This is a genomic window from Enterococcus sp. HY326 (assembly GCF_026157065.1).
GTDB lineage: Bacteria > Bacillota > Bacilli > Lactobacillales > Enterococcaceae > HY326.
This window is the reverse complement of sequence record NZ_JANLGQ010000001.1, coordinates 115343-230685: the sequence shown is the minus strand read 5'-3', so window position 1 is coordinate 230685 and position 115343 is coordinate 115343. Positions and strand designations below refer to the sequence as shown.

Here is a 115343-nt window from a genome sequence, read left to right as displayed (position 1 = left end):
AATTGGAACGATAGGCAATTGGCGTGTCAGTTGGCCGACTGTTAAGTTGTAAAAATTTTTCTCCGTCATGTTTACACTCCTAATCCTAAAATCGGTAAGATAATTTTGAAAAACGCACCGGTTACCAATCCGAAAAACGGATCGACCACGGCGGTGATTAATAAGGTGATGGCGCCGATTGTTGAATCGGTGCCGGCTACAGCTAGGCTGGCATTGTCAGGGAAGACAATAAAGGTGCCTAAAACAAATAAAAAGCCTGAGATAGAAGAGCTGGGTACAAATTTACCAATTTTTGGTAACAGGCCGCTAAATAAAATCACGGCCATAATCAGCATCATCAAAATCCCTGAAAGAACGGGATTTGGTGCGCTACCAGTAGCTGAAATAACTGCTTCAACCGGAGCACCGCCGAGCAAGCTGGTGCCAAGGTCGGCAATCGATTGGGTGATTGTCAGTAGATTTAAGTTGACTGGATTGGGTTCAATACCTGTCATTTGCCCAGTTAATAATCCATAAGAAATATTGGCGCTAATATTCAAACAAGCTAAACTAAGAGCGCCACGAACCACCGCCGTATTGATTATTGGTTTCGTAAAAACAAATTTTCTTTGGGTGACGTGCTCCGGTAGATCAACGCTGTATTTTGTTTTAATGCGAGCATACAAAGTGGCTAAAATAACTGACAGCGTAATGGTCCAAACTAAATCCTTCGTTAATAAATAAATGAAAACCGCCGTTATCAATGATACAAGGCCAATTTCTCGGTCTGATTTGACCATGTTAAGGGAAATTTTAGCCAACATAATTCCAACGCCGGCCATCATACCAGAAATGATATTCTCCCCAAGAAAGTCGACAATTTGTGTAAGCAATCCAGAAACTCCGATAAAAAACATAATCAATGAGCCGAAAAAAATAATCGAAATCCGTTCCTTATGAGTCTTGCCAATGTCACCTGTGATGGCTAAGGATTCCGCTTGAAAGGAAAGTGGCGCAACGGAATGGAAAATTCCGTTGACTGCCGAAGCAAAAATAAATGAAAATGTAGTAGGAAAGACCGCAAAGCCCAAGGTCATTGCTAAAATACCTTGGGGAATCCCGTTCAGGACAACCCCAATTGCCGCAATTAAATCTTCAATAAAAGTCACGTAGACACCTCTTTATCCGAATAAAAATATAAACCCAATAATAATTGTTCGATACTATCATACTGGTTTATCAAAAATCTGTCTATTTATTATCGAAAATAGGTTTTTAGAAAATGGAGAATGTTCGCCTTTTTCGAAATTTGCTATTAATGAATCAAAGTCTTTAAAAAGCATACTAAAGTCACTGCTTATTCAAATCGGATACTTGCTGACTAAAAACAACAAGACACCTTTTTAATGAGTAGTAACACCCATTACTAATCAATTTTCGATTTCTGTCCATTATCTATTTCAAATAATTGAAATAAATTAGTTTAAGTCTATACTCCAAATAGAACAAGATAATTTACAGCTTGACCATTAAAAGGAGGACGGGCAAATGGCAGAGATGATGATTGCTGAAATGCAGCATGCCTATAAAAGTTTTGATAAACGCCGTGTGTTGGAGGATGTCACAATCGAAATTGAAAAGGGGAAAATTTTAGGTCTGATTGGCCCTAGTGGTGCTGGCAAGTCCACGACGATTAAATGCCTGATGGGGATGGAAAAATTGGATCGAGGAACCACCAAAATATTTAACGTGACGATGCCAAATCGAAAAATTTTGGCTAAAATTGGTTATATGGGACAAAGTGATGCCTTGTATGAGAGCTTAAGTGGAGAAGAAAATTTACAATTTTTTGGAAATCTAATGGGATTAAAGAAAAAAGCATTGGCAGCGGCGATTCAAGAAAATTTGGCTTTAGTCAATTTAAGCGATGCAGCTAAAATCCAAGTGCAAAATTATTCTGGCGGTATGAAGCGTCGGCTATCGTTAGCAATTTCACTATTGGCCAAACCAGAGCTTTTAGTTTTAGACGAGCCGACTGTTGGAATCGACCCTAGTTTGCGGGTGGAAATTTGGAAACAGCTACGGACAATAGCTACTCAAGGAAATTCGATTATTATCACTACCCATGTTATGGACGAGGCTGAAAAATGTGACCTAGTCGGTTTAATCATTGAAGGTAAAGTCTTTGCTTGGGGAAGTCCTGCAGCATTGAAGAAACAATTTAAGGTTGATACAATCGAAGCGGTTTTTTTGAAAGCAGAGGTGCCTAGCAAATGATTCGATTTAAAGCGATTTTCTTTAGAGTTTTGCGGGAAATGTTCAGGGATAAACGAACCCTGACATTGATGTTTATTGCGCCGCTGGTGATTTTATCGTTGATGAATGTGTTATTTACCTCTAGTGATGATCCAACTCTGACAATTGGAGTGGATGCTAGTGTGCCGACAGCCATCACAGATGCTCTTGAAGAATCTGACCATGTAACTGTAAAAGATTATTTTGCGGCAACCAATATTTCTCAGACGGTTGCAACGGATAATCTTGCTGCTTTTATCAGTCTTAGCAATTCCACGATTAAAGTTGTCTATGAAAATAGTGATCCAAGCCAGACGAGTGCCCTCAAAGTGCTGCTGGCAAATGTTCTGACCGCAGACACGATTAAAGATATGGCCGAGGAATTGCAGCAAGCTGCAGCTACAACGGGAACAGAGTACTCAGTCACAAATTACAGCGTTGACAATTCCTATGTTTACGGCGATAGCAGTACCACTTTCTTTGATAAAATTTTTCCAATTTTGATTGGTTTTTTTGTTTTTTTCTTTGTCTTTTTGATATCGGGGATTGCTTTATTAAAGGAGAGAACTTCTGGAACTTTGGAAAGAATTTTGGCGACACCTGTCAAACGCAGTGAAATTGTTTTAGGCTATCTAGCAGGCTATGGCGTATTTGCCATCATCCAGACTGTGCTAATTGTCTTTTTTGCAATCTATGTTTTGCAGGTGGATGTTGCAGGTAATATTGGCTGGGTGCTGGTGTCCAATATTTTATTGGCGTTAGTGGCACTGGTCTTGGGAATATTTGTTTCCACCTTCGCCAGCTCAGAATTTCAAATGATGCAGTTTTTACCAATTGTGGTCATTCCGCAGATTTTCTTTTCTGGGATTATTTCCTTAGATTCAATGGCAAACTGGGTGAAAAGTCTCAGCTATTTCTTTCCGCTGACTTATGAAGGGGATGCACTGACTTCTGTTATGCTAAAAGGACAGGGCTGGAGTGATATCTGGCAAGATTTAATCATTTTGACGGGTTTTATCATACTCTTTACACTAATCAATATTTTAGGAATGAAACGGTATCGAAAAGTTTAATTACTTGATTATTAATTAAGTAAACTGGCAGAGGTAAAAAAACGATAACCACTCTTTTGACAGAGTCTGCATGCATAAAATGCCTATCTGTTAAAGAGTGGTTATCATTTTTATTTTAGTAATGCTGTTGCTGTTTTAAAAAGCAATAGGTTTAAAATTATTGAGATTAAAAGAAAAGTTAATTATGATTTCTCCCCTAAATAATCGACTACCACTGCCGCAACGGCTTTAGCGGCAACAATTAAGCAGGCTTCATCCATCAGAAATTCTGGGCTGTGATGGGGATGCTTCTTGCCGTCGTTAACGTCGCAACCGGCATAGATAAAACTGGCCGGAACCTGTTGAGCAAAATAGGCAAAGTCTTCAGAAGGGTCTTGTTTACCAGATTCCAACACGTCAGTTATTTCTGAAATATTTGCTTTAGATATTGTAGTTGCAACATATTCAGTGAAATCCGGGTCATTATAAAGAACTGGATAATTGTCGTTATAGTCTAAATCTGTTTTGACTTCAAAGGCGACTTCCAAACCTTTTGCAATTTCTGTGATATTTTTTTGAATTAACTCTTTGGTGCTATTGTCAAAATAGCGCACATCGCCTTTTAAGGTGACGCTGCCGTTAATCACATTGGCGGAACCTTTGCCATCAAAGGAACCAATCGTGATGACGCCCATTGAAAAAGGGTCGAGGCGTCTGGAAACAATACTTTGAATCATATTTACAAAATAAGCGCCAGCTAGGATAGCATCGTTAGAAAGCTGTGGTTGAGAGGCGTGACCACCAGATCCGTTAATTGTCAGAGTAAAATTTGAACGGCCGGTTTGTGTCTCACCTTGATGGTATTGAATCGTCCCCTTTTTCATGGTAGACATGACATGTAACCCTAAAATATTATCGACACCTGCAAGACAATTGTCTTGAATCATAGCTAATGCACCACCGGGGGCTAATTCCTCGGCTGGTTGATGAATAATTCGGATTTTTCCGGTCAGCTGATTTTTGTTTTCGTTTAAAACTTTTGCGACGTGCATTAAATAGGCGGTATGCCCATCGTGACCGCAGGCATGCATCACTCCTGGATTTTTTGATGCAAAACTCAGTCCATTGGCTTCCGTAACTGGCAGAGCATCGAAGTCTGCTCGCAAAGCCAAACATTTTCCCGGTTTGCCGGTGTCAATATCAACAATCAATCCATAACCAGTGCCGCAGCTTTGGGCTGTCATCCCTAAGTCTTTATAAAAAGCGCTAATTTTTTCCGACGTCCTTTTTTCTTGAAAGGACAGCTCCGGATATTCATGAAAGTCTCGACGAGTTTCGATGATATTGGCTTCTTCTTTTTCTAATTGCTGCATCATAGTTTCTAATAAAGTCATTCTAAACGCCCCTTTTTAAATAAACTCATTCTTATTTTATCTTGACAGGGAATTTCTGACAAATTATAACCAGCTAGCTGAATAAAAAGATGGCAGCGTCAGGTGGAGTTAGAGTTGCGGTCAGAGGGAGTTGAATGATAGTTAGAAGGGACTTGAACAGGAAAAGCTGAGCACAAAGGAATTGAAAAATCCCTTAAAATGTCCAGATAGCAATGTGCTAATCGTGGAATAAATTTTTTCGATGCGTCATAATTAAGCTAATTAATTAAAGCCAATTTCAAAAAAAGCGCAAAAAAAGAGACCTAACAGGATTTTGTGTTTTTTCTTCTCATACAAATCTCGATGGAGTGTCCATTGTTGCTCCAACTGTTTTTTTAAACACCTGTTAGGTCATATTCAGTTAGTAAGGAAACGATCAAATCCCCACGCCTTTCATAATGTTTTAAACCTAAATTCTCTTACACGCAACCTACTTCGTGCGTGTCAATCAGCCTCTTTTCTTCCAGAATTTGCATTCACAATACTACTTTACAAAAACTAAATTACTTAAAAACTAATTGTGGGAATCTTGGTTCCTTACACTCTTTATTATACCTATTTCTCGGTTTTTTGCAAGCGTTTGCATTTATAAAATGATTTATTTTTCAGATATAGCATTTTAAGCGACTACAGATGCTATTTCCCACTCGTGGTAGCTTGTTCTATTGTTTAAGTTAGCCCTGATTGTTAGAGATTACCCTGCTATTAAAAAAATTATCAAAAAATAATGAGAGTTTGCTAGTTTTTTTGATATAATAGGGAAAACAATCACACTATGAAAAAAGGAAGTGGCTATTTTGGCAACAAGATTAAACGAATTTGATGAAAAAATTAAAGCGTTAGAGACAGAAAAACAAGCATACTTAGACGGCGAGGCGCAACGTGTCGGACATTATATGATGGAAAAATTGGCGGTAACTTCTTTTGATGACTTCTTAGAAGCTTATTTGAAAACCAGCAGCACGCCTACTGCATCAGTTGAACCAACTACAGCATCAACTGCAACGGACGAAGTTAGCGGCGTTGACTCAGAAAGTAGCGGTTTTCGCATGGGAGATATCTTAGGCGATTACAGCAATAACTAATAAACAGAGTTTAACTATTTGATGAACTCAAAAAATTTGTTGAAAAGCTTCTATAAAGGAGCTCGTTCAGCAGCTTAAAGCAAAATCAAGAAGACTCACCAGTTAAGTTTGTAACGACTGGTGAGTCTTTATATTTTTATAAGGAGGATCAGAAAATGAAGTTGGTTAAAAGCATTAATATTATGGAAAATAAGCGGGCGGTTGTGTGGTTGAATGTGGCGGCAATCGCCTTGGGAATCGTCTTTTTTGGAATTTTTGCCATATTAGCAGAACTTCTGCAGCCCACTGCAGGTAGTGAAGAAACTAGTTTAATCGGGCTGTTCTTGTTTGTTGTTGTAAGTTTTGTAGTAATTATTGTTCATGAGTTGATTCATGGGTTCTTTTTCAAAGTATTTAATCTGGAAGGAAAAGTCAAATTTGGCTTTAAAAATGGCATGGCCTATGCGACGAGTCCGAATTCCTATTATACAAAAACGCAATTTCTAATTATTATTTTGGCGCCTTTTGTAATCATTAGCTGCTGTCTTGTCCTACTCTATTCTTTAAACATTTTATCGGCTTCCTTTTTTGCTATAGTAGCTGCTGTTCATGCAGGCGGCTGCTCAGGTGATTTCTATTTTGCTTTGCTTTTACTCAAGAGCCCGCAAAATACTCTTGTGGAGGATACCGAGGTGGGGATTAACTTCTATCAAAAAGAAAATGTTTAGAGGTAAAACTAGAAAATAATTGGTCAGTCGTTCAAAAATTTCTAAAATTAAAAAGTAGTTGAAGGAGATTTATTGATAAATTATTTTCAAAATAATAAATAGTGATGAGGTTTTTGATTTAGCCAATCATCAAATAAAATTATGGAGCTATGCAAGAATGCGTAATAACATCAAGAAAAAGTTGACGATTTGCCCAAACTGATTAGTTTGCCAGCAAGCAAAATGAAGTTTTTAGTCCTGATAATTAACATTTCGTCAATTATCCTGTTCGTGTCAAATAACAGAAAGGGTTTTTATTTTCTAATCAAGCTGAGAGCTTCTATAATAGTAGGATACCAGACCTTTAGGAGGAAAAAACTATGACAAGCTTTACAAGAAGAAATCCCGAGGAAGACCATTTATTAACACCGGAAAACTCAGTTGTGTTGATTATTGATTATCAACCAGTGCAAGTGAACGCGGTCAATTCTATCAACCACCATGAGTTATTAAAAAATGCTGGGCTGTTGGCAAAATTTGCTAAGGCCTACGATGTGCCGATTATTTTATCGACTGTCAACGTGGCGACTGGTCGAGATGCAGACACAGTGGCACCCCTCAATGAAATCTTAAAAGATGAGGTTTCCTATGATCGGACCTCGATTAATGCGTGGGAGGATAAAGAATTTTATGAAGCCGTCAAAAACAGCGGCCGCAAAAAAATAATTATTGCCGCATTGTGGACCGAAGCTTGCTTGACCTTCCCAACCTTGGACGCCTTAAAAGAAGGCTATGAAGTCTATCCAGTTGTCGATGCCATTGGCGGCACGTCAACATTAGCCCACGAAGCAGCCTTACGCCGTGTCGAACAAGCAGGCGCTCAGCTTACTAGCTTATCCCAATTAGCTTGTGAATGGCAACGGGATTGGAACAGAGATGCAATAGTTCCTGATTTCATGAAACTAATGTTCGAAGGTGACTTTTTCTTTAGAATGTAAAAATTCGGACTTTTAACACGAAAAAATGAGTTGGAAGAATTTTTTAAACTAGTTTGAAATGACTTTATGGAATGCTTTTTTTAAAAGCAGATATCTAATTGGGTGAAAAACTAAAAGAAACATATTATGATTAGAAAAGAAAAGCTGTAATTTAAGCTCGGATGTTCTAATACTAATATGTTTTTTTTGTTTCATTTGATTATTTATCCTTTTTAATCATCACCTGAACTTTGTCAAAATAGCTGGCAACAATTAAACGATTGTCCAGCTCGTTAAAAGGGATGAAGTGCTCCACGGGTGGTAGTGGGAAATTTTCAAATTCAGTGATGTTTGTGGTGAATTGCTTAGTTGGCAGCTTTTTTTCTGCTAGCAATTTCCCTTGAAAAACTAAAAAGGCCTTAGTGGTGTCAGCATCTATCTCGTCGGCAATAATTCTAGGTTTAGGAGCTAAAATTTTGTGGAGAGTCAAAGCTTGTTTTTGAAATCTCCGCAAAATTTCTTTATCCTCTTCAAGACTTTTTGCCCATTCAAATGCTAATATTTCCAACGCCTTACTTTGCTGATAATTGATTTTCTCTAAAGCAGCACCGCCACCAAGCAATGTCTGTTTTATTTCATGATTTTTTAATTCGTGGGAAAGTTGTGGCAAAAGGGACTGTCTTTTTTGATGTAATTCTCTAGCTGCTGGTAGTCTCCAGCGGGAACTCGGTAAATCATACAGTTCAATCAGCACCCGAATTACCTCCGGCAGACGTTTATACTGGCTAAAAGGGCCATAAGCTTCAGCGGTTGGCTCCTTTGAAATAGTGAACTGCTGGTCAGTAAAAATCAAATAGCGGTAACGCTCAGCATAATTCATTAGGCGGTTATATGGCGGATGTAACTTGGCAATCAGTTGTTGCTCCAATAATAGCGCCTCTAATTCAGTATCGACAGTTTGGTAGCTAAAATCAGCGATGTGAAAAATCATCCGCTGATTTTTCTTCGACTGAGGAGTCGAGGGAATGAAATAGCTGATTACCCGTTTATTCAGTCGTTTCGCCTTGCCGATGTATAAAAGCTGGTCATGGCTGTCCACCATAAAGTAAACACCAGGTCTAGCCGGTAATTGTCGCGCTTTTTCTTTTAGATTCATGTGTGCACCTGATTTATAATTTAATAGTAAGTTGAGTCTAATGTATTTTGCATAAAATTTCTAGTGTCCAGAAGCGGAGAACTAGGGATGAATAAGCGTTAATTTTTTTGGTTTAACAACTAAATATGAGAAATTTTAGGAAGGTTCTCTTAAAAATTTACTCAATTTAAAGAAATAGCAAGACAGAGTAAAATAATATTGCTATAATAATAGTATTACGGTAATAAGGAGTTGATAATTATGGATAGGCTGACGAAGCGGGAGCGCCAAATTTTAGAAGTTTTTTGGCGAACGAATCAACCGCTTTCTATTGCGGACGTCATTGAGCAGGATCCGGATTTGAACAAAAATACGGTGGCGGCAGTTGTCAAAAAGCTTTTTGTCAATAACCTGTTGGAGATTGGTGGCATTGGCTACAACAAAACTGCGTTAACTCGCCAGTACCTGCCAACGATTAGCGAGGAACAATTTATCGCACAGGAAATGTCGCAAGATTCACTGTCAAAATTGGTTACCAATTTTATTGACACCACCAAGGACATGGAGTCACTGAATGAGTTAGAAAAACAAATTTTGGAAAGGAAAAAATTGATCAAGAAGGACCGAAATTAATATGGTGCTATCAGTTGCCTCCATTTTAACCTCATTAGGGTTTGTTCTGATTTTAACTCTGCTACTGTTCTATCTTTTATGGTCAAAGAAAAGTTTAAAGAAGATTCGTGCTGATTTTATTTTTACCCTCTTCTTAATGATTTTTCTGCGGCTGATGATTCCGATTGAATTTCCAACTGCCATAACAATCAAATCAACCTGGCTGTTTCCAACCATTTACAAGTGGCTTTTGTATGAAATAACTATTGGCAGTTTGACCGTTTCAATATTGACCATTTTTTGCAGTATTTGGGCGATTGGAGTTGTCATTCAGTTGGGCCGTTTACTGAGGGAGCATGTGAAATTAACAAAAAATGTCAATCGTCTGGAAACAGACAGTATTAGTTTTCAAGAGATCAATCAAACGATAAAAGAGAATATTGACCATCAGAAGATTAAGGTCTCTATCTCAAATGTTGTCTCTTCAGCAGTGACTGTAGGTGCCATTCATCCGCAAATTATTTTGGCAGATATTCCTGATTTAACCAAACAGGAAAAGAACTTTATTTTGGCCCATGAGCTGCAACACATCAAAAATAAAGATATTCTATTGAAATATCTTTTAGAGGTGCTTGTGGCCATCTATTGGTGGTTTCCGCCGATGTACCTGCTACGCAAGGGACTAAGTCTAGTTATCGAAATGCGAGTAGACTCGCAGGTCACTAAGAATCTTGGCGAAGATGATTATTTTGCTTACGTGGAGTCATTAGTGTCCGTCAATAAAAAAAGTTTAACCAAGCTTCAAAACTCTGCCATTAAGAAGCGCAATGTCGTACACTTCAGCTCTGAATCTAGTGCAATTTTGCGAAAGCGCGTCAGTTTTCTAATGGATGGCTTTGAAGTCCGTAAGACCAATCGAGCCATTTTGTTACTCCTAGTTATCTTGCCGATATTTTTTGTTAGCACGGTTTTTGAGCCTTATAGTGAGGATATAGCGAATATTGAGGGAACAGTTAAATTAGAAGATTTTTCCGATGGATATATTCTTCGAACGAGTGATAATAAGTATTATTTAATTCTTAATGGGAAGAACTTGGGAGAGGCTACTGATTTAAATCAGCCATTTGTAAAAGATTTGCCAATAATAAACGAAACGAGATGATCTTAGTGAAGAAAATGAAAATTTTGTTAGCAGCTTCTGTTCTTTTTAGTACATTGATTGTTGGTCCAAGCATAGCTATAGCATCCGAGCCATCGATAGAAGATTCTCAAATCTCAACCTTTAAGCCAATTATTGAATGGCGCTTCAAACTTATCAATGGTATCTTGCACAAACGTCAATATAATCATTCCAAACAACAGTGGCTAGGCGAGTGGGTCAGAGTTTAACAGTCCTGAAAGACATCCAAAACAAGTGGATGTCTTTTTCTATACCTTCTCCCAACCCAACAAGCAAGAAAATTCCCACCTCCACAAAAAATGACTTTGCTGAAAAACTAATTCAATGATAAAATATTTAATAATGTCTAAAATAAAAAAATATCGAACGAGCTAGTTTAGCATAATCAATTTTGGAGGAGGGATTCAATTTGAGAAAACGGAAGAATTTAAAGAAAAGTATGAGTATCTTTTTATCTGATTCAGTTTCTGGGCATCCAAAATTGATAATGTTATCCCAAGACTATCGTAAAAGAGCTACGAAAAATGATGTTGCAAAAGAGATAGAAGAACATCTGGAAAATAAGCAGATACATCTCAAGGAGAATACATTTGCTCTGTCACTTTTGAATGACAGTACACAATCTGCAATGACAGGTGAACAACGATTGCTCATTGAAACGGCTGGTGCTCAACTGGGGAAACCATATATTTTAGGTGCGAGTGGGCCTTTGGGGTTTGATTGTAGCGGTTTGGCGAAATATGTTTTTCAAGAAGCTACAAATATTAATTTGCCAATGGGAGTAGAGAACCAAAAAAAATTAGGTAGGTTCATTCCTTTAGAAGCTTTACAACCGGGAGACTTACTTTTTTTTGGACTAAATGAGCAAGTTAATCATGTGGGAATTTACATCGGTGATGAGTTAATGATTCATGCTACCGACATTAGACAGGTGGTGACTATGATTTCCCTTGAAGGTTTTACACCAAGCTTTGCCAAAAGGTTATTAATATATGAGACAACTGAAAATTAAAAGGATTTAAACAAGGTTAACTGAGTATGCAGAGTTATAAAAAATAGTCGTAAAATAAAATAGTAAGAATATCTTTTCCATCCACAAGCGAGTATTAAAAGTCGTTAATAAAAATTTCTTTAAGCCCAAAGCATAAAAGAGATTTTTGTTAGCGGCTTTTTTTCTTTTATAAAGCTTTGGTTTTTGTAAGCAAAATTTCAAACATCCATTGAAATTTATCGCATATGACTAGCTACTAATAGATTGTTTAACGAATAGCAGCTAAGAGTGGTCTTAAAAATCGAAATTGCAGATTGCAATCAATTATGTTTATGGAAATACTAAAATTGACCGGTATCATTTTTTTTTATGCGACTGATAAAAAAATATTTAAAAGATGTTCGTTCTTAATCCAATCGATAAATAATATAAATTGTTATAAAATTGACTTCCAGAACCAATGCTAAGCTTGGCCTTTTTTAAGATAACTTAAACAGAAGGGAACACATAAATCAACACACTAAACAATTCACAATTGCTGAGTTTTTTCAAGGATTCTGATTGTCACTTTATCAAAAATTGACAGGGTTCTGCTTCTATTTTATTCTCCATAAAAAAGCATAAAAATGAATTTATTGGTAGATAAAATGAGCTTTTTTATAAAAGCTAAAATTATATTTATAAATACGCACTTTGTATTTTTTATAAGCGCATTTAAAGGGAGGTGAAGGCATTTTTCTTAGCGTATCTGCCAATTTTTTATGATTATATGAATCAGAAAGGAAATCAAACTATGAAAGCAGTTTTGAACACGACAATGAATCGACGCATCTCTTTGCTAAATTTACTATTTACATCTTTTAAACGAGTAAGCTTAGATTCCTTATCCCGCCAACTAAATACCACAAATAAGACTATCATTAGTGACTTGGATTTTTTTCAGGAAAACTGGCCGGAAGTTTTAAAGATTGACCTTAATACGAAAACCGGGCTCCGTGTGATGGAAAATGGGAATCAAACTGTTCAGACAATTTATAGTGATATTCTAAAAAATTCGTTAGAGTTTCAATTGTTGGAGGGAGTCTTTTTCAAGCCCAATAAAAATTCAAAATACTGGGAAAATCATCTATTTGTCAGTAACTCTAGTCTATATCGTATGGGAGTGCGTCTAAGCCGCAAATTACGAGATTTTGGGATTATTCTAGAAAAAAATCCATTCAATTTGAAGGGGACAAATGAGGAACAATTGCGGATTTTTTTCCGGAATTATTTTATAGAAGCCTATGGTTTTCGAGAATGGCCTTTTCCTTTTGATCAGAGAACAATTTCAGGAATTCTCAAGACTTTAAACCATGAGTTGAAACTTAATTTGAACAATGTAGAACTATATGAGAGCTCTTTTACAGCCTGTGTTGCACTGATTCGTATACAACAGGGGAATTTCATCGAGTCAAAAAAATCTTTAAAAAAGATTGGTTTCCTTCAAACTAATCAGATATTGGATGAGTACCTCCTGCAACTACAAAATAAATTTGAAGCAGTTTCTACAGAAAACTTGCCGCTGGTTAAAAAGGATTTCTTATTGACGCTATTTTGGAAAGAGGTCAGTTGGGATAATCCAGCTGAAGAGGAACGTCTCCAGTTAGCTGCCGCTGATTTTATTGAACAAATTGTCAAAAAAGCAAATTTGACTATTGATGATTTAAGCCGTTATCGAATTAAAAATTTATTTATCTCAACGTATCTTAAGCATAAAATTTACCCGTATCCTCGTTACATATTTTATCAGCGAAATAACTTTTCTCGGCCAACCGTTGAAATGAATTATCACGATTTTTCTGAGTTGATTGAGCAGCTCATTTTAGCTATTGGGAAAAAGTACCACATACTAGATATATGCAATTATTATGATGATATTTTATGCAAAATTTTGATTTTTTGGGAAGGTCTGCCGGAGATGCTACAGCATAATCGTCAAGCTATTAAAGTAGGAATCTGCAGCAACCTCGGGCCAGCACATATTCAAGCATTGACAGATTATTTCTGGCAAATTTTCAATTCTAAAATAATAATCGTTCCTTTGAATAATGACTTTCACACATTAACAAAAGACAATCTTCCTGAGTGTGATTTGTTTGTCGCTAATTATTTGCTGCAAAATGTCCCGAAGGATCGCTTGATTGTGATGCGGGACATTCCGACTGTTCAAAATATTTCAACCCTTCGCATGGAGGTTGAAAAACGGCGGCATGCGTCAAAAAAGTCTAAGAAAAACTGGTACAAGGTGCTACCCTCGGCCTGAAGAAAGCTTGACTGCCATTTTTTTCAGCAATACAGGTTCAATGTTGATTGAATTTTAAACGGCTGGAGGGGTTGCAGATTGGGATACGATTTTTATTTGTTCCTTTTTTAAATGAGCACTCACTAAACAATGCAAAAAATTTGCATTCGAGAAGTTTTCTAGTAATTATAAGCAAACAAAAAAGTCTTTAGAACCCCGAATAAATAGGGTTTTAAAGACTTTTTTTGTTTCTGAAGGTTTCTATTTACGTCACAGGAGGGATTCGAACCCCCGACCGTCCGCTTAGAAGGCGGATGCTCTATCCGGCTGAGCTACTATGACATCAGCAGAAGTAAAGGCGTTTCAATTGTGAGCTGCTTTTACTTTAGCAACATCAATGATTTTACCAGAACTGCAGCAGTGTTTCAACATTTATTTTTAACAAAATAACACGGTGGTCACTGAATGATTTTTCTAAAGAAATTTTTGTTGAGGAGTTGGTGAAAGTCTTTTATTTTCAAAAAGAAATTGTTTCAGGAAAAAAGCCACTATTTTGATAAAAAATTTAGTACACTATTTATAGAGTGGTGTGAGGTGAAGGAGTATGGAAACACAACAGGTTTTATTGCGGCGGTTTAAAGAAACGGATTTAGAAGATTTTTATCAGTATGCGAAAATACCAGGCTTGGGAGAAGCTGCGGGTTGGCGCCATTTAGAAAATTTGGCTGAGGCGGCAGAAGATTTGCCAAGCTTGATTAATAATCCTTTTGCTTTTGCTCTTGGGGACAAAAAAACGGGTAGGGTGATTGGGCATTTGACAATCCATGATGAGTCGGCAGCCAATGATTCCAAGGAAAAAGAATTAGGTTTTGTGTTGCATCCAGATTATCGGCGGCGGGGAATTATTTTTGAAGCTGTGGCGGTTGTTTTGGCAGAATTATTCAATCGGAGGATAGAGAAAGTGTATGCCGGATTTTTTGAAGACAATGAGGCTTCCAAGGCTTTAATTAAAAAGCTGGGCTTCACTTTTTCTGGGACCAGCAGTTACACTTCGCCAACTTTACAGCAGACATTTCAAATGATTGATTACGTGATGACACGAGAAAAATATTTACAAACTATTCAGGAGGCAACTTATAAAAATGGAAACTAGTCAAGTTAGATTACGACCCTTTCAAGAAACAGATTTAGCTGATTTTTATGCTTATACAAAAATTTCGGGTCTAGGAGAGGCAGCCGGCTGGCGACATGCCGGCTCTTTGGCGGAGGCAGAAGCGATGCTGCAAAATTTGTTGAACAATCAGCAAACCTATGGGATTGAAGACAAGCAAACACTGCAGGTGATTGGGCATATCACGGTGCATGATGATTCTGAAGATCATGATCCACAAATTAAAGAACTAGGTTTTGTTTTACACCCGGATTTTCAACGGCGGGGAATTATGAAGTCTGTGGTAAGTCTTGTTCTGACAGACGTTTTTTCACAACAGGTAACAAAAGTTTACGCCTGTTGTTTTACAGAAAATCAAGCCTCACAAAACTTAATAGAAGGTTTGGGTTTTCAATTTGAACAAGCTGGCAGTTACAGCTCCCCTAGCTTGCAAAAAACTTTCAGCTCCAATGAATACTTTATGACAAAAGCCCATTGGGAGGACTTGCAGGTACTATATGAAAGGGCTGATTTTAAAATTAGCCCGCTGACGCAGGCTAATGCAGAGATGATTGCCAAGCAATGGCACTATCCAGCAGAGTATACTTTTTATGATTTAAGCGCTGATCCTGAAGATTATGAGGAGATGATGGATGCTAAGCAGCGGGGGGACAGCTATTATCAAGTAATCAAGGCAGGAGAATTGTTTGGTTATTTTGTTTTGGAACCAGCAGAAAATTCCGATGAAATTATTTTCGGTTTGGGCATGAGACCTGCTTTAACTGGTCAGGGATTAGGAAAAGAATTTTTTCAGTTGATTTTGGCTTTCATTCAAGAAAATTACTCTGTGAAGCGGGTCAACTTGGCCGTTGCTGAATTTAATACACGGGCCCAGAAGTTGTATCAAAATGTCGGTTTTGTCAAAACCGGCGAGTATTTACAAGCAACCAATGGTGGTCACTATCCATTTGTTACGATGCAGCTAGACCTTACCCTTTAGTTTTTCGAACAATCGTGGGATAATACAGCGATTAGGGGGCTTAAAAATGTACGAAACAGAAATTCAGCAGTGGCAAACTTGGAACACAGAACATTTAGGGGATGCCAGTCGCCGGAGTGCCATTTTAAAATTTTTATTAGAAGAAGTTCAAACGATGTTTGATGGTGACTTAGAAGGCCACTACTGGTCTGTTGACTGGGGCCAGCTAGATGAAAGTATCATCATCAAAGATGTTTTAGGTCAGCCTCTTGACCAGCTGACGCTGCCTGAGGGTTCCTTTGTAGCAGCCTTTGAAAAAAATCCCGCTTTTTTTATGCGGGACTTAGCAGATGCCATTAAGAAAATTGTTGCTAAACATTAAAGAGTCGTCGCTTCTTTTAGAAAAGTTTTCATATATTTTCATTGACGCTGAATTCTTTTTTTGATACTATTGTACTGTTGTAATTGTGGTCTCCACAGCTACAACCGCTCAGAACAAGTCTTAAGCACAAGCAATTGTCACTTGGGATGGCGAGTCTAAGTCTAATTTAAGGAGGTGCTGTTAAGCATGTACGCAATTATTAAAACTGGTGGCAAACAATTGAAAGTTGAAGTTGGTCAAGCCATCTACGTAGAAAAGTTAGCTGTTGAAGCTGGCGAAAAAGTTGTTTTTGATGAAGTGATTTTGGTCGGTGGTGACACTACTAAAGTTGGTGCGCCAACTGTAGCTGGTGCAACTGTTGAAGGAACTGTTGAAAAACACGGCAAACAAAAGAAAGTCGTAACTTTCAAATACAAACCTAAAAAACATTCTCACCGCAAACAAGGTCATCGTCAACCTTACACAAAAGTTGTTATCAACGCAATCAACGCTTAATAGCGATGAAGGAAGGCCCAGTAAATGATCAAGGGTACTTTTATGCGGAGTGATTCTGGTCGGATTCAAGCTTTTACTTTAACTGGTCATGCAGAGGCTGGTCCTTACGGTAGCGATATCGTTTGTTCTGCGGTATCTGCACTGGCAATCAGTGGAGTCAATGGCATTGATGCTTTGGCTGGATTTGCGCCGAAAATCGAAACCAACGATACAGAAGGTGGTTACCTTCATGTCGAAATGGTGGAGAATATTACGGCTGAACAAAGAAATATTGCTCAGATTTTATTGGAAAATCTGCTCTTAGGTCTTCAGGCAACTGAAGCTGAGTATCCAGATTTTGTCGAAATTATTACAACCAATCAATAGGAGGTGCAGACCATGTTATTAACAATGAACTTACAATTATTCGCCCACAAAAAAGGTGGCGGTTCTACATCTAACGGACGTGATTCAGAATCTAAACGTTTAGGTGCGAAACGTGCTGATGGCCAAACTGTTTCTGGTGGTTCAATCCTTTACCGTCAACGCGGTACAAGAATTTACCCTGGTGCTAACGTTGGTATCGGTGGCGACGACACATTATTTGCTAAAGTTGACGGCGTTGTGCGTTTCGAGCGCAAAGGCCGCGACAAAAAACAAGTGAGTGTCTATCCAGTAGCTCAATAATTTTTAAAATAGAGTTCTATCTCTTGCATGGCAAGGGATGGGGCTTTTTTTATTTATTCATTTTTCTTGCGGACTTAGCACACTGAAGCTTCCTAAATATTGTAGCTTTTTCATCAGAAATAAATTATTTTGCATTCGTCTAAAAATACAAGATTTACATTTTAAATTAATAAAAAGCTGTATAGAACTGTTGCTTAAAAAAATTCAAAACGCTTCCCGATAGAATCTACCTATGTCTGCAACTTTGCGGGAGCAATCTGATTTAATACTGTGCAATGGAAACCACAAAAATTAATTTTCTATTCTCGATTAGAGTGGAAAACTCCTGCTAAGACAACTAAAAATTTCTCGAAAAATAAATTTTTAATTATTTTTATTGACTGAATAATATTTATATGGAATAGTTAAATTAAAAAGGGGAGTGGGGAAATGGCAAATGCATACAAGGAGTATTGGAGAAATATGTTTAATATGGAGGGACGAGCGACAAGAAGTCAGTTTTGGTGGCCACAACTTGTAAATATTATTGTGGTTGTTGTTTATCTATTTGCCAGTGAACTTTTTTCATTTAGGTATTCGAGTTTTTTTTACATGGGGCTGTCGATTTTAATGTTTGCTATTTGGATTGCGAATTTTTCGATAAGAGCTAGAAGATTGCATGATCGAGACCATAGCAATTGGTGGCTTCTCCTGTATTTATTGCCAAGGATTGGGTCGCTGATTATCTTTATCCAGATGCTTTTACCCAGTGTGGAGGATACCAGATGGCCGGTCAATCAATCATTTTTTTAGTCAAATATTTATTGGGGCAAGCTTCCTAAGTTTTTGTGGACTTTCATGATTACCGAACTTGATGATTTTTTTCAAGTGTGTATTTTAGTTATGTCAAGAGCCACAATTTTCGACAGTTTTCAATAATTCAGTCGAAGTCTTTTGGAAATTAGCGGCGTAGGCTAGCGATTATTGAAAAAATGAAATTTTTCATAGTAATCACTGTTTAAGAACAATTAAAGTGAGTTTAAAAGGGGTTCAAGGATAAAGATTCTCATATCAACCTGCCAGTTTTCACGTTGAAGTGAAGACTGGCTTTTTACTAATTCTAAATTTTCAAATCTTTGGTACAATCTTTATATGAGTCTATTCAGAAGTGGTGAACGTTAACAAAATTTTTCAGCTTATCAAGTCTGAGTATGAAAATAAAAAAATGTGACCAGCTAAGGGGTGGAGAGATGGAGAAAATTATTCTAGAAAAATTAAAAAAGATTGAAGAACGCGAACAAGTGGAAATTATTTTAGCTGTGGAGTCGGGTAGTCGGGCTTGGGGATTTGCTTCACCGGACAGCGATTATGATGTACGTTTTTTGTACGTGCGCAAGGCAGAAGACTATCCGCGCCTGGATGAAATGCGGGATGTGATTGAGTGGCAGTTAGATGAGACGTTGGATATCAATGGTTGGGATATTAAAAAAGCTTTGAAGCTCTTGCAACGCTCGAATCCGACCTTATTTGAGTGGTGTGCCTCACCGATTGTCTATTATCAAAATGAAAAATTTAGCCAGTTAAAAGAATTGTTACCTGCTTATTTTTCGCAAAAGAAATCCTTGTATCATTACTGGCACATGGCGAGTACCAATTATCGTGATTATCTGAAGGGGGATTTGGTGAAGGCTAAGAAATATTTTTATGTTTTGCGGCCGATTTTAGCGGGCCAATGGGTTCTTGATGAAAATACCAATCCACCGATGTCTTTTAGTGAACTACTAGCGGCTGAATTACCGCAAAATTTACGCTTGGCGGTAGATGAGCTATTGGAAATAAAAATGGCCGTCAATGAGCTAGAGCTGGTTCCGAAAGTCGTCGTCTTAAATGAATACATTGAAGAACAAATCAGTGTTATGGAGAATCAGGCTAAAAAATTACCACAGGAATCCGTAACTGACTGGCAACAACTAAATGCAGCCTTTTTAAAATTCATTCAGTAATTTAATCGTTTTTCTTCAAACGATTAAACTTGAATGCGTTTTTAAATTAATGTTATACTTTAAATAAGAAGGAGAGTGTTGTGAAAAATAGAGAAAGTAGGTGATGGGTCATTAAACAGTTAGTGACTACTCTAAAGGAGACCATTCTGTCATCCCTGCCACTAGCCATCATTGTCATGATTGTCTGTGTAATTATTGCACCCTTTGATGATATGGGAGATTATTTGCGGCTATTAGTAGGCTATGCCAGTGTAGTTATTGGTCAAACGTTATTTTTAGTGGGCTTGGAGGCGAGCATTTTACCGATTGGCAAAATTGTCGGGCAGTCTCTAATCAAACTGAAAAATTTATGGATTATTGTATTGTTTGGGGTTGTGTTTGGTTTTGTTGTGACAGTGGCTGAGCCGGCGCTCGAAGTATTGGCGCGGCAGACACATTTGGTGATTGATGATGTGGGGATTCGGCCGTTTGTGTGGCTGGCGAGTACAGGAACGGGTGTATCCGTTGGCTTTGCTTTGATGCGCTTGATGAAAAACTGGGATATTAAAAAAGTTTTTCTACTGCTTTACGCGATTGTTTTTGCAATGGTTTTATTTGTACCAGAGGGATTTATCGGGTTGGCTTTTGATGCCAGTGGTGCGACTACCGGGGATGTGTCGGTGCCATTTATTTTGGCGCTAGGTATCGGGGTATCTCAAACGATGAGCCGCCATAAGTCCAATGATGAAACCTTTGGAATTATCGGCATTACTTCGGTGGGACCGATTATTGCAATTTTTCTGTATGGCTTGTATATTTATTTGAAAAATAATGGCGTACTGCAATTAGATCAAACTTATGATCCGGTTGTCTCGGGAAGATTTTTAGATATTTTACAAGGCAACATTGTGGATGTCGCATTGGCTCTTTTCCCAGTTATTTTAGTTTTTATTCCCTTTCAGCTTTTTATTGTTAAATTACCGAAGAAACGGTTTGCCCGTATTTTATTTGGTAGTATTCCAGTTTATTTTGGCTTATTAGTCTTTTTAACGGGAATTGATTATGGTTTTGCTTTTGCTGGCAAATACATAGGGGAAGTTTTTTTGGATCCCGCAAAGCCTCAGTATTATCAAGGGCTGCTTTTATTAATCAGTTTCTTCTTAGGAATGGCGATTACATTGTCAGAACCAGCTGTAACCGTATTAGGCGATCAGCTGGAGGAATTGACAAATGGTCATATCAAAAAAATGACGATTCGCATCACCTTAGCTTTAGGAATTGGTTGTGCCGTTGTCTTGTCAGTTGTTAAAATTTTGACAGGTATCAAAATTATGTATTTCTTGTTGCCTTTGTATGTCATTGCATTAGTTTTGATGAAGTTTACTTCAAAATTATTTACCAGCCTAGCCTTTGATTCTGGCGGGGTAACTGGTGGCGCGTTGACCTCAGCTTTTTTGACGCCGCTGACATTAGGGATAGCGCAGGCAGTTGCGATGCGAAATCCGGAGACGGCCCAGTCGATTTTGACCAATGGTTTTGGGATTATTGCATTTATTTCGGTGACACCGTTGATTGCCGTGCAGGTTTTGGGTATTATTTACAGTAGCCGCAGTCAAAAAATTGAGAAAGCCGATGCCGCTGACGAGTTAGCCCGGATTCAAGAATATTTAGAGGGCGAAGATGACAGTGACGAATTAGCTGAAGATTAAAGTGCAGGGAGGTTAGCTGGGATGAAAAATCCAAAAAAGATTTCGATGATGACCATTATCACCGGCCGTCGCAAAAAGGACCGGGTGTTGACATTGTTGACGGATAACCGCTGTCCAATTATCACCACAAGTTATGGTCAAGGGACGGTCAGCCAGAATTATTTAGAAATGCTTTTGGGCTTGACGCCGGAGGAAGAGAAAACTGTCATCAACTGCATCATTCGCAACGATCAAAAGGAAAAAATTTATAAGCTGTTAATTACCGAGTGCCATTTCGATCAGCCGAATACCGGAATTGCTTTTTCCTCACCGGTGGACAATATTGTCTTTTAAGGTCTCTTTTTAAACAAAATTGAAAATCTTGATAATAGGAGAATAACTATGATTGATGAAACGAAAATTCAAAAGGCACTGCACGTCATTTGTACAGCGGGGTACGCTGATGATGTGGTGGAAGTGGCCCGAAAGGTTGGGGCTGGCGGAGCAACCATTTTGAATGCTCGCGGAGAAGGGGCTCGCCATCAAGTCTTTATGGGAATCACGATTGATTCTGAGCGGGAAATCATTTTGTTTTTAACAGATGATGAGACCTGCGAAAAAATCATGCAGGCGGTCAAAGAAAAAGTCGGTTTCAATACAGAAGCCAATTGTATTTGTTTTTCAATCCCAGTTACAGACGCCATTGGAATTAGCCAACACTAATTTAATCCATTGAGGCTGTGACATTAGTCAAAACAGAACTGAACTTTACGAACAATAACTAATAGAAACTGCTAGCTATTGTCAATTTGCGACGAGGACCTATTGGACCGTAGAAGCAAACTACTATTGTTCATGATTTCATCTGTTAAAAGACTAGTGTTTCAGCTTCTTTTTTTTCACGTAAAGCTACTGCTAAAAAGTAAAATATTTGAAAGGACTAAAGAGATGTGTTATAAAAAGCTAGACGAAATCAGGAATTTCAGGTACGATACAAGGGTTTTTTAGGAGGTGGGAAAATGGCACGAGTGGATAAGGTGTTGGCTTTTGTAAAAAAGCAAACGGTAAAAGATCCTCAAACGAACCAATATCTCGGCGTGACAACAAACGAAGTGGCTGAGGCCTTAGAAATTCAGCGGACCAATAGTAGTAAAGATTTAAATCAATTGGTGCGGGATGGCTATATCGAAAAGACGAATCAGCGTCCTGTTCGTTATTATTTTAGCGGCAATCAACAGACGGTAGCTAATCCAGCACCCGCCAAGGTCGAAAAATATGTGCCTAGCTATAAAGAAAATAATTTAGCTAAACTCCAGCCAAAATTTGTCGGCAGTCAAGAGACGCCGATGAAGGATATTTTTTCCCGACTGGTGGGTTCCAAAGGCTCGATGAAAAATCCCATCGATCAGGCGAAGGCGGCAATTTTATATCCTCCAAAAGGGTTAAATTGTTTAATCACCGGTCCGACGGGCTCTGGAAAAACGCATTTTGCCCATGCGATGTTTGAATTTGCCAAGGCCAATGAAGTGATTGCTCAAAGGGATGAATTGATTGTCTTTAACTGTGCGGATTATGCTAATAATCCTGAGTTGTTGATGAGTCATTTATTTGGCTATGTGAAGGGTGCCTTTACCGGCGCAAATGAAGACAAACAAGGAATCATTGAACAAGCTGATGGCGGGATGCTCTTTTTAGATGAGATTCATCGCTTGCCGCCAGAAGGTCAGGAAATGATTTTCTATTTTATGGACAATGGCACCTATAATCGTTTGGGGGAAAATTCTAAAAATCGCCGAGCGGATGTACGGATTTTAGGAGCTACTACCGAAGATCCTTCTTCTTCTTTATTGGAAACATTTGTGAGAAGGATTCCGATTAATATTCAGCTGCCGCCATTTTATGAACGGCCGGCGGAGGAGCAAATCGATTTGGTGCGGATTATGATGGCGATTGAAGCCGGCCGCATCCAACGGCGCATCAGTGTAATGGAGGATGTTGTTAAGGCGCTGATTGGTAGCGTTACCTATGGTAATATCGGTCAATTGAAATCCAATATCCAGCTAGTCTGTGCCCGGGCTTTTATGAATCAGATGAGCAACGAGGAAATCACCATTACCGTCGAGGATTTATCAGAAAATATCCGCAGCGGTTTAATCGAATTAGCCGGTGATCGTAATCGTTTAGCGGAGATGGCTAAATATTTAGAACCCAAAATGACGGTAGATCCCAACGAGCCGGCATTGCGTTTTCAAAGCGACTCCTATGAGCTACCCTATAATTTATATGATATTATCGGCGATAAAGCCGCTTTGTTAAAGGCGGATGGGTTAAGTCAAGATGTTATCAATCAATTTATTTCGACAGATATTAATATTCATTTGAAATCATTTTATAAAAATCATGGCTTCACCTTTGAATCCGATAATAAGCTGGGGGATTTTGTCGAGCCTCAGGTGATTGATTTGACGGAAGAGATTTTAGCCTATGCCACGAAGACATTCGGCCCAGTCTTTCAGCAAAATTTTATTTACGCCTTTAGTCTGCACATCAGCTCTCTTTTAAGAAAGATGAGCTTAGGTGAAGAGCGAGTGACCAATGACAATATTAAAGAGATGGCTGCTGGCTTTCCAAAGGAAATGAAAGCTGCTACCTATATCCATCATTTAATAGAAGAAAAGTTTTCGGTGACAGTCGCCGAAAATGAAATTTATTATTTAACGGTGTTGCTGATTTCATTAAAACATCGTAAGAGTGCCGGTCGTGTGGGCGTGGTCATCGCCGCTCATGGTATTAGCACTGCCAGCAGCATGGCGCAAGTAGTCAACAAATTACTGGGTACTGACCGCTTACAGGCAGTCGATATGCCCCTTGATATGAGTCCGACTGTTGCCTATGAAAAATTAAAACAAAAAGTCGTCGATGCCAATGAAGGCAATGGTGTTTTGCTATTGGTGGACATGGGATCGTTAACTTCCTTTGCTGATAATATCAGAAAAGAGACAGGTGTCATGGTGCGTTCCTTAGATATGGTCACTACACCTCTTGTTTTGGAGGCTGAACGAAAAGCGTCAGTTTTAGGGACGGATTTGGCCGAATTGTTTGAATCCCTTAAAGAATTTCAAGGTTATGGTCAGCTGACAACAACGAATGAAGAAAAAAGTGTCATCGCTGAGGATAAAGTAATTTTGGCAATTTGTACGACTGGCGAGGGAACTGCTCAACGCATCAAGGAAATTATTGAGAAGGCACTGCAGACGTCAGCGGTTAAAAACATTCAGGTAGCGACTACCTCTGTGATGGCCGCAGAAGAAAAAATCCAAGAGCTGCAAAAAAACAGTGAAATTGTCGCAGTCACAGGAATTCTTGATCCCAAAATCAATGCGCCATTTTTGCCATTAGAAAATTTTATCAATCAAGATGTTGAACTGCTGCTGGAAAATCTTTTACTGGAAAATGATTTACACCAAATTCAAGAAATTGAGCTGACGGAAAGCTCTGCCAAACAAATTGCCGTCGACTATATACTGGAAAGTTTTACATTTATTAACGGTAAGAAAATTATTGAGCCTTTGTGGCAGTTTACCGATGAGCTGTTTGACACATTCTTCGACCATCCTATGGATTACTCAACCTATATTAATTTAGTTATCCATTTAGCTGGTGCGATTGAACGGATTATTTTAAAAGAAACTTTGACGGTGAATCAACATGAGTTACAGGAAATGAAAAAGAATCCAGCCTATAACAAGCTGCATCAGTTGACCCAAAAAATTAATACCAGCCTCCATCTAGAAGTTCCCGAGGTGGAAGAATTTTTTGTTTTGCAATTTATCAATAATCAAGTTTGAAAATACAGCGCAACAATACACAAAAAGGATACACTGTTTTAGTGTATCCTTTTTGTGTATTGTAAGAAATGCTGATTTAGTTATTTTTTTGTTATAGTGTATTTTGGCACGGAACTTGCTTTATATATTTATGGAAAGAGGGCGAGGTTGAAAATCCAAAAATTTTTTAGATTTTTAATAGTAACCTGAAGAGGATTTCAAGATGAGCATGGATATTCGTCTTGCGAGGATTGATGACCGCTTAATTCACGGTCAAGTTGCAACCGTTTGGTCCCGCACAACCGGGGTCGAAAGAATTTTAGTGGTTAGCGATGAAGTTGCCAAAGATGATTTGCGAAAGTTTTTATTGAGCCAAGCAGTGCCACCCGGTGTCAAAGCCAATGTGATCACTGTTGACAAAATGGTTGAGGTTTACCATAACTTGTTGTTTCGCAATCATAAAGTCATGCTGCTTTTCACCAATCCGCAAGATGTCGCTGCAATCGTCAGAAGAGGCGTCGAGTTGCCGTCATTAAATATCGGTGGGATGCGTTTTACCACCGGCAAAAAAATGATTACCAATTTTGTCTCGATTGATGATGAGGATGTAAAAGCGTTCGATTATCTTTTAGCTCAAGGTATTGAAATTGAAATCCGCAAAGTTCCCGCAGATCGGAAGGTCAGCTTGGCCGATTTGTTAAAAAAAGAAAAGCTGAGCTAATTGCTGATGCCGGCATTTTTGAATTAATTTTATTATTTATTAGCATCAGTAAAAAATAATTGTAGGAGGAAAGAAAATGGTAGGAATCATCCTTGCCAGTCATGGCGAATTCGCTAACGGCATTTTACAATCCGGCTCAATGATTTTCGGCGAGCAGGAAAAAGTGCAGGCTGTTACTTTACAACCAAGCGAAGGACCTGATGACTTAAAGGCAAAACTACAAGCTGCAATTGCTACCTTCGATGAAGAAGACGAAGTATTGTTCTTAGTCGATCTTTGGGGAGGCACACCGTTTAACCAGGCCAATACATTGTTTGAAGAGCATAAAGACAAATGGGCTATCGTAGCCGGTTTGAATTTGCCAATGCTGATTGAAGCTTATGCTTCACGCTTTAGCATGACTTCTGCTCAAGAAATTGCTGCCCATGTCTTAACCGTAGCAAAAGAAGGAGTTAGAATTCGCCCAGAAGAGTTGGAACCAAAAGAAGCAATGGCACCAGCTGAAACTAAGGGAAGCGGACCAATTCCAGAAGGAACGGTATTAGGCGATGGCAAATTAAAAATTGTGTTAGCACGGGTCGACTCCCGGTTACTTCATGGTCAAGTGGCAACTGCTTGGACCAAGTCAGTTAACCCAAGTCGGATTATTGTGGTCTCTGATGCGGTATCAAAAGATGATTTACGGAAGAAATTGATTGAACAAGCTGCTCCTCCAGGGGTAAAAGCCAATGTTATCCCAATCGAAAAACTGATTGAAATCTCTAAAGATCCTCGTTTTGGTGACACTAAAGCTTTATTGTTGTTTGAAAATCCGGAAGATGTTGTCCGGGCAGTCGATGGCGGCGTTGACATTAAAGAAGTCAATGTCGGTTCGATGGCTCACTCAGTCGGTAAAGTAGTCGTAAGTAAAGTTTTATCAATGGGTGACGAAGACGTTCAAGCTTTTGAAACCCTAGAAAGTAAAGGCATCAAATTTGATGTCCGCAAAGTGCCGAACGATTCCAAAGACAATATGGACGACATTTTGAAAAAAGCTAAAAATGAATTAGCAAACGCTAAATAAAAGTTTAACTAGGAGGTAAGAAATTCCATGGGTGATTTAAATATTATTCAAATGATTCTGGTCGTTCTTGTCGCATTTCTAGCTGGTATGGAAGGTATCTTGGATGAATTCCAATTCCATCAACCATTAGTTGCGTGTACATTAATCGGCTTAGTTACTGGTAATTTGACAGCTTGTATTATCCTTGGGGGATCATTGCAAATGATCGCTTTAGGTTGGGCTAATATTGGTGCCGCTGTTGCACCGGATGCGGCTTTAGCTTCAGTTGCTTCAGCAATTATTTTAGTTTTAGGTGGACAAGGCGAAAATGGTGTTGACACTGCCATTGCCGTTGCGATTCCATTGGCTGTCGCTGGTTTATTCTTAACCATGATTGTTCGGACTTTGGCTGTGCCAATCGTTCACTTTATGGATGCGGCTGCTGAAAAAGGTGACTACAAAGCAATTGAAAGATGGCATATTATTGCGGTTATCATGCAAGGTATCCGGATTGCTTTACCTGCTGGCGCTTTATTATTAATCCCAGCTGCAACAGTTAGCGGATTTTTAAATTCAATGCCAGCTTGGTTAACTGATGGTATGGCAATCGGTGGTGGTATGGTGGTAGCTGTTGGGTATGCAATGGTTATTAACATGATGGCAACTCGTGAAGTATGGCCATTCTTCGTTATCGGTTTTGTCATTGCAGCTATCAGCGAATTAACATTAATTGCAATTGGTGCGTTAGCTGTTGCGATTGCTTTGATTTACTTAAACATTACAGAAAACCAAGGTTCTTCTACAGGCGGCGGCGGTTCAAACACCGGCGATCCTTTAGGCGACATCTTGAATGACTATTAGGAAACGGAGGAGAAAAAAATGGCAGAAAGAATCGAATTAACTAAAAAAGATCGTACTTCCGTTTTCCTACGCTCAACCTTCATTCAAGGTTCTTGGAACTATGAACGGATGCAAAACGGTGGCTGGGCATTTTCAATGATTCCAGCAATTAAAAAATTATACAAAAGCAAAGAAGACCGCAGTGCCGCTTTAAAACGTCACTTGGAATTCTTTAATACTCACCCATACATTGCTTCACCAATCCTTGGGGTAACTTTGGCTTTGGAAGAAGAACGGGCCAATGGCGCACCAGTTGATGACGTGGCAATTCAAGGGGTTAAAGTCGGCATGATGGGTCCTTTGGCCGGTGTTGGTGACCCAGTTTTCTGGTTCACTGTGCGCCCAATGTTAGGTGCCCTTGGCGCTTCTCTAGCATTATCTGGCAGTATTTTAGGCCCAATTATTTTCTTTGTGGCTTGGAATATTATTCGGATGGCCTTCATGTGGTATACACAAGAATTTGGCTACAAAGCTGGTTCAAAAATCACAGAAGATTTATCCGGCGGTTTATTGCAAAAAGTAACTAAAGGTGCTTCTATTTTAGGGATGTTTGTCCTAGGTTCACTCGTTGAACGCTGGGTAAGTGTTTCCTTCACACCAGTTGTTTCACAGGTTCAATTATCTGATGGTGCTTTCATCGATTGGAGTAAATTACCAAGCGGTACAGAGGGAATTAAATCAGCTATTGAACAATATTCTTCAGGTTTGTCCTTGTCTAATATTCAAACGACAACCCTACAAGATAATCTGGACAGTCTGATTCCTGGATTAGCTGCATTACTTCTGACTTTATTGTGTATGTGGTTATTGAAGAAGAAAATTTCTCCAATCATCATCATCATCGGTCTATTTGTAGTCGGTGTTGGCTTACACGTTTTAAACATTATGTAAGATTTTTTCTGCGGGGGTTTTTGTTTAAGAATAGTTCGTTTTACAGCTATTCTTAAACTGGCTCCTGTCAGTTTTTCTAAATTAAGGAGTGTTACTTACAGATAAGTGATAGTCCCTTTTATTAGAAATTTATAACAGGCTCATTTATACTAAAAGAAAGAAATGGAGCGATGAAGATGGTACAATCATTGAATACCAAGGTTGATTTAACAATTGATGGACAATCTTTTATGGGAATGAATAACTATGGAAAAATCATGGTAGGGGATAATGCGTTTGAATATTATGATACGAGGGATTCCCGCAAGTTTATTCAAATTCCTTGGGAGGAAGTCGATGTGGTCATCGCTTCGGTGATTTTCAAAGGAAAATGGATTCCCCGTTATGCTATTCGAACCAAACAAAATGGTTTATTCACCTTTGCCTCAAAAGAGCCCAAAAAGGTTTTACGGGCAATTAGAGAGTATGTGCCAGCTGATCACATGGTTCGTTCATTAGGCTTTTTCCAAGTTTTGAATCGCAGCTTAAAAAATCGCTTTGGCAAAAAACAGCAGTCATAATAAAAAGCACAAGTTGGTTGAACCTGTAAAACAGGTCCAATTATCCAGCTCGTGCTTTTTTATTTAAACAACTTATCTAGTAAGCCTCCAGTTCAGCGTTAGCTTTGTCGATAAGTTGGTGGTACCTAATGGGTTAGAAATCCTTCCAATGCTTGTCTTCTGGATTGGTGTTGGCCCATTTTTTAAATAGGGCCGGTAGTGACAGCGCAAAGCCAATTAAAATAATCCCTAAAATTGCCGGTAAAAATAATTCCAAACGGTCCTCCATATCAATGAAAAAACCATAGCGATAATATTCTAAATAGCTAAACAAGGTGGCCAATAATAAGCCAGCTCCCACTAAAGTGCCGGCACCAGCGGCTAATTTTAACAACAATTTACGATCCATTTTGAACTCCTCCTCTATATGAACTTGATATAATTAGTTTACTGGAGCTGAGAAAGAAAAAAACTTTTTCTCCATGAAATAAAAATGAAAAAATCTTCATAATTTTTCTAAAAGTATTGGGGAAAAAAGTGCTGGGAGATTTTACTTGTGTTTTTTTCTGCTATAATAGGTTAGGAAAACTAAGAGGAGGCCATCACATGAGTTTAAGAGTTGAAAAATTACGGCAGATGATGAAAACGGAGGGATTAGACAGCTTTTTAATTACTAGTCCCTACAATTTACGCTACTTCACAAATTTCACCGGCACTACCGGTCTAGCGTTGATAACTTTAGAAAATGCTTATTTTGTCACAGATTTTCGTTACACGGAGCAAGCTGGCAAACAAGCAGCAGGCTTTGAGATTGTCAAAAACAGCGGGCCGATTTTTGATGAGGTAGCCAATCTAAGCAACAAAGATAATTTGAATAGCATGGGCTTTGAAGAAAACTTTGTCAGCTTTGCTGAGTATTCTGTTTTGGAAGAAATTATTTCAGCTGAACTTGTACCAGTCGCAGGTTTAATGGAAGATTTACGGGAAGTCAAAGATGAAGCTGAAGTGGCTTTAATTCAAAAGGCCTGTGATATTGCAGATCAAGGCTTTAAACATATTTTGAATTTTATTAAACCCGGCATGACAGAAATCCAAGTTGCTAATGAATTGGATTTTTATATGCGCTCTTTAGGGGCTACTAGTGTTTCCTTTGATACGATTGTTGCTAGCGGTCTACGCTCAGCAATGCCCCACGGAGTAGCCAGCGAAAAAATCATTGAAAAAAATGATTTGATTACGCTAGATTTCGGGTGCTACTATCAAGGGTATGTATCTGATATGACTCGGACTTTTGCGATTGGCAATCCCGGTGACAAGCTAAAAGAAATCTATCAAATTGTCTTAGAAGCGCAATTAAAGGTGATTGAAGTGGCGCAACCAGGCATCACTGGGATTCAATTGGATGCTGTTGCCAGAGAACATATCGCTTCTTTTGGTTACGGCGAAGCCTTTGGTCATTCGACGGGTCATGGAATTGGTCTTGAAATTCATGAAGGCCCAAATGTTTCCTTTAGAGCAGATAAGGCCTTTGTTCAAGGCAATGTGATTACTGATGAACCTGGAATTTATCTACCCGGTATCGGCGGCGTGCGGATTGAAGATGATTTGTTGATTACAAAAGACGGCAATCAAGTCTTGACCCATTCACCAAAGGAATTGATTATTTTATAGAGTAAACCAATTTCTTGCTATTGATTTAAAGATAGCGTCAGACTGCAATTTCTGATACACTATCAATGAAGTTTTACTTTAGTAAAGCTAGGAGAACTGTTTTATTAACTAGCGACCCGTGAAAATTTCAAGGGAAGATTAGATTAAAGGAGATTTGATTATGGCTGACGAAAAAAGTTTAGTGTTAGACGTAAACCATGAATTAGGAGAAATCGTGATTGCTCCAGAAGTAATAGAAGTCATCATCGGCATTGCCGCTTCAAAAGTGGACGGAGTCTACGGCATGCGGGGTACTCTAGCCAGCAATGTCAATGAGCTGTTAGGCCGGGCTGCTTACGGTAAAGGCGTTTATTTAACCTTCACCGAAGAAGGTGCGATTAATGTGGACATCTATTGCTATTTAAACTATGGGACTTCCGTGCCAAAAATTGCGATGGACATGCAAGAGCGGGTGAAACAACAAGTGCTCTTTATGACGGATGTGGAATTAGCTGAGGTTAATATTCACGTTGTTGCAGTCATTCCTGAAAAAACGGAGCAGCCCAACTTAGCTGATCTATTCCCAGATGAAGATGAGGAAACCCATGAGTAAAGAATTAACCCGTCACGAGATTCGTGAAAAAGCTTTGCAGGCATTATTTCCTTTGGATTTTAATGCCGATTTATCTAAGCAAGATGCCATTTACAATGCGATTGAATTAGATCATCAGGATTTATTAAATGATGAAGAGGATGCCTTTGTCCCTACTTATCTGGATTTATTAGTAGAAGGCGTCGTTGCCAAGCAGGCGGAAATTGATGGGATTATCGCTAAGCACCTAAAGGCAAAATGGACGGTTTCACGGATTGCCAAAATGGATTTAATCATTCTGCGTATCGCAATTTTTGAAATTCTTTATGTTGAGGATGTACCAGCAACAGTTGCTTTGAATGAGGCGCTAGAATTGGCAAAAACCTTTAGTGATGACCAATCCCGTAAGTTTGTGAACGGTGTTTTGTCTAATGTGATTAAAGATCAATAAACATTTTTTGAAAGGCTGTGACACTAGTCTTTTTAACAGAAGAAATTTTGAACGATATTGTTTTGTCGTTGTAGTTCAGTGGGGTTGCAAGGCAAAAAGGGCCATGCTCCTACTGCGCAACAGGTCTTCGTTCTAAATCAATAATATCTAGTGGTACTTACTAATTATTGTTGGTGAAGTTCAATTCTGTTTAACTAATGTCACAGGCTTTTTTCTATTCCAAAAAATTTTGTAAAAATGAGGTCAGGCCACTCGGTTAAAAAGCAAGCTCAACCTTTGCCGAGGGCTGGTTCTATGCTAAAATTAGACCATTGAAGAGATGAAGGAGGCAGTAACATGGCAACAATCATTGATGGAAAAGAACTCGCACAAAAAATGCAGTCAGAAATAGCAACTGAGGTAGAAAACTTAAAAGAAAAAGGTTTGCAGCCGGGCCTCGTTGTTTTATTAGTCGGAGAAGATTCTGCCAGCCAAGTCTATGTCCGCAATAAGGAAAGAGCGGCAGAAAAAATTGGTATTTTCTCAAGGGTCGAACGCTTACCGGAAACAATCAGCGAAGCCGATTTGTTAACAAAAATTGCAGCTTATAACCAAGACCCTCTTTTCCACGGCATCTTAGTGCAATTGCCACTGCCCAAACACATTGATGAAGAAAAAGTGCTTTTAGCAATTGATCCGAGAAAAGATGTGGATGGCTTTCACCCAATGAATTTAGGTAAACTGTTAGCCGGTGAGGCAGAGATGATTCCCTGCACTCCTTATGGCATCATGAAAATGTTTGCAGCTTATGATATTGATTTAGAAGGAAAAACCGCCGTCGTAATCGGCCGCAGCAATATTGTTGGCAAACCGATGTCGATTTTATTATTAGAAAAAAATGCGACTGTGACAATCACTCATTCCCGCACCAAAGATTTGCCAGCAGTTGCTAGAACGGCTGATATTTTAGTCGTGGCTATCGGTCGTGGTGAATTTGTCACCGAAGAATTTATAAAACCCGGAGCAGTGGTCATTGATGTCGGCATGAATCGCAATGACACAGGGAAGTTAGTCGGCGATGTGGACTTCAAAGCTGTTGAACCGCTTGTTGACTTTATCACACCAGTTCCAGGTGGTGTTGGTCCCATGACAATCACCATGTTGATGCAGCAAACCGTTGAGGCTGCTAAAAGAAGCCAAGGGTAATAAAAAATATGGAAAATCAATATTTAACGATTACCGCCTTAACGAAATACTTAAAACGCAAATTTGAAGCCGATCCTTATTTGGAGCGGGTTTATCTGACGGGGGAAATTTCTAATTTTCGAATGCGGCCCAATGCCCATCAATACTTTAGCTTGAAGGATGACGGGGCAAAAATTTCCGCTATTATGTTTAAAGGTGCCTTTCAAAAGCTGAAATTTCAGCCAAAGGAAGGTATGAAGGTGCTAGTTGTTGGGCGTATTTCTCTGTATGAGGCCAGCGGCAATTACCAGATTTATATTGAGCATATGGAACCGGATGGCGTCGGGGCTTTGTATCAAGCCTTAGCTGAGCTGCAGGAAAAATTAAATCAAGAGGGTTTATTTTCTGCCCCTAAAAAACTGCTCCCCCGATTTCCTAAAAGAATCGCTGTCCTAACTAGTCCTAGTGGGGCTGTTATCCGTGATATTATCACCACCATTCAGCGGCGTTATCCAATTGCCCAGCTAGTTTTATTTCCAACGCTAGTTCAGGGAAATCAAGCTGCCGATGATTTGGTCCGCAATATTCAACGGGTCGAAGCTCTAGGGAATTTTGACACGATGATTATCGGGCGTGGCGGCGGTTCAATTGAGGATTTGTGGCCCTTTAATGAAGAAAGGGTTGCGCGGGCAATATTTGCAGCTGCAACACCGATTATTTCTTCTGTCGGTCATGAAACGGATACGACGATTGCAGATTTAGTAGCGGATGTACGGGCAGCGACACCGACAGCCGCCGCTGAATTGGCCGTACCGGTGCTCAGTGAAGAATTGTTGAAAATTAAAGAAAAGCAAGTTCGCTTAGAGCAAGCCTTGTCAAAACAGTTGCAGTTTAAAGGGGAGCGCTATCGCCGCCTAGCTAATTCCTATGTGTTTCGTCAGCCCAATCGTTTGTACGAAGCCCAATCTTTAAAACTGGATCAATTAAAGCAACAGCTACTGGTCAGCATGCAAACACTGACCAATGAAACCAATAACCAAGTGGTCAATTTGACCCACCGACTTTTACAAAATTCGCCAGCGGTCAAAGTCGCCGCTGCCCAACAGCAGGTACACTATCTAGATGAGAAATTACAAAACCGCATGACTGCTCTCTTTGATAAAAAGCAACAAGCTTTTTCAAACGCTGTCCAGTCACTGGATTTGCTAAGCCCTTTAAAAATTATGGGCCGCGGCTACAGTTACACAACAAAAGAAGATGAAGTTATCGGGCAGGTCGTTGATTTAAAGAGAGACGATGAAATTACAATACACTATGCAGATGGTGAGGCAACTGCCGCAATAAAAGACATTAGGAGGACAGATGATGGCCAATCCGACATTTGAAGAATCATTAACTGAATTAGAAAAAATCGTCAACCAGCTGGAACAAGGAGACGTGCCACTTGAAGAAGCTTTGAGTGCCTTTAAAAAAGGCATGGAATTAAGCAAGCAATGCCAAGACACGTTAACCAAAGCGGAAAAAACCTTGACGAAAGTTATGGCTGACAATAATCAAGAAGAATTATTTGAAGGGGCAGACAATGAGTAGTCTAGCTGCATTTTCTAAAGAGCAGTTACCAGAAGTGGAAGCTGTGATGAAAAATTTTTTAAAACAGCATACCAGTGATTTAAAGTTGCTAGAAGCGATGGAATATTCAATTGCGGCTGGCGGGAAACGGATTCGCCCCCTCTTTGTTTTGACAATTGCTGCCGGTTTTCAAGGAGAGCTGACGCAAGGCGCTTATCAAGCGGCCGCTACAGTTGAAATGGTTCACACCTATTCATTGATCCATGATGATTTACCGGCGATGGACGATGACGATTTGCGGCGAGGACAAGCGACCAATCATAAAGTTTTTGGCGAAGCGTTAGCTATTTTAGCTGGCGATGGTCTGTTGACTGCTGCCTTTCAATTACTGGCACAGGCAGATTTACCGGCAGCAATAAATTTAGCACTGGTACAAGAACTTGCAGCTGCCGCTGGAACCGAAGGAATGGTTGCCGGTCAGTCCGCCGATATTCAAGGGGAAAACGAAGCTCTGTCATTGTCTGAGTTGATGGCAGTTCATGAGCGGAAAACGGGGGCACTGATTACCTATAGTATTGTGGCTGGTGGATTGCTGACGCAACAATCCGCAATAATTTTATCTTTGCTGAGAAAGATTGCTGGTCATTTAGGTTTGGCTTTTCAAATTAGAGATGATCTTTTGGATGTTATCAGTACAACTGAAGCTTTAGGTAAAACAGTTGGTCGTGATCAAGCGCTAGCTAAAAGTACTTATCCCGCTCTCTTGGGTGTGGAGGGTGCAAAGGAAGCCTTGCGAAAAGAATTAATTGAAGCAAGAGCGACTGTGAGAGACATTCAAAACGAAACAACCTTTAACGCTGATCTCTTGCAGCAGCTGATAGGCCGTTTTGAATTGGCTTAGAAAGAGGGAACCATGAAGAAAGAACGTGTAGATGTCCTTGCCTATGAGCAGGGCCTCTTTGAAACCCGAGAAAAAGCCAAGCGGGGTGTGATGGCTGGCTTGGTATACACTGAAAAAAATGAACGCCTTGATAAACCTGGCGAAAAAATTGCAACAGACAGCTTGTTAAAAATTAAAGGAGAAAAATTACCTTACGTGTCTCGTGGTGGCCTGAAGTTGGCTAAAGCCCTTGAGGTGTTTGATATTTCTTTAAAAGACAAAATCGTTTTGGATATTGGAGCTTCCACCGGTGGCTTTACGGATGTCGCCCTGCAAAATGGCGCCAAACTCAGTTATGCCCTGGATGTCGGTTATAATCAATTGGCTTGGAAAATTCGGCAAGATTCCCGGGTGGTCGTGATGGAGCGCACCAATTTTCGCTATGCGACGCCGGAAGATTTTACTGAGGGGCAACCGGAATTTGCCAGTATTGATGTCTCCTTTATCTCCCTTAAATTAATTCTGCCGCCGTTGCATAAGATTTTAAGGTCTGGTGGTTCAGTTGTCGCCTTAATTAAGCCGCAATTTGAAGCTGGCCGAGAAGCCGTTGGTAAAAACGGCATCATTAAAGATCCAAAAGTTCATCAGCAAGTGTTGACGGATATTTTGGACTTTGCCCAAACGGCTAATTATCAAGTCGCAGCCTTAAGCTATTCACCGATTACTGGTGGTGAAGGTAATATTGAATTTTTAGTCCATTTAAAATCAGCGACAAGCGGCTCAATCTTACCAGAAGTTTCAATCGAAGACGTCGTGGCTGCTGCCCATCAGGATTTAGCAAAAAAATAGTTTTTTTCAGATTTAAAAAAATTAGCTTCGAGCTATCAACAAAGGTTTGCCTAAATGTTGCATTTTTTTCATTGCAACTGGTGCTGCCTTTTGATGGCTCGCTTTTTTTCCGTATCAGAATAAAAAATCTGGCTCTTGAAGAAATAATTCTAAAGTTCAACCAAATTTCTGCTTGGTCTTCAGGGCTGCCATTGCTTTTTTTTGTGAAAAAAAGTAAGCTAAATAAAATGATTGGATTCCAATTTTTGGAGGGAAGAGTAGATGAGAAAAAAAGACCGCCAACAATTACTTAGTCAGCTCCTCAATGAGCGGGCGATTCGCAAGCAGGAAGATTTTGTAGAAATCTTGGCTCAAGAGGATATTTTTGTTACTCAGGCGACCATTTCCCGAGATATTAAGGAAATGAAGCTGGTGAAGGTGCCCTCACCTGAAGGCGGCTATCAATACAGTTTGCCCCAAGAGAGTCAGGATAATACAGCAGAAAAATTGCATCGTTTATTAAATGATGGCTTGATTTCAGTTGATATTCAAGAGAAGCTTCTGTATTTGCGGACACTTCCTGGGAGTGCTATCGCTTTGGGCAAGTTATTGCAAAGCCAATTCTCTGAAGAGCTTTTTGCGGCGATTAACGATGATGATGGACTGCTATTAATTGCCCGCAGTGAGGCCCAAGCCCAAGAGCTTCAAGAGTTTCTAATTGGCTATCTATAAAAGAAGTTCTGCAAAGGAGTTTTACAGATGCTGTTACAATTAAACATTAAAAATTTTGCGATAATCTCCCAGCTTCAGCTACAGTTTTATAAAGGGATGACTGCATTAACCGGTGAAACCGGCGCCGGAAAGTCGATTATCATCGATGCCATGAGCTTATTAGCCGGCAGCCGCAGCTCCTCTGATTTTATCCGAGAAGGTAGTGAGAGCTGCCTATTGGAAGGGCTCTTTGAAATTCCAGAGCAGCCAGCCTTTCTGGCAGTCGCTGAAGAGTTAGGCTTAGATTTAAACGATGATCAACTTGTCGTGCAACGGGACATCTATCTGACAGGAAAAAGTATATGCCGTATTAATGGCCGGATTGTGACGTTAGGAAATTTACGGCGGGTAGGGGAATACTTAGTTGATATTCAAGGACAAAATGATCATCAAGAATTGATGCGGGCAGACCGGCATCTAAACTTATTAGATAGTTTCGGTGCCAAAGATTTTCAAAAGGCTAAGGAAGCTTATCGCAATAATTATAACGAAGTCAGTAAGCAAGCCCGAGAGTTGGAGCGTTTAAAAACTGATGAGCAATCCTACGTTCAACGGGTAGACATGCTGACTTTCCAGAAAGAAGAAATTGAAGCTGCGGAGTTAGCCGCTGGTGAAGAAGAAATTTTGTTGGAGGAGCGGGATAAGCTCAGTAATTTTCATCGGATTGTCGATACCTTTTCAACAATTTATCAACGCTTGACAGACGAACAACAAGGAGCCTTAGATAATGTCGGCTCAGCTAGCCAAGAGATTTCAGAGATTGCTGATTTAGATTTGGAATATCAGCAAATTAGCGAAAATATTCATAGCGCCTATTATCTTTTGCAGGATGCTAGTTCTGAGATTACGCGAATTATTGAAAGCCTTGAACTGGATGAAGGCCGTTTGGAAGTGGTGATGCAGCGCCTGGAGTTAATTCGCCAATTAAAACGGAAATATGGCAATTCTATCGCTGAGATTTTAAGCTATTATCAAAAAATTTCTGATGAATTATCTGATTCAGTTTTCTCAGATGGCCGCTTAGATCAGCTGGAAAAAGAAGTGGCCGCTAAATGGCAAAAGGTGACAGAACAGGGGGTAAAATTACATGTTCAGCGAAAGAAGATGGCTTTGCGGTTGGAAAAGGAAATTCTAGAGGAGCTAAAAGGCTTGTATATGGAAAACAGCCAATTTGAGGTTCGTTTTACCAAAGCTAAAGAGTTGAACAGCGATGGCTTTGACATTGTCGAATTTTATATTTCGACTAATCCGGGGGAACCTTTGAAGCCTTTAGTTAGGGTGGCCTCTGGTGGGGAACTATCACGGGTGATGCTGGCATTAAAAACTATTTTTTCTAAAGTGCAGGGCATCACCAGCATTGTCTTTGATGAGGTAGATACTGGTGTCAGTGGTCGTGTTGCTCAGGCGATTGCCGAAAAAATTTATAAAATCGCCCAAAATTCTCAAGTTCTCTGCATCACGCATCTGCCACAAGTTGCCGCTGCCGCTGACAATGAATATTTCATCTATAAAGAAGTTATCGGGCAGCGGACAGAAACTCGGGTCAAACAGTTAGATGAAGACCAACGGGTAGCTGAGATTGCCCGAATGTTGGCTGGTTCTGAAGTGACAGAATTGGCCTTGGAGCATGCCAAGGAATTATTGAGGCAAGCTCGACACAGTAATTAAATGTTAAAAAATATCCAACCATTCGTAACGGCAAAAGGTTACGAAATGGTTGGATATTTTAATTTTAGTTAAAAATAATCGCGGCCGCTTGGAAGACGATACCTCCGAGGGTTAGAATCAACATAGCCCAGACAACAACTTTAGTAATCACTTGGAAAGTAGATTTTTTCTTTTTATTCATGAATCTCCATCCTTTTTTAGTAGTCTTTGAAATTCTACTCTCTTTTTCCAAAGGTTTCAAGGAAAGTTTAGAAAAACTTAATCGCTAACAGAAGTTTTTTAGGTATAATAGGTAGGTTGGATAAAAACTTTTTGCGAAAAATTTAACTCTCAGTCAATTACTTAATAACTTTTAAATAAAATGAAACACTTATGTAACGAAAATACAGTATAGTTATTATAGCTAAAATGGCGAGAGTCTGGACAATTTTTGATGGCAAAGAAAACATCAAGTTAGCCAAGAACTCTCAAAAAGTAGCTGCCAATCAGAAAAATAGTCATAAGACTTTGATGTGAGAAAGGAATTTAGTGATGGAGTCATTTTCTCCAATGATAATGTTTTGGTTAATTTTCCCGGTAATTGCGCTTTTTGCCAGTAATTTTTTGACAGCAAGCGTGCGTTTTATAAAGAAAATGGGGTTAAAAACACCTGATTTGGCAATTCCTTTTTTATTCGTTGGGTTGCATGAGATTTCTAGAACCGTTTATGGTCATTCAATCTTACCTTATTTTATGATTGCTGTCTTGATTCTAGGCATTGGCGTGGCGTTATTTCACGCCCATTACTATCGTGAAATCATGTACGGGCGTTTCTTTAAAATGTTTTGGCGCCTGGTCTTTTTACTTACGATGGTCTTGTATATCACATTGATTGTGTTGACAATTATCCGTTATATTTAAAGCGATAAAATAAATAAAAATTACTTCTGTCTTTTAAAAGTAAGTAAACGTCAAAGAATTTCTCAACACTTTTTACTATGGGTGGTAGAAAGTGGGGGATTGTGGTAGACTATTACTATCAAGTGGGACAGGAGGGATTTTTGCAATGCTTATGGGTGAATTTCAACATAATATTGATGCAAAAGGCCGCTTAATTGTTCCTGCCAAATTACGTGATGACCTCGGAGAAAACTTCGTGTTAACCAAGGGTCTAGACGGTTGTTTATTTGGTTATCCCGTTAGCGAGTGGGCTAAACTTGAAGTAAAATTAAATGAAATGCCCTTATCAAAAAAAGATGCCCGCACCTTTGTCCGTTATTTCTATGCCGGAGCAAGCGAGGTTGAAATTGATAAGCAGGGACGGATTAACATTCCCCAAAGCTTGCGGGAACACGCCGCTATTACGAAGGGCTGTATGATTATTGGTGTTTCTGACCGAATAGAAATTTGGGATGAAGCCCGCTGGCAAGCATATGCTAAAGAAGCGGAAGAAAATTTTGATCAAATTGCTGAAACAATGAGTGATTTTGGTTTTTAGTTAGAAAGAGGCAAGTCATGGCGCAGGATTTCCAACATTATACCGTGATGTTAAAGGAAACGGTGGATAATTTAAATATTAAGCCAGATGGCATCTATGTTGATTGCACATTAGGCGGCGCCGGGCACAGCCAATACCTGTTATCTCAATTAAGTAATCAAGGTCATCTATATGCCTTTGATCAAGACCAAAAAGCTATAGACCATGGGCAAGAATTTTTAAAGGAATATGTTGACCGGCAAATGGTCACCTTTATTAAAAGTAATTTCCGCAATCTTGCTGAAATGCTTGCCGAACAAGGTGTTACAGGCGTGGATGGTGTCATCTACGACTTAGGCGTTTCTTCGCCACAGCTAGATGAAGCTGAACGTGGCTTTAGCTATCACCAAGATGCACCATTAGATATGCGGATGGATCAAAGCAATCCGTTGACCGCTTATGAAATTATTAATACCTATGATTACCATGAATTAGTAAAAATATTTTACCGTTACGGCGAAGAAAAATTCTCCAAACAAATTGCCCGTCAAATTGAACGGGCCAGACAAGAGCAACTGATTGAAACAACGAGTGAATTGGTGGATATCATTAAATTAGGGATACCTGCTGCGGCTAGACGCACTGGTGGTCATCCTGCCAAAAGGATTTTCCAGGCAGTCCGGATTGCCGTCAATGATGAGTTAGGAGCAGTGGAAACGTCACTGGAACAAGCAATTTCTCTTTTACATCCAGCCGGACGGATTTCAGCAATCTCCTTTCATTCATTAGAAGATCGTATTGTCAAAACAATGTTTAAAGAATACAGCTCATTACCGGATTTGCCACCGGGGTTGCCCATGGTACCGGATGAGTTACAACCAGAGCTCAAGGTGATTACCCGTAAGCCGATTTTACCGAGCGAGCAGGAATTGGCTGAGAACAATCGCTCCCGCAGTGCTAAATTGCGAGTGGCTGAAAAAAAATCTAGAAAGGAACAGTAAGATGGCTGAACCGAAAAAAGTAGAAGATTTCCAATACCACATGCTGCAAGAACCTGCCAGAGAACATGAAGTGCCAGAAACACCAGCTGTTCCTGAGATTACGAAAGTTCAACCAGTCGACATTTCCGAAAAATTGCCGGTATCGTCACTTCGTCATCTTAAGAGGCTCTCAAAAATGGAGAAATTTATTTTAGGTTTTATTCTTGTCGGCATCTTGGGAATGTCCGTTTTGACGATTCGTCTGCAGGGCCAAATGACCCAAGTTGAAAACCAAATCTCAACAATTGAAACAACTATTACTGAAACGAATGGTCAAGCTACTGAGTTGGAGCAACAAAAAACAGAACTATCCCGTTCCGATCGGCTTAAATCAATTGCTGAAGCCAATGGTCTGACAATCGATGAAAATAATTTAAGGACTGTGAAATAGGTTAAATGAAGTCAATGAAAAATAGATTGAAAAGATTTTTAGATAAACGCAATTTAAATCCGCGGAACAATCGCAAAAAAGTAGGGATTATTCTTTTTACTACGAGTATTGGATTGTTCTTTTTATTTGCGGTACGGCTTTCGTATATTGTTGTCGGCGGTCATGTAGCCGGCGTTTCTTTAGCAAGTAAAACGGAAGAGCTTTACAAGGGTTCAGAAGTTTTAGAAGCCACGCGAGGCACTATTTACGATCGTTCTGGTAACACAATCGCTGAAAGCTCTTCTTCATTTAAAGTTTACGCTATTTTGTCTGAAACGTATGTCAATGGAGATAAAGAGCTGTATGCCCATGAAGATGATTTTAATACGATAGCAACTATTTTAAATCAGACTATCGGAATTGATACAAACGAGGCATTGAAATTGCTACAGGATGCGAAAGATGCTGATCGCTATCAAGTTGAATTCGGTACGTTAGCCAATAACCTAAGCTTGGAAACCCGGCAAGCGATTGAAGCAGCCATGGAAAGTGCTGGCATTAACGGATTGTATTTCGATGCATCCTCAGACCGGATTTATCCAAATGGAAATTTTGCTTCCTATTTAATCGGCTATGCTAATAGCGATGATGGTACTCAATTAACAGGTCAAATGGGGATTGAGTCTGCCTACAATTCTTTATTAGCCGGACAAAATGGCTCTGTAGTCTATGAAAAAAATAACTACGGTAATCCGTTACCAGGGACCACAGCTGAAGAAACCGCAGCGATTGATGGCTCCGATATTTACACCACGATTGATTCCCGTCTGCAAAGTTACTTAGAAACGCTAATGGATCCTGTATACAGTGCGACAAATCCAGAAAATTTGACTGCTATTTTAATGAAGGCTGATACCGGTGAAATTTTAGCGATGTCGCAACGGCCTAGTTTTGATCCGGAAAATATCGGTGATGTGGAAAATTGGCGGAACATTTTGGTGGAAGACGCTTATGAACCCGGTTCGACCATCAAAGTTGCGACGGTTGCCTCTGCAATAGATGAAGGTGTCTTTAATGAAAATCAAACCTTCCAATCTGGCTCCATTCAAATTGAAGATACAAAAATTAACGACTGGTCCCAAGGTATGGGAACTTTAACCATGCGACAAGCTCTCTCTTGGTCAAGTAACGTCGGTATGGTGACGCTAGAGCAAGCCATGGGCGGAGCTGCTTGGCGCAACCATTTAGAACAAATGGGAATTGGTGAGAGCACTTATTCTGGTTTAAATGGTGAGAATGATGGTTCAATGCCATCTGAAAACATTGTCGATACAGCGATGAGCGCTTATGGCCAGGCTTTAACTGTTACAAACCTGCAGATGATGAAAATCTTCTCAGGAATTGCTAATGATGGACAGATGTTAGAACCGCACTTTATCAGTAAAGTCGTTAATTCTGATACGGGCGACACGACGGTTATTGAACCGACCGTTGCCGGGCAAGCTTTCTCAGCCAATGCCGCTAACTCAGTATTGAATTATATGCAAGATACCGTAACCAGCCAAAATTATGGGACTGCTTATGGATTGTATTCACTGGACGGCTATAATATTTCTGCAAAAACAGGAACAGCTCAGATTGCTGGTACAGGTGGTTCTGGTTATCTTACGGGTTCTTCAAACTACATTTATTCTGTTGTTTTAATGTATCCTTCTGAAGATCCAGAATATGTTCTTTATTTGACACAACAACAGCCACAAAATTATGACCGCACAGCCTTCTCACAAATTGCTAATCCGTTGATGAAACGTTCAATGGATATCTTAAACACTGAAATGGCTTCTACAGATACAAGTAACACCACTGTGACGATTGATGATTATCAAGATCAGGTTGCGACAGATGCCGCTGTCTCTTTAAGCCGAGCATTTGTCACACCAATTGTATTAGGAACAGGGGATACCGTGACTGGGCAATCAGTGGCCGCCGGTGAAACAGTTGATCCTAACACACGAGTTATGCTTTTAACGGATGGCAATATTGCGATGCCAGATACGACGGATTGGACAGCAGCTGAACTAGAAGCTTTTGGTAGTCTGATTGGTGTAGATGTAACCATCAACGGTGAGGGCCGTTGTGTTGAACAAAGCGTGGCCTCAAATGAAATTATAAATACAGATAGCATTAGCTTCACACTTGGTTAGTTAATGTAATAGATTTAGGAGAATACAAATGGAATGGACAAAATTCTTAATCCCTTTAGCTGGTAGCTTTGCGATAACAGTGGCATTTATGCCACTGTTTATTGGTTATCTTCGGGCAAAACAATACGGTCAGGAAATCCGCGGAGATGGCCCTGGTTGGCACAGCGTCAAAGCTGGCACACCAACGATGGGTGGATTAGTTTTTTTAGTTGGCGTTATTATTATTGGAATTATTAGTGCCATTTGGCTTCAGCAACTGACTCCTTCTTTGGCTATTCTTTTATTTATCCTAGTCTTATACGGGGCATTAGGTTTTATTGATGATTTTATCAAGGTCTTCCGTAAAAGAAATCTCGGTTTAAAATCTGGTCAAAAATTAATTGGTCAGATTGCCGGAGGCTTAGTTTTTTACGGAGTGTATCGTCTTGATAATAATACAGATATTTTAAATGTTTTTGGTTTACAAGTTCACTTAGGTATTATTTACGGTCTATTTATTATCTTTTGGTTAGTCGGCTTTTCGAATGCCGTCAATCTTACAGATGGTATCGACGGTTTAGTTTCCGGCTTAGGGACGATTTCTTTTGGAACTTATGCAATCATTGCGTGGTTCCAACAACAATATGATGTTCTGATTATCTGCGTCTGTGTAGTCGGTGGACTGATTGGCTTTTTTCTCTATAATAAAAAACCAGCGAAAATTTTTATGGGGGATGTTGGCTCCTTAGCTTTAGGGGGACTGTTGGCTGCCGTTTCAATTTTACTGCATCAGGAATGGACCTTATTGTTAGTTGGTCTAATCTACGTGATTGAAACAGCGAGCGTCATGCTGCAGGTATCGTCTTTTAAATTAACTGGTAAACGAATCTTTAAAATGTCACCCATCCATCATCATTTTGAAATGAGTGGTTGGTCAGAATGGAAAATTGATACTATTTTCTGGCTGGTTAGTTTAGTTCTTTCAGTTATTACTTTAGTGATTGTTTTATAAATATGTTTTGTGAGTTCGTTTTCGGTAAAGGAGTTTTTTTATGAAGCAGATTACCAAATATCAAAATTTTAAAGTCCTAGTTTTAGGACTGGCCAAAAGTGGCTATAGTGCCGCGAAATTATTGCATGAGCTGGGGGCTCTTGTCACAGTAAACGATGGTAAACCTTTTGAAGAAAATCCCGAAGCTCAAGACCTGCTGACCTTAGGTGTTAAAGTAATCACTGGTAGTCATCCAATTGAACTACTGGATGAAGATTTTTCATTGATGGTCAAAAATCCTGGAATTCCCTATGATAATCCTTTGGTGGCTCGCGCCATCGAACTTGAAATCCCTGTCATTACTGAAGTTGAGCTAGCCTATGAGGTGGCAGAATGTCCGATGATTGGAATCACAGGAACCAATGGCAAAACGACTACCACTACGATGATTGCTCAACTATTAAATGCAGACCGCAATCAGGGTATCGCCCGTTTAGCAGGAAATATTGGTTTTCCTGCCAGCAGCGTCGCCCAAGAAGCGGCAAGAGATGACGTGATGGTGACTGAGCTATCTAGCTTTCAACTGATGGGCATTGTTGATTTAAAACCGACAATTGCGGTCATAACCAATATTTATGAAGCTCATTTAGATTATCATGGCAGCCGAGAAGACTATCTTCAAGCTAAATGGCGTATTCAAGAGAACATGACAGCGACTGATTATTTAGTGATTAATTTTAACCAGCCGGAACTCGTTGAACTCGCTTTACATACAAAAGCCCAAGTTATTCCCTTTAGCACTGAAAAAATTGTGCCTACGGGAAGTTACTTAAAAGACGGGCAATTATATTTCCAAGATGAATTAATTATGCCGGCGGAAAAACTTGGTGTTCCTGGTCAGCATAATATTGAAAATGCACTGGCGGCAATTGCCGTTGCTAAATTAAGCCAAGTATCTAATGAAGCAATTCAAACGACTTTAACGAATTTTACTGGCGTGCCCCACAGAACTCAGTTTGTCGGTGAAATTGCCGGCCGAAAATTTTTCAACGACTCAAAGGCGACGAATATTTTAGCTACTGAAATGGCTTTAGGCGGCTTTGATAATACTCAGCTGATTCTTTTAGCCGGCGGTCTTGACCGGGGCAATGATTTTGATGAGCTGATTCCCTCTTTAGAAGGAATCAAAGCTTTGATTGTGTTCGGTGAGACTGCCAGCAAGTTAGCCTTAGCCGGTCAAGAAGCCGGTATTGAAACCATTATTGAAACTGAAGATGTTGAAACGGCTGTGCCATTGGCCTTTCGTGAAAGTGCTAAAGGAGACACCATTCTCTTGTCTCCAGCGAATGCCAGCTGGGATCAGTACCCCAATTTTGAAGTGCGGGGCGACAGATTTATCCAAGCTGTCAAAAATTTGAATTAAACGAGGAATACCATGAAAATTTTAGTGACAGGCGGTGGCACCGGCGGACATATTTATCCGGCGCTAGCCTTTGTAAACTACATGAAAAAAGATCCAGAAAACGAATTTCTCTATGTTGGGGCTAAAAAAGGGTTAGAAACTGAAATCGTCCCAGCCGCTGGAGTTCCTTTTGTGGCATTGGAAATTCAAGGCTTTAAACGCAAGCTATCATTAGATAATTTGAAAACAGTACAGCTCTTTTTGAAAAGTATTAACCAAGCGAAAAAAATATTAAAGGAATTTCGCCCGGATATTGTTCTTGGGACAGGCGGCTATGTTTCTGGCGCCGTTGTCTATGCAGCTTCTCGCTTAAAAATTCCGACAATTATTCATGAGCAAAATAGTGTGCCAGGGATTACCAATAAATTTTTGAGTCGCTATGTCACAAAAATTGCTATTGCATTTCCGGATGCAGCCGCTTTTTTTCCGACAGAAAAGGTTTCTTTAGTCGGCAATCCCCGGGGGCAAGAAGTTGAGGGCATGCAGCCAAATGATGGACTTATTGCCTACGGCTTAAAAGTAGCGCAACCGACAGTTTTGATTTTTGGCGGCAGCCAAGGAGCTTTGAAAATTAATCAGGCTTTTAGGGAAGCTTTGCCTGAACTTAAAAAGCGGGCTTATCAAGTACTGTATGCTTCTGGAACCCGTTATTATGAACAATTAACAGAAGAGGTTGCTGCATTGCCGCAAGGTAGCAATGTCAGCATTCAACCCTATATCGAAAATATGACAGAAGTCATGGCTAATGCTTCTTTATTAGTTGGGAGAGCTGGAGCGACCTCAATTGCGGAATTTACCGCTTTAGGGATTCCAGCTGTGCTAATTCCAAGCCCTTACGTAACCAACGACCATCAAACCAAAAATGCCCAAAGCTTGGCAAAAGCGGGGGCAGTAACAATTATTGGCGACAGCCAATTAGATGGTCAAACACTTTTAGCAGCTTTAGACGACATCATGGACCATCCTGAAAAACAAAAAGCGATGGCGGCTGCAGCTAAAGTGCAGGGTATTAGCGATGCCAGTACACGATTAGAAAAATTGATTAAAGAAATGATTTAAAGAGAGGGGGGACGACCTTGGTCAAAAAGAAGCAGCCGGAACAGCCACCAGAAACACCTCAAAATGAAGAACCGAAGATTGATGAGGAAAATTTATCACCTTGGCAGCAGGCCAATTTGACTTATATGCAACAGCAAGGAGAGACCCCTCTGTGGCAAGATAAAAAAGAAGAAACAACTGAGGCTGAAGACACTGAGGATATGTCAGGAATCTCTGATGAGGTTGCTGAGAAACAGCAACAAAAAGCTAAATTAAAAGTGTTGGACAGTACTAAAAAAGGAAAACGCCGCAAGTCTTATGTGGAGACTCTGCCTAATCTTAAAGAACAAACTAATAAAGTATTGCGCCGCAGAATTATTATCTTGCTCTTGGTTTTTGGTATTCCGCTGATTATTCTCAGCTATCTGGTGTCACCTTTTAGCAAATTGCAAAACTTGACTGTCAGCGGAAATTCTGAGGTCTCAAGTGATACGATTATTGCTTCTAGTAATTTTTCCATTGGCACCAATATTTTTGAAGAATTTTTTTCCAGAGAGCAATTAACAGCAGCAGTTGAAACTGATAATCCAAGAATAAAATCCATCAATGTCACATTGACGGGACCGACCAGTTTAAATATTGGTGTCAGCGAGTATCAAGAAGCAGCCGTATTATTACAAGACGGTGTGTATTACCCAATATTAGAAAACGGTGTGGTTTTAACCGATACCGCAACGGATGCAATTGAAGGCTTTCCAGTCTTGCAGGACTTTAGTGATCAGACAATTATTACTGAAACCATTTCCGGATATCAAGACATCGCAACCGATGTCCAAGCGTTGATTCAAGTCATCCAATATACGCCAAGCAGCGACAATCCCCGTTTGTTAACTTTGACAATGACGGATGGAAATCAAGTGTTGGTGCCTTATACAACCTTTGCTTCACAGATGCAATATTATCCGCAAGTTGCCTCCCAGATGACAGAAAATGGTGTGATTGATATGGAGGTAGGAATCTTCTCTTATCCTTATGGAACCGACCAAAGTACAACTAGTTCAACTGAAAGTAGTAGTGAGAGCTTAGAGTAAATTTTCTTAAAATGAAAAAAAACCAAGGGAAATCACACTTTCTTCTTTCTAATTTAGGTAGTTTTATGTTAAAATTGAAAGCAGTGAATATATATAAAATTACAAGTGATATGATGGATAGATTGTATCTGTTAGTAATGGAGAAGGATTTAGGAGGGAACCCCAATCATGGCAAAATCTGGAATGTACGTAGGCCTTGATATCGGAACGACATCGGTTAAAGTTGTTGTAGCTGAATATATCGACAATCAAATGAATATCATCGGCGTAGGCAACGCTAAGTCTGAAGGTATTAATCGTGGAATCATCGTTGATATTGAAAAAACTGTTCAAGGAATTCAAAGAGCAGTGAGACAGGCAGAAGAAAAGGCTGGCATTCAAATTAAAAGTGTTAGTGTCGGTTTACCGGCGAATCAACTGCAAGTTGAAAGCTGTCAAGGGATGATTGCTGTTAACAGCGAATCAAAAGAAATTAATGACGAAGATGTGAAGAACGTTGCCTCAGCAGCAATGGTTCGTTCAACACCACCGGAAAGACAAATTGTGGCAATCTTACCACAAGAGTTTACCGTAGATGGCTTTGAAGGCATCAAAGACCCTCGTGGAATGATTGGCGTTCGTTTAGAAATGTACGGTTTAGTTTTCACTGGACCTAAGACAATTGTTCACAACATTCGCAAGTGTGTCGAAAAAGCTGGCTTAACAATTAATGAAATGTTAATCACACCATTATCTTTAACTGAATCAGTTTTATCTGAAGGGGAAAAAGATTTTGGGACTATTGTTATCGACATGGGCGGCGGCCAAACAACGACTGCTGTCATGCATGACAACCAATTGAAATACACTTATGTGGATCAAGAAGGTGGCGAATTCGTCACAAAAGATGTTTCGACCGTCTTAAATACCTCCTTCAATAACGCAGAAGCTTTGAAAATCAATTACGGCGATGCATATCCAGCACGGACATCAGCTAGTGAAGAATTTCCAGTGGATGTGATTGGTCAATCTGAACCAGTTAAAATCGATGAAAGATATTTATCTGAAATTATCGAAGCTCGTTTAGAACAAATCTTCCGCAAATCAAAAACAGTCTTGACTGAAATTGATGCGTTGGATTTACCTGGCGGAATTATTTTAACTGGTGGAGCAGCTAGCCTACCAGGTGTTGTTGATTTAGCACAGGACATTTTTGAAACCAATGTTAAATTACACGTTCCTAACCACATGGGATTAAGAAATCCAGTTTTCACCAACGTAATCAGCATCATTGAATACAGTGCTGGATTAAATGAAGTCTATCGTTTGGCGAAAAGTGCTGTTTTAGGCGACAAAGAAAGAAGTGTCGCTCCACAACCAGCCCAACCGCAAGTTGTTGCTCAGCCACAAGTGCCAGAAGCGACTTATGAAACGAATTATGAACCAGAAGCTTCTTATAATACTGAAGCTCCTAGTGATCAAAAAGGCGAAAAAGTAACAACTAAAATCAAAGACTTCTTCTCAAATATTTTTGAATAAGAAAACTGGAGGACTAGAATAATGGAATTTTCAATTGATAATACCGTAAACGACGGCGCAGTCATTAAAGTTATCGGCGTCGGCGGTGGCGGCGGCAATGCAGTTAACCGCATGATTGACGAAAACGTCAAAGGTGTTGAGTTTATCGTTGCCAATACAGATGTTCAAGCTTTGAAGAACTCAAAAGCTGAAACTTTAATTCAATTAGGCCCTAAATTCACCCGTGGATTAGGTGCCGGTTCACAACCAGAAGTTGGTCAAAAGGCCGCTGAAGAAAGTGAACAAGCTATTCAAGATGCTCTTGAAGGCGCAGATATGATTTTTATCACTGCAGGTATGGGGGGCGGAACCGGAACCGGTGCTGCACCAATCGTTGCCCGTATTGCAAAAGAAGTTGGTGCTTTAACTGTAGCTATCGTAACTCGTCCTTTCAGCTTTGAAGGACCAAAACGGGGCCGTTATGCTTCAGAAGGCATTTCTCAATTAAAAGAAAACGTAGATACTTTACTAATCATCTCAAACAACCGCTTATTAGAAGTTGTTGATAAAAAGACACCGATGTTGGAAGCTTTCCGTGAAGCGGATAATGTTTTACGTCAAGGTGTTCAAGGTATCTCTGATTTAATTACAGCACCTGGTTACGTGAACTTGGACTTTGCTGATGTGCGCACGGTTATGGAAAATCAAGGCACTGCTTTGATGGGTATCGGTGTTGCTAGCGGAGAAGAACGGGTCGTTGAAGCGACTAAACGGGCTATTTCTTCACCATTACTTGAAAGTTCAATTGATGGAGCTGAACAAGTCTTGTTAAATATCACAGGTGGATTAGACATGACGTTATTTGAAGCTCAGGATGCTTCTGATATTGTTGCCAACGCTGCTTCAGGCGACGTCAACATTATTTTAGGAACGTCAATTAATGAAGACATGGGGGATGAAATTCGTGTTACTGTTATTGCAACAGGAATTGACCCTGCTAAAAAAGAAGGTCGGGTTGGCCGGGCTTCTGCTCGTCAAAGCCAAATCCATTCAGTAAGACAAGAACCTGTCTTAGATATGGAACAAGCAACGCCAATTCGTGAAGAAGAAACGAGTGCCTTTGGCGATTGGGATATTCGTAAAGAAGAAACTTTACGTCCTAAAGTGGAAGATACTGCATTTGAAAACGTTGAGAAAAAAGAATTAGAAACCTTTAGTCGTCCTGATTCTAATACTAACAGCGATTCAGATGAAATTTCAACACCACCATTTTTCCGTCGTAAAAGATAGTTTTGGAGGCTGAGACGAATGATTTCCGATAATTTGAATGGGGTTTATCAGAAAATTACGGAGGCCTGTGTCAAAGCCAAGCGACAGCCTAGTGACGTGACCTTAGTGGCAGTGACCAAAAGTGTGGATGCTGTTGCAGCTCGTCAGCTAGTCGAAAATGGAGTCATTAATCTCGCCGAAAACCGTGTCGATAAACTTTTAGAAAAACAACATGACCTAAAAGATCAAACAGCTATAAAATGGCATTTAATCGGCAATCTGCAGCGGCGTAAAGTTAAAGATATTATCAATCAAATCGATTACTTTCATGCCCTGGACAGTTTGCGTCTAGCTCAAGAAATTGAAAAAAGGGCTGAGACAGAAATTAAGTGTTTCGTTGAGGTTAATATTTCTGGTGAAGCTAGTAAACATGGCTTTTCACCAGAGGAAGTGTTGAACTTTGTCAATGAACTAAAAACCTTTCAAAAAGTCAAGGTCATAGGTTTAATGACAATGGCGCCTTTAACGGCGACAGAAGCAGAGATACGCGTTATTTTTAAACAACTAAAAAAACTACAGACTACTGTGCAGGATTTAGAAATTGAACAAGCTCCCTGTAGTGAATTGAGTATGGGAATGAGCAATGATTTCGGCATTGCGATTGAAGAGGGTTCAACGTTTATCCGTGTAGGTAGAATGTTATTCGGTGCGATGTGAAGGAGGTAGGCCAATGGCACTTTTTAATAAGAAATTTGCCAATTTTTTTGGACTGTTAGACGAGGAAGAATACGAAGAAGATGTTCGGTCAAATCACGAGGAGAGCAGTTTCCAAGCCAGAGAACAACATCAGGTAGAAATGCCCCAAGCAGTGAATGATCCTGTTCGTGAAACTCGTTTTAGTGAAAACATTCAAAAAGCCATGAAGGAATCTGATGACAAACAGGTTGAAAGATCCCGTCAAATGCAGCAGGAAGCTCCTAAATTGGTGTCACTTAGCAATAATTCGAACCGAGGTGGCGGTGGCGGAAACGGAACTAAAAAGACCGGTTCAGCTAAAAATCTCGGTAAAATTACTATTTGTGAACCAAGAGCCTATTCTGAAGCGATGACGATTGCCAAGCGCATTATCGCTGGTGAATCTGTTTTAATTAATTTCTATTCTGTCGAGGAACTCCAAGCACGCCGAATTGTTGACTTCCTAACCGGAACAGTCTATGCACAAGATGGTGATATTCAACGGGTTGGTGACGAAATCTTTTTATGCACACCGCCGGATGTTGAAATAGACAAAAGCATTGCACAATCGCTTGCAGAGTCGAATTTCTTCGAATAATCTAGAGGAGGAATTCCATGTTAGTGTTAATTGAAATAATTAGAGTTTTTCAGTTTGCGGTGAGAATTTATTCAATTCTCTTAGCTGCTTATGCGCTGATTTCTTGGTTTCCTGGAGGCTATCAGTCCTCCATCGGAAAATTTTTGGCACGGGTTTGCGAGCCTTACTTGAGCCTATTTGATCGGTTGAATTTAAGATTTGGTGGCTTGGATTTCACAATCCTAGCAGCAATTCTAATTTTAAATTTGGCGAGCCAAGGATTAGTTATGCTAATTGTTCGATTGCTATAAAAATATATGAAAAGGGGGTGATTGTCTTTGAATGCAAATGTGTATCAGCATTTTCGCAGAGATGAGCACCCTTTTATTGATACTGTGGCTGATTGGATTGAGCGGGTCTCATTGCAATATTCGCCGTACCTGACTTACTTTCTTGATCCTAGACAGGCTTATATTGTGGAAACCTTGGTTCAGCAGCAGGAGGATGTAAAATTTAAGTTTTACGGTGGTTATCCTGAGGCAGAACGTTTCCGCTGCATGATTTATCCAGAATATTATGAGCCTGAGGATGCAGATTTTGAAATCCAATTATTTGAAGTTAACTATCCACAAAAGTTTTCAACCTTAAGCCACGGCAAAATATTAGGGAGTTTAATCGGTGCCGGGGTGCAACGGGATTCCTTTGGCGATATTATTACTGACGGTGAACAATGGCAGGTTTTTATTGCCAAAGAAGTTAGTAATTTTATTGTCAGTCAAGTGACCAAAGTCGGCAATATTTCCGTCCGCCTCGAAGAACTAGATGCCAGTCAATTTTTGGAGTCTATTGATAAGTGGTCAATTGAGACAATTACTGCAAGTTCTTTAAGATTAGATGTCATTATCTCGAATGTCTACAATATTTCTAGACAACGCTCGAAACAATTGATAGAATCAGGAAAAGTCAAAGTGAATTGGGGAGAAACCCTCAAGCCTGATTTTCCTGTTGATTTGTTGGATATTATTTCGGTCCGGGGATTTGGCCGTATTCAGTTAAATGAAATTGGCGATAAAACCAAAAAGGACAAATATCGCATTACGATTGGCGTATTGCGTAAATAATTAGAAGAGGTGAAAAACATGCCACTAAGTCCATTAGATATTTCAAATAAGAGTTTCGCAGTTAAAATGCGGGGCTATAGTCAAGATGAAGTTGATGATTTTCGTGATTTAATTGTGAAAGACTATGAAGAGGTCCTGTCAAAAAACCGCATGATGGAAAAAACATTAAAGCATGCGGAAGAAAAATTGGAATACTTCAATGAATTAAAGGATGCCTTGAATCAGTCAATTATCGTAGCACAAGATACAGCTGATAAAGTGAAATCAAGTGCCAATAAAGAATCAGAAGTGATTGTCGGAGACGCTCAAAACAAAGCCCATGAATTAGTCAGTGATGCTGAGGCTCGCTCAAATTACTTAATTACCACGGCTGAGGAAAAAGCTCGTCAGATTATTGATGAAGCAACCGCTAGAGCGAGGGAATTAGTTAGTGAAACAGATGACTTAAAGAAAAAAACGCGGGTTTTTCATCAGCGTTTAAGTTTGATGCTAGAGTCACAGTTGCAAACTGTGAAGAGTGAAGAATGGACGCAATTATTAACGCCATTTTCATCTTACGTGCAGGATTCGCATACTGTAATCAAAGAATTATTTGGCGATGAATTTGGCTTTGGTGCGATGCCAGCTGCTAAAGAAATGCCTGCCGCAGAAGTTGTCGATGAAGATATTATTGTCAAAGAGACGCTTGACGGTTATAATCAAGACGAAGCGACAGCTGATGACAATGACAATCAAGCGCCAGAATAAAAAGATAGAACAGAAAACCAGAAATATCCTTAATAGCGAACCAAAGCCGGTGAAAGTTTGGTAGGCAATGTTTCTAGGTAGATCCTCTATTTACTTATAATCTGAATTTAGTAAGATTATACGAGTGACTTCGTTACCAGTTACGAAAGATAATCCAAGGAGTTGGATTAAAATTTGGGTGGTACCACGATACGTTCGTCCCTTTTTAGGGATGGGCGTTTTTTTATATAGATTTTTAGTGAATTTAAAGGAGCGAAACACGCATGAAGATGAAGGAAACATTGCATTTAGGAAAAACAGCTTTTCCAATGCGAGGCAATTTACCAAATCGTGAAGCTGAATGGCAGAAGGATTGGGAAGAAAAAAAAGTATATGAAATGCGTCAAAAAATGAATGAAGGCAAACCGACTTTTGTTTTACATGATGGACCGCCGTATGCTAATGGCAATATCCATTTAGGTCATGCCTTAAATAAAATCAGTAAGGATATTATCATTCGTTCAAAATCAATGTCAGGTTTTAGAGCGCCGTATGTTCCTGGCTGGGATACCCACGGACTGCCGATTGAACAAGTCTTAACCAATAAAGGTATTAAACGCAAAGAAATGACAATGGCCGAATATCGTCAAAAATGTATGGAATATGCCTTGTCACAAGTTGACACTCAAAGAGCTGACTTCAAACGGTTAGGCGTTGCTGGTGATTGGGATCATCCTTATATCACATTGGACCCTTCCTACGAAGCGGCTGAAATTCGTGTCTTTGGAAAAATGGCAGAGAAAGGCTACATCTATAAAGGCTTGAAACCAATTTATTGGTCGCCTTCAAGTGAATCTTCTTTAGCTGAAGCTGAAATCGAATATAAAGATGTTAAATCTGCTTCTATTTACGTTGCCTTTAAAGTGAAAGACGGCAAAGGATTATTAGATAATGATACGGCTTTTGTTATTTGGACAACGACACCGTGGACTTTGCCAGCTAACCAAGGTATTGCTGTAAATCCAAGCTATACTTATAGTGTGGTCGTTGCAGACGGCCAAAAATATGTTGTCGCAAAAGACCTAGTGGAAACTGTTAAAGAAGCTGTTGGCTGGGAAAATGTTCACACGGAAAAAGAAATTAAAGGAACTGAGCTGGAGTATATGACGGCTCAACATCCTTTTTATGATCGTGAGTCTTTAGTTATCTTAGGTGACCACGTTACTTTAGATGCCGGTACAGGTTTGGTTCATACAGCACCTGGTCATGGTGAAGATGACTATGTTGTTGGGAAAAAATATAATTTAGAAGTGATGTCGCCAGTTGATGATAAAGGAATTTTCACAGCAGAAGCACCTGGCTTAGAAGGTGTCTTTTATGACAAGGCAAATCCAGTTATTACTGAATGGCTAGAAGAAAAAGGTGCTTTATTAAAACTCGATTTCTTCGTCCACAGTTATCCCCATGACTGGCGTACGAAAAAACCGGTTATCTTCCGGGCAACGCCGCAATGGTTTGCTTCAATTGATAAATTCCGCCAAAATATTTTGGATGAAGTTGAAAAGGTTGATTGGATTATTCCGTGGGGTAAAACTCGTTTATATAATATGATTCGTGACCGTGGCGATTGGGTCATCTCCCGTCAAAGAGCCTGGGGTGTGCCGTTACCAATTTTTTATGCAGAAGATGGCGAACCCATCATCACACCAGAAACAATCGATCATGTGGCCAATCTTTTTGCGGAATTTGGATCTAACATTTGGTTTGAAAGAGAAGCCAAAGAGTTATTACCAGAAGGCTTCACTCATCCTCATTCTCCAAATGGCGAGTTTACGAAAGAAAAAGATATCATGGATGTTTGGTTTGACTCTGGCTCTTCCCATGAAGCAGTCCTGCGCCAACGTCCAGAATTAACATTCCCAGCGGATATGTATCTTGAAGGCTCTGATCAATACCGTGGCTGGTTTAACTCAAGTATTACGACTAGTGTGGCCATCAATGGCGTTGCGCCTTATAAAGCTGTCCTGTCACAAGGCTTTACTCTAGATGGCGAAGGCCGCAAAATGAGTAAATCTTTAGGGAACACAATTGTTCCTGATAAAGTGATTAAGCAAATGGGTGCTGATATTCTGCGCTTATGGGTCAGCAGTGTTGATTATGAATCAGATGTACGGGTCTCAATGGATATCTTAAATCAAGTCTCTGAAGTCTATCGGAAAATTCGTAACACCATGCGTTTCTTATTGGCGAATACTTCTGATTATGTGGCGAGTGAAAATCGTGTACCTTATGCTGAATTGCGCTCAGTCGATAAATATATGCTGGTGCGTTTAAATCAAGTCATCAAAGAAATTCGTGAAGAAGGCTATGAAAAATATAACTTCCTGCATATCTATCGGACAGTTATGAATTTCCTAACGGTTGATTTATCTTCCTTCTATCTAGATTTTGCCAAAGATGTTGTTTATATCGAAGCCGCCAATGATTACCAACGCCGTTGTATGCAGACTGTTTTCTATGATGTAATTGTTGCGTTAACTAAATTATTGACGCCTATCATCCCTCATACAGCTGAAGAAATTTGGTCCTATTTGGAAAACGAAGAAGAAGCCTTTGCCCAATTAGCTGAGTTCCCTGGCTATGAAGAGTATGCTAACGCTGCGGAATTGACGGACACTTGGAGCAGCTTCTTGGAATTTAGAGATAAGGTCTTGAAGGCTTTAGAAGAAGCCCGCAATGAAAAATTAATTGGAAAATCTCTTGAAGCAAAAGTGACTATCTATCCAAATCAAGAGGTTAGAGATTTATTAGTGGCAGTTGATAGTGATTTAGCTCAGCTGTTGATAATTTCACCAGACTTTTTTGAAGTTGCAAAAGCAGGGGAAGCAGCACCGGCTAATGCCATGAGCTTTGATGATGTCGCAATTCTAGTGGAAAAAGCCGATGGTGAAGTTTGCCAACGCTGTCGTCAAATGCGTAAAGATGTTGGCTCCCATGAACATTTGCCACACATTTGCGGTCACTGTGCCAATATTGTAGAGGGTGAATATCCTGAAGCTGTTGCTAAAGGTTTTGAAGAATAATTGAGAAGCCTTTTAAAAATTTTTTCTTAATAAGTTAAAAAAGCAAACCATTGGGAACTCATTTTCCAGTGGTTTGCTTTTTATTTATAAAAAGAGGCTGTGACATTAGTTAGAAGAAAGCCGAACTTTACGAATGGTATCTAGTGAAAACCACTAAATATAATATAGTTCGTGATTTCATCTGTTAAAAAGACTAATGTCACAGGCTTGTTTTATTTTTATAATTGATTTCTATCTCGATACCAGACATCCGGCTGCCAGTTCCAAGTGAAGCCGTCTTTTTCCAGTAAATCAAAGGCTGCTTGTGGTCCCATGGTTCCAGCTGCATAGTTCGGAAAATCTGGTGTTACTTGGTCCCAAGCGTGACGAATAACATCGACAATATGCCATGATTGGGCGACTTCATCCCAGTGGGAGAAGTTGGTGCCATCTCCATTTAAGGCATCAAGAATTAATTTTTCATAGGCTTCGGGACTGTTTTCAATTGTTTCAGCGCTATTGCGATAATCTAGCTTAACGGGAATCGTATTGAAGCCTTGACCGATTTCTTTGCCGTTTAAAGTCATCGAAAAGCCTTCTGTCGGTTGAATGTAAATAGTTAAAACATTTGGCGGTAAATCTTTATTTTCGCTGTGGTCTTCTAAATCAGTCCGAAAGACATTGATTGGCACTTGTTTGAAAACGATATTGATGCGAGTTCCTTTTTCGGTCATACGCTTGCCGGTACGAATGTAAAAAGGCACGCCGGACCAACGGAAATTATCAATATAAAATTTACCAGCAACAAAAGTTTCAATCGTAGAATCAGGGCTAACGTTTGGCTCATGACGATAATCAACAAATGATTGATTCGCTAATTGGCCTTCACCGTATTGGCCTCGGACAAAGTTTTCCAGCGCTTCTGCTTCATTGTAAATGCGAATGGCATTTAAGGCTTTGACCTTTTCAGTCCGAATTTCTTTTTCTGAAAAGGCAACTGGTGGCTCCATTGCTAATAAGGAGACAACTTGCAGAATATGATTTTGCACCATGTCCTTCAAGGCGCCGCTGTTTTCATAATAGCCACCGCGGTCTTCAACTCCCAATGATTCAGCAAAAGTAATTTGCACATTATCAATATAGCGATTGTTCCATTGGGATTCAAAAATATTGTTGGCAAAACGAATGGCAGAAATATTTTGAATCATTTCTTTGCCGAGGTAATGGTCAATCCGGAAAATATCTTGTTCCGGAAAAGCTGCCCGAATTTCTTGGTTCAGCTGATAAGCCGATTGATAATCTGAGCCAAAAGGTTTTTCGATAATCAATCGGTCAAAGCCGTGATCAGAAATAATTTGCTGACTCTTTAGATGTTCGACGATTGTCCCGAAAAATTGCGGAGACATGGCTAAGTAGTACAGGCGATTGCCTTCAATCTGATAGGTCTCATCCAATTTATCAGCCAGTGTTTTCAAAGCATCATAATGTTGTGTATCAGTCACGTTATGAGCTTGATAGTAAAAGTGGCTGGCAAAATCAGTTGCTTCGGCCTCTGTCGGATTTAAATCTTGAATGGTTTCCTTGACGATTTCCCGATAATAATCATCGCTCCATTCTCGTCTAGCGGTGCCAATCACCGCAAAATGGTTACTAATTTCACCTTTTTTGTAAAGGCGAAAAAGAGAAGGATATAATTTGCGTTTGGCTAAGTCACCGGTACCGCCAAAAATCGTCATTAAGACGCGGATATCATTTTTCATCATAAAAACTCCTTTTAATTGCGATTGCGTTGTGGAAACTATTTATAGTGGATCAACAAAAATAGTGCTGGCGGCTTTAAAGCTGATGGCCACTTTTTTAGTTTCATTTTCCAGTGTGATCGGACCTTCAAAGGCGGCCTTATCACTGATGGTAAAGTGCTCATCAATTTTAATATTAACTGAAACTAAATAATCCAAGAGTTCCTGTTCGTCTAGCACACGGGCGATGCGAATCGTCGCCCCGATTGGATAATCCTTTAGAGTTTGCCGCTCTTTTTCATCGACTACGGCTGTTGCGGCGGGAATCATTCCGCCGTGGGGGCAGTATTTGGGATGCTCTAAGTATTCCTCCAAGTGATTGGCTAGATGATCTGATGTCACATGCTCTAAAACCTCAGCATCGTCATGGACCGTATTCCAAGGATAATTTAGATGCTCCACTAAAAAAACTTCCCATAAACGGTGCTTACGAATCAAACTGCTGGCCAACTGAGTGCCTTTGAAAGTTAGCTGCGCTCCTTGATAAGGAAAATGATCAACTAAACCCTCTTTTACCAGCTTGTTAATCATCTCGCTGACGGAAGCTGCGGAAACGTTTAGTCCAGAGACAATTTGCTTATTGTTAATCTTGCGTTTGTCGCCGCCCAGCTCCAGTAATAATTTCAAATAATCTTCGCGATTTGGGGTCATGTAGCGTAACTTCCTTTCCAATAGACTAATTTTATCAAAAAAGTCTTTCTTTGACTATTTTAATGAAAGTAAAACTGCTATTATTTTTAATAAAATAAAGTAATAGAGGGCTTTCAATGAAAATTATTTTGCAAATGCATTGTAATTCTGTGAAAAACAAGGTAGAATATTAAAATAAAATTAGAATTTTCAAAATATTTAAAAGGGTTGGTGTCCATGAAAGTAAAACTGCCGGAAGCTAAAAAAACAATGTATGATCCCTCATTTGAAAAAGATGCCTGTGGAATGGGTTTTATTGCCCAAATGGACGGTGTGGCTTCCCATCAATTAGTCGATCATGCTTTAACTATGTTGGAACGGATGAATCATCGTGGCGGAACTGGGGCAGAACCTGATACAGGTGACGGTGCAGGTATTTTAATGGCTTTGCCGGATGTCTTTTTCCAAAAACAAGCAGCTAAAGCTCAGGTTGAATTGCCGGAAAAGGGCAATTATGCTGTGGGAATGCTTTTTTTACCGCAGGAAGAAACCCACAAAGACCATATGTTACAGGCAATTACATTAGATATTGAGCAGGCTGGCTATCACGTCTTGTGGCATCGGGATGTTCCGTTTGTCTTTGAAAACTGCGGACCGGGTGCCCAAAAAGTCATGCCAAGCTTTGTCCAAATTTTTGTAGAGAAGCCGATTGATGTCAAAGCAGGCCGAGCTTTTGAGGACCGCTTATTCCGACTGCGGCGTAAGCTAGAAAAAACCTATGCGCCAGAAGAAATGGCGATTTGTTCTTTGTCTTCTAAAACAATTGTTTACAAAGGCATGCTCCACGCTTATCAAGTACGGCTCTTTTTCCCTGATTTATCAGATAAAACGATGGAAACCAGTATTGCTTTAACGCATTCTCGTTTTTCAACGAATACCTTTCCCAGCTGGGATCGGGCACAGCCGTTTCGTTTTCTCGCTCATAATGGAGAAATCAACACTCTAAGGGGTGCGGAAAACTGGATGCGCAGCCATCATGTTGAAATTTATAATGAAGAAAATTCGGACTCAGCGAAACTAGAAAACTGCATGGAATATTTATACCGCAACGGTCGGGATATTCCCCAGGCTCTGATGATGATGATTCCAGAAGCTTGGTCGCCAGAAGCGAAATTAGCCGACGAAACGGCTGCATTCTATGAATATGCCTCAAGCTTCATGGCCCCATGGGATGGTCCTGCGGCTTTATGTTTCACAGATGGCGATATGGTGGGAGCAACTTTGGACCGCAATGGCCTGCGTCCGTCTCGTTATTCAATCACAAAGGACCGGATGATTATTGTAGCTTCTGAGTCTGGCGTCGTTGATTTAGAACCCGCTACTGTAGTCGAAAAAGGCGTATTAGGACCAGCGAATATGATTCTAGTCGACACGACAACGGGAAATTTTTACCGTAATGAAGAAATTAAAGCGAAGTATGCAACCGCCCATCCATATCGGGAGTGGCTGGATAGCACTCGTTTAACAGTAGCAGATTTAGCTGAAGCGTCTGATGGAGTGGCAAAGGATTTTTCTGAAAAAGAATTAAAACGTTTATGGAAATTAAACGGCTACACAGATGAAATTATTCGCACTTTAATTATTCCAATGGCAGAAAAAGGCGAGGAGCCAGTTATTTCGATGGGCTTTGATTCACCTTTAGCGGTTTTAAGTGAAAAACCACAATCCTTGTTTACCTATTTTAAACAGCAATTTGCTCAGGTGACCAATCCGCCGATTGATGCGATTCGGGAAAAATTAGTTATCGGTACTGAAATGTTTTTAGGTCGGGATGCGGATGTGAAAGTCGACAATAAAGAAAATTGTCACAAGCTTAAAATTGAAAGTCCGGTCTTATCAACGGCTGATTTTGACAAGATTAAGCAAGTCGCACTCAAAGGTCAAAAAGCAGTCGAGCAATCGATTTTGTACAATGTCTATCCGGAAAACGACAACCGCTTTTTACATGCATTAGAAAGCATGTTTAAAGAAGCGGAGGAAAAAGTTGATGAAGGGGCGACTATCTTAGTTTTGACAGATCGAAATTCGCAGGAAGGCCAAATGGCTTTGCCGATTTTATTAGCAGTCTCTGGTTTACACAACTATTTAGTCGAAAAAGGCAAACGGGGGCTGGCCTCGATTGTCGTTGACTCAGCAGAAGTCTGCGAAGTCCACCATTTTGCCATGTTGATTGGCTTTGGCGCTTCGGCAATCCACCCTTACGGAGCTTACGCAACGATTAAAGACTTTAAAATGACGGATAAAATCGAAACCTATCGACAGGCTGCCGAAAAGGGCATCATCAAAGTGATGTCCCGCATGGGGATTTCGACAATTGCCGGCTATCATGGTGCCCAATTATTTGAAGCGGTCGGTCTATCTGGCCAAGTCGTTGAAAAATTCTTTACCGGTACAGCTAGTCGAATTGGCGGTTTATCATTAAATCAAATTGAAGCTGAATACTTGGCCCGCTATAATTTTGCTTACGGCGAAAAGCAAGATGATTTCTTGCCTTCTGGCGGCAGCTTCCAATTTAAAGCAGATGGTGAACACCATCTCTTTAATCCAAAAACAATTTATAATTTCCAAACAGCGATTCGTAAAGGCGATTATCAATTGTACAAAGAATACGCCCGCGAATTAAACGACGAAGCAATCAAGCAGCCGACCACCTTACGTTCGATGTGGGAGTTTGCAGCGAATCGCCCGGCGGTTAAACTATCTGAAGTTGAGCCAGCGGAGATGATTGTCAAACGGTTTAAAGTTGGAGCGATGAGTTTTGGCTCCCTTAGCCAAGAGGCCCACGAATGTATTGCTGAAGCGATGAATTCCATCGGCGCTAAATCCAACAGCGGCGAAGGCGGCGAAAACCGCAATCGTTTCAAGCCACAGGCCAATGGCGTCAATTTAAATAGTCGCATCAAACAGGTTGCCTCTGGCCGCTTTGGGGTCAATGCTGAATACCTGATGAGCGCTGATGAATTGCAGATTAAAATGGCTCAAGGTGCTAAGCCTGGTGAAGGTGGGCAGCTGCCGGGGAATAAAGTCTTTCCTTGGGTGGCAGAAATCCGCGGTTCAACACCAGGTGTGCGGCTGATTTCACCACCGCCGCATCATGATATTTATTCAATTGAAGATTTGGCACAGTTGATTTATGACTTAAAAACCATCAATCCTTATGCCAAAATCAACGTCAAACTAGTTTCCTCTACCGGAGTCGGCACAATTGCCACCGGCGTAGTGAAGGCTGGAGCAGATGTTGTCGTGATTTCCGGTTACGATGGCGGAACGGGAGCTTCGCCTCGTAATTCTGTACGGGATGCTGGTTTACCATGGGAGATGGGCCTAGCGGAAGCCCATCAAACGCTGGCTATGAACAACCTGCGTCAACGGATGACCTTAGAAACGGACGGCAAATTGATGACCGGTCGTGATGTGGCAATTGCAGCTATCTTAGGAGCTGAGGAATATAGTTTTGCTTCCCTTGCTTTAGTAGCAGTCGGTTGCGTTATGATGCGGGTATGTAGTTTGAATACTTGTCCAGTTGGTGTTGCGACGCAAAATCCGGCGCTGCGGAAATTTTTCGCCGGTAAGCCAGAACACGTAGTCAATGCGATGATGTTTGTCGCTGAGGATTTAAGAGAAATCATGGCAGAACTAGGCTTTAGAACCGTAGATGAAATGATTGGCCATGGGGAAGTCTTAAAGCCTAAATTTGTCGCTAAGGGAAAAGCGAAATCTTTAGACTTTTCAAGAATTCTAGGCAGCACGTTACCGATTGAACGGAAATGTGATGATCCCTTCAAAGAACCGCGCCAATGGAAAGAACTGGATGCTTTTGCTAAAGCGGCAATTGATAACCAGCAGCAAGTTGCTTTAACTGGTCCGATTAACAATGTAAACCGGACAGTAGGCGCTCGCATGGGAGGTTGGATTGCCGAACGCTTCGGCAATTATCAAGTGACACCAGGACTGATTAAATACGAATATACCGGAATAGCTGGTCAAAGCTTTGGGGCCTTTACTACTCAGGGAATGGAACTGAAACTAATTGGTGAAGCCAATGACTATGTGGCCAAAGGTCTCAGCGGCGGCCGGTTAATTATTTTGCCGCCAAGTGATGCTGCTTATGATATCGAACAATCACCAATTGTCGGCAATGTTGCCTGCTTTGGTGCCAATCGTGGCGAGGCCTATTTTATGGGCCGAGCGGGGGAACGCTTCTGTGTCAGAAATAGCGGAGCCGAGGTTGTCGTAGAAGGTGTCGGCGACCATGGCTGTGAATATATGACCGGTGGTGTGGCCGTTATCTTAGGAAGCACTGGCCGTAACTTCGGTGCTGGAATGTCCGGCGGGGTGGCTTACATCTATGATCCGGAAGGTAATTTTCCAGAGCAGTTAAACACTGAGATGGTGGAGTTATTTAAATTGGGAGAATCTGGAAATGATAAGATCTTAAAAGAGTTGTTAGAAAAACATCGGGATTATACAGGCTCCAAAAAAGCAACGACTATTTTAGAAAATTGGGAAACCGAACAGGCTAATTTTGTGAAGGTTTATCCGACTGAGTACCATGAAATGATCAATGTAACCGAAAAATTACGCAAGAAAACTAAGCTTAAAGGCGATGCGTTATTGGAAAAAGCCTTTGAAAGTGTCATCGGCGAGCAAGTTGCACCGCCAAAACCTGCAGTGAAGGAGCGTGGCTAAAATGGCAGATCCATTTGGATTTTTAAAATATCCCCGCAAGGATAACCCTTACCGACCAGTTGAAGAGCGCATTACCGACTGGGAAGAATTGCAAACGCCCCTTGAAGAAACTGAGCGGCAAGAACAAGCAGCCCGCTGTATGAGCTGCGGCATTCCTTTTTGCCATACCGGTGTTTTTTACGGTGGCAAGCGGGCAGTTTCTGGGTGCCCCAATGATAATTTAATCCCTGAGTGGAATGATTTAGTCTATCGCGGGGAATACAAAAAGGCTTGGGAACGTCTGAGCCGCACCAATCCGATTCCAGAAATGACCGGCCGGGTTTGTCCTGCCCCTTGTGAAAAGTCTTGTACCGAGGCGTTGAACGGCTCGGGAGTTGCGATTCATGACAATGAACGTTTCATCATTGATACGGCTTTTGACAACGACTGGGTGCGTCCGACAGGGATTCCTGAAAGCCGGACTGACTTTCAGATTGCGATTGTCGGCAGTGGACCGGCTGGGCTTTCAGCCGCTTGGCGGTTGAATCAATTGGGACATAATGTCACAATCTTTGAACGCTCCGATCGTTTCGGCGGTCTATTAATGTACGGCATTCCAAATATGAAATTGGATAAAGACGTTGTGCAGCGGCGTATCGATGTGATGATGGAGGTCGGAATTAAGTTTGTTGCCAATACTGAAATCGGCACTGATAAAACCGCTGAGGAACTATATGCTGAGTTTGACCGGGTGATTATCACTAGCGGTGCATCTGTACCCCGTGATTTAAAAGCTCCAGGGCGGGAATTAGAAGGCGTTCGCTTTGCGGTTGATTATTTGACGGAAGCAACAAAAGATGTTTTAAAACATGGCAAAGGCGCTACTAGTCGTAAACTTGAAGGCAAACATGTTGTCGTAATTGGCGGCGGAGATACCGGAAACGACTGTCTGGCTTCGGCAATTCGTCAAGGGGCAGCTTCGGTGAAACAATTGGAAATCACCCCGATTTTACCGGAACAACGCACACCAGCTAATCCTTGGCCTGAATATCCGATGGTGGATAAAGAAGGCTACGGACAAGCGGAAGCTCACTTTGTTCAGGCTGAACAGTTAACGTATTACTCTACGTCTACAACTAAGTTTTTAGGAGCGGAACGAGGTCAATTAATTGCTATTGAAACCGTTGAAGTTGATAATCAATTCCAACCGGTGGAAGGTACTGAAAAACGCATGAAGGCTGATTTGGTCTTGTTAGCGATGGGCTTTACCGGCCCTGAGCATAGTTTATTGGCGGAATTTGGGGTTTCTGAAATTTTAGATGATTACACCACCAACAATGAACGGGTTTTTGTTGCTGGCGATGCCAAGCGGGGCCCAAGCTTAGTTATTTGGGCGATTCGTGAAGGACGTCTGGCGGCAGAAAATGTCGATGCTCAATTAAGAGCCTTGGTTGCACAATAAGTTTGACGGATGCAAAAATTTGTGTTAATTTATGATAAATGAATGAGAAAATAAAACTTTGATTAGAAAAAGTACGTTTGCGCTTTAGTCTGAGAGAGCTTCCGAAAGCTGTGAAGGAAGTACTAAATCAAGCTGAACACATCTAGGAGTTGTTTTTCTGAAAGTAGTAGGAAAAATCGGCGATGGCCGTTACCCATGTTCTAGTTATGAACTAGCAGAGATCTGCCCTGTGAAGTGCAGATGAATCTGAGGTGGTACCCCGGGAGTTTACCAATTCTCGTCCTCTTGGCTTTTTTTGCCAAGAGGACTTTTTTTATTTCCAAATTTTTATGTAGCTTAAAAAGCAATTAATCAGATAAAGGAGCAGCCGATATGAAAATCACCCAGCCGAGAATTGCCAGCGGTTTTCCAGAATATTCGCCAGAGGAGCAGTTAGCCTTTGATCATCTGCTGACGATTATTCGCAACACCTACGAACTTTATGGGTTTACACCGATTGAAACACCGCAGCTGGAGCTTAAAGAAGTGCTCTTGGCAAAGGGCGGTGGTGAGACGGATAAGCAGGTGTATGAATTACAACGGGGAAAAAATAATTTCTGTCTACCCTTTGATTTGACCTTACCGCTAGCCCGCTATGTGGCTGAGCGACAGGGAAATTTAATTTTTCCTTTTCGCCGTTATCAAATTGCCAAAGTTCATCGAGCTGAGCGAGCACAGGCTGGTCGCTATCGGGAATTTTATCAATGTGATATCGATGTGATTGGCAGCAATAATCCCTATATTGATGGGGAATTGCCAGCGGTTATCAATCAAATTTTTGAAGCATTTCAAATTGGTGAATTCACTATCCAAATCAACGACCGTAAATTGTTAAATGGCTTTTTTAAAGCTATTGGCTATCTGGCAGAACCGACTCCGCTTTTGCGGCTAATCGACAAACTAGCCAAAATTTCTTCTGAGGAATTTGAAGCAGAACTGCAGAAATTAGACTTGACCAGTGAACAAATTGAGCAGCTGCAGAATTTTATGGCTATTCAAGGAACCAATAGGGAAGTTTTAGCGGCTTTAACCGATTTAGCTATTGCAAATGAAGAATTTCAAGCAGGCCTAATTAATTTGCAGGAAATTTATCAAGTGCTGAGGGATTTAAATGTTCCGGAAAGCCGTTTTCAAATTAATTTGAGTATTACAAGAGGGCTAGATTATTACACTGGGACAGTTTATGAAACTTTCTTGGATGAATATCCGCAGCTAGGTAGCATTTGTTCAGGAGGGCGCTATGATGATTTATTAGGTCATTTTTCAAAAGCGCCATTACCGGGAGTTGGTATTTCAGTCGGTCTCTCCAGATTGTTTTATCAATTATTAGAAAATAAACTATTAAACATTTCCCAGCAGACAAAAGTTGCTGCAGTTATCTTACCCTATGATCAAAATAGTTTTTCAGCCGGTTTAAAGCTAGCCAGTCTTCTTAGAGAACAACATGTACCGGTAATTTTTTACAGTGAGGCAACGGCCTTTAAAAAGAAAATGCGCTATGCCGATCGTTTGAAGGTGCCTTTTAGCTTGATTATTGGTGAAGATGAGATAAAAAAACAGACGGTGTCAGTCAAAGATATGCGCACAGGAGAGACAGAAGAAATAGCTGAGACAGCAGTTGTTAACTATTTGCAGGAAAAATTGAAGGGGGCCGACTGATGAGTTGGAAAAAATCTTTACCAAATGGCATGCGGGACCGCTTGTTTAGAGAAGCGTATGGCAGTGCCGCTTTAGAAGCAGAAATCATGGAAGTCTTAAAAAAACGCGGCTATCAGCGGATAGAAACGCCATCAATTGAGTTTGAGGATGTTTTTAATGTGGTGGCAAATCAGGATAATCTTTACCGCTTTTACGATGGTCAAGGACGCACCCAAGTCCTGCGGCCGGATATGACTTTACCGATTGGCCGAGTGATTGCAACAACGGGGGTTCAACTGCCGCTGCAATTAGCCTATAGCGGTAAAATTTTCCGAGATGGCCGCCAGCTGGAGGGGATGCGCAATGAGTTGACTCAAATCGGCATTGAAATTGTCGGTTATCCCTCAATCAAAGCAGAACTGGAATGTTTATTAGCCAGCTACAGTGTTATGCAGGCGATGCAAATTTCCCATGTGCATTTTGAATTAGGGCACGCCGCAATCGTTCCAGTGATTGAAGCGGAACTAAATTTTTCAGTAGAAGACAAACAGGCCTTAAGACAGGCCTTGTCAGAAAAAAATATTTCGACGGTTGCAAAATTTGTTGAAGGGCACCCTAGTGAGTACGATGCTTTTCTCAAAGCTTTGCCAATGCTCTTTGGAGATATTGACAAAACCCTTGAAAAGGCGCAGAAATTACTGCCAAGAGTGACGCCGATTTTACAATTATTAACTGATTTACAAACCTTAGCGGGCTACTTAACGCAGGTGACAGCGGAGTTTCCAATCACCGTTGATTTAGGCACAGTAGCCAAAAAGGATTATTACACAGGAATTATTTTCAATGCTTATGGTGCTGGAATTGCTGAAGACTTTTTAAGCGGCGGCCGCTATGATCGCCTTTTAGAAAAATTTGAAATGGAGCCAACAGCTGCTGTCGGCGTGGCTTTAAATTTGGACGCATTAATTGAAGCCCAGTATGAACTAGGTATTTTACCGAAGCAAGCCCAAGTCAATCGTCTAATTTTCACAACAGTAGAAACTTTTTGTGAAGCGCAACAGCTGATCACAGAAACAACTAGGCTAGCTCTGTTTGATACGCTAGCAGAGACGAAGGCCTATGCCAAACGCTGGCAGATTCCGGAAATTTTAGTGATTACTGAATTAGGTCAAGAGCTGATAAAGGTGGGTGAATAAGATGAGTTTAACAATTGCGCTAACTAAAGGACGCCTGCAAAAACAGACGTTGGCCCTTTTTGATAAGGCCGGCATCGACGTCAGTTTTGTTGATGAAAGTAATCGCAAGCTGACCTTTATCTCTCCGGCTGGGGAGCTGACTTTTTTATTAGTCAAGGCAGCGGATGTCACTACCTACGTCCGCCATGGTGTAGCTGACTTAGGTGTTGTCGGCAAGGATGTTTTAATTGAACATCCCGGCGAGTATTATGAATTGTTGGATTTAGGCATTGGCCGCTGTAAATTCTCAGTGGCTTCAACAGCCGGCTTTGAACTAAAAGACTACAAGCGGAAAATGATTGCTACTAAATATCCGACGGTTGCCCGCCAGCATTTTCAAAAAAAAGGTGAGGATGTCGAAATCATCCGCATCGAAGGCTCAGTGGAAATTGCGCCGATTTTAGGCTTGGCAGATGCCATCGTGGATATTGTCGAGACAGGAACGACTTTAAGAGAAAACGGCCTGCAGGTCTACGAAGATATCATGGAGATTTCCGCACGAATGATTGCAAATCGGGCTGCTTTAAAACGCAAGCGGACTGAAATTTCTCAATTGCTGGCAACAATCAGTCAAGAAATAAAGGAGAATGCACTATGAAATGGTTAAAGGGCAGCAAGGCAGATATTTTAACAGATTTAGCAACGGATCAAAGAAGCAGCAACAATCAACAACAGATAATTGACCAACAGGTGGCAGCAATCTTAAAAGAAGTTTCTGAAACAGGCGATGCTGCTGTCGTCAAATTTACCGAAACCTTCGATCAGGTCCTATTAGACGATCTGGAGATTTCCGCAAAAACTGTCGATTTAGCTTTAGACTTGGTTGAGCCTGAGGTCATCAGTGCTTTGGAGGCAGCCAAAGCTAATATCATTAGTTATCATCAGCAGCAAAAACAAGTGCCCTTTGTTGATGCCAATCGAGTTGGTGTGATTCGTGGACAATTGGTGATTCCTTTAGAGCGGGTGGCTGTCTATGTTCCCGGGGGCACGGCTGCTTATCCTTCCTCTGTTTTGATGAACGTTTTGCCTGCAAAAATTGCCGGTGTTAAAGAAATTATCATGGTGACACCTCCTGGAAAAGACGGAATTCCGCCAGTGATTTTATCGGCGGCCAAAATTGCCGGTGTTGATCGAATTTTCCAAGTTGGCGGCGCTCAAGCAATCGCCGCTGTTGCCTATGGAACGGAAACGATTCCTCAAGTGGATAAAATTGTTGGGCCGGGTAATATCTATGTGGCGACAGCTAAAAAAATGGTCTATGGGCAAGTTGCAATTGATATGATTGCTGGACCGTCTGAAATCGGCGTAATTGCCGATGAAAATGCGAATCCAGATTATATTGCTGCTGATTTATTATCTCAGGCGGAACATGATGTCTTGGCCCGAGCAATTTTAGTGACAAATGATGTCAAGCTAGGAGAAAAAGTCGAGGCTGCTGTGGCGGCCCAATTAAAAACGTTGCCACGGCGGGCGATTGCTGAGGCGGCCATTCGCGATTTTGGCCGGATTGTTTTATGCAATACTACTGAGGAAATGTTTGAATTAATGAATGCTGTTGCCCCCGAACATTTAGAGGTTCAAGTCACGGATCCTATGAGTTATCTAGGAGCTATCAAAAATGCCGGCTCAATCTTTTTAGGAGAGTACGCCTCTGAACCAGTTGGAGATTATTTTGCAGGGACCAATCATGTATTGCCAACCAGCGGCACCGCACGCTTCTTTTCACCACTGGGGGTCTATGATTTTGTTAAACACAGTCAATTTACCTACTATACAAAAGAAGCGCTGCAGGAAGATCAAAAAGCGATTACGACCTTGGCTCGCAAGGAAGGTCTTGAGGCCCACGCCCGGGCGATTGATATTCGATTTGAGGAGGAAAACTAATGCGCCAAGCAGAAATGATGCGAAACACGAATGAAACTAAAATCAAATTAGCGTTAAACTTAGACCAACAAGAGCCGGTTTCAATCCAAACCGGTGTCGGCTTTTTTGACCATATGCTAACTTTGTTTGCTCGCCACAGTCGCATCTCTCTTGAGGTGACTGTTGATGGTGATTTAGAGGTAGACAGTCATCACACTGTTGAGGACGTTGGAATTGTTTTAGGCCAGTGCCTTCGAGAAGCCTTAGGGGATAAAGCCGGCATCAATCGATACGGCTCAAGTTTTGTACCGATGGATGAAACATTAGGCTTGGCTGTTGTGGATTTGAGCGGTCGTTCTTTTTTAGTTTTCGACGCTGCCTTTGACAATCCGAAACTGGGTGCTTTTGATACCGAGCTGACGGAGGAATTTTTCCAAGCCTTAGCCTTTAATCTGCAGATGAATTTGCATTTGAAAATTTTACACGGGAAAAATAGTCATCATAAAATCGAAGCACTCTTTAAAGCAACTGGCCGGGCTTTGCGGGAGGCAATTACCAATAATCCCGACATTCAAGGCGTCAATTCAACGAAGGGAATGTTGTAGATGATTATTATTGTCGACTATGATACGGGCAATACCCGCAATGTGCAAAAGGCCTTAGATTTTATCGGTTTAGAAAGTCAGATTAGCGATCAAGCGGCAGATATTTTAGCGGCTGATGGCTTGATCTTACCGGGAGTTGGCGCATATGCTTTAGCGATGGAACAATTAAAGCAGCGAAATTTGATTTCAGTTTTAAATGAAGCGGTTGAAAGAGGCATTCCCTTACTGGGTGTTTGTTTAGGGATGCAGCTGCTTTTAGAAGGCAGCATGGAATACGGCTATCATGATGGCTTAGGCTTTATTCCGGGAATCTGTGAAAAGCTTCCAGAGGAAAAAGCTTTTCCGGTTCCCCATATGGGATGGAATCAGTTGATGGTCACCCAAGAGAATGCATTGACTAAAGAAATCGCTGATGAATATTTTTATTTTGTACACTCCTATTATGCCGATTGTGAGCCAGAATATATTGATGGGCTGGCACAATATTCCTTAAAAGTGCCGGCTGTGATTTCAAAGGGCAATGTCTATGGGGCCCAATTCCACCCAGAAAAAAGCGGTGAAGCTGGGATGACATTATTAAAAGGCTTTAAGGAGGTCGTTGATCATGCAAGTATTACCCGCAATTGATATCCGTGACGGTCAAGCTGTCCGTTTAGTCCAAGGTGATTTTGAGCAAAAAACCGTCGTTCATCCAGATCCAATAGCTCAAGCCGAAATTTTTGCCAAAGCTGGCTTTCAATTTATTCATGTCGTCGACTTAGACGGTGCCTTGGCTGGTAGGGCAGTCAATGCAGATATTATCAAAGGTATTTTAAATTTAGGTTTACAGGTAGAAATCGGCGGTGGTATCCGCACCTTGGCCCAAATTGAAGAGTATTTAAGTTTAGGTGTCAGCCGAGTAATTATCGGCTCCGCTGCTTTAAGTCAGCCTGAGCTGGTGCGGGAAGCTGTTGAATTATTCGAAGAAAAAATCGCTGTCGGCATCGACGCCAAAAATGGCAAAGTAGCAGTAAGCGGTTGGCTAGAGGTTAGTCAAACTGATTACCTAACCTTAGCAAAAGAGATGGCAGCGATGGGTGTCAAAACGATAATTTACACAGATATTAGTAAAGATGGAACATTAGCTGGCCCAACATTAGCAGACTATCAAGCTTTGCAAAAAGCTGTACCTGCCGTCAAAATTATCGCCTCTGGCGGAGTGGCTAGCCAACAGGACTTGTTTGATTTGGCTCAGTTACATTTGGCTGGTGCGATTGTCGGCAAAGCTTATTACAGCGGCAAGGTCAGTTTGGAGGAAATGCTGGAGGTGCAAAATGTTAGCTAAACGAATTATTCCTTGTCTGGATGTTACAGACGGACGAGTGGTCAAAGGGGTTAATTTTGTTAATTTAACGGATGTCGGCGATCCAGTGGAAGTGGCTCGAGCTTATAATGAGCAAGGGGCAGATGAATTGGTTTTCTTAGATATTACCGCCACCAGCGATGAAAGAAAAACCATGGTGGAGGTTGTCGAACGAACAGCTGCAGAAGTTTTTATTCCCTTGACAGTCGGCGGCGGCATTCGCTCCGTAGAAGATATGCAGGAAATGCTAAAGGCCGGTGCTGATAAAATTTCTTTAAATTCTGCAGCCATCGCCAAACCGGCATTAATTTCTGCCGGTGCTGAAAAATTTGGCAATCAATGTATTGTAGTTGCCATCGATGCTAAAAAAGTTGGTGACGGCTGGCATGTTTTTGTTAGAGGTGGTCGTGAAGATACTGGCTTGGATGCTTTGGAATGGGCCAAAAAAGCTGTCGAGCTAGGCGCAGGTGAAATTCTGCTTACAAGTATGGATGCTGATGGTACGAAAGCGGGCTATGATTTACCATTGAACCAAGTAATCGCTGAAGCGGTGAGTGTTCCGGTGATTGCCTCAGGGGGCTGTGGTAGCAGTCAAGATATTTTAGAGGTCTTTGAAAAGACACCGGTGACCGCCGCTTTAGCTGCTAGTATCTTCCATTACGGTGAAGTTAAGGTGCCGGAAGTCAAGGCTTTATTAGCGGAACATCATGTGGAGGTGCGAAAATGATTCCAGATTTTTCTAAAGGGTTAGTGCCGGCAATTGTTGTGGAGGAGACGACACAAGAGGTGCTGATGCTGGCTTATATGAATGAGGAAAGTTACCAAAAAACTTTGGCGAGCGGTTATACTTGGTTTTTCTCCCGCTCCAGAAATCAACTGTGGAAAAAAGGCGAGACTAGCGGACATTTACAACGAGTAAAAAAAATGTTTTTGGATTGTGATCAAGATACACTCTTAGTTTATGTTGATCAAACCGGTCCGGCTTGTCATACCGGCGCCCACAGCTGTTTTTTCACGCCGATTGAAAGTCCTAATTTTGAAAACTAGAGGGGGCAACACGCATGATTGACGATTTATATCAAGAAATACTAGACCGCAAAAATCAACCAAAAGACGGTTCTTATACCAATTACCTTTTTGATAAAGGCTTGGATAAAATTTTAAAAAAAGTCGGCGAAGAAAGCACCGAAGTTATTATTGCCGCAAAAAATAATAACGAAGAATTAGTGTATGAATCAGCTGATTTAATCTATCATTTGTTGGTTCTACTAGTGAATCAAGGGGTTAGCATGGCAGATATTTCAGCAGAATTGACTAGCCGTCAAGGAAAGCTGAGTAAGACAGAAGATCGTAAAACAATTGATGAATTATAGAAATAATAAACCTCTGCAAAATAGCCATTAATTTTTTTTGCAGAGGTTATTTTGTTTTTTCTTAATCCGTCAGCAAGAAACAGATGCAAAAATAGCTAAGTTAGTCCTTTTTTAAGACGACTAACTTAGCTATTTTAATTTTATTTATTATTCTCCAGTTGCAACTCAATAACTCTATCTTCTGCCTCATCATATAAAGTTGCTTGTCCGTCGCTTAAGAGCTGAACAACGATATGGTAACCATACTCATCCCGTAAAACCAATTTTTCCTTGGTCAATTCGATTAAGACTGCTTTTAAAAGTTTATCATCAATCGTGATGGAAAATGTCGATTCAATTTTCAAACTGTGGGACTGCTTTCGGTGATCACTAAACTGCCAGTTACCAACATAGCTGTTTAAGACATCATCTTCCGTCTTAGGGGCTTTTTTTGGAAAAGTTGCTAAGCCAACCAATCCGGTCAGAAGAGACGCACCTAATACTAGAGGCCATTTTTTTCTCATTGTTATCCACCTTTTTTTCCTTTTCAAAAATAGAGTACCACGATTCTGACATAGATGATAGCGGAATTCTTTTCTGTAAAAAACTTGTAAGGTTTCTGTTACTTAGCGTGAATATTGTTCCACTGAAAACGATAGTGAAAGCCCATAAATTATGGTAAGATGCTAAAGAAGCAGGTGAAAAAATGGAGTATCAAAATATTTATTTAGCTCGATTTGTCCGCAGGATCAATCGCTTTATTGCCGAGTGTTTATTAGAAGATGAGCTGGTGATTGTCCATGTGAAAAATACCGGACGGGGCACGGAGTTATTAATGGACAACGCACTGGTAGCCATTAGCTATCAAGCTAATCCTGCCCGCAAAACTAAGTATGATTTGATTGCGGTGAAAAAGGCTGATTTTTGGATTAATATTGACAGTCAGCTACCCAATAAATTAGTAGCGGAGGGCTTAAAAAATGGTCAGATTCATTTGCCGCAAGTGACAGGCAAAATTAATCTGATTAAGCCTGAGGTCAAGCATCTGCATTCAAAATTTGATTTTTATGGCGAAACGACAGCCGGCGAAAAATTTTTTATTGAGGTCAAAGGCGTGACACTGGAAAATTTTGGTGTAGCGGCCTTTCCAGATGCCCCGACATTGCGGGGCTTAAAACACGTTTCTGAATTGACGGCTATTTTAGCTGAAGGGTATCGCAGCTTTGTCATTTTTGTTGTCGAATTTCAACCGGTTAAAGTGGCAACGATTCATACAGCCATGCAGCCAGCTTTGCGGAATGCCTTTGCTGAGGCTATTGAAGCGGGCCTTCAGGTTTTGGCATATAATTGTCAGGTAAGCCCCACTGAGGTGACTTTAAAGGAAGTCATTCCTTTTGATTTAGATTTTTCATTTATTGATCCTAATTAAAAAAGAAAAGAGGAAGTTCAGATGATTAACTTAGGTGTTATTGGTACCAATTGGATTACCCGGGTCTTTATCAATGCAGCGCTAGCCACAGGGGAATATGAATTGACTGCTGTTTATTCCCGTAAGCTAGAGACCGCTCAAAAATTTGTTGAAGATTTCAGCGATGTCGAGATTGCAACGGATTTAAAAACTTTTTTTGAACTTGAACACTTAGACACAGTCTACATCGCCTCACCAAACAGCCTGCATTTTGAACAGGCACGGGCAGCTATTCTGGCTGGCAAAAATGTAATTGTAGAAAAACCGGCTTTTTCAACGCCAGATGAGATGGCGGAAATAATTCAGTTGGCCAATCAAAAACGGGTCTTTTTCTTTGAAGCGGCCCGCAATATCCACGAGGCTGGTTTTAAGAAAATTGTCGATTATCTTTGTGACAAACAGGTAATTGGTGCTAGCTTCACATATATGAAATATTCTTCCCGCTATGACGCTGTTTTAGACGGGGAAGAGCCAAATATCTTTTCACCACATTTTTCTGGCGGCGCCATTATGGATTTAGGAGTGTACTTAGTCTATGCCGCTTTAGGCTGGTTTGGGATGCCCCGCAGCCAGTATTATTTTGCGCAAAAAATTTCGACTGGTGTCGATGGCTTGGGCCTAGGCGTCTTGCGCTATGAAGATTTCGATGTCGCATTGCAAACTGGTAAAATTGGTGATTCCTTTTTGCCTTCTGAAATCTATTTTGAAGATGGCACGCTGATTTTAAGCGGCGTCAGCGCCTTTGAAAAAGCGGAGTTTTATCATCGTACTACTAAAAAAACGACAGTTTTATTTGATCAAGGAGAAAAATTGCCGATGTTTGATCAGGCGACTGATTTTGCAAAAGTCATTCAAAATCCTAGTGATCCTGATTTGGGAGAAGCCTATCAAGAATGGGTTGAATTAGCCCGCAATGTCAACGAAGTCATCTACGCCTTAAGAAAGCAAGCAAATATCACCTTTGATGCTGATAAATAATAGTTTGAAATTTTTATCTAGCCAATTGATGTGACTAAAAAGTAAGAACGAGGAAAATAAATGAGTTTTATTACAGAATTACCAGAAAAATGGCAAGCCCTTTGGCAACAAAAGGGCTTTAGCGAACCATCCATCATCCAAAGTCAGACCTATCATCCATTGAAAGCGGGCCAAAATCTTTTGGGAATCTCCCCGACAGGCTCAGGCAAAACTTTGGCGTATTTATTACCATCATTGCAAAAAGTAACAACTGGTCAAGGAATGCAGCTATTGATTTTAACCTCATCTCAGGAATTAAGCATACAGGTTTTTGAGGTGGCCAAAGAGTGGGGTGAAGCCCTCGGGTTAAAGACTCAGGCTGTAATCGGCGGTGCCAATGTCAAGCGACAGATTGACAAGCTTAAAGAACGGCCCGAAGTCTTGGTGGGAACGCCGGGACGGGTGTTAGAATTAATCAAGCAAAAAAAAATAAAAGCTCATCAAATTCAAACCTTGATTTTTGATGAAGCTGATCAGCTTTTAGGAGAAGTGCTGCCTCAACAAATTATCAAGACTGTCAATCAGCAAAGTCAATTTGCTTTCTTTTCGGCTACCGGTCAAAAGGTGATTGCTGAGGTCAAAGAGTTGCGGCCGGATATTCAAATTATTGATGTCAGCCAGAATGATCAATCAACTAGCGGTCTGGAACATTATTATTTAAAAGTTACGCCAAGAAAAAGAGGCGAAGAATTACGAAGGTTGGCAAATGTCTCTGAGATGCAAAGCTTAGTTTTTTTCAACGAGCTTAGCGATCTGGGCGATGCCGAAGAAAAACTCCTTTATCGGCAGCTTCCGGTGGCATCTTTAGCCTCTGACCAAAATAAATTATTGCGAAAAGCCGCCATTGAAAACTTTAAAAAACAACAGCTAACCTTGTTACTCACAACAGATTTAGCCGCTAGAGGGCTGGATATCGAAAACCTTCCACTGGTGATAAACTACGATATTCCAACAAGTGAGGAAAGCTATCTACATCGCGCTGGCCGGACTGGTCGCATGGGAAAAAAAGGCCAGGTGATTACCTTTGTCCATGAGGGGAATTTCAGAGACTATCAACGTTTGCTTAAAAGCGTTGGCGTTGAAGGTCAAGAAATTTTTCTTTACGGAGCAGCTCTGCATCACGAAGCTTCTGCAGAAAATAAGCAAAGAAGCGAACAAAACAAAAAAAATAATCAAAAAGGAATAAATAAGGGTCGAAAAAAAGTTCGTAAACTTAAGTAACCGTTGTTTTTTATTACATTTCTCAAGCGGAAGGACATTTCAAAATAACTTTGTGTTATGATGAAGGGGGATCGTTTTCTGATAGGGGGGATTCGATGAAGTCACGAAAAGATGATATTCTAAAAGTCTTACAGGATAAACCAACCGGCTTGACAGCCACGGCTTTAGCCGACCTACTGCAGATTGACCGCAGCAGTGCCAGTCGTTATTTAAGCGATCTTTATAAAGAACATAAAATTACAAAATCCTCTGGCCGGCCAGTTGTCTATAGCAGTTTAAATTCAGAAACTCAGGTCCATGTCGATAATTCTGCTGAGATGACATTTACCAATTTAGTTGGAGAAAATGATTCATTAAAAGTCTCCATTCAACAGGCTAAAGCGGCGATTTTATATCCGCCGCGGGGGTTACATACGATTATTTTTGGCGAAACTGGCACTGGTAAGTCGATGTTTGCGGAATGTATGTATTCATTCGCCGTAGAATCAGGAACTTTGCCAGCAGATGCGCCCTTTATCTCCTTTAACTGTGCTGATTATGCCCAAAATCCGCAGCTTCTTTTCGGCCATATTTTTGGTATTCGCAAAGGTGCATATACCGGAGCGGGTGAGGATAGCCCCGGGTTAATGGCAGCAGCGGATGGTGGGATTTTATTTTTAGATGAGATTCATCGGCTGCCACCAGAAGGACAAGAAATGCTGTTTACCTTTATTGACAAGGGCATTTACCGACCTCTAGGGGAAAGCAGTCAAACATATGAAGCTTCTGTGCAAATTATTGGAGCGACGACTGAATCATCCGACAGTTTTTTGACAACCTTTAACCGCCGCATTCCAATGGCTATCACCCTCCCAAATTTAGCGAGTCGTTCTATTGATGAGCGCTACAGCATCATCACCCGCTTTATTAAACAGGAGGCTTTTCGACTGAATCAGCGGATTGTTGTTGAAAAAGATGCTGTCTTGGCCTTTATGCTCTATGATGCTGAGGGGAACATCGGTCAGGTTAAACGAGATTTGAAATTAGTCTGTGCCAAATCTTTTTTGCATTATCGAACACATGGTGAGCGGGATTTAACGATTCGTCAAAAAGATCTATCATTGCAGGTTCAAAAAGGCCTATTGAAAATTAAAGAGATTCCCGAAAGTGTCGAACGTTTCTTTGGGAATAAAAGCCAATACCTAACCTTTGAACCAGGGACTGCTGAAGTGGTCTGGTCTCAAGATCCTGAGCGAAACATGCAGGTCTATAATGATATTGAAGAAAAGTATTCATCACTAACGGAAGACGGCATTGAGACAGTTGACTTAGAGACGTTGATTGCCAAAGATGTTGATGCTTACTTTGAAACTTATGTAGAAGAATTGGCAAAGGCCAGCATCCATAAAGAATTAATTCCTGATAATATTTGGGCCTTGACCAATCAGCTCTATGACATTGCAGAAGAGCGTCTGAATCGTCATTATAATGAACAAACCCGTTTTGCTCTGGCCTTGCATCTACATAGCACCTTAGAGCGGATTAAAGATGGTCATATGATTGTCCATCCCGATTTAAATAATATCCGTAAAGACTACAATAATGAATTTAAAGTGGCAATTGACTTATCCAATTTAATTGAAGACAGCGAAGATATTGAGATTCCTTTTGATGAAATTGGTTTCTTAAGTATGTTTTTAGCAATTGATGTGGATGAAAAACAACCCTTCAAAGAAAATCCAGTGGCTGTGATTTTACTAATGCACGGCAGCACAACAGCTAGCAGTATGTTGGAGACAGCGCAGGATTTACTGGGCACCACCACCGGCAAGGCCTTTAATATGCCGCTAACGATGGAAGTCCAAAATATGTACAATCAGCTGAGTAAATACATTAAAAACAATCAGGAACATTTTTCCAATGGCATTTTGCTATTAACGGATATGGGGTCATTGAATTCTTTTGGCAGCCTAATTTTTGAAGAAACTGGCATTCCTACCAAGGCGATTTCAATGACTAGTACGATGATTGTGCTAGAAGCCTTGCGAATGGCGATTTCCGGTCGCAGCTTAGAAGACATGTATCAAAATATTCAAGTCTCCTTTGAAATGATGGTCCGAGAACAATTTCTTGAAGAAGAATTGGAGCCGAAGAAGAAAGCTGTTATTGTTACTTGCTTTACTGGTGAGGGTGTCGCGGCCAGACTGTATCAGCGCATCGAGCCGGTCATTGATACCAATCAAGTTGAATTGATTCAGATGCAGTTTATTGAAAAGCGGATGTTCCGCAAGCACATTGACGGTTTGCTGGATAAATACGAGATTAAGGCAATTGCTGGGACAGTGGATGTCGATTATCAAAATATTCCTTTCTTCTCCGCCTATGACATTTTTAATGATGATAAATTAGCGGTCTTAAAACGGATGGTCAGCGATGAAATTCCAACAGATAAAATTGTCCAGACCTTGAGTAAGGAATTGGATCAAGTTGAGATGCTACCGGCTTTAGTCAGAACCTTGCAGCTGAATTTGCAGCATGTTGAATCCGAGCTGCATGCCTTATTGGAGCCGGAAGTCACAGCGGGCATTATTATCCATATTGCTTTTATGATTAACAGTTTGAAAAAAGGACAATCATCCCGAAAATTTAAAGAATTGTCTAAATTTATTAAAGAGAATCGTTTGGAAATGGACCTGCTGAAAACTAGTTTATTACCAGTCGAAAAGAGTCATTCTGTGATTATTCCAGATGACGAGGTAGCGTTTATTGTCCAAATGATCCGCAATAATCAAATTAATCCCCATGACAACGCACATAAAATCTACAGTGTGCAGTAATTTGTTAGTGTGTGCACACAAAAACAAAAGGAGAATGCTTGTTATTCAAGCGTTCTCCTTTTGTTTTTTTTGGCACGCTTCTTGCTTTATATAAGAGTGTAAGAAATAAATTAGAGGGAGTGAATCGAATGGCAAAGAAAACGATTATGTTAGTTTGTTCAGCGGGGATGAGTACTAGTTTATTAGTCACAAAAATGCAGCAAGCAGCAGAATCTCGTGGGGTTGATGCTGAAATTTTTGCAGTTTCTGCATCAGAAGCCGACAACAATCTTGAGAACAAAAATGTTGATGTACTACTTTTGGGACCGCAAGTCCGCTTCATGAAAGCTCAATTTGAGCAAAAACTTGCGCCTAAAGGCATTCCATTGGATGTTATCAACATGGCAGATTACGGCATGATGAATGGCGAAAAAGTTTTAGATCAAGCTGAAACTTTAATGGCCAAGTAAATAGTTGGAGGAAATTTTCAAGTGGAAGATCAACAAAATTTAGAAGCAATCATGGGTTTAATTATGTACGGCGGCAACGCCAAAAGCGACGCAATGGAAGCTATTCAAGCAGCCAAAACCGGTGACTTTGAATTAGCCGACCAAAAAATTGCTGATGCAGAAGCTTCCTTAGTACAGGCCCATCATTCACAAACAAACATGCTAACTCAAGAAGCACAGGGCAATCACATGCAAGTAACTTTACTGACTGTTCATTCACAAGATCATTTGATGACAGCCATCGCTTTTACCGACTTAGCAAAAGAAATTATTGATTTATATCGTCGTCTCGACAAATAAGTGTTTTTGGTATTAAGTAAAATCTCATTTTTGGGGAGAGACTTTACTTTTTATAAATTTAATTAAATAGGAGGAAAAAACATGGATGCTTTAACTGCATGGATGGAACGTTACATCCTACCGATTGCTGCAAAGATTGGTGCACAAAAACATCTTGTTGCCTTACGGGATGCTTTTATTGGTACAATGCCAGCAACAATGGCGGGTTCCATTGCCGTAATGATCAACGCAATTATTCGTGATTTACCTACTCAGTTCAACCCGAGCTATGACGGTAATACTATTCCCGTCATCAAACAAATTATTGGAGTGAATGGTTTTGTTTGGAACGGGACCTTGGCAATTGCCGGGTTAATTTTTGCCTTTTCTTGGGGCTTTAACCTCGCCCGGGCCTATCGAGTAAATGATTTAGCTGGGGGGATTGTTTCACTAGCTGCCTTTATTCAAGGAATTGCTTTCGCACCAAATTTATCAGCTGACCTTGGCGTAAATGTGCCGAGCAATATTGCGGATGCTATCAATAATGCTGGGATTGGCGCAACTATTGCGGGTAGCAATCTGAGTGTTGGTCCATGGGGATATTTAAAGCTCGACCACTTAAACGCAAATGGTTACTTTACTATTATGATAATTGGGGCACTAGCGACGATTATTTATAGTAAATTGATGTTGGCAAACATTACGATTAAAATGCCAGAACAAGTGCCACCAGCTGTATCAACAGCTTTTGCAGCTATTTTGCCTGCGAGTATAGCTTTATATGTTGTTGCAATTATTAATTACGTAGTTGGTTTAGTAACAGATGGTCAACTACTGATTGATTTAATCCAGAAATACATTGCTGAGCCGTTCCTGGGACTGTCGCAAGGCTTTGGTGCCTTAGTATTAGTTCAGCTATTTATCCAAATCTTCTGGTTCTTCGGAATTCATGGTACCAACGTAATGGCACCAGTTTTGGAAGGTATTTGGGGACAAGCACAATTAATTAATATTAATATTTTCCAAGAAGGTTATAATGGAAAAACTGGTGCCGCTGCTGTTATTGACGCCATTCAAGACGGTAAAGCATATTACTGGGTACGTGGTTCATTTGATGCATACACTATGTTTGGTGGTTCTGGTGGTACAATTGTACTACTGATTGCAATTTTGTTATTTGCGAAACGGGCTGATTACTTGACTGTTGCGAAATTATCTATTGGGCCTGGTATCTTTAATATCAATGAACCAGTAATGTTTGGTTTACCAATCGTGTTAAATCCGATTATGTTCATTCCATTCATTGTTGCTCCACTTGTGACAACTGGTATTGGTTACTTTGCAACAATCATGGGTTGGGTGAATCCGGTGTCACAGGCGGTAGTCTGGGTAGTGCCACCAGTTCTTCTCTCCTTCTTAGCAACAGGAGCTGACTGGCGTGCACCAATAGTCACGATTGTCTGTATGATCGTAGCTTTCTTAATCTTCACACCATTCGTTATTGCTGCGAATAAAATCGATCCAGGTTTAGGAGAAGATTAATTATTGATTGAGACTGCTAACGCTTCTGCACGAGGGGGAAGCAGTCTCAATTTTTAGTTTATATTTTAACCGTTTTGTGAGATGATAAAATAAAAAAGAGGAGTGTATCGAATGATTTCAATTGCAAGTGCGATGCAACAGGATGAAATTATTGAGTTGCTTGAGGCATATAATGAAGCAGATGTGAGTTTTACATACAAAGAAAAACAAGGCATTAAATTATTTTTTACAACTACAGCAACCGATTTAGATGCAGCAGCTAAAGCAGTTAAGGCTTTAATCAAAGCACAACCTTGGGGCTCAGTCTTATACTTTCAAGTGACACCAGCTTAGTCGGACAAAGGAAGGAAGTGTTCGAAATGTTAAAAAATGGACTGTTTTTATGTAGCATTGGTTTTTTAATCATTGTTTATGCAATGAATCCAATGACTGCTAGCTATGATTTTTTAAGCCTCACTACTGGAATTACTTTAGTGTGTGTTGGTGGTTATTTTTACTTCAAAGGTAAAAAAAAGGAAGAGAAGAAAACCAAGGAGGCTAAAAAATAATGGAAGTCAAACGACAAATGAAGATACCTGCAGATATTTTTTATAAAAAAATTATTGATTCAGTGTTGTATGATATTCATTCAGTTACTGGGAAGATTGTGAACGAAAAGCAGTTAAAAGATTTTGAATACGTTAAAAAATTTTCCCGCAACATTAGCGCAAAAATTAAAATTGAGGAAGCTGAAACAAATTCTATTTATCGCTTTCGGACATCTACTACTAAGAACGATTTTGTTACAGAATATACGATTATCCCAGTAAATGATGAAACTTGTCAGCTAGTTTATAAAGAATCCATGGTCTCCTATGGTTTATTTCAACGTCTAAATGACCTTTTAATAGGCTCACTAATGACCTTTTTTAAGAAACGTCATTTTAAAAAGATGTTGCAAATGATGGAAGAATCTTATTAGAGAATCTATTGATAGCAGCTATGGAAATTAGCAATTGTATGCCAGTAAATATTTTTTGCAATGTATATCTTTATTTAGTTAATCATTATAAGAAAAGTCCAGCTTTGAATTGGTGGTGATTCCTTTGTAGCTTTAATAAGACCGTCGTAACGGTACTGAAAAAGCCAAATGAAGCCACTTTTTTATTTGATTCATTCCACAAAGTAGTAGGTTGAAGAGTATATACGACTGATTCGCTAAATTAATTAGTTAATTTTCAAACTATTAAAGCAACTGAGTATTCTTAACTATTAGAGGAGGAACAGAAATGAAAAAATTTCCAGATAATTTTTTATGGGGCGCAGCCGCATCTGCGCCACAAACTGAGGGGCATGGCTCGACAGATGGAAAAAGTCCGACAACGTGGGATAAATGGTTTGAAATGGCTCCCGAAAAATTCTTTAATCAAATAGGTCCAGAGGATACCTCAGATGTTTACGATTTGTATCAAGAAGATGTTAATCGAATGAAAGAAATCGGAATGAATTCTTATCGAACATCTATTTCATGGGCTCGGTTATTGCCCGATGGAGAAACTCTGAACCCAGAGGCAGTAGATTTTTATCGAAGTTACTTTCAATGCCTTTTAGATAATGGAATTGAGCCTATCATGAATCTGTTCCATTTTGATATGCCTTGGTGGTTGATGAAAAAAGGTGGCTGGGAAACTCGTGAATCTGTAAGTGCTTTTGGCTTTTATGCAAAAACAGTTTTTGAAGAGTTTGGCGATTTAGTTCATCGCTGGTCAACTTTTAATGAGCCATTAGTTCACATTGAAGCTGCTTATTTGCAGGAGTTTCACTATCCTGCTATTCATGATATAAAAAAAGCTGTTCAAGTTGGTTATCATACTCTATTGGCGCATTTTGAAGCGGTTAAGGCATTTCGTGAGTCTGGAAAAATTGGTGAAATTGGAATTATTTTGAATGTCACTCCAGCTTATGCAAGAAGTAACAGCGATGAAGACTTACAAGCAAAAGAATATGCCGATTTGATTGCAATTAAAAGTTTTATTGATCCTTGTGTTCTAGGAGAGATACCTAGCAAGCTAATTGACCTGACTAAAGCAGCTGGATTGACACCACAAACTCAAGAAGGGGACAAAGCTCTAATAAAAGAATATCCTGTTGACTTTCTTGGACTAAATTACTATCAACCGATGCGGGTTCAGGCCCCAAGTAATCCAAATTATCCAATCACTTCACTCGAAGATTTATTCGAACCATATATTTGGCCAGAACGTCGAATGAATCCTTATCGAGGATGGGAAATTTATCCCAAAGCATTATACGACATGGCTATGTTAATCAAAAATGAATATCGAAACATTCCATGGTATGTATCAGAAAACGGCATGGGTGTCGAAGGTGAAGAGAAATTTATTAAAGACGGTATGGTACAAGATGACTATCGAATCGAATTTATGGAGGAACATTTGGCTGAATTACACAGAGGAATTACTGAAGGAAGTAATTGCTTTGGCTACCATACATGGACTTTTGTCGATTGTTGGTCATGGTTAAATGCCTATAAAAATCGTTATGGATTTTATCGAGTAGATTTAGAAAATAATTTTGCTCGTTCTTTAAAAAAGAGTGGGTTGTGGTTTAAGGAACTGACAGAAAATAATGGCTTTTAAGTTTTTATGGGAGCATTAATACAATTGAATGCCATTTTAAACAGGCTCGACTAATCTTCAAGTAGAGAGACTATAACATTAGTGAATACAGAAATTTTACCGAGCCTTACTTGTTAAAAGGCAAGCAGACGGCAAGCATGCACGCTTACTTGACACCAGAAGTAAGCAGTGCCTAGTTATTTATTCGGAAAAATTTCTGTTTAACAGCTATTGTTATTGTCTCTTTTTTATGGTGGATTCTTCTCGTTGTGCTTTATGGTAAAATAATAAGGAATTTAATTGTCAGAGGAATAGAAAAACTTTTACGAGGTGACTTATGGAAACTACAGGTTTGATTGAAAATCGTAACCGAGAAATGTTTGAGCTGGGGAAATATGCGTTTCGTTCAACAGATACACCGGAAATTCGGCAGCGTTTTGATTGCCTAGTAGAGCATTCATGGAATTACGGACATTTGGTCGATGATGTTTTGGCCAGTCAGTTGCAAGCGACACCTTTTGACATCTGGATTGGCCCTAAATTGTTCAAAATGGCCGGTATCGGTACAGTGTCCTCTTATCCAGAGTATCGTGGTCAGGGAGGCATTAACAAATTAATGGAAAAAATGCTAAATGACTTGAATCAAGCGGGGGTGGCTTTAACTTATTTAGCGCCATTTTCCTATCCCTTTTATCGTCGTTACGGCTACGAGTATTTGTTTGAAAAAACAATTTACGAGATTGCCGGTTCAGATTGGCCGAAAGCAAATCCTCAAGTGGGCACAGTTAAGCGACTGAGTTTTCAAGAGGCTCAGCCTAATATCAAAAGCGTTTATGAAGCAGTTATGGAAAATCAAGTGGGCCCAGTAAAAAGAGCAGACTGGTGGTATCAATATAAATTTGAGATGCACCATCATAGTCAATATGCGGTTTATTTTGATGAAGAGGGCTTAGCTAAAGGCTATCTAGCTTACCGTTTTGATGAAGGCCAATTCACAATTGTTGAGTGGGAATATCTGACGGCAGCGGCTTTTTGGAGCTTGGCTAACTATTGTGGCAGTCATCGCGATTCTTTTGGAAAATTTCATTATGAAACTGGAAAAAGTGAAAGCAATTTGAATTATCTTTTTGCTAAACCAGCGTTGGAGGTTTCTGTTCGACCAGAAATGATGGGCAGAATTGTCAACGTGGCAAATTTCTTAGAAGAATATTCTTTCTTAGCGGCGGCAACAAACTTAAATTTTATTCTGGAGCTGACTGAAGATCGCTATGCCTCTTGGAATACCGGTAAATATCAAATCACGATTTCAGCTAATGGGGACTGCCAGATTGTTTCTGACAATCTGCAGGCTGAACTCAGCACTTTAATCTGTGATATTCAAGCTTTGACACAATTGATGCTAGGTTTTCGTTCTGGTGAGGAGCTAAAATTTTTCGAGAAAATTCAAGCTCCCGAAGATTTATTAACGGACTTGGGTCAACGAATTTTGCCACAAAAACCAATTTTGGAGGATTATTTTTAAGCATGTGCTCTTTTAGAAGGGGATAGTTTTATGCTTGAAAAAAAATTAGCATTTACTAAATGTAAAAACAAAATCTAAAATCTCTATTACAAAACAGGAAAATCAATGGGAATATTCTATTTTTTCTTTTGCCTAGCATTTTCTGAGAAAATGAAAAACGTCGACTGCTGTTAAAGCAAATCGACGTTTTTTTGATTGGAACTATTTAGTTTTAAAAGAAAGCAAATCACTCAAAAAGTCGAGCTGATTTGGTTAATTTATACCGAATTTTAGTTTTGGGACGTTGATTTTCAGGATCTTCGTGGAAATTTTTGAGAGCGGCCTTGATAACTAACTCGCGACTGACTTTTGACTGATGGAAACGTTTAGCGTAGATTTCTTCTGACGTTTTTTTCATCTTCGATCACTCCTAATTTCAGTTACCTCACTCGTGATGAAGGAGCAAGACTGTTCAAATTTTTTTGGTCCTTAAAAACATGATAGCAACTGAAGAGTTAGATTAAAAGTTTTTTGCCTATTCTTAAAGAATTTTAACGATTTACTGAACGGCCGATACGGTTAATTGTATGGCGCAATCCGCGGATAGCAATCGACATTTCATAAATATTTTCTGGTAAAGTCATTCCGCCAAAACCGGCATCTCCGATGTGTTGGATATCCACGCCACAAGTTTTATTGACAATCGCCATCTGACGAATGGTTTCCGGACGGGCACTTTCCTGACTAGTTCCGATGGCTGTCATCGTTAACAAGTCGTAGCTTTTCGCAATTTCAACAGCTTCAATTAAGTGTTTTTCAGTAAAACCTTGAATTGTTCCGACAGCCGGTAATAATAAAATATCTGCACCTGCTTTAGCGTAAGCTTCAACGGCTTCTGGTGTCACAACAGGTTCACTAGAGCCAGCCGAATGCATTTTACCGGCGATGATTAAACCGCTGAAATGTTGTTTAGCAACCTTAACGGCATCTGCAATCGCTGCATTGGTCACACCGGTTCCAGGATTGCCAGTAAAACAAATGAAATCAACACCCATTTCCTCAGCTTTTTGGATTGTTTCTGGTGAGCTAGTTCGACCAGAGCTAATTGAAATTCGTTCACTTAGCATGTCATCTGAAAAAGCAATTGGTTCAAGATTGATTCCAATTGGTCGGCCCGTTAATTTTTTCAAAGTAGGAATCGGATTTTCAACTTCTACTTCTGGATTCATCAATTGTGCAAAAGAATCTTCAACAGTAGTGCCAGGCATTCCAAAAACAATCGGACGGAAACAATCAAAAGCGTTTAGCAAAATTAAATCGGCTCCATAAGCGCTAACCACTTCTGCATTAGTAATATCGCCAGCTGCCGGTGAAGCCAAGACCACATTTTCCACCGCAATTGTCCGGCCTTCACTAGCTTTAATTGATTGTTTCAACTCAGCTGCTGTCATGTTAGCGATTTCGCTAGAAAATGCGCTAATTAATCTTTTTACCATTTTAAAACCTCCAAAATTTTAATTACTATATCATTATAACCTTAAAAGCGTTTGACATAAACATTTTGCAAAGATAAAATAGTAAAGTATTTGTCCCCTTAGTTAAATGGATATAACAAGTCCCTCCTAAGGATTAGTTGCTGGTTCGATTCCGGCAGGGGACGTCATAAAAAGAGACTGTAGCATAAGTCAAAGTAGATTTGATTTTCCGAAACTTTAGCAACAATCGCTGTCCAAAATAGTTTATATGGGTCTGTAATCGCAGGGAGAGCAGAGACATACCAACTTTTTTGTCATACTATTTAGCGTTAGTGAAAGCAAGGTGGTTCAGATGGTCAATCTATAAAAGCTTTTATGTTGTAGTCTTTTCTTATTTTTGAGGGATGGTGTGAGTGTGGGAATAAATCAAAGAAAACCGGCGATAACTTTTTTTGTGATCATGTTTGTTTTTGGACTGCTGTCGATTTTTGTGACGTTTCCATTATCTAATGGAGACGAAGGATTCCATCTTAGCGTTGTTTACAATATGTTTAGTGCCAATCATCCTGAGGCGATGTCAGAAGAAGCTCTTAGGGAAATTGAAATGGTGGCGACCTCGCTACCGAAAAATATCGATTTAGGTCAGCTATTTAGTCAAAAAATCACGGCAATCAGTGCTGATGGTGTGGCGTTGAATATTTTAACGGACAGTAATTTAATTAGTCGAATTGATATTGCCCATCTGCCGGCTGCGCTAGGCGCGTTAATCGGCCGTTTTATCTATCCGAGCATTGGCTGGATTTTGGTCTTTTCCCGGCTGACAAATCTGCTGTTCTTTTTAATTAGTTTTTATTTTATTATCAAAGCCAGCAAGGTAGGCCAATGGTCATTGATAATGCTTTTTACGGTACCTTTTATTCAAAAATTGGCTAGTCCCAGCTATGATGTTTTTTGTTATGTTGTGGTGTCATTTTTTATTATGATGATTTTCAACTTACAGCAGAAACTGAAATTTGCAGAGTATACCAAGAGAGAGTGGCTTGGCTTAACAACTTCGCTGATTTTATTGTTCTTTTTAAAAAATAATTATCTTTTTGCTTTACCATTGCTTTTAGCGCTACCAAGTCTCCATCAGCCAGTTCTTAATTGGTTCAAAAAGTTAAAAAAGCACCAGCGCAGCTTATTGGTCATTTCTGGGGTTTTATTGATTGGGATATTTCTGATAGTTTTACATTGGCAAATTAATTTAGTGGAATTGGCTAAGGTTTTTTTCACAAATTATTTAAATGTTGAAACCATGGGGAGGAGAGCCAGACAGCTTTGGCAGGTGACACCATTAATTTTACCCAATTTATTGAATATACTGTGGCTACTTTGCTTATTTTTAGTATTATTGACAGGGAAAAAAAGGCGCTGGTTTGGAGCTAGCCAAACTATTTCTATTGGTGTTTTTCTATTGAATTGGCTTGGGATTTTTGCAGGATTCTATTTACTTTTAAACAAGCAGCCGTTTGATGACTTATCTGGTCGTTATATAAGTCCTTTTCTAATTCTATTTCTACCGCTGTTGCAAAACTTCGGGACTAAATATGAGCTGCAACTTCCAGAAAAAGTTGTTAAACGCATTAGCCTAAGTAGTACGATTATTATTTTAGTGCTTTATTTAATTATTTGTTATTACCGTGGCTTTGTGTGGGGAGTAACGCCAACCTGGACAAATTTAGGATAAAAAATAGCAGCATCCTGATATATGGGAATCAGGATGCTGCCTTTTTATTTACGCCCAATCACCATTTCTAAACACAGGGACTCTTGTGCCATCGGCTTTGATGCCGTCAATGTTCATCTGTGAGGAACCAATCATAAAGTCGACGTGGGTGTGGCTGCGGTTTAAACCGGCAGCAATCAATTCTTCTTCTGACATTTCGGTGCCGCCTTCAATACTAAAGGCGTAGGCTGAACCTAATGCTAAATGATTTGAAGCATTTTCATCAAATAAAGTATTGTAGAAAGTGATGCCAGATTGAGAAATTGGTGAAGGGTCAGGCACTAAAGCGACTTCGCCTAAATGTTTGGCACCTTCGTCAATTGCCAATAATTTTGCTAAAACTTCTTGCCCTTGTTCGGCTGAAAAATCAACAACTTTGCCATCTTTAAATGTAAATTTCATCCCTAAAAGGGTAGTGCCAGCATAACTTAATGGCTTAGTGCTGGAGACAACACCATCAACTCGATTTGCATCGGGAGCGGTAAAGACTTCTTCAGTTGGCATATTGGCCATAAATTTTTCGCCGCGGGCATTGAAGCTACCGGCGCCTTCCCAAAGATGATTTTTTGGCAAGCCAACAATCAAATCTGTTCCTGGAGCAGTATAATGCAGGGCAGTAAATTGTTCTTTGTTTAACTCAGCAGCCTTTGAGGCTAACTTGGCATCATGATCCTTCCACGCTTGAACAGGATTCGCTTGATCGATGCGGGTCGTTTTAAAAATTTCTGACCACAAGGCTTCAACTTGTTCTTTTGAAGAGCTTAAATCTGGAAAGACCTTTGCTGCCCATTCTTTACCAGCAGCAGCTACAACTGTCCAGCTGACTTTATTGGCTTGAGTTGCTTTTCTGAGGTTCGCCATGGCTTTTCCGGCTGCTGCTTGATATGTAGCGACACGGTCAGCATCGACACCGGCCAATGAATCGGGATTTGCTGAGACAATACTGATGCGGCTGGCACCTTTGGCAACCCAATCATCTGAGCGATCAACCACATACTGCGGAATATTTTCCAGGCGGTCGTCGTCAGCATTGGCTAAAAATTCTTTTTGGATAAAATCATCGTTCCATTGGACAATGACTTCAGCGGCTCCTAATTTGTAGGCGTGTTCGGTAATCAAACGGACTAACGGCGCTTGATCGACACTGGCTTGCACCACAATCGTATGTCCTTTTTCAACATTTACACCGACTTCGGTAATTAGCTGAGCATATTTTTTTAACTCTGTTTGAAATTCACTTGACATCAGGAAATCCCCCTTATTTTTAATTACATGAAATATGATAGCATTTGCAAATCTTAAAAACAATTATTACCACTGGAAACATTTGTTTTGATAACTTATTGAAGGTTTAATTAAATTACATGGTCATAATTGAATGCTTATCTAAAAAGAGTTTTGCACTTTAATTAAAACGTGGTAAAATGTAAATATAACAGAGATTGAAAACGTTGTTACCGACGCCAGACAGGGAGGAATCATCATGGCCCGCAAGAAAACAATAACAAAAGAACAAATTTTAAAAGCTGCATACGAAGTTGTCGCAACCGAAGGATTCTCACGTTTTACCGCCAGAAATATTGCTGCTAAGATGGGCTGTTCGACTCAACCAATCTATTTGGAATTCAAAAACATGAACGACCTGAAGGAAGCATTATTGGACCAGCTTTATGCCTATTTGGCAGATGAAGTTTTTATGGTGGAACACACTCGTCAGCCGCTAATTGATTTAGCGCTGAATTACATCCATTTTGCCGAACGGGAAAAGCAACTTTACCGGGCGCTTTACTTGGAGGAATCAGGTTTTGGCAATAAAATGCAGGAATTTTCTAATAGTCTTTTTGCTGAGCTGGCCTCAAAGGATTCCAATTATGAAAATCTTTCTCCAGAGCAGATTCAGTCTCTTAATATGGGCTGTTGGGTAGTTGCTACCGGAATCGCCTCGTTGATGTCTTCGGCGATTATCAAACCGACTGATGAGCAAATTATCAGTTTGATGCAGCTGACAATTGATAATATCTTAAAAGATGATGTGCGAATTGATTTAGATTAGGTCTGCTCTAAAAAAATTTTAGGCATTAATTTAAGTAGTAAATCGTCTTTTCGTTAGATAGTATGAATTACAGTAAGCATGAAAATACTATCCTTTGGATGATAACTTTTAATAAAACACCTTGTTTGAGGGATAGGTTTGTTTCTTTACCACCTATCTGTTAGACAAATATTTCAACAGTACTGAATGGCAAATATTTGTTATTTCAGTGCTGTTTTTTTTTTTGAAACACAATCCTATTTGAAGAGTTAAAAAAGGAAAAAATCCAGCTCATTTTATGAAGTGATTGACAGAAGAAATCACTATTTTTAAAGGATGAGTTGCAAAGCCACTGCAAATCCATTTTTATTATTCATTTTAGACTGAGTTTATTTTCTAAGGAGTTAGCCCATGAAAACAAAAGTGGTAATACAACGGCAACCTTTAAATCCCCTGATTTTGTGGTACACCGAACCTGCCTCAAAAGGCAAGACAATTTTATCCCCTGGAGCTTTTCATACGACTGAAGAAGACAATTTGTGGCAGCAATTCACTTTGCCAATCGGCAACAGTAGCATGGGGGCTAATATTTACGGAGAGATTAGCCAAGAGCGGCTGTCCTTCAATCAGGAAACTTTATGGAATGGTGGTCCCAGTACGAGGCGCCCTGACTATAATGGTGGCAATAAGCCGATTGCAGAAAATGGGAAAAAAATGTCAGCGGTTTATCAAAAAGTTATTGAGCTGTTTCAAGCAAATCAAGATGAGCAAGCGGCTGAGTTGGCTCAGAAATTAGTTGGTGAGTCAAACGGCTATGGCGCTTATCAGTCGTGGGGAAATATTTACGTTGATTTTCTAATGGACGAATCACAGGCGGAAAATTATCTTCGCTCATTGGATTTAACCAAAGGACTAGCAACAGTTTCTTTTGATTATCAGGGTGGGAGTTTTTCAAGAGAATATCTAGCTAGTTACCCCGATAATGTCATTGCCCTTTACTACACAGCCAAAAATGAAAAATTAAATTTTGATATAGGCTTTCCGATTCATAATGAAAAAGAGGTTCTTGAGGGAAACTTAGGCAAGGAAGTTACAACTAAAATTGTAGAAAAAAACATTACTGTCAGCGGAAGTCTGCAGGATAATCAACTACTTTTAAACAGCCAATTGCAAATTGGTGAGACTGATGGGGAAATTTTTACAAATAATGGAGAAACACTGGCTGTCAGAGAGGCAACTTTCGTGACGATTTTTGTCACGGCTAGTACGGATTACCAAAATAGCTATCCCAACTATCGTACTGGAGAAAACAGTCGACAGCTTAACGAGCGGGTTTCAAAAATTTTAACAGCAGCCGTTAAAAAAGGTTATCAAAAAATTAAAGAAAATCACTTAGCAGATTATCAGCAGTTATTTAATCGAGTTCAATTAAAGCTGGGGCAGATAGCTGCTCCTGTGCCAACCGATCGGCTGCTAAATAAATATAATGAAGGACTTGCCACGGATGCTGAAGCAAGACAGCTGGAAGTGTTACTTTATCAATACGGTCGTTATCTAGCCATCGCCTCTTCTAGAAAAGGCGGTTTACCAGCGAATTTGCAAGGAGTGTGGCAAAATCGGGTGGGGGACGCTGAACGTGTGCCGTGGGGTGCTGATTTTCATATGAATGTCAATTTGCAAATGAACTATTGGCCAACATACAATGGAAATTTAGTTGAAACGGCGTATCCATTGATTGATTATCTGAATTCTTTGGTGGCTCCGGGCAAAGCTTCAGCAGAAATTTATTTTGGCGTTACTAGCGGGTTTACTGCCCACACCCAAAATACGCCATTTGGCTTTACAGCTCCCGGCTGGTCCTTTGATTGGGGTTGGTCACCGGCGGCGGTGCCGTGGATTTTGCAAAATGTCTGGGAGTATTACGAATACACACTGGATGCTGAATTTCTGAGAGAGCAGATTTATCCATTGTTAAGAGAATCTGTGGCTTTGTATGAGCAGCTGTTAATCAAAGATCCAAAAACTGGACGCTTAGAGACTGAACCGACATTTTCACCAGAGCATGGACCGATTACGGCAGGAAATACTTACGAACAGTCGCTAATCTGGCAGCTTTTTCAAGCAATTATCACGGCAGCAAAAATACTTGGTCAAGACACGGAAAAAATTAGCAGTTGGCAAAAAACGCAAGCACAGCTGAGACCAATTGAAATTGGTCAAGATGGACAAATTAAGGAATGGTACAACGAAACAACTTTGGGAAGTCTTGGCGAGAAAAATCACCGCCATCTTTCACATTTATTGGGATTATTTCCGGGGAATTTAATTTCAATTGAGACACCAGAGTTGTTGAAAGCAGCGATTATTTCATTAAATGATCGGGGGGATGAAAGTACCGGCTGGGGTATGGGGCAGCGGATTAATGCTTGGGCCCGCGTCGGAGATGGTAATCGAGGGCACCAGCTGATTAAAAAATTATTTAAAGATGGGCTTTATCCAAATTTGTGGGATGCGCATCCGCCCTTTCAAATTGATGGCAACTTTGGGTATACAGCTGGTGTGACAGAAATGTTGATGCAAAGCAATCTAGGATTTATTCAATTGTTACCGGCATTGCCGGATATTTGGTCGGATGGTTTCGTAAAGGGGTTACTAGCTCGGGGAAATATTGAAATCAGTTTGACTTGGCAGGAAAAAGCTCTGATCGAAGCAACTGTGAAACCAAATATCAAGCAAGTGGTGAAGCTGCGCTATCCTGATTTAGCAACTGCTAATGTTTACGATGATAAAAATCAGCAACTTTCTTATCAAATTATTGATCAGGATACAATTTCTTTTGAAGGAACAGCGGGGCATAGTTACCGAGTATTATTAAAGTCAGCGGCTGCTTTACAAGATTAATTTAAAAAGTATTGTGCAGTTGTGAAGCGGGTCGTTAGCAGGCATTGATGCAAATTTGTTACTGATTTAATTCTGCTAGTTCATCTAGTTAGATGAACTAGCAAAAGCTTTTACTTTTACCAAACCTTTGGAATCTCTCTTCTTGTGACGATAATTCTATCGGGATAAGAAGGGTTTTTTTAGCTCAAGCCCAATAATCAACGAGTAGCGCTTCCTTATTTGTCTAGAGTAAGAATAATCCTTCTCAATGCAAGTGAAACTTCTGAGTGATTTTGTTGAAACTAGTAGTTAGTTGAAAAGTACTAGAAATCTGTGAGTTTTTTATTGATCAAAAATAATAATTAGCGAAATAAAAAGGCAGTGAAATGCTTTAAAACAAAAAATAAAATCAGTCAGATAAAAATCTTTTTTATTCAAAATAGTAATATGTATCACAGTATTTTCTCGTTCTGTTATTTATTTTTTGTATTAAAGAAAATAAAGTAAATAATGTTCCTCGTTTTAATAAAAAAACTGCGATTAGTCATGTAATTTTTTCGAAAAATATGCTAATATTTTTGTATAGTATTTTTTTAATAAAGTTATGTATTTACCATGAGATTGAAAGCGTTATCTATCGAATTATTTTTCTTAAAGGAAGAGGGACACTATGGAAAAAATTAGAATCAAAGGTCAGAAATTTCTAACGGAGAGTGGGAAAGAAGTTATTTTTAATGGCTTAAACCTAGTTGAAAAAAATCGTGAGCTGGGACACATTACGCCTGGCGGTGAAGCATTATTTCAACAATTACGGAATAATGGGATTAATTTAATTCGCTTGGGTCTGTTTTGGAAGGCCGTTGAACCAAAGCCAAATGAATTTGATTTAGTGTATTTGGAAAAGCTAAAAGAGCAGGTGCGTTGGGCTAAGAATGCTGGCATTTATGTCTTTATTGATATGCATCAAGATTTGTATAGTGAAAAATTTGGCGACGGTGCGCCGCTGTGGGCGACGTTAGATGATGGCCTTCCCCATATGGATGGCCAATTATGGAGTGACACGTATCAACTGAGTGAAGGATTGAATCGGGCCATCGATCATTTTTGGGAAAATGCACCGGCCGCTGACGGCATCGGCCTACAAGATCACTATACTGAGATGTGGAAAGTTGTTGCCAATTTCTTTAAGGATGAAGAAAATGTCATCGGCTTTGATTTGATGAATGAGCCTTATCCAGGTTCTTCAGGAACGCAGGTGCGGGACCAGCTAATTGGCTTGTTTATGCATCGTTTCCAATTATCGCCGGAGGAATTGATGGCCAAATGGCTGGATGATGCTGCCAAACAAGAATTGTTGGGCACTCTAGCTGACTTAGATATTTACAAACAAGCACTGGGTTTATTGACACCGATTGTGCAGGAGTTTGAAAAAAATATTTTGCAACCCTTCTTTGATAAATTGGAGACGGCTTTACTGCCGCTGATTGATGGTAAATTAATTTTCTTAGAGACCAGTTTCTTTAATAATATCGGTATCCCCAGTGCTTTAACCTTTAAAGACAATCAGCAGGAGGTTTTTGCGCCCCATGCCTATGACTTGGTTGTCGATACCACTCATTTTGAAAATTACAGTACCGAGCGCATTGAAAATACTTTGATGGTTCATCGTGAAGTCCAAAAAGAACAAAATGTTCCGGTGGTTTTAGGAGAGTGGGGGGCATATTTCCAAGATCCGGAAACTCAGCGTATCAGTCAAATTCATATTCAATACTTGGAAAACTATCTCTGGGGCCATACTTATTGGAGTTATTATGATGGGTATTTTGAAAGTCCAACGGCGGCCGTCTTAAACCGGCCATATCCACAAATGGTTGCTGGCGCAATTGAGAGTTATCACTATGATTATCAAAACCAAAAATTCACTCTGCACTACCAAGCGACCACAGGCGAAAGTACTATTTACCTGCCAGATTTAAGCAAAGTTAATTTAGAATTATTTGCAGAAATGGGCTTAAATACTGAGTTGCAGGCTCATGACAACAGCGCTGGCGGTAGCTTATTGATTACGGCTTCAGAGAATGAATTAGTTGAACTAGAGCTAAATTTATAAATGTTGAAATAAGAGTTTTTAAAGCAAAATTTATTTAAAAGGGCATAGTGTAAAGCTTTGCCCTTTTAAGTAAAGCCTTCATTATGTTAGCTTTCTTCAAAACTCTTTTTTGTGTCTGACACCAAATGTCACTTGGAGGAAATGAGCATGAAGTCAAAACTGAATCTCCTACAAATTTTAAAGGAATCCTTTGCGTTTAAGAGCAGTGGACTTTCCTTTTGGAAAAAATTTCAGCTTTCTTTACCAGCGCCGATTTTATCTGTCAGCCAAGTTATCATTCATCAAGTTTTTATTAAATACTACACAGATGTGATTGGTCTAAGTGCTGCGTGGGTGGGCTGGGTTTATGTGCTTTATAATATTTGGAATGCTATCAACGATCCGCTAATTGGTTCTTGGCTCGATCATAAGCCATATAATCCTAAGCGAGGCAAATATGCTTACATCATGAAGGTGACTGTGCCTTTTATGATGCTGGCGACTTTTTTGATGGCTTTAAGCAGTCCATCGTGGAGTCAATGGACCATTTTTATTGTCTTCAGCATTGAGTTATTCTTTTTCGACACTGCTTCGACGGCTTATGGGATTGCTTATACTTCCTATACGCAATTAGCTGCCCCTTCAAAAGAAGAACGTTTGGATATCGGAACAATCGGAAATTATTTGACCTATGCGTTATCTTTTATGGCAACGATGATTCCAACATTATTACTAATTGGTGATGGCAATCGGGCTTTATTTATTCCAATATTAATGGGTGTCTTAGTAGTGCAGACAATTATTTTTGTTTTAGCGCTGCGGGGGTTAAAAGATACTCCGGAAATGTATGCCAATCTCCACCATGACAAAAGTAGCGTGAAAAAAACAGTGGCGGAGGCTTGGAAAATTATCAAGACGCGACCGTTTTTGACAACGGTACTTTACGGTGTGATTGCGATGAGTGCTTTTCGTTATTATTCAACGGCCTATCTGTACTATATGGATTCGGTTATTCAAGCGACCGGTTCTCAAGCGACCATTATCAACTTCGTTACCCATCTGATTGCGCTGGGAATTATGCCCGTCAGTAATTATTCAGTCAAAAATCTCGGCACACGAATCAATGTTTTCATCGGAATGCTGCCGGCTACTTTGGGGTATTTAGGTTTGACTTTTGCGACGGAATTGTGGCAGGTATCAATTGCCTTTGGTTTAGTGGTTATTTGCACGATTCACTTTGCCACATCAACGGCTATTATGAATAGTTTGATTATCGATGAAGATGAGTGGCGCACCGGTATCAGAAAAACGGGCTTATTCAATGGGATGTTTACTTTGTTCGGCACAGCCCTCAGCAGTGTGTTTATGATTATGTACACAAATGTTATGGCAGCCACCGGTTACGACGGCACTTTAGCCGTTCAATCAGCAGAAGCAGTTCGCGGCCTGCGCTTTGCCACCGGAATACTGCCATTGATTTGTATTTGGCTGGGTATCATCCCGATGATTTTATATCCCTTTAATCGCAAAAGAGAACAAGAAATTTCGGCTGAAAGCCGCCGTATGCGGGGGCTGGATGCTAATGATTAACAAGTTTGATTTGAAAAAATCAGATAGTTGCTTTTGATTTAGTTAGGAGAGAGTAGCTTATTGTGCTGCTCTAAAGGAGAAATCTATTATTCCTTTGTTAAATAAAATAGAAAAAATATTGGACAAGCAATTGCTAAAAATTGCTTGTCTTTTTTGCTTGTTTTTTACTAGTAAGATTTAACTTCAATTTTATTTTTTTTAAAGTGATGATGCTGAAATTCTTTTGGCGTGATGCCCATCTTGTTTTTAAATAATTTGAAAAGAGAGGGGATACTTTTATAACCAAGTTTTTCAGAGATCTCGCTAATTGTTAAGTCGCCCTCTGACAATAACTTTTGAGCTACGGCTAATCTTTTCGTGTCTAGTAATTCCTGAAAACTACTACCAGTTTTTTCCTTAATTAAATTACTTAAATAGTTTTTATTATAACCAAATTTTTTAGATAAATCCGTTAACGAGGTGTCAGTGTAATGTTCATTTAGATAATTTAGAATCTGGTAAAGTTGATTCTTTTTTGCAGGGAAAAGTTTGTTTGTGTAAACATTTTCTGCCTCAGTCAGCTCCATTAAAAATGAAGCCAGTAAGAAATTAAGAGTTCCATGATTTGGATTTTTGTCTTTCAAATATTTTTCAATCAGGATATCTAAAATTTTCTTTGCAATGGGCAGGTCATTTAAATCGAAAACCATAAAACTATTATGGGTGCTGTTTTGTTGGCTGGCTTCAATAAAGAACAGACTAATCAAACTGTCTCGCATTCCCAAGTTATCCAGAACATCATTCGTTAAAGTAGCAGAATTTAATAGAATATTTACAATCAAATCTTCCTCACCAACAGTGTCAATTTGCTGAATTATATTTTTGTCCATCAAAATTACCTGTCCAGATGCTAATGAGACTTCCTCACCATTTACAATTTGGTGACAAGTGCCTTGGTAGACATAATTAAATTCCACAAAGCTATGGGTATGTGCCGGAGTATAGGAGTAGCGGTGATGTTTATTGATAAAAATATTGTCCTTTTTAAAAAAGTCCTCATTGGGAATTTCTGGAACAATCGAGCGGGAATAATCTAGATTCATTTCATTGATATTTTTCCCAGTTTGTCTTTGTAAGATTTCAACCGCATCTTCTTTTTCTAATAACAGCTTCAATTCTTCCATCTTTTTATCTCCATCGAAGTAGTTCACTTATTTTCATTTATTTTTAAGAATAACCTGTAGATTTGATATTATTTTACTAAACTTTTGAAATTGTCGCAAATGATGAAAACGGTTAATATAAGGTCAACAAAGAAAGAAGGGGTTCACGAAATGGAAAACTCAACAAAGCTTTATAAAAAATATGCACCACTATCAACTGCTGCTGGGATAGGTTCCATGCTGGGATCAGGAGTTATTGTTGGCTTATCTGCCACAATTCCCGTTTGGCAAAGAGGTCTTGATTTGTCAGCTGGCCAGGTTGGTATTATTTCTGGAGTCTTAACTTTTGCTATTGCTTTTGGTTCGTTATTTGCTGGTAAAATTTCTAAAATGTTTGGTTTATTCAAATCATTTAATTGGTTAAATCTTTTTTACGCCATTGGTGCAGGCTGTTGTGTCTTTTCGAACAGTTTTACTATGTTACTTATCGGAGTAACGGTGATGGGGATTGCATCAGGAGCCGATTTGCCGATTAGTTTAACAGTTGTTTCCCATGATGCGCCAAATGAACAAGTGTCTGCACGGTTAGTTTCTTCAACCCAGATTTTCTGGCAGGTTGGGATTTTTATTTCATATATTTGTTCATTTTTATTGTCTGGAATTGAAGGCGTTTTAGGAGCTCGGATTGTTTTTGCAATATTGACAGTTTTTTCTCCCATCACTTGGATTTGGCGGACAACCTCAAAAAAATTCAAAGCTTTTCATGAAGAAGGTATCCTGCGCCAAGCAAAAATGTAACTAAAGACAGTCCGAAACAATCGGTTAAAGAAGTTCTGTTCAGTAAAAGCAATCGCTATCTTGGATTTTTCTTTGCTATCTTAATTTTTTATGTCTGTTGGAATCTATTAGCTAATACTTGGGGACAATTTCAAACATACGCTTTAACAAACGCTGGGGCAACTCAGACTCAGGCGACTGGGTTAGGAATTTTACTAAATGTCATTTCTTTAATTACGACAATTATCTTTGCCTCAGTGTCTGGTGGCAAGTATCGAAATAAAGCTTTCTTTATCGGAGCAGCGGTTCAATTTTTAGCGATGCTGGGAATGGCTCTAATTGGTGGCAGTGCTGGATTTATCGCCTTAGCAATTACAATTGCCTTTTATAATTTTGGCAATCCAATGGCTGGTGAAGCCATTTATAAAGTTTGGACACAAGAATCTTTTCCAACAGAAACAAGGGCTTCATTACAAGGTTTTATTAATGGATTTTCTCGGATTTGCTGTGGGTTATTTGCCTTTATTACCCCCTATCTAGTAGCACCAGAAAATATTCAATATTCAATGTTTGGCTTTGCGGCTATTGTGTTAATAGCAGCCATAGCGGGTGGAATTATGATGGTTTTACAGCGTAAAAATAAAATAGCGACAACACATTTAGCAGAAGAATTGTAGAGGTGATAAGAATGGAAAAAACACAGGCGAGATGGTTATGGTATCCAGGAGATTTTGAAATACGACAAGGATTATTGCAAAACTTTTCGAGGGAGGAACGCGGCTTTGACTGGCCTGCTTACTGGTATCAAGATGATTGTCATAGAAATGTGAAATTTAAAAGATATTATGACTTGAAGGAACGTACTGAATTTATTGTCCACGGGATTGGAATTGGTTATGTTGAAATTAATGGGGAAAAATTTCCTTTAGAAACAAAACTGATTTGTCCTGCTGGAAAGAATAAAATCCGGGTATTTATCGGTAATCTCAATGAATTGCCGACGATTTATATAGAAGGGGAAGTTGTAAAGAGTGATGCTGGCTGGCAAGCTAGCAGTTTTATCCAAGAATTGCCAGCTGGTTGGAGCGAAATGTTTTACTCTCAAAACCAAAATCCAAATGAGATTGTATATACGGAAATGGATTGTGACTGGCAAGAAAAGACAGAGGTTAAGGGTGGAACGCTCTTTGATTTTGGTCGAGCAGTCTTTGGAACTCATCGTTTCACTAAATTGGTAAGTAAAGCACCAGTTACTATCTGTTATGGTGAGTCTGAAGCGGAAGCTTTGGATGTTGATATGTGTTATTACAAAGAAAATAAAGCAATTGAAACAACAGTGCCAAGAAAAAGAGCTTTTCGCTATCTATTTATTCCTGAAGTTGTCCCAGAAAATGTCGATATTATAGCTATGCACCAATACTTACCTATCAACAAAAGGGCGCAGTTTGCGTCCAATAGCTCTTTAGTCAATAAAATTTGGCAAGTGTCTGAGGAGACATTTAAACTCTGTAGCGATTTATTTTTTATTGATGGTATTAAGCGAGACCGCTGGATTTGGTCTGGGGATGCGTATCAATCTTATTTAATCAATCAATATTTATTTTTTGATGAGGATATCAACAAGCGGACTATGCTAGCATTAAGGGGACAAAATGAAATAAAACAACATATGAACACCATTGTTGACTACTCTATTTTATGGTTGATTGGAATTGAAAATCACTACATGATGACTGGTGATGAGGAATTTTTAGCACAAGTCTACGAAAAAATGTTAACCATGATGAATTACCTTGAAAAGCAGACGAATGAATTGGGCTTTATTTATGGGCGAGAAAAGGATTGGATTTTCATTGATTGGTCTGAAATGGATAAAGAAGGGACACTTGCGGCTGAACAAGTCCTGCTGTTAAAAGCTTATCAATCAATGGCTCATTGCGGTGCTATTTTAGGAAAAAAAGTCAGCCACTACGAAGAAGCTTTTGATAAGCTGAAAAAAAATCTGATGGAATATTTCTGGGATGCCGAGCTGGGTTCATTTATTGATTCTTATGAATCTGGAAACCGTCATGTGACTCGTCACGCAAATATCTTTGCAGTATTGTTTGATTTTCTTTCAGAAAAAGAAGAAGCCAGTGTACTAAATAATGTTTTATTAAATGATGATATCACACAGATTACAACGCCCTATTTTAAATTTTTTGAGCAAGATGCGCTATGTAAACTGGGAGAAACTAAAACCGTTTTTACTATTATTCAAGAGTATTGGGGAGGCATGCTGAAAAGAGGAGCTGTTACTTTTTGGGAAGAATTTAATCCAAATGAGCTTGGGGATGATGCATATGAGATGTATGGAGATCCATTTGGTAAAAGCTTGTGCCACGCATGGGGGGCGAGTCCGATTTACTTGCTTGGACGCCATTTTGCAGGACTAAAACCAACTAGCCCAGGTTATGAATCTTTTGAAGTAGTGCCTAATTTGACCGAATTCGATGAGGTTTCTTTCACGTTACCTGTAAAGAACGGGCAAGTGACAATTGAGAAAAAAGGTGATGAGATTGTCATCTTTGCTACAAGAGATGGCGGGACTGTAGTGTTTAATCAACAAAACTATACTTTAACTCAGAACGAACCTTTAAAATTGTTGCAAGCCCAAGTCGTATTATAAAGGAGCTGATAGCATGACATTGAAAGAAAAAGCTGGTTTTGCCCTAGTAAATTTAGGAAATATACCAGTTATGACGCTACTCAATACTTATTTGCTAATCTTTTATACAGATGTTGTCGGGATTAGCCCGGCAACAGTTGCGACTTTATTTTTAGTTTCTAGGTTAATGGATGGCTTAACCGACCCAATTATGGGATTTCTAATTGACCGTTTTCCTAAGACTAAGTTTGGCAAATACCGACCTATTTTAATTCTAGGTACAATAATCTGTTGTATAAATTACTTATTAGTGTGGTTTGCACCACTTTTAATCCCACAAGCAAAAGTTTTAGTAATCGCTGTTTCTTATTTATTGCTGGGAGTCACCTTTGATATGATGGATATTCCCTTGAATAGTCTTATTCCTGTTCTTGCCAAAGAAGACAATCAAAGAAACATTTTATCTTCGATTAAGGGAGTCTCGTATACAGTTGGGCCTACGTTGTTAAATATTATAGCGCCGCTAACAATTGCTGGTTTTGCTAGTAAATTGCAAGGGTATATTGTTTTGATTACTGGCACCGTCATCACCGTTTTGTTCTTTACAATCGTAGGAGCGATGAGTGTCAAAGAGAAATCAGATTTTGACAGCGCCAAAGATGGAGAGAAACAAGAAGGAAAAACAAAATATAGTTTTTCTGATATGGTGAAAATTATTAAAATTCCGTCAGTCTTTACTTTGTTTTTGTCAATGCTACTTGTAACAGCAGCGAACAATATATTTAGTGGTTCTATCTTGTATTATGTCACCTATATTTTAGGTGACGAGCGAGTTTTTAGTTTAGCTAGCTTGATAGGCATGTTAGGTGCAGTAATTGCTGGAAGTCTGGTTCCCAAATTAGCCAAAATATATGGTAAACAAAAAGTTTACACCATAGCTTTACTTATGAATGGCTTGATTTTATTGGCAGTAATTGTATTGAATCACAATTTGTTGATGTTTTATTTGATGTACTTAGTTGTTCAGTTTGGTTTAGGTTTAATCAACACTATTCAATATAGTATATCCGCTGAAAATGTTGATTTGATTCATCAAGAATTAGGTATTCAGACAGCCGGACTCATTGCTTCCTTAAATTCATTAATTATGAAGTTTGCTATGGCAGTTGGGGGAGCAGTTCCTGGTTTTATCTTAAGTATTTTTGGTTATGTTGCTAATCAAAGTCAAACAGCTAGAAGTAATTTGGGAATCGTCATTGCTACGTTTATGATACCTTTTGTTCTTTATGTACTAACAGCGATTGTTTTTGCAGCCGTTATGCGAAAAGCTAAGAAGAAAACTCTGTTGGTAAAAAAAGAAATACTTACAAATTAGAAAAGACTGTAGATAAAAATCCTGTAATGAAAGTTCTAGATTGAACTTCTATTACAGGATTTTTTTTAATTTGAAAGAAATGTTTTATCTGTTTCTTTACCACTGAAGTTTGGTCTATCTGTTCCCAGCCACCTAAAATTCAGGATTCCGCACCACTCTAAACAAAACAGCGGTCACAGCGGCTGTTGCAATTCCGGCAACAATCGCTTCAGGAATTCCATTGGCAAAAATTACGCCAAGGATGACGCCATATAAAGCAGTGCCAGCTTCACCCATCAATTCTGAATAAGGCTGTTGGAAAAGGAAATAAATGAAGTTCATAACTAAAATCGTATTGACCAAGGAGCCGGCAACGCCCGCAATTCCTAAAGTTAGCGGCTGCTTTTTCCCCTTTAAGTGCTTGTTAAGAGCTTTAAAGACAAAATAGGGGACAACACCAATTAAAATGCGGGGCAAAATCGAAACGATTAGGGACAGCAGGCTACCATGTTCACTCCCGTATAAAGGAATAAAGGGCGTAAAGGCAAAGGATAATGGATTTGGAATCACGGTGTTGCGGATAATACTGGTGATACCAAAGACACCGCCGAGAGCACCGCCGATTTTCGGCCCAAGAATAATCGACCCGATAATAACCGGAATGTGCATCGTCGTCGCATTCATAAAGCCTAGATTAATATAGCCTAATGGTGTCACCGCCAATAAAATCATGATGGCTAAAAACATCGCTGTTAAAACAAATTTTTGTGTGTCGCGTTTCATTTTTTAATCCTTCCCCTAAACCGGTGTGCCTAAATTTTTTAACACTTGGTCAACAATATCCTTTGTAGTTGCCAAGGCGCCCCGACCAAAATCACCGCAGGCTAAGAGGGCTTCTCGCGGATCAATTTCTTGATAGCCGTCCGTTTTTAAGATGGTTAAGTTCCGCTGCATGGCAGGATTTTGATACATATATGTATTCATGGCAGGCGCAATTAATTTCGGTACTTCTGACTTGATAGCTAGAGCCGTTGTTGAAAGCAAATCATCAGCGATTCCGTTTGCTAATTTACCGATAATATTTGCTGATGCCGGCGCAATTAAAAATAAGTCGGCCCGTTTTGCAAGCTCGATATGATTAATTAAAGCCGGATCTGGTTCCACCATCACATCCGTATGCACCCGGCGATGAGAGAGAGATTGGATGGTTAAAGGCGTAATAAATTCTTGGGCACTCTTGGTCATCATCACATCCACTTGAAAACCAAGTTTTGTTAATTCATTGGTGATTTCGGCTGCTTTAAAGGCGCTGATGCTGCCGGAAACTCCTAAAAGAACTGTTTTCATTTTGCCTGCCTCGTTTCTAAAATTTTTGCCATCAATAAGTCGGCAATTTCTGGTTTGGTAAAAGCTTCTGTCACGCTGCCGTCTTTTGCTAAGAGGTAGCCGTGGTGTTGATCACCGGAAATTTCCGTCAAGTCATTGGCTAGAATAAAGTCTGCATGATTTTTCTTTAAAGAGGCTGCAGCCACCGCCACTAATTCTGCTGGCGGTACTGCAACTAATAATTTAAAGCCGATTAAAATTGTTTCAGGTTGAATCCTTTTTATTTCCGCAATAACCTTCGGCGTTTTTTGTAACGTTAAAATTAATCGCTGGGTATCAGAAGAAATTTTAGTTTCTGTTGACGGTGTCTGACTCAAGCTATCAAAGAATTGTTCCAGACCAGCTGTTGTCAGCTCAGGTTTTTCTGTTAACATTTTTTCGATTAAGGCGGCCTGTGAAAAGGCCGCCTCACCGGTGAAATCACTGACCGCCATACTGTGAATCACGGCATCATAGTGATTTTTGCTCATTAAATCCGTTAGCATTTTTAGTAAACCCGCTGTGTCGGAAATCCAAAAGGTTTCCAAGCGGGGATTTTTTTGTGCCTGTAAAGCCGTTGGCGTGGTGATATAATCCACTTGCCAATCGGTTTTTGCCAAAATTTGAGTGACAATCGTTTGTCCTAAGCGGCCGGTTGACTGATTGGTAATAGAACGGACTTGATCAATCGGCTCGGTGGTGCCGCCGCCGGTGATTAAGATTCTCATGTTAGTCCACCGCGATTTTGACAACACTGCGGCCTTCATGGGTGCCGCCTAAAAGTGCTTCAAAAGTCGCAGGCAGTTCATCAAAGGCAAGTTCATTGACTTTCAAAACATCGGCTACATTTAAATCAGTTGCCAGGCGTTGCCAAATCTGTTGCCGTTTTGCCATTGGGGTATTAACAGAGTCAATACCTAAAAGTTTTACGCCTCGTAAAATAAAAGGCAGGACAGTTGTATCTAACTTGATGCCGCTAGCGTTACCACATAAAGCCATTGCTCCGTCATATTGAATTTGCGGAATTAAGGTGCTAGCTAAAGCGCCGCCGACTGTGTCAATCACGAAATCAAAATTTTGTTTGTTCAAAGCTTTTGGTTTTTCAGGGATTAGGCTGTCTGGCGTGACAATTTCAGTTGCGCCTAAGTCAGTTAACCAATTTTTAGCAGAGTCTTTGCGGGAAACAGCAATTACATGCTCAAAGCCTAATTTTTTTAACATAGCAATCGCAATACTACCGACACCACCACTAGCCCCAGTAATTAAAATGCGGCTGTCTTTTTTCGCACCAGCTTCTTCGATTCCTTGAACTGCTAAAGCTGCAGTGAAGCCGGCTGTCCCAAATTTCATAGCATCTTTTAAAGTTAAGCCTTCAGGTAAAGGCACGACCCACTCAGCGGGCACCTTTTGAATTTGGCTGTAACCACCGGGATGGCTGACACCAAAGCCGTAGCTAGTGACAATAATTTCTTGTCCCATTTTGAAGTCGGGGTCTTGGCTATCTAAAACAACGCCGCTGGCATCAATGCCCGGTACCATCGGGTATTGACGGATAACGCCGCCTTTTTCAATGCTGGCTAAGGCATCTTTGTAATTTACGCCAGAATATTCAACTTTAAAGGTGACATCGCCGGTCGGCAAGTTTTCAGTTGACAACGTTTCTTTTTCTAGAGTAAAAACTGGTTCATCTTTGACCGTTAAAGCTTCGTAGTGTTTCATTTCAAAAACTCCTTTTATTTTTTAATTATTGGCGACTGTTACATCAGTCAATCTAATTCCAACTAGCCAAACGTTTCCATTTAAAGCCGCAAAATAAAAAAATTATGCTAGCATTCAGTAGAAATGCTACTTTAAAAAGTAATTTGTTCGGTCAGCTTCACTAGAAAAAGCCTAAATAACAGCCTGTGGATATTTTTTTTAATTGTAACATAATTTTGTAGGCTTCTTCTTCGTTTTAGCTTAGTTTCTCTAAATATTTAGAATTTCATTTTTGCAGTAAATAAACTAAACACTTCAAAAAAAGTTTAACAAAGTCCTTGTTTTTTTGGCAAAAATTCGTATACTGTTATAGGGACTAAAAGTAAACTGAAAGTTTAGTATTAGAAAACTTTTTTGGTTTTTGGAGGAAAAAAATGCAGATTGGCGAAAAAATTCGCAATTTACGGGTCCAAAAAAATTTAACGTTAGAGGAACTTGGGGAGCGAACAGATCTCACCAAGGGCTATATTTCTCAATTAGAACGGGACTTAAGCTCGCCTTCGATGGAAACTTTTTTTTCAATTTTAGAAGTGCTAGGGGTCACGCCGGAGGAATTTTTTAAAGAGGAAACGGCGGGGCGCAAAGTCCATTATAAAAAAGAAGAGGCCACGAAATACTTCGATGAAGAAAACGGCTATGAACTGGAATGGCCGATTCCCGACTCCAATGAAAAGGAAATGGAGCCGGTCTTAGTGACTTTTCAAGAAAGCGGCGAGTATAAACAATTTCCACCATCACTTTCTGAGAGTTTTATCTATGTCCTGCAAGGCTCGATTGAACTACGGCTAGGAGAAACTCGTTATTTCGCAAAAAAAGGTGAGTCGCTGTATTACGAGGCGACTGAAAGTCATCAAGTTTTAAATCACAGCCGCGGTAAAAGTCGTATTTTAATTGTGGCGACGGAATCATATTTATAAGAAAAAATAAATTTAGGGGGCGCAATCGTGGGGACAATTATTACCTTTAACGAGATTGTTAAGAGTTACGAGGATGAAAAAGTTTTAAAAAATATCAATTTTGAAATTGAAGAAGGCAAATTTTACACGCTGCTAGGACCTTCCGGCTGCGGCAAGACCACGATTTTGCGAATTATTGCCGGCTTTACTGAAGCGACTAGTGGCGATGTTCTTTTTGAAGGCCAGCGAATCAATGATATCCCGGCCAATAAGCGACCGGTCAACACGGTCTTTCAAGATTACGCTTTGTTTCCCCATATGAATGTTTTTGAAAATGTCGCTTTTGGTTTAAAAATAAAAAAATTGTCTAAAAACCAAATTACCCAAAAGGTTAATGACGCCTTGAAAATGGTACAGCTGGCGGGATATGAAAATCGTGAAATCTCTGAGATGTCTGGCGGACAACGGCAGCGGGTGGCGATTGCCCGGGCGATTGTCAACGAACCGAAAGTTTTATTATTGGATGAGCCTTTGTCTGCTTTAGATTTAAAATTGCGGACAGACATGCAGTATGAATTGCGGGAATTACAACAGCGCTTAGGCATTACCTTTATTTTTGTGACCCATGACCAAGAGGAAGCTTTGGCGATGAGTGATGAAATTTTTGTTATGAACAAAGGTGAAATTGTGCAAAGCGGAACACCGGTGGATATTTATGATGAGCCGATTAATCATTTTGTCGCCGATTTCGTTGGTGAAAGCAATATTGTCAATGGCACGATGATTGAGGATTATTTAGTGGAATTTGTCGGCAAACGCTTTGAATGTGTCGATGGCGGTATGCGGAAAAACGAACCGGTGGAGATTGTGATTCGACCAGAGGATTTATCTTTAACAACACCAGAGATGGGTAAACTGATGGTGGAAGTTGATACCCAATTATTCCGAGGCGTCCATTATGAAATTATTTGTTATGACGAGCAGGGCAACGAGTGGATGGTGCATTCAACGAGAAAAGCCAAAGAGGGTAGTAAAATTGGTCTTTCCTTTGAGCCAGAAGACATCCATGTGATGCGCTTTAATGAATCTGAAGAAGACTTCGATGCCCGCTTAGAAAGCTATGAAGAGTAGGAGGCAGCAAGATGACTAGTATGAAACGTTTTTATTCGATTCCTTATTATATCTGGCTGTTGTTTTTTGTAATTGCCCCGGTACTCTTGATTGTCTACCAATCTTTTTTTGATACTAATGGTGCCTTTACTTTAGCAAATTATCAGCGCTATTTTACTTCTTCGACTTATTTATTGATGACATTGAATTCAATTTGGTACGCTTTTTTAATAACCTTATTCACTTTATTGGTCAGTTATCCCATGGCTTACTTTTTAACAAAATTAAAACATCGCCAGCTGTGGTTGATGCTAGTTATTTTACCGACGTGGGTCAATTTATTATTGAAGGCCTATGCCTTTATTGGTATTTTCAGTTTGCATGGCTCGGTCAATAATTTTTTGAGCGTGTTTGGCATTGGACCAGAGCAGATTTTATTTACAGATTTTAGCTTTCTTTTTGTAGCGGCCTATATTGAGCTGCCTTTTATGATTATGCCGATTTTTAATGCGTTAGAAGAAATTAATCCTAGCTTAATTGCTGCTAGTCGTGACTTAGGAGCAAATGGAGTTGAAACCTTCCGGCGGGTAATTTTTCCGCTATCTTTAAATGGAGTGAAAAGTGGTGTTCAAGCAGTCTTTATCCCGTCACTTTCCTTGTTCATGTTGACCCGTTTAATCGGTGGCAATCGAGTTATCACTTTAGGTACGGCAATTGAGGAACATTTTTTAGTAACGCAAAACTGGGGTATGGGGAGTACGATTGGCGTGATTTTAATTATCGCCATGTTTGGTGTGATGGCCCTCACCGGTGAAAAGAAAAAACGAGGAGGCGAGTTTAAATGAAAAAGAAATTTCGTTGGTCCAATTTGTATATCGCCATCGTTTTTCTCGTGTTGTATGCACCGATTTTTTATCTGATTTTTTATTCCTTTAATGATGGCGGCAGTATGAATGGCTTCACTGGTTTTACTTGGGACAATTATGCGGCAGTTTTTGCTGACACGCGTTTATTAATCATTGTGCTGGAAACCTTCATGCTGGCCTTTTTATCCGCTTTGATTGCGACCGCTATCGGAACGTTTGGCGCAATGGGGATTTATTACACAAAAAAACGGCGCCAAAGAAACACCTTGTTGAGCTTTAATAATATTTTACTGGTTTCTCCGGATGTTATTATCGGCGCTAGTTTTTTGATTTTTTTCACTTTTATCGGCACGCTTTTCAGTGGCTTTAGTCTAGGTTTTTTAAGCGTTCTGCTGTCACATATTGCCTTTAGTATTCCAATTGTTGTGCTGATGGTTCTGCCAAAATTACAGGAAATGAATGACTCGATGATTGATGCCGCCCGCGATTTAGGAGCGAATAATTTTCAAGTCGTCAAAAATATTATTCTACCCTTTTTAACACCGGGCATTATCGCTGGCTATTTTATGGCCTTCACGTATTCTTTAGACGATTTTGCGGTAACTTTCTTTGTAACCGGCAACGGTTTTACCACCCTTTCTGTGGAAATTTATTCCCGGGCTCGCCAAGGCATCAGCCTAGAAATTAATGCTCTAAGCACATTAGTCTTTATCTTCTCGATGATTTTAGTCTTAGGCTATTATTTTATCAGTAAGGACAATACCTCGAAAAAAGTTCGTCGCAATCGACGACAACAGGAGGTGACTGATTTCTAATGAGAAAATTATATTCTTTAGTCATTGGAATTATTGCGGTGATTGCTGTTTTACTTTTAGGAATTAATCAGCTGCAGCGCTCCAGCGGAATGGCCGGTGCCGATGTGGTGACAATTTATAATTGGGGGGATTATATCGACCCTGAGTTGCTGACTAAATTTGAAGAGGAATACGGCTATCAAGTCAATTATGAAACCTTTGATTCAAACGAAGCTATGCTGACTAAAATTCAACAAGGGGGTACTGGCTATGATATCGCCATCCCTAGTGAATATATGATTCAACGTATGATGAGCGAAGACCTGCTGACAAAATTAGATTTGAGTCAAATCGTTGGCTTGGAAAACATTGCTCCTCGCTTTTTAGATCAAAGCTTTGATCCAGGCAATAACTATTCAATTCCTTATTTCTGGGGAACATTAGGGATTATTTACAATGATAAAATGGTCAACGCAGAAGATATTCAGCACTGGGACGACTTGTGGAATCCCGCTTTAAAAAATAATGTTATGCTGATTGATGGTGCCAGAGAAGTGATGGGGCTCGGTTTGAATAGTTTGGGCTACTCTTTAAATAGTAAAGAGATGAGTCAGCTAAATGAAGCCGCTGCTAAATTAAACACCTTGACCGGCAACGTCAAAGCGATTGTCGCCGATGAAATTAAAATGTATATGATCAATGAAGAGAGCGCCGTTGCGGTAACTTTTTCTGGAGAAGCCGCTGAAATGCTTTCTGAGAATGAACATCTCCATTATGTTATTCCCGAAGAAGGCTCAAATCTTTGGTTCGATAATATCGTGATTCCTAAAACAGTTCGCAACGAACAAGGCGCCTATGATTTTATCAATTTCATGTTAGAACCAGAAAACGCCGCTCAAAATGCTGAATACATCGGCTATGCGACCCCAAATTCGGTAGCTGAAGCGATGCTACCGACAGAAATTTCCGGTGACAAGCAATTTTATCCAGATGATGATACCTTGTCCCATCTTGAAGTTTATGAAGATTTAGGCTCAGAGTATTTGGAAATTTACAATGATTTATTTTTAGAATTCAAAATGTATCGCAATTAATGGCGAAAAATGAAAAAGGTACACAACCAGCACAGCTTCAAGCATGGTGCTGGTTGTGGCTCTTTTTATTGCAGTCAATCTACAAAAAATAACCGCAAAAGAGAAAAAGCTAACGCTCGTTCTCTTTTACGGTTTATTTTTCGTTGTGGCATCTTGATAGATTTTAATACAAATTTCTAATTAAAACACTTTAAAAAGAAAGTTCAAGTAATTTTTTCTATCCAAAGTTTAGTCAGTAAAACTGCTATCAACAACGACCATTGACTTGATTGTTTTGCGTTCTTGCATATCTTCATAGGCTTGGTTAATATCATCCAACGCATAAGTTTGGGTGAAGACCCGACCAGGATTAATATCGCCTTCAAGAACTGCCTTTAATAAAACTTCTTTGTCATAGGTCGTCACAGAAGCTGAGCCGCCGGCAATCGAAATGTTTTGGGCAAAGGTTGAGCCAATTGAACGATTATTATAATGAGGTACACCGACATAACCGATGCGACCGCCATTATGCAGGACACCTAAAGCTTGTTCAATTGCAGCTTCAGTTCCAACACATTCTAACGCAGCATCAGCGCCGCCGCCGAGAATTTCCCGAACTTTGGCAATGCCTTCTTCACCACGTTCGGCGACAACAGCAGTTGCTCCAGATTGTAGGGCCATTTCTTGACGATCTTTGTGGCGACTCATCAAAATAATTTGTGAAGCGCCATGCATTTTGGCAGCAATCACAGCACATTGACCGACAGCACCGTCACCAATAACAACGACTTTATCGCCTCGTTCAACATGGGCGCAGCGGGCAGCATGGTAACCAGTTGGCATAACGTCAGCCAAAGTTAACAATGATTTTATCATGCCTTCAGTATAATCTGATGGTTGGCCGGGAACTTTTACTAAAGCCCAGTTTCCATAATGGAAGTTAACATATTCAGATTGGAAACCATTAGACCAGTTTGTTGCCCCTTTATGACGGTCACAAGTTCCATCAAAACCGGCACGACAAGCGTCACATTCACCACAGCCATGGGTAAATGGCACGATGACAAAATCTCCTGGTTTAACAGTGGTAATATCTGAGCCAATTTCTTCGACAATCCCCAATGCTTCATGGCCATCATTTACAGAATGGGCTTCTTTATTATCGCCGTGAGCATAAGACCACAAGTCAGAGCCACAGACACAGGCACGAACAATTTTGATGATAACATCATCAGTTGCTTGCAAACTTGGTTTTTCTACTTCTTCAACACTTACTAATCCAGCTTTTTCAAAAATTGCTGATTTCATCTAATTCCTTCTTTCTTGTTCCGATTAAATATAGTTTACCTGTTGAAGTGGACTCTAAGTCAAGAGGGAAATTGAAAAAAACAGGAAATAATTTTTGACAGCAATTTGTTGCGGTTATTCAGCAGTATTTTCCCTGCGAGTATATGAGTCTTCATTTTGAAGAATAATCTTGTTAAGACGAAATGCCAAATGAGGATTTCAAAGAACAATCAGTGCTTTATTTTCTTTAAAAAAAAGATGTTATTTAGCTAAAATATTAAGAAAATCTAAATTGTCGATTATTTATTCTTGCATTAAAGTTCACTCCAAACGTTATTCTCTTCTCACGAAAGAAAATGTTTCTAGTTAAAAAGACGGTCAGTAACTAAAGATTATGTGATGGTAAATTATTTGATTTTAAATGGAGAGTGGCAGCGTGACAACTAGTGAAATGAAAACTATTTTTGATTTAAAAAATGAAGCGATAGTCAAAAACGATTTTGCAACTCTAAGCACCCTGTTCAATAGAAATTACCTTATTTAGGATTTAATCGGTGTTTCTTTGAAGCGAGATACTTGGTTTCAGCTGATTGAACAAGGCTTAATGGCTTATAAAACTATTAAAATTCATAATGTAACAATTGAAGTCAATAATCAACAGGCGGTAGCCCACTATCAGTCGGTTATGACCGCTGACTTTCTTGGTTATGAAAGTCATTGGCAATTTTATAATACAGATATTTTTGTAAAACAAGCAGATACATGGCAATTATCTGAATCACAATCCCCCATCTACTACTGATTAAAAAAACTAATTGATTTGCACAAGATGCCAAAAGAAAAATGTAGATTCAAAAAAAGGAGAAATGTCTGATGAACTTATACCAAAGATTAAAAAAATTGTGGCAACTAGCTGCCACCTATGATTGTTTTTAAAAGAAGCCTTTGATGAAAATATTAAAGTGAACAAGTAAAAATTAAGGAGTATAAAATTTCTTTTTGAACCCACAAGAAAAAAACTTCAATGCAATATCAAAGAGAAGTTGAAACTTCAAAATTTGAATTGTTTATAGAATTTGCAACTTCAGGCTTGCTCTGTAGTTCACTTCAGGGGTTAGTCTTCACAATATCAATAAAGAAATGGAAGGTATTTTTAAATGAAGAAAAAAATCGCAATGATGGCGGCAGGCTTAGCATTAGTTTTAGCTGGCTGTCAAACGAATAATCAAGACAGCGCTGCAACAGGTAATGCTAATTCAGAGGCAACCAATCAAAGCTCGACAAATAATCAACAAAATTCAGCTGGTGGAACTCCCGACTCTTTGGTTTTAGAAGACACTGAATACGGTCGAGGAGCCGCCTCAGATGGAGAAGATACGAATGCTACCGAAGAGGCAACTAGAATACTAACACCAGATGCTAATAATATCATTATTTACTTTTCCAGAAGTGGAAATAGCGAGAATTTAGCTCGTATGATTCATAATGAAAACAATGCGGATATGTTGGAATTAACCATTACTGAACCATATCCGGCCGATTACGACGAGTCTGTCGACAGAGCCAATCAAGAAAGAGAAGATGAGGACTATCCTGAAATCAATACTGATATTCCTGATTTAGCGCAATATGACACTGTTTATCTCGGCTATCAAACGT

At 39.8% G+C, this 115343-nt stretch carries 110 protein-coding genes, 2 tRNA genes, 1 pseudogene and 3 other annotated features (2 of these 116 running past the window's edge); of the genes and pseudogenes, 94 read left to right on the top strand and 19 right to left on the bottom strand.

Translation table 11 applies throughout. From position 1 onward, the window contains the following. A protein-coding gene (locus ORH16_RS01130; RefSeq protein WP_265455468.1) for a phosphoribosyltransferase family protein crosses the window boundary here: on the bottom strand, nt 1–69 show its 5' portion. The gene continues 501 nt to the left of window position 1, outside the view; only the first 69 of its 570 coding nucleotides appear in the window; it begins with the start codon at nt 67–69; its stop codon lies beyond the left edge, outside the window. Between the two features lie 2 nt (nt 70–71). Next, the gene (locus ORH16_RS01125; protein ID WP_265455466.1) at nt 72–1148 is read right to left on the bottom strand and encodes an NCS2 family permease; all 1077 of its coding nucleotides are present in this window, start codon (nt 1146–1148) and stop codon (nt 72–74) included. A 379-nt stretch (nt 1149–1527) separates the two neighbouring features. Between ORH16_RS01125 and ORH16_RS01120 the strand changes: the two genes are divergently transcribed. Both ORH16_RS01120 and ORH16_RS01115 read left to right on the top strand, forming a co-directional pair. Next, entirely contained in the window at nt 1528–2256 is a 729-nt protein-coding gene (locus ORH16_RS01120; protein WP_265455464.1) for an ABC transporter ATP-binding protein, read from the top strand. After that, entirely contained in the window at nt 2253–3347 is a 1095-nt protein-coding gene (locus ORH16_RS01115; RefSeq protein ID WP_265455461.1) for an ABC transporter permease, read from the top strand. Before ORH16_RS01120 ends, ORH16_RS01115 begins: the two co-directional genes overlap by 4 nt. A gap of 182 nt (nt 3348–3529) precedes the next feature. On the opposite strand, the gene ORH16_RS01110 is transcribed toward ORH16_RS01115, so the two are convergent. Next, nucleotides 3530–4720, bottom strand: coding sequence for an amidohydrolase (locus ORH16_RS01110; RefSeq protein WP_265455459.1), 1191 nt, complete (start codon nt 4718–4720; stop codon nt 3530–3532). A gap of 836 nt (nt 4721–5556) precedes the next feature. On the opposite strand from ORH16_RS01110, the gene ORH16_RS01105 reads away from it, so the two are divergent. From ORH16_RS01105 to ORH16_RS01095, 3 genes are all read left to right on the top strand, one after another. Beyond that, nucleotides 5557–5844 (top strand): hypothetical protein, encoded by a 288-nt coding sequence (locus ORH16_RS01105; RefSeq protein WP_265455457.1) that lies wholly within the window; start codon nt 5557–5559, stop codon nt 5842–5844. Between the two features lie 155 nt (nt 5845–5999). Further along, entirely contained in the window at nt 6000–6551 is a 552-nt protein-coding gene (locus ORH16_RS01100) for a DUF3267 domain-containing protein (RefSeq protein ID WP_265455455.1), read from the top strand. A gap of 359 nt (nt 6552–6910) precedes the next feature. Beyond that, a complete protein-coding gene (locus ORH16_RS01095; RefSeq protein ID WP_265455454.1) occupies nt 6911–7528 on the top strand; it encodes a hydrolase in 618 nt (205 codons plus the stop codon). Nucleotides 7529–7727: 199 nt separating this feature from the next. Here ORH16_RS01095 and ORH16_RS01090 read toward each other — a convergent pair whose 3' ends face one another. After that, nucleotides 7728–8663, bottom strand: coding sequence for a GIY-YIG nuclease family protein (locus tag ORH16_RS01090; protein ID WP_265455453.1), 936 nt, complete (start codon nt 8661–8663; stop codon nt 7728–7730). Nucleotides 8664–8903: 240 nt separating this feature from the next. Between ORH16_RS01090 and ORH16_RS01085 the strand changes: the two genes are divergently transcribed. The 5 genes from ORH16_RS01085 to ORH16_RS01065 all read left to right on the top strand — a co-directional run bounded on the left by ORH16_RS01085 (nt 8904) and on the right by ORH16_RS01065 (nt 13727). Continuing rightward, nucleotides 8904–9275: a BlaI/MecI/CopY family transcriptional regulator gene (locus ORH16_RS01085; protein ID WP_265455451.1), complete on the top strand. Its 372-nt coding sequence runs from the start codon at nt 8904–8906 to the stop codon at nt 9273–9275. Nucleotide 9276: 1 nt separating this feature from the next. Continuing rightward, a complete protein-coding gene (locus tag ORH16_RS01080; protein WP_265455449.1) occupies nt 9277–10416 on the top strand; it encodes a M56 family metallopeptidase in 1140 nt (379 codons plus the stop codon). Nucleotides 10417–10421: 5 nt separating this feature from the next. After that, entirely contained in the window at nt 10422–10643 is a 222-nt protein-coding gene (locus ORH16_RS01075; RefSeq protein WP_265455447.1) for a hypothetical protein, read from the top strand. A 200-nt stretch (nt 10644–10843) separates the two neighbouring features. Beyond that, a complete protein-coding gene (locus tag ORH16_RS01070) occupies nt 10844–11446 on the top strand; it encodes a C40 family peptidase (RefSeq protein WP_265455446.1) in 603 nt (200 codons plus the stop codon). A 772-nt stretch (nt 11447–12218) separates the two neighbouring features. Beyond that, nucleotides 12219–13727: a helix-turn-helix domain-containing protein gene (locus ORH16_RS01065; RefSeq protein WP_265455444.1), complete on the top strand. Its 1509-nt coding sequence runs from the start codon at nt 12219–12221 to the stop codon at nt 13725–13727. A gap of 247 nt (nt 13728–13974) precedes the next feature. Here the strand turns inward: ORH16_RS01065 and ORH16_RS01060 are convergent. Further along, nucleotides 13975–14048, bottom strand: a tRNA-Arg gene (locus ORH16_RS01060). Nucleotides 14049–14310: 262 nt separating this feature from the next. On the opposite strand from ORH16_RS01060, the gene ORH16_RS01055 reads away from it, so the two are divergent. From ORH16_RS01055 to ORH16_RS00975, 17 genes are all read left to right on the top strand, one after another. Then, nucleotides 14311–14859, top strand: coding sequence for a GNAT family N-acetyltransferase (locus ORH16_RS01055; protein WP_265455442.1), 549 nt, complete (start codon nt 14311–14313; stop codon nt 14857–14859). Continuing rightward, the gene (locus ORH16_RS01050; protein ID WP_265455440.1) at nt 14849–15856 is read left to right on the top strand and encodes a GNAT family N-acetyltransferase; all 1008 of its coding nucleotides are present in this window, start codon (nt 14849–14851) and stop codon (nt 15854–15856) included. The genes ORH16_RS01055 and ORH16_RS01050 overlap by 11 nt, the downstream gene beginning before the upstream one ends. A gap of 46 nt (nt 15857–15902) precedes the next feature. Beyond that, nucleotides 15903–16217: a hypothetical protein gene (locus ORH16_RS01045; RefSeq protein ID WP_265455439.1), complete on the top strand. Its 315-nt coding sequence runs from the start codon at nt 15903–15905 to the stop codon at nt 16215–16217. Nucleotides 16218–16309: 92 nt separating this feature from the next. After that, nucleotides 16310–16384: a sequence feature (ribosomal protein L21 leader region), on the top strand. A gap of 19 nt (nt 16385–16403) precedes the next feature. Continuing rightward, nucleotides 16404–16712, top strand: a complete 309-nt coding sequence (rplU, locus tag ORH16_RS01040; protein WP_265455437.1) for a 50S ribosomal protein L21 — start codon at nt 16404–16406, stop codon at nt 16710–16712. Between the two features lie 24 nt (nt 16713–16736). Next, on the top strand, nt 16737–17078 hold the full coding sequence (locus tag ORH16_RS01035) for a ribosomal-processing cysteine protease Prp (protein WP_265455435.1): 342 nt from the start codon (nt 16737–16739) through the stop codon (nt 17076–17078). A 12-nt stretch (nt 17079–17090) separates the two neighbouring features. Beyond that, nucleotides 17091–17378: a 50S ribosomal protein L27 gene (rpmA, locus tag ORH16_RS01030; RefSeq protein WP_265456646.1), complete on the top strand. Its 288-nt coding sequence runs from the start codon at nt 17091–17093 to the stop codon at nt 17376–17378. A 429-nt stretch (nt 17379–17807) separates the two neighbouring features. Beyond that, nucleotides 17808–18170, top strand: coding sequence for a DUF805 domain-containing protein (locus ORH16_RS01025; protein ID WP_265455433.1), 363 nt, complete (start codon nt 17808–17810; stop codon nt 18168–18170). A gap of 437 nt (nt 18171–18607) precedes the next feature. Beyond that, complete coding sequence (locus tag ORH16_RS01020; RefSeq protein ID WP_265455432.1) at nt 18608–19360, top strand: nucleotidyltransferase domain-containing protein; 753 nt, start codon at nt 18608–18610, stop codon at nt 19358–19360. A 122-nt stretch (nt 19361–19482) separates the two neighbouring features. Continuing rightward, on the top strand, nt 19483–21048 hold the full coding sequence (locus tag ORH16_RS01015; protein WP_265455430.1) for a DUF1538 domain-containing protein: 1566 nt from the start codon (nt 19483–19485) through the stop codon (nt 21046–21048). A 21-nt stretch (nt 21049–21069) separates the two neighbouring features. Next, entirely contained in the window at nt 21070–21381 is a 312-nt protein-coding gene (locus tag ORH16_RS01010; protein WP_265455428.1) for a hypothetical protein, read from the top strand. A 48-nt stretch (nt 21382–21429) separates the two neighbouring features. Continuing rightward, complete coding sequence (locus ORH16_RS01005; protein WP_265455426.1) at nt 21430–21750, top strand: P-II family nitrogen regulator; 321 nt, start codon at nt 21430–21432, stop codon at nt 21748–21750. A 296-nt stretch (nt 21751–22046) separates the two neighbouring features. Continuing rightward, on the top strand, nt 22047–24875 hold the full coding sequence (locus ORH16_RS01000; RefSeq protein ID WP_265455425.1) for a sigma-54-dependent transcriptional regulator: 2829 nt from the start codon (nt 22047–22049) through the stop codon (nt 24873–24875). Between the two features lie 202 nt (nt 24876–25077). Beyond that, nucleotides 25078–25575, top strand: coding sequence for a PTS system mannose/fructose/N-acetylgalactosamine-transporter subunit IIB (locus ORH16_RS00995; protein WP_265455423.1), 498 nt, complete (start codon nt 25078–25080; stop codon nt 25573–25575). A gap of 76 nt (nt 25576–25651) precedes the next feature. Further along, nucleotides 25652–26638 carry a mannose/fructose/sorbose PTS transporter subunit IIA gene (locus ORH16_RS00990; protein WP_265455421.1) on the top strand — a complete coding sequence of 329 codons (987 nt, stop codon included), beginning with the start codon at nt 25652–25654 and terminating at the stop codon, nt 26636–26638. A gap of 27 nt (nt 26639–26665) precedes the next feature. Continuing rightward, nucleotides 26666–27478, top strand: coding sequence for a PTS mannose/fructose/sorbose transporter subunit IIC (locus ORH16_RS00985; protein WP_265455419.1), 813 nt, complete (start codon nt 26666–26668; stop codon nt 27476–27478). A gap of 18 nt (nt 27479–27496) precedes the next feature. Beyond that, nucleotides 27497–28408 (top strand): PTS system mannose/fructose/sorbose family transporter subunit IID, encoded by a 912-nt coding sequence (locus ORH16_RS00980; RefSeq protein ID WP_265455417.1) that lies wholly within the window; start codon nt 27497–27499, stop codon nt 28406–28408. A gap of 176 nt (nt 28409–28584) precedes the next feature. After that, nucleotides 28585–28968, top strand: a complete 384-nt coding sequence (locus ORH16_RS00975; RefSeq protein ID WP_265455415.1) for a DUF956 family protein — start codon at nt 28585–28587, stop codon at nt 28966–28968. 133 nt (nt 28969–29101) lie between these two features. Here ORH16_RS00975 and ORH16_RS00970 read toward each other — a convergent pair whose 3' ends face one another. Beyond that, a complete protein-coding gene (locus ORH16_RS00970; protein WP_265455414.1) occupies nt 29102–29356 on the bottom strand; it encodes a hypothetical protein in 255 nt (84 codons plus the stop codon). A 197-nt stretch (nt 29357–29553) separates the two neighbouring features. Between ORH16_RS00970 and ORH16_RS00965 the strand changes: the two genes are divergently transcribed. The 10 genes from ORH16_RS00965 (at nt 29554) to recN (ending at nt 38520) form a co-directional block, all read left to right on the top strand. Then, a complete protein-coding gene (locus tag ORH16_RS00965; protein ID WP_265455412.1) occupies nt 29554–30618 on the top strand; it encodes a M24 family metallopeptidase in 1065 nt (354 codons plus the stop codon). 160 nt (nt 30619–30778) lie between these two features. Continuing rightward, nucleotides 30779–31210 (top strand): Asp23/Gls24 family envelope stress response protein, encoded by a 432-nt coding sequence (locus tag ORH16_RS00960; RefSeq protein ID WP_265455410.1) that lies wholly within the window; start codon nt 30779–30781, stop codon nt 31208–31210. After that, nucleotides 31203–31640, top strand: coding sequence for a transcription antitermination factor NusB (gene nusB, locus ORH16_RS00955; protein WP_265455408.1), 438 nt, complete (start codon nt 31203–31205; stop codon nt 31638–31640). Before ORH16_RS00960 ends, nusB begins: the two co-directional genes overlap by 8 nt. A 336-nt stretch (nt 31641–31976) precedes the next feature. Then, nucleotides 31977–32825, top strand: coding sequence for a bifunctional methylenetetrahydrofolate dehydrogenase/methenyltetrahydrofolate cyclohydrolase (locus ORH16_RS00950; protein WP_265455406.1), 849 nt, complete (start codon nt 31977–31979; stop codon nt 32823–32825). Nucleotides 32826–32833: 8 nt separating this feature from the next. After that, nucleotides 32834–34189, top strand: coding sequence for an exodeoxyribonuclease VII large subunit (gene xseA / locus ORH16_RS00945; protein ID WP_265455404.1), 1356 nt, complete (start codon nt 32834–32836; stop codon nt 34187–34189). Beyond that, nucleotides 34170–34394 carry an exodeoxyribonuclease VII small subunit gene (locus ORH16_RS00940; protein WP_265455402.1) on the top strand — a complete coding sequence of 75 codons (225 nt, stop codon included), beginning with the start codon at nt 34170–34172 and terminating at the stop codon, nt 34392–34394. Before xseA ends, ORH16_RS00940 begins: the two co-directional genes overlap by 20 nt. Then, nucleotides 34387–35274, top strand: a complete 888-nt coding sequence (locus tag ORH16_RS00935) for a polyprenyl synthetase family protein (RefSeq protein ID WP_265455400.1) — start codon at nt 34387–34389, stop codon at nt 35272–35274. The genes ORH16_RS00940 and ORH16_RS00935 overlap by 8 nt, the downstream gene beginning before the upstream one ends. A gap of 12 nt (nt 35275–35286) precedes the next feature. Continuing rightward, nucleotides 35287–36102 (top strand): TlyA family RNA methyltransferase, encoded by an 816-nt coding sequence (locus ORH16_RS00930; RefSeq protein ID WP_265455398.1) that lies wholly within the window; start codon nt 35287–35289, stop codon nt 36100–36102. A gap of 261 nt (nt 36103–36363) precedes the next feature. After that, nucleotides 36364–36813 (top strand): arginine repressor, encoded by a 450-nt coding sequence (locus ORH16_RS00925; protein ID WP_265455396.1) that lies wholly within the window; start codon nt 36364–36366, stop codon nt 36811–36813. A 27-nt stretch (nt 36814–36840) separates the two neighbouring features. Further along, nucleotides 36841–38520, top strand: coding sequence for a DNA repair protein RecN (recN, locus tag ORH16_RS00920; RefSeq protein ID WP_265455394.1), 1680 nt, complete (start codon nt 36841–36843; stop codon nt 38518–38520). Between the two features lie 64 nt (nt 38521–38584). On the opposite strand, the gene ORH16_RS00915 is transcribed toward recN, so the two are convergent. After that, nucleotides 38585–38701 carry a DUF4044 domain-containing protein gene (locus ORH16_RS00915; protein ID WP_265455392.1) on the bottom strand — a complete coding sequence of 39 codons (117 nt, stop codon included), beginning with the start codon at nt 38699–38701 and terminating at the stop codon, nt 38585–38587. Nucleotides 38702–39051: 350 nt separating this feature from the next. Here ORH16_RS00915 and ORH16_RS00910 point away from each other — a divergent pair, with 350 nt between their 5' ends. From ORH16_RS00910 to ileS, 17 genes are all read left to right on the top strand, one after another. Beyond that, nucleotides 39052–39420 carry a DUF3397 domain-containing protein gene (locus ORH16_RS00910; protein WP_265455390.1) on the top strand — a complete coding sequence of 123 codons (369 nt, stop codon included), beginning with the start codon at nt 39052–39054 and terminating at the stop codon, nt 39418–39420. A gap of 145 nt (nt 39421–39565) precedes the next feature. Next, nucleotides 39566–39997: a division/cell wall cluster transcriptional repressor MraZ gene (gene mraZ, locus ORH16_RS00905; RefSeq protein WP_265455389.1), complete on the top strand. Its 432-nt coding sequence runs from the start codon at nt 39566–39568 to the stop codon at nt 39995–39997. A gap of 17 nt (nt 39998–40014) precedes the next feature. Beyond that, nucleotides 40015–40977, top strand: coding sequence for a 16S rRNA (cytosine(1402)-N(4))-methyltransferase RsmH (rsmH, locus tag ORH16_RS00900; protein ID WP_265455387.1), 963 nt, complete (start codon nt 40015–40017; stop codon nt 40975–40977). A 1-nt stretch (nt 40978) separates the two neighbouring features. Beyond that, entirely contained in the window at nt 40979–41407 is a 429-nt protein-coding gene (ftsL, locus tag ORH16_RS00895; RefSeq protein WP_265455385.1) for a cell division protein FtsL, read from the top strand. A gap of 5 nt (nt 41408–41412) precedes the next feature. Further along, entirely contained in the window at nt 41413–43590 is a 2178-nt protein-coding gene (locus ORH16_RS00890; protein ID WP_265455383.1) for a penicillin-binding protein, read from the top strand. A 28-nt stretch (nt 43591–43618) separates the two neighbouring features. Continuing rightward, nucleotides 43619–44581, top strand: a complete 963-nt coding sequence (gene mraY, locus ORH16_RS00885) for a phospho-N-acetylmuramoyl-pentapeptide-transferase (RefSeq protein WP_265455382.1) — start codon at nt 43619–43621, stop codon at nt 44579–44581. A 40-nt stretch (nt 44582–44621) separates the two neighbouring features. Then, a complete protein-coding gene (murD, locus tag ORH16_RS00880) occupies nt 44622–45983 on the top strand; it encodes a UDP-N-acetylmuramoyl-L-alanine--D-glutamate ligase (protein ID WP_265455380.1) in 1362 nt (453 codons plus the stop codon). A 12-nt stretch (nt 45984–45995) separates the two neighbouring features. Continuing rightward, a complete protein-coding gene (gene murG, locus ORH16_RS00875; RefSeq protein ID WP_265455378.1) occupies nt 45996–47081 on the top strand; it encodes an undecaprenyldiphospho-muramoylpentapeptide beta-N-acetylglucosaminyltransferase in 1086 nt (361 codons plus the stop codon). 17 nt (nt 47082–47098) lie between these two features. Further along, nucleotides 47099–48151, top strand: coding sequence for a cell division protein FtsQ/DivIB (locus ORH16_RS00870; protein ID WP_265455376.1), 1053 nt, complete (start codon nt 47099–47101; stop codon nt 48149–48151). 168 nt (nt 48152–48319) lie between these two features. Continuing rightward, entirely contained in the window at nt 48320–49669 is a 1350-nt protein-coding gene (ftsA, locus tag ORH16_RS00865; RefSeq protein WP_265455374.1) for a cell division protein FtsA, read from the top strand. A gap of 21 nt (nt 49670–49690) precedes the next feature. Then, entirely contained in the window at nt 49691–50938 is a 1248-nt protein-coding gene (gene ftsZ / locus ORH16_RS00860; protein ID WP_265455373.1) for a cell division protein FtsZ, read from the top strand. An 18-nt stretch (nt 50939–50956) separates the two neighbouring features. After that, nucleotides 50957–51634, top strand: a complete 678-nt coding sequence (locus ORH16_RS00855; protein ID WP_265455371.1) for a YggS family pyridoxal phosphate-dependent enzyme — start codon at nt 50957–50959, stop codon at nt 51632–51634. Nucleotides 51635–51647: 13 nt separating this feature from the next. After that, entirely contained in the window at nt 51648–52250 is a 603-nt protein-coding gene (locus ORH16_RS00850) for a cell division protein SepF (RefSeq protein ID WP_265455369.1), read from the top strand. Between the two features lie 17 nt (nt 52251–52267). Next, complete coding sequence (locus ORH16_RS00845) at nt 52268–52540, top strand: YggT family protein (protein ID WP_265455367.1); 273 nt, start codon at nt 52268–52270, stop codon at nt 52538–52540. Between the two features lie 27 nt (nt 52541–52567). Continuing rightward, nucleotides 52568–53350, top strand: coding sequence for an RNA-binding protein (locus tag ORH16_RS00840; protein ID WP_265455365.1), 783 nt, complete (start codon nt 52568–52570; stop codon nt 53348–53350). A gap of 18 nt (nt 53351–53368) precedes the next feature. Next, the gene (locus ORH16_RS00835) at nt 53369–54097 is read left to right on the top strand and encodes a DivIVA domain-containing protein (protein ID WP_265455363.1); all 729 of its coding nucleotides are present in this window, start codon (nt 53369–53371) and stop codon (nt 54095–54097) included. Continuing rightward, nucleotides 54094–54303: a binding site (T-box leader), on the top strand. It overlaps the preceding gene by 4 nt. Before the next feature lie 57 nt (nt 54304–54360). Next, complete coding sequence (gene ileS / locus ORH16_RS00830; RefSeq protein ID WP_265455361.1) at nt 54361–57159, top strand: isoleucine--tRNA ligase; 2799 nt, start codon at nt 54361–54363, stop codon at nt 57157–57159. 218 nt (nt 57160–57377) lie between these two features. Here the strand turns inward: ileS and zwf are convergent, their stop codons facing one another. Further along, nucleotides 57378–58898, bottom strand: a complete 1521-nt coding sequence (zwf, locus tag ORH16_RS00825; protein ID WP_265455359.1) for a glucose-6-phosphate dehydrogenase — start codon at nt 58896–58898, stop codon at nt 57378–57380. Between the two features lie 42 nt (nt 58899–58940). Continuing rightward, nucleotides 58941–59588, bottom strand: coding sequence for a metal-dependent transcriptional regulator (locus ORH16_RS00820; RefSeq protein ID WP_265455358.1), 648 nt, complete (start codon nt 59586–59588; stop codon nt 58941–58943). A gap of 216 nt (nt 59589–59804) precedes the next feature. Between ORH16_RS00820 and gltB the strand changes: the two genes are divergently transcribed. The 12 genes from gltB (at nt 59805) to hisE (ending at nt 73852) form a co-directional block, all read left to right on the top strand. Continuing rightward, nucleotides 59805–64316, top strand: a complete 4512-nt coding sequence (gene gltB / locus ORH16_RS00815; RefSeq protein WP_265455357.1) for a glutamate synthase large subunit — start codon at nt 59805–59807, stop codon at nt 64314–64316. A gap of 1 nt (nt 64317) precedes the next feature. Further along, complete coding sequence (locus ORH16_RS00810) at nt 64318–65757, top strand: glutamate synthase subunit beta (RefSeq protein WP_265455355.1); 1440 nt, start codon at nt 64318–64320, stop codon at nt 65755–65757. A 49-nt stretch (nt 65758–65806) separates the two neighbouring features. Further along, nucleotides 65807–66045: a binding site (T-box leader), on the top strand. Between the two features lie 84 nt (nt 66046–66129). Continuing rightward, nucleotides 66130–67455 carry a histidine--tRNA ligase gene (gene hisS / locus ORH16_RS00805; RefSeq protein WP_265455353.1) on the top strand — a complete coding sequence of 442 codons (1326 nt, stop codon included), beginning with the start codon at nt 66130–66132 and terminating at the stop codon, nt 67453–67455. After that, the gene (locus ORH16_RS00800; RefSeq protein WP_265455351.1) at nt 67455–68630 is read left to right on the top strand and encodes an ATP phosphoribosyltransferase regulatory subunit; all 1176 of its coding nucleotides are present in this window, start codon (nt 67455–67457) and stop codon (nt 68628–68630) included. Before hisS ends, ORH16_RS00800 begins: the two co-directional genes overlap by 1 nt. A gap of 1 nt (nt 68631) precedes the next feature. Further along, nucleotides 68632–69267 (top strand): ATP phosphoribosyltransferase, encoded by a 636-nt coding sequence (gene hisG, locus ORH16_RS00795; protein ID WP_265455349.1) that lies wholly within the window; start codon nt 68632–68634, stop codon nt 69265–69267. Then, entirely contained in the window at nt 69264–70553 is a 1290-nt protein-coding gene (gene hisD, locus ORH16_RS00790) for a histidinol dehydrogenase (protein ID WP_265455348.1), read from the top strand. Before hisG ends, hisD begins: the two co-directional genes overlap by 4 nt. Further along, complete coding sequence (hisB, locus tag ORH16_RS00785; protein ID WP_265455347.1) at nt 70553–71137, top strand: imidazoleglycerol-phosphate dehydratase HisB; 585 nt, start codon at nt 70553–70555, stop codon at nt 71135–71137. Before hisD ends, hisB begins: the two co-directional genes overlap by 1 nt. Further along, nucleotides 71138–71764 carry an imidazole glycerol phosphate synthase subunit HisH gene (hisH, locus tag ORH16_RS00780; protein ID WP_265455346.1) on the top strand — a complete coding sequence of 209 codons (627 nt, stop codon included), beginning with the start codon at nt 71138–71140 and terminating at the stop codon, nt 71762–71764. Beyond that, nucleotides 71742–72461 carry a 1-(5-phosphoribosyl)-5-[(5-phosphoribosylamino)methylideneamino]imidazole-4-carboxamide isomerase gene (gene hisA / locus ORH16_RS00775; RefSeq protein ID WP_265455345.1) on the top strand — a complete coding sequence of 240 codons (720 nt, stop codon included), beginning with the start codon at nt 71742–71744 and terminating at the stop codon, nt 72459–72461. The genes hisH and hisA overlap by 23 nt, the downstream gene beginning before the upstream one ends. After that, the gene (gene hisF, locus ORH16_RS00770) at nt 72451–73206 is read left to right on the top strand and encodes an imidazole glycerol phosphate synthase subunit HisF (protein ID WP_265455344.1); all 756 of its coding nucleotides are present in this window, start codon (nt 72451–72453) and stop codon (nt 73204–73206) included. The genes hisA and hisF overlap by 11 nt, the downstream gene beginning before the upstream one ends. Beyond that, nucleotides 73203–73526, top strand: coding sequence for a phosphoribosyl-AMP cyclohydrolase (gene hisI / locus ORH16_RS00765; protein WP_265455343.1), 324 nt, complete (start codon nt 73203–73205; stop codon nt 73524–73526). Before hisF ends, hisI begins: the two co-directional genes overlap by 4 nt. 14 nt (nt 73527–73540) lie before the next feature. Continuing rightward, the gene (gene hisE / locus ORH16_RS00760) at nt 73541–73852 is read left to right on the top strand and encodes a phosphoribosyl-ATP diphosphatase (protein WP_265455341.1); all 312 of its coding nucleotides are present in this window, start codon (nt 73541–73543) and stop codon (nt 73850–73852) included. A gap of 140 nt (nt 73853–73992) precedes the next feature. Here hisE and ORH16_RS00755 read toward each other — a convergent pair whose 3' ends face one another. After that, entirely contained in the window at nt 73993–74355 is a 363-nt protein-coding gene (locus ORH16_RS00755; protein WP_265455339.1) for a DUF4828 domain-containing protein, read from the bottom strand. Between the two features lie 182 nt (nt 74356–74537). Here ORH16_RS00755 and sfsA point away from each other — a divergent pair, with 182 nt between their 5' ends. The 12 genes from sfsA to eis all read left to right on the top strand — a co-directional run bounded on the left by sfsA (nt 74538) and on the right by eis (nt 86802). Then, nucleotides 74538–75260, top strand: coding sequence for a DNA/RNA nuclease SfsA (sfsA, locus tag ORH16_RS00750; RefSeq protein WP_265455338.1), 723 nt, complete (start codon nt 74538–74540; stop codon nt 75258–75260). Nucleotides 75261–75281: 21 nt separating this feature from the next. Beyond that, complete coding sequence (locus ORH16_RS00745) at nt 75282–76277, top strand: Gfo/Idh/MocA family protein (protein ID WP_265455336.1); 996 nt, start codon at nt 75282–75284, stop codon at nt 76275–76277. Between the two features lie 60 nt (nt 76278–76337). Then, entirely contained in the window at nt 76338–77537 is a 1200-nt protein-coding gene (locus ORH16_RS00740) for a DEAD/DEAH box helicase (RefSeq protein ID WP_265455335.1), read from the top strand. 95 nt (nt 77538–77632) lie between these two features. Continuing rightward, nucleotides 77633–80353: a sigma 54-interacting transcriptional regulator gene (locus ORH16_RS00735; protein ID WP_265455333.1), complete on the top strand. Its 2721-nt coding sequence runs from the start codon at nt 77633–77635 to the stop codon at nt 80351–80353. A 128-nt stretch (nt 80354–80481) separates the two neighbouring features. After that, a complete protein-coding gene (locus tag ORH16_RS00730) occupies nt 80482–80802 on the top strand; it encodes a PTS sugar transporter subunit IIB (RefSeq protein WP_265455331.1) in 321 nt (106 codons plus the stop codon). A gap of 21 nt (nt 80803–80823) precedes the next feature. Continuing rightward, the gene (locus ORH16_RS00725; protein ID WP_265455330.1) at nt 80824–81141 is read left to right on the top strand and encodes a PTS lactose/cellobiose transporter subunit IIA; all 318 of its coding nucleotides are present in this window, start codon (nt 80824–80826) and stop codon (nt 81139–81141) included. An 81-nt stretch (nt 81142–81222) separates the two neighbouring features. Then, on the top strand, nt 81223–82662 hold the full coding sequence (locus ORH16_RS00720; RefSeq protein WP_265455328.1) for a PTS sugar transporter subunit IIC: 1440 nt from the start codon (nt 81223–81225) through the stop codon (nt 82660–82662). Between the two features lie 111 nt (nt 82663–82773). Continuing rightward, nucleotides 82774–82995 (top strand): hypothetical protein, encoded by a 222-nt coding sequence (locus tag ORH16_RS00715; protein WP_265455326.1) that lies wholly within the window; start codon nt 82774–82776, stop codon nt 82993–82995. A 26-nt stretch (nt 82996–83021) separates the two neighbouring features. Further along, nucleotides 83022–83210: a DUF3188 domain-containing protein gene (locus ORH16_RS00710; protein WP_265455324.1), complete on the top strand. Its 189-nt coding sequence runs from the start codon at nt 83022–83024 to the stop codon at nt 83208–83210. After that, nucleotides 83210–83623 (top strand): DUF3284 domain-containing protein, encoded by a 414-nt coding sequence (locus tag ORH16_RS00705; RefSeq protein ID WP_265455323.1) that lies wholly within the window; start codon nt 83210–83212, stop codon nt 83621–83623. Before ORH16_RS00710 ends, ORH16_RS00705 begins: the two co-directional genes overlap by 1 nt. A 307-nt stretch (nt 83624–83930) precedes the next feature. Then, nucleotides 83931–85301, top strand: a complete 1371-nt coding sequence (locus ORH16_RS00700; protein ID WP_265455321.1) for a glycoside hydrolase family 1 protein — start codon at nt 83931–83933, stop codon at nt 85299–85301. A gap of 316 nt (nt 85302–85617) precedes the next feature. Continuing rightward, on the top strand, nt 85618–86802 hold the full coding sequence (gene eis, locus ORH16_RS00695; protein WP_265455319.1) for a GNAT family N-acetyltransferase: 1185 nt from the start codon (nt 85618–85620) through the stop codon (nt 86800–86802). Between the two features lie 226 nt (nt 86803–87028). Here eis and ORH16_RS00690 read toward each other — a convergent pair whose 3' ends face one another. Both ORH16_RS00690 and ORH16_RS00685 read right to left on the bottom strand, forming a co-directional pair. Next, nucleotides 87029–87199: a hypothetical protein gene (locus ORH16_RS00690; protein ID WP_265455317.1), complete on the bottom strand. Its 171-nt coding sequence runs from the start codon at nt 87197–87199 to the stop codon at nt 87029–87031. Nucleotides 87200–87332: 133 nt separating this feature from the next. Then, complete coding sequence (locus ORH16_RS00685) at nt 87333–88277, bottom strand: haloacid dehalogenase-like hydrolase (RefSeq protein ID WP_265455315.1); 945 nt, start codon at nt 88275–88277, stop codon at nt 87333–87335. A gap of 92 nt (nt 88278–88369) precedes the next feature. On the opposite strand from ORH16_RS00685, the gene ORH16_RS00680 reads away from it, so the two are divergent. Together ORH16_RS00680 and ORH16_RS00675 are read left to right on the top strand one after the other, a co-directional pair. Further along, nucleotides 88370–88441, top strand: a tRNA-Arg gene (locus ORH16_RS00680). 224 nt (nt 88442–88665) lie between these two features. Beyond that, nucleotides 88666–89985 carry a DUF2142 domain-containing protein gene (locus ORH16_RS00675; RefSeq protein ID WP_265455313.1) on the top strand — a complete coding sequence of 440 codons (1320 nt, stop codon included), beginning with the start codon at nt 88666–88668 and terminating at the stop codon, nt 89983–89985. 48 nt (nt 89986–90033) lie between these two features. Here the strand turns inward: ORH16_RS00675 and ORH16_RS00670 are convergent, their stop codons facing one another. Then, nucleotides 90034–91269: an aminopeptidase gene (locus ORH16_RS00670; RefSeq protein WP_265455311.1), complete on the bottom strand. Its 1236-nt coding sequence runs from the start codon at nt 91267–91269 to the stop codon at nt 90034–90036. A 238-nt stretch (nt 91270–91507) separates the two neighbouring features. Between ORH16_RS00670 and ORH16_RS00665 the strand changes: the two genes are divergently transcribed. From ORH16_RS00665 to ORH16_RS00650, 4 genes are all read left to right on the top strand, one after another. Further along, nucleotides 91508–92077 carry a TetR/AcrR family transcriptional regulator gene (locus tag ORH16_RS00665; RefSeq protein WP_265455309.1) on the top strand — a complete coding sequence of 190 codons (570 nt, stop codon included), beginning with the start codon at nt 91508–91510 and terminating at the stop codon, nt 92075–92077. A 390-nt stretch (nt 92078–92467) separates the two neighbouring features. Continuing rightward, nucleotides 92468–94957: a glycosyl hydrolase family 95 catalytic domain-containing protein gene (locus tag ORH16_RS00660; RefSeq protein ID WP_265455308.1), complete on the top strand. Its 2490-nt coding sequence runs from the start codon at nt 92468–92470 to the stop codon at nt 94955–94957. Nucleotides 94958–95606: 649 nt separating this feature from the next. After that, complete coding sequence (locus ORH16_RS00655; RefSeq protein WP_265455306.1) at nt 95607–97046, top strand: cellulase family glycosylhydrolase; 1440 nt, start codon at nt 95607–95609, stop codon at nt 97044–97046. A 147-nt stretch (nt 97047–97193) separates the two neighbouring features. Beyond that, complete coding sequence (locus tag ORH16_RS00650) at nt 97194–98615, top strand: MFS transporter (RefSeq protein ID WP_265455304.1); 1422 nt, start codon at nt 97194–97196, stop codon at nt 98613–98615. Between the two features lie 167 nt (nt 98616–98782). Here ORH16_RS00650 and ORH16_RS00645 read toward each other — a convergent pair whose 3' ends face one another. After that, nucleotides 98783–99778 (bottom strand): AraC family transcriptional regulator, encoded by a 996-nt coding sequence (locus ORH16_RS00645; RefSeq protein ID WP_265455302.1) that lies wholly within the window; start codon nt 99776–99778, stop codon nt 98783–98785. Nucleotides 99779–99928: 150 nt separating this feature from the next. On the opposite strand from ORH16_RS00645, the pseudogene ORH16_RS00640 reads away from it, so the two are divergent. The 3 genes and pseudogenes from ORH16_RS00640 (at nt 99929) to ORH16_RS00630 (ending at nt 104556) form a co-directional block, all read left to right on the top strand. Beyond that, nucleotides 99929–101211 (top strand): annotated as a pseudogene (locus ORH16_RS00640) (MFS transporter). A gap of 5 nt (nt 101212–101216) precedes the next feature. Beyond that, nucleotides 101217–103202: an amylo-alpha-1,6-glucosidase gene (locus tag ORH16_RS00635; RefSeq protein WP_265456644.1), complete on the top strand. Its 1986-nt coding sequence runs from the start codon at nt 101217–101219 to the stop codon at nt 103200–103202. Between the two features lie 13 nt (nt 103203–103215). After that, complete coding sequence (locus ORH16_RS00630; protein ID WP_265455301.1) at nt 103216–104556, top strand: MFS transporter; 1341 nt, start codon at nt 103216–103218, stop codon at nt 104554–104556. Between the two features lie 132 nt (nt 104557–104688). Here the strand turns inward: ORH16_RS00630 and ORH16_RS00625 are convergent, their stop codons facing one another. The 4 genes from ORH16_RS00625 to ORH16_RS00610 are packed head-to-tail and all read right to left on the bottom strand — an operon-like array spanning nt 104689 to nt 107619. Further along, entirely contained in the window at nt 104689–105318 is a 630-nt protein-coding gene (locus ORH16_RS00625) for an ECF transporter S component (RefSeq protein WP_265455299.1), read from the bottom strand. Between the two features lie 15 nt (nt 105319–105333). After that, nucleotides 105334–105882, bottom strand: coding sequence for a phosphopantothenoylcysteine decarboxylase (gene coaC / locus ORH16_RS00620; protein WP_265455297.1), 549 nt, complete (start codon nt 105880–105882; stop codon nt 105334–105336). Continuing rightward, entirely contained in the window at nt 105879–106628 is a 750-nt protein-coding gene (gene coaB / locus ORH16_RS00615; protein ID WP_265455295.1) for a phosphopantothenate--cysteine ligase, read from the bottom strand. The genes coaC and coaB overlap by 4 nt, the downstream gene beginning before the upstream one ends. 1 nt (nt 106629) lies before the next feature. Next, nucleotides 106630–107619, bottom strand: a complete 990-nt coding sequence (locus tag ORH16_RS00610) for a YhdH/YhfP family quinone oxidoreductase (RefSeq protein ID WP_265455293.1) — start codon at nt 107617–107619, stop codon at nt 106630–106632. Nucleotides 107620–108032: 413 nt separating this feature from the next. Here ORH16_RS00610 and ORH16_RS00605 point away from each other — a divergent pair, with 413 nt between their 5' ends. The 5 genes from ORH16_RS00605 to ORH16_RS00585 are packed head-to-tail and all read left to right on the top strand — an operon-like array spanning nt 108033 to nt 112418. Further along, nucleotides 108033–108575 (top strand): helix-turn-helix domain-containing protein, encoded by a 543-nt coding sequence (locus ORH16_RS00605; RefSeq protein WP_265455291.1) that lies wholly within the window; start codon nt 108033–108035, stop codon nt 108573–108575. A gap of 24 nt (nt 108576–108599) precedes the next feature. Next, nucleotides 108600–109685, top strand: a complete 1086-nt coding sequence (locus ORH16_RS00600; protein ID WP_265456642.1) for an ABC transporter ATP-binding protein — start codon at nt 108600–108602, stop codon at nt 109683–109685. A gap of 11 nt (nt 109686–109696) precedes the next feature. Beyond that, entirely contained in the window at nt 109697–110509 is an 813-nt protein-coding gene (locus ORH16_RS00595; protein WP_265455290.1) for an ABC transporter permease, read from the top strand. Further along, nucleotides 110506–111345 (top strand): ABC transporter permease, encoded by an 840-nt coding sequence (locus tag ORH16_RS00590; RefSeq protein ID WP_265455288.1) that lies wholly within the window; start codon nt 110506–110508, stop codon nt 111343–111345. Before ORH16_RS00595 ends, ORH16_RS00590 begins: the two co-directional genes overlap by 4 nt. Next, nucleotides 111345–112418, top strand: a complete 1074-nt coding sequence (locus ORH16_RS00585; RefSeq protein ID WP_265455286.1) for an ABC transporter substrate-binding protein — start codon at nt 111345–111347, stop codon at nt 112416–112418. The genes ORH16_RS00590 and ORH16_RS00585 overlap by 1 nt, the downstream gene beginning before the upstream one ends. 228 nt (nt 112419–112646) lie before the next feature. Here ORH16_RS00585 and ORH16_RS00580 read toward each other — a convergent pair whose 3' ends face one another. Next, a complete protein-coding gene (locus ORH16_RS00580; protein ID WP_265455284.1) occupies nt 112647–113705 on the bottom strand; it encodes a zinc-binding dehydrogenase in 1059 nt (352 codons plus the stop codon). A gap of 541 nt (nt 113706–114246) precedes the next feature. Here ORH16_RS00580 and ORH16_RS00575 point away from each other — a divergent pair. Then, nucleotides 114247–114486 carry a nuclear transport factor 2 family protein gene (locus tag ORH16_RS00575; RefSeq protein ID WP_265455282.1) on the top strand — a complete coding sequence of 80 codons (240 nt, stop codon included), beginning with the start codon at nt 114247–114249 and terminating at the stop codon, nt 114484–114486. Nucleotides 114487–114841: 355 nt separating this feature from the next. Next, nucleotides 114842–115343, top strand: the 5' portion of a protein-coding gene (locus tag ORH16_RS00570) for a flavodoxin (RefSeq protein ID WP_265455280.1). It continues 236 nt past the right edge of the window; the window shows 502 of its 738 coding nt (coding positions 1–502); it begins with the start codon at nt 114842–114844; its stop codon lies off the right edge, out of view.

Coding starts and splice junctions, on each gene's coding strand:
- ORH16_RS00800 (WP_265455351.1), top strand. CDS start 67,455: ATGAGTTGGAAAAAATCTTTACCAAATGGCATGCGGGACCGCTTGTTT.
- ORH16_RS01085 (WP_265455451.1), top strand. CDS start 8,904: ATGGATAGGCTGACGAAGCGGGAGCGCCAAATTTTAGAAGTTTTTTGG.
- ftsA (WP_265455374.1), top strand. CDS start 48,320: ATGGCAAAATCTGGAATGTACGTAGGCCTTGATATCGGAACGACATCG.
- recN (WP_265455394.1), top strand. CDS start 36,841: ATGCTGTTACAATTAAACATTAAAAATTTTGCGATAATCTCCCAGCTT.
- ORH16_RS00670 (WP_265455311.1), bottom strand. CDS start 91,269: ATGTCAAGTGAATTTCAAACAGAGTTAAAAAAATATGCTCAGCTAATT.
- ORH16_RS00970 (WP_265455414.1), bottom strand. CDS start 29,356: ATGGATCGTAAATTGTTGTTAAAATTAGCCGCTGGTGCCGGCACTTTA.
- ORH16_RS00710 (WP_265455324.1), top strand. CDS start 83,022: ATGTTAAAAAATGGACTGTTTTTATGTAGCATTGGTTTTTTAATCATT.
- hisI (WP_265455343.1), top strand. CDS start 73,203: ATGATTCCAGATTTTTCTAAAGGGTTAGTGCCGGCAATTGTTGTGGAG.
- coaC (WP_265455297.1), bottom strand. CDS start 105,882: ATGAAAACAGTTCTTTTAGGAGTTTCCGGCAGCATCAGCGCCTTTAAA.
- mraY (WP_265455382.1), top strand. CDS start 43,619: ATGGAATGGACAAAATTCTTAATCCCTTTAGCTGGTAGCTTTGCGATA.
- ORH16_RS00755 (WP_265455339.1), bottom strand. CDS start 74,355: ATGAGAAAAAAATGGCCTCTAGTATTAGGTGCGTCTCTTCTGACCGGA.
- ORH16_RS00965 (WP_265455412.1), top strand. CDS start 29,554: ATGAGTTTAAGAGTTGAAAAATTACGGCAGATGATGAAAACGGAGGGA.
- ORH16_RS00715 (WP_265455326.1), top strand. CDS start 82,774: ATGATTTCAATTGCAAGTGCGATGCAACAGGATGAAATTATTGAGTTG.
- ORH16_RS01035 (WP_265455435.1), top strand. CDS start 16,737: ATGATCAAGGGTACTTTTATGCGGAGTGATTCTGGTCGGATTCAAGCT.
- ORH16_RS01010 (WP_265455428.1), top strand. CDS start 21,070: ATGAAAAATCCAAAAAAGATTTCGATGATGACCATTATCACCGGCCGT.
- hisB (WP_265455347.1), top strand. CDS start 70,553: ATGCGCCAAGCAGAAATGATGCGAAACACGAATGAAACTAAAATCAAA.
- ORH16_RS00835 (WP_265455363.1), top strand. CDS start 53,369: ATGCCACTAAGTCCATTAGATATTTCAAATAAGAGTTTCGCAGTTAAA.
- ORH16_RS00690 (WP_265455317.1), bottom strand. CDS start 87,199: ATGAAAAAAACGTCAGAAGAAATCTACGCTAAACGTTTCCATCAGTCA.
- ORH16_RS00720 (WP_265455328.1), top strand. CDS start 81,223: ATGGATGCTTTAACTGCATGGATGGAACGTTACATCCTACCGATTGCT.
- ORH16_RS00915 (WP_265455392.1), bottom strand. CDS start 38,701: ATGAATAAAAAGAAAAAATCTACTTTCCAAGTGATTACTAAAGTTGTT.
- hisD (WP_265455348.1), top strand. CDS start 69,264: ATGAAATGGTTAAAGGGCAGCAAGGCAGATATTTTAACAGATTTAGCA.
- ORH16_RS00740 (WP_265455335.1), top strand. CDS start 76,338: ATGAGTTTTATTACAGAATTACCAGAAAAATGGCAAGCCCTTTGGCAA.
- ORH16_RS00940 (WP_265455402.1), top strand. CDS start 34,170: ATGGCCAATCCGACATTTGAAGAATCATTAACTGAATTAGAAAAAATC.
- ftsL (WP_265455385.1), top strand. CDS start 40,979: ATGGCTGAACCGAAAAAAGTAGAAGATTTCCAATACCACATGCTGCAA.
- rsmH (WP_265455387.1), top strand. CDS start 40,015: ATGGCGCAGGATTTCCAACATTATACCGTGATGTTAAAGGAAACGGTG.
- ORH16_RS01065 (WP_265455444.1), top strand. CDS start 12,219: ATGAAAGCAGTTTTGAACACGACAATGAATCGACGCATCTCTTTGCTA.
- ORH16_RS01095 (WP_265455454.1), top strand. CDS start 6,911: ATGACAAGCTTTACAAGAAGAAATCCCGAGGAAGACCATTTATTAACA.
- ORH16_RS01050 (WP_265455440.1), top strand. CDS start 14,849: ATGGAAACTAGTCAAGTTAGATTACGACCCTTTCAAGAAACAGATTTA.
- ORH16_RS01000 (WP_265455425.1), top strand. CDS start 22,047: ATGGCACGAGTGGATAAGGTGTTGGCTTTTGTAAAAAAGCAAACGGTA.
- rplU (WP_265455437.1), top strand. CDS start 16,404: ATGTACGCAATTATTAAAACTGGTGGCAAACAATTGAAAGTTGAAGTT.
- ileS (WP_265455361.1), top strand. CDS start 54,361: ATGAAGATGAAGGAAACATTGCATTTAGGAAAAACAGCTTTTCCAATG.
- ORH16_RS00730 (WP_265455331.1), top strand. CDS start 80,482: ATGGCAAAGAAAACGATTATGTTAGTTTGTTCAGCGGGGATGAGTACT.
- zwf (WP_265455359.1), bottom strand. CDS start 58,898: ATGAAAAATGATATCCGCGTCTTAATGACGATTTTTGGCGGTACCGGT.
- mraZ (WP_265455389.1), top strand. CDS start 39,566: ATGCTTATGGGTGAATTTCAACATAATATTGATGCAAAAGGCCGCTTA.
- ORH16_RS00925 (WP_265455396.1), top strand. CDS start 36,364: ATGAGAAAAAAAGACCGCCAACAATTACTTAGTCAGCTCCTCAATGAG.
- ORH16_RS00595 (WP_265455290.1), top strand. CDS start 109,697: ATGACTAGTATGAAACGTTTTTATTCGATTCCTTATTATATCTGGCTG.
- ORH16_RS00685 (WP_265455315.1), bottom strand. CDS start 88,277: ATGGTAAAAAGATTAATTAGCGCATTTTCTAGCGAAATCGCTAACATG.
- ORH16_RS01090 (WP_265455453.1), bottom strand. CDS start 8,663: ATGAATCTAAAAGAAAAAGCGCGACAATTACCGGCTAGACCTGGTGTT.
- ORH16_RS00820 (WP_265455358.1), bottom strand. CDS start 59,588: ATGACCCCAAATCGCGAAGATTATTTGAAATTATTACTGGAGCTGGGC.
- ORH16_RS00645 (WP_265455302.1), bottom strand. CDS start 99,778: ATGGAAGAATTGAAGCTGTTATTAGAAAAAGAAGATGCGGTTGAAATC.
- hisA (WP_265455345.1), top strand. CDS start 71,742: ATGCAAGTATTACCCGCAATTGATATCCGTGACGGTCAAGCTGTCCGT.
- ORH16_RS00850 (WP_265455369.1), top strand. CDS start 51,648: ATGGCACTTTTTAATAAGAAATTTGCCAATTTTTTTGGACTGTTAGAC.
- ORH16_RS01120 (WP_265455464.1), top strand. CDS start 1,528: ATGGCAGAGATGATGATTGCTGAAATGCAGCATGCCTATAAAAGTTTT.
- ORH16_RS00950 (WP_265455406.1), top strand. CDS start 31,977: ATGGCAACAATCATTGATGGAAAAGAACTCGCACAAAAAATGCAGTCA.
- hisS (WP_265455353.1), top strand. CDS start 66,130: ATGAAAATCACCCAGCCGAGAATTGCCAGCGGTTTTCCAGAATATTCG.
- ORH16_RS00975 (WP_265455415.1), top strand. CDS start 28,585: ATGGTACAATCATTGAATACCAAGGTTGATTTAACAATTGATGGACAA.
- ORH16_RS00995 (WP_265455423.1), top strand. CDS start 25,078: ATGAGCATGGATATTCGTCTTGCGAGGATTGATGACCGCTTAATTCAC.
- ORH16_RS00735 (WP_265455333.1), top strand. CDS start 77,633: ATGAAGTCACGAAAAGATGATATTCTAAAAGTCTTACAGGATAAACCA.
- gltB (WP_265455357.1), top strand. CDS start 59,805: ATGAAAGTAAAACTGCCGGAAGCTAAAAAAACAATGTATGATCCCTCA.
- ORH16_RS00990 (WP_265455421.1), top strand. CDS start 25,652: ATGGTAGGAATCATCCTTGCCAGTCATGGCGAATTCGCTAACGGCATT.
- ORH16_RS01110 (WP_265455459.1), bottom strand. CDS start 4,720: ATGACTTTATTAGAAACTATGATGCAGCAATTAGAAAAAGAAGAAGCC.
- ORH16_RS00910 (WP_265455390.1), top strand. CDS start 39,052: ATGGAGTCATTTTCTCCAATGATAATGTTTTGGTTAATTTTCCCGGTA.
- ORH16_RS00985 (WP_265455419.1), top strand. CDS start 26,666: ATGGGTGATTTAAATATTATTCAAATGATTCTGGTCGTTCTTGTCGCA.
- ORH16_RS00855 (WP_265455371.1), top strand. CDS start 50,957: ATGATTTCCGATAATTTGAATGGGGTTTATCAGAAAATTACGGAGGCC.
- ORH16_RS00610 (WP_265455293.1), bottom strand. CDS start 107,619: ATGAAACACTACGAAGCTTTAACGGTCAAAGATGAACCAGTTTTTACT.
- ORH16_RS00930 (WP_265455398.1), top strand. CDS start 35,287: ATGAAGAAAGAACGTGTAGATGTCCTTGCCTATGAGCAGGGCCTCTTT.
- xseA (WP_265455404.1), top strand. CDS start 32,834: ATGGAAAATCAATATTTAACGATTACCGCCTTAACGAAATACTTAAAA.
- ORH16_RS01045 (WP_265455439.1), top strand. CDS start 15,903: ATGTACGAAACAGAAATTCAGCAGTGGCAAACTTGGAACACAGAACAT.
- ORH16_RS00630 (WP_265455301.1), top strand. CDS start 103,216: ATGACATTGAAAGAAAAAGCTGGTTTTGCCCTAGTAAATTTAGGAAAT.
- ORH16_RS01115 (WP_265455461.1), top strand. CDS start 2,253: ATGATTCGATTTAAAGCGATTTTCTTTAGAGTTTTGCGGGAAATGTTC.
- sfsA (WP_265455338.1), top strand. CDS start 74,538: ATGGAGTATCAAAATATTTATTTAGCTCGATTTGTCCGCAGGATCAAT.
- ORH16_RS00665 (WP_265455309.1), top strand. CDS start 91,508: ATGGCCCGCAAGAAAACAATAACAAAAGAACAAATTTTAAAAGCTGCA.
- ORH16_RS00655 (WP_265455306.1), top strand. CDS start 95,607: ATGGAAAAAATTAGAATCAAAGGTCAGAAATTTCTAACGGAGAGTGGG.
- hisE (WP_265455341.1), top strand. CDS start 73,541: ATGATTGACGATTTATATCAAGAAATACTAGACCGCAAAAATCAACCA.
- ORH16_RS01080 (WP_265455449.1), top strand. CDS start 9,277: ATGGTGCTATCAGTTGCCTCCATTTTAACCTCATTAGGGTTTGTTCTG.
- ORH16_RS00980 (WP_265455417.1), top strand. CDS start 27,497: ATGGCAGAAAGAATCGAATTAACTAAAAAAGATCGTACTTCCGTTTTC.
- ORH16_RS00585 (WP_265455286.1), top strand. CDS start 111,345: ATGAGAAAATTATATTCTTTAGTCATTGGAATTATTGCGGTGATTGCT.
- ORH16_RS00935 (WP_265455400.1), top strand. CDS start 34,387: ATGAGTAGTCTAGCTGCATTTTCTAAAGAGCAGTTACCAGAAGTGGAA.
- ORH16_RS01020 (WP_265455432.1), top strand. CDS start 18,608: ATGGAGAAAATTATTCTAGAAAAATTAAAAAAGATTGAAGAACGCGAA.
- ORH16_RS00650 (WP_265455304.1), top strand. CDS start 97,194: ATGAAGTCAAAACTGAATCTCCTACAAATTTTAAAGGAATCCTTTGCG.
- hisG (WP_265455349.1), top strand. CDS start 68,632: ATGAGTTTAACAATTGCGCTAACTAAAGGACGCCTGCAAAAACAGACG.
- ORH16_RS01005 (WP_265455426.1), top strand. CDS start 21,430: ATGATTGATGAAACGAAAATTCAAAAGGCACTGCACGTCATTTGTACA.
- ORH16_RS01100 (WP_265455455.1), top strand. CDS start 6,000: ATGAAGTTGGTTAAAAGCATTAATATTATGGAAAATAAGCGGGCGGTT.
- rpmA (WP_265456646.1), top strand. CDS start 17,091: ATGTTATTAACAATGAACTTACAATTATTCGCCCACAAAAAAGGTGGC.
- hisF (WP_265455344.1), top strand. CDS start 72,451: ATGTTAGCTAAACGAATTATTCCTTGTCTGGATGTTACAGACGGACGA.
- coaB (WP_265455295.1), bottom strand. CDS start 106,628: ATGAGAATCTTAATCACCGGCGGCGGCACCACCGAGCCGATTGATCAA.
- murD (WP_265455380.1), top strand. CDS start 44,622: ATGAAGCAGATTACCAAATATCAAAATTTTAAAGTCCTAGTTTTAGGA.
- ORH16_RS00960 (WP_265455410.1), top strand. CDS start 30,779: ATGGCTGACGAAAAAAGTTTAGTGTTAGACGTAAACCATGAATTAGGA.
- ORH16_RS01025 (WP_265455433.1), top strand. CDS start 17,808: ATGGCAAATGCATACAAGGAGTATTGGAGAAATATGTTTAATATGGAG.
- ORH16_RS00745 (WP_265455336.1), top strand. CDS start 75,282: ATGATTAACTTAGGTGTTATTGGTACCAATTGGATTACCCGGGTCTTT.
- ORH16_RS00580 (WP_265455284.1), bottom strand. CDS start 113,705: ATGAAATCAGCAATTTTTGAAAAAGCTGGATTAGTAAGTGTTGAAGAA.
- ORH16_RS00625 (WP_265455299.1), bottom strand. CDS start 105,318: ATGAAACGCGACACACAAAAATTTGTTTTAACAGCGATGTTTTTAGCC.
- eis (WP_265455319.1), top strand. CDS start 85,618: ATGGAAACTACAGGTTTGATTGAAAATCGTAACCGAGAAATGTTTGAG.
- hisH (WP_265455346.1), top strand. CDS start 71,138: ATGATTATTATTGTCGACTATGATACGGGCAATACCCGCAATGTGCAA.
- nusB (WP_265455408.1), top strand. CDS start 31,203: ATGAGTAAAGAATTAACCCGTCACGAGATTCGTGAAAAAGCTTTGCAG.
- ORH16_RS00700 (WP_265455321.1), top strand. CDS start 83,931: ATGAAAAAATTTCCAGATAATTTTTTATGGGGCGCAGCCGCATCTGCG.
- ORH16_RS01055 (WP_265455442.1), top strand. CDS start 14,311: ATGGAAACACAACAGGTTTTATTGCGGCGGTTTAAAGAAACGGATTTA.
- ORH16_RS00590 (WP_265455288.1), top strand. CDS start 110,506: ATGAAAAAGAAATTTCGTTGGTCCAATTTGTATATCGCCATCGTTTTT.
- murG (WP_265455378.1), top strand. CDS start 45,996: ATGAAAATTTTAGTGACAGGCGGTGGCACCGGCGGACATATTTATCCG.
- ORH16_RS00660 (WP_265455308.1), top strand. CDS start 92,468: ATGAAAACAAAAGTGGTAATACAACGGCAACCTTTAAATCCCCTGATT.
- ORH16_RS00705 (WP_265455323.1), top strand. CDS start 83,210: ATGGAAGTCAAACGACAAATGAAGATACCTGCAGATATTTTTTATAAA.
- ORH16_RS00605 (WP_265455291.1), top strand. CDS start 108,033: ATGCAGATTGGCGAAAAAATTCGCAATTTACGGGTCCAAAAAAATTTA.
- ORH16_RS00890 (WP_265455383.1), top strand. CDS start 41,413: ATGAAGTCAATGAAAAATAGATTGAAAAGATTTTTAGATAAACGCAAT.
- ftsZ (WP_265455373.1), top strand. CDS start 49,691: ATGGAATTTTCAATTGATAATACCGTAAACGACGGCGCAGTCATTAAA.
- ORH16_RS00845 (WP_265455367.1), top strand. CDS start 52,268: ATGTTAGTGTTAATTGAAATAATTAGAGTTTTTCAGTTTGCGGTGAGA.
- ORH16_RS00810 (WP_265455355.1), top strand. CDS start 64,318: ATGGCAGATCCATTTGGATTTTTAAAATATCCCCGCAAGGATAACCCT.